The following is a 113,628-nucleotide window of genomic DNA, read 5'->3' on the forward strand; positions in this document are numbered from 1 at the left end:
CATGGTGGTGACCTCCTGGACGGTCCGCCGGGCGCAGGGTGTTGGTGCGCAGGGCCGGCGTATTCGGCCGGCGGTTACGGAATCGGACTGCCCCAGCGGAATGCTGCGTCCTGTCCATGCCGCCGCTTTCCTGACGGCACCGAGCGGATTTCCCTGCCGCTCGGTTCTCACACATCGATCCTGCCGGACGACGACTCCACCGCATCTCCGCGGCTACCGTTGGAATGAATCGAGGAAGGGTGGACGACTATGGCCCAGAGCCTCCTCACAGCACTCGACGCACGGCATCGTCCCCGTAGCGCGACCGGCCGGGTTCTGGTTACCGGCGGGTTCACTTCGTCGACGGAGAGGTGACTGCCGGTGACGTGCTCGCCGAGCGAGCGGTGTCCGACGCCCTCGGCCATCTGTGGTGGCACTGGCGCCTGTCCACGGCGGGAAGGGCCGCCGCCCGGCGCCGTCGGACGCCGATGGCGCGCGGGGCGGCGTCATCCACATGCCCACATGCCCACATGCCCACCTGTCCGCCACCCCGCCTACCCGGCGTCCCCCGCCGGCTCCGTGCCGCCGCCGGTGAGCCCTTCCGCGACGATCGCCATATGCCCCACGATCATCTCCACGTACTTGGTCTCGGCCATGGAGAAGGGAGACCGCTCCCCCGTTCGCAGCAGGGTCAGCGCGCCCCGTGCCGGTGTCTCGCCGGGCGTGGCGGCGAGCGGCACGGTAAGGAGTGAACTGACGTCGGCGCGGCCCATCAGCGGGGCCCCGTCGGACTCACGGTCCTGATCCCGCTCGTCATTCCCATGGCTGTGGTGGAGTCCCTCTGAGACACCGCCGGGGCCACCGTGCTCCAGACCGACCCGGCACCGGAGGTGCGGGGCCGCGTCCTTGGCGTGTGGCGGAGCCTGGGTACGGCATGGCGCCTCGCCGGTCCCCTGCTGCTGGGCCTCCTGCTGGAGTTCGCCGGGGCGCGTGCGGCCCTGGTCGCGGGCGGACTCGTGATCGCGGGAGCTGTCCTCTGCGGCGGACTGCGGCACCGCGCGGTGCCGCTGCGGGCCCCGGTCCCGGTCCCCGTACGGGCCCCGGTCGCAGCGTTCGCCAAGGCCTCCTGACACGCATGACCACGGGATTCGGGGGAACCCAGGGAGCTGCGATCGCCGTCGGCACACATCGCCCGGGGAAGGTGACCGTTGATGACTGAGAACGACGTGAGCAAGCGGAACGTACTGGCCATCGTCACCAATTACGGTGTCGAGCAGGACGAACTCATGGTCCCCGTGGAGCACCTGCGCGGCTGGGGCGCCCAGGTCGACATCGCCGCCACGTCGACGGACGGCATAGAGACGCTCGTCGGCGACAAGAACCCGGGAAAGACGGTCCGCCCCGATCTGACGCTGGCGGACGCCGACCCGGCACGCTACGACCTGCTGCTCGTGCCAGGCGGCACCCTGAACGCCGACACGCTCCGGCTGCAGGGTCCCACCACCGATATCGTCCGGGCCTTCACCGAGTCCGGCCGCCCCGTCGCGGCGATCTGCCACGGGCCCTGGGCCCTCGTCGAAGCGGGCGTGCTCGAAGGGAAGCGGCTCACCTCCTACGCCTCGCTCAGGACCGACATCGGCAACGCGGGAGGCGACTGGACCGACGAACCGGTCGTCGTCGACGACAGCAACGGCTGGAAGCTCATCACCTCACGCAAGCCCGGCGACCTGGAGCCCTTCGTACGGGAGATCGACGAGGCGCTCGCCGTCCAGCAGTAGCCGGGCACGTTCACACGGGACCGAGCGGGTCGCCGAGACGGCGGAACAGGAAGAGCGGACCACGGACCGGTGGCCGGCACCGGCCGGGGCCCCGGATAGCCCAACCGGGGCCCGGACCAGTACGGACGGCATGTCGCGGGCCCGCCCGGCAGAGCTCCACCTACTGTCTCCCGGACGGGCCCAGGACCGCGGGCGGCGTAACGGAGACTCTCTGCCGCGCGGGCCCCTTCGACGGCCGCCGACCCGAGGCAGCCGTGCCGCAGGCCCCGGAGGATCCGCAGAGTGCCCGAAGTCACCGACCCCTTGCTGAACCTCGTCCGGCGGCACAAGGAACCGGTGGTCGTGCAGACGGTCCGGTCGACCGTTGCCGCCGTGATCTCCTACGTCGTCGCCCTGATGCTGAGCAGTGAGGCGGCGCCGCTCACCGCGCCGCTGACGGCGCTGCTCGTCGTCCAGGTCACCCTCTACTCCACGCTCACCACGAGCATGCGCAGGGTGAACGCGGTGGTGGCCGGTGTGGTCATCGCCATCGGCTTCAGTTCACTGGTGGGGCTGAGCTGGTGGAGTCTGGGCCTGATCATCCTCGCGTCGCTGACGCTCGGCCGCTTCGTGCGGGCCGGTGAGTTCGTCCCCGAAGTGGCGATCAGCGCGATGCTGGTGCTGGGCGTGACACGCGTGACCGAGACGGCCTGGGACCGGGTGCTCGAAACGCTCATCGGCGCGGTGGTCGGCTTGCTGTTCAACGTGCTGTTCGCACCGCCTGTCTGGGTGCAGCCGGCCAGCGAGGCCATCGAGCATCTCGCGGGCCGCATGCGGCGGTTGCTGCTCTGCCTCAGTGACGAGGTGGTCGGCCACACCAGCGTGGCGGTGGCCGCCGACCGCCTGCACGAGGCACGCCGGCTGGATCACGACATCGTGCAGGTGGACGCGTCGCTGCGGCAGGCGGAGGACAGCCTCCGGCTCAACCCGCGCGTCAAGGAGGGCATGCTCTTCCGGGTCGTCCTGCGGACCGGCCTCGATACCCTGGAGATCTGCGCGGTCGTCCTGCGCACCGTGTGCCGCACCCTCACCGATCTCGCCAAGGCGCGGACCGGCGAACCGCTCTTCCAGCCCGAGACCTCCGCCGCCCTCCATGAACTCCTCTCCCATATGGCCCTCGCCGTCGAGAGCTTCGCCGAACTCATCACCACTCAGGTCAGTGTCAGCGCCGACGCGGCGGAGGTCCGGCTGCTCAATGAGCTCGCCGCCAGCCGCGAGAGCCGGGAGACCGCCGCCTTCCTGCTGCTCGGCGGCGTACAGCAGCATCCGCGCCAGTGGCAGTTGCACGGGGCGCTGCTGGCCGAGGTCGACCGGATTCTGGACGAGCTGGACGTGGAGAAGCGGTCGGCCCGGCTCGTGGAGGAGCTGGACCGTCAGTCCCGCGAACAGCGGGAGAGGTATCCGCTGGTGGACAAGCTCCGGGGCCGGTTGCGTGTCGGCCGCACACGTCCGGGCGCCGACGGGGCGGCCGACCTGACCGACGAGCGCGACCAGGACTGACGCCGCGCCCGCCGTCCACCGGCGGGAGCGTCAGGGACCGCAGAGGTCGGCGACGAGTCCGGGATCACGCATACCGGGCAGCGCATAGCCCTCGGCCTCGTCCCAGGGGACGTCGAGGTCGTCCGAATGGACCCGCCACTCCGCGCCCTCGACGGCGCGGCGCAGTCCGGTCACCGAATCGAGCACGCAGACGATCACCGGCAGGAGCCGCCCCGGGTCGCGCGGCAGTTTCGTGGAGCCCGCGAGGATCTGGTCCGCGTCGGCTTCGTCCGGCGCGTAGAGGTACAGGGACTCCTCGTCCCCGTAGGGGAACGCTGCCGTGTGGGCGGCGACGATGCGGTCGACGGAGGCGGCCTCCGACTCGGTCAGCGGCTGCTCGCGGCGGGCACTGCAGTAGAGGGAAACACTCATGACGTGAGCGTACGGCGGGGGTCCGACAATGCCGCCCGCCCCTCGGGGCCGCCGGTGGCGTGAAGGCGCGGCGGCAGCCTCGTGGAGAGATCTCACGCATTTTGTTACCGGGGGTAGGCCCGCACACCGCTCTTGTTGTACCTTCCGCCTAACAGCTTGCTAGACGCGGTGTCTAACAAGCGTCGTTGGCGCGCGGCGGCCATCGCTCCCCCGAGCGGGCACACGGGGGACGAAACGGCGGCCGGCATCGGGTGGACCTCTCGATTCAAGGAGCCGCAGCATGTCAAGCAGCACACTTCGGCCGGAGGAACAGGACCGGCTCCAGGAGCAGGACGTCGCACGGAGGCTGCTCGACTCGTCCGCGAGACTGTCGTACGACCCGGCCACCGAGGTGGACTGGGACACTCCGCTGGACAAGGACTTCCACGGGGCGAGTCCCGAGTGGAGCACGCTGTACGGAACGGCCTACTGGCAGGAGCTGAGCGAGGCCCAGCGCAAGGAGCTGACCCGTCAGGAGGCGGCGTCGGTGGCCAGCACGGGCATCTGGTTCGAGATGATCCTGCAGCAGATGGTGCTCCGCGACATCTACACCAAGGACCCGACCGACGCGGACTTCCAGTGGGCGCTGACCGAGATCGCCGACGAGTGCAGGCACTCCATCATGTTCGCCAGGGGGGCCGCCAAGCTGGGAGCCCCCGCCTACAAGCCCCGCCGGGCGGTCATCGAACTGGGCAGGGCCTTCAAGACACTTGCCTTCGGTGAGGCCGCGTACGCCGCGATCCTCGTCGCCGAGGAAGTCCTCGACGTCATGCAGCGTGACTGGATGCGTGACGAGAGGGTCGTGCCGTTCGTCCGGACGATCAACAACATCCATGTCGTGGAGGAATCCAGGCACATGAAGTTCGCCCGCGACGAGACCCGCAAGCGGCTCCGCCGCGCGGGCCCGGTGCGCAGGCAGCTCAACGCCCTCGTGATCGCGATCGCCTCGTACTTCATCGTCACCAGCATGGTGAACCGGGGTGTCTACGCGAACGCCGGGCTCGACACCGAGCGTGCCCTGACCGAGGCGGCGGCGAACGAGCACCACCGGTCCCTGATGCGTTCCAGCTGCGCCGGCCTCATGGAGTTCCTGTCCTCGGCCCGTCTCCTCACCGGACCCGCGCTGTTCTTCTACAAGCGCGCCAACCTCATCTGACCCGAGATCCGAACCCCGAGATCCGAACCCCGAGATCCGGACCCGGCGATCCGAACCCGGAGACCGGGCCCCGAGATCTCATCCGAGCCGATCGCCCGACCGGAGCAGAGCCGACGCCATGACCTACGCCATCACCCAGACCTGCTGCAGCGATGCCACCTGCATCTCCGTGTGCCCGGTCAACTGCATCCATCCCACCCCTCAGGAGCGGGAGTTCGGCAGCACGGAGATGCTGTACATCGACCCGAAGACCTGCATCGACTGCGGTGCCTGCGCCGACGCCTGCCCGGTCGACGCGATCTTCCCGGTGGACAGCCTCCACGTGGCGCAGCAGGAGTACGCCGCCATCAACGCGGACTACTTCACGGACGACGAGCCGGGACCGCCGGACGTGGGACCGAACTTCCACGCCTGGGGCGAGCCGAGTTTCGAACGCGGTGTGCCCTGCGACTTCGCGCCGATCCGGGTGGCGATCGTCGGCACCGGCCCGGCCGGTATGTACGCCGCCGAGGACCTGCTGCTGCACACCAACGCCGAAGTGACCCTGGTCGACCGGCTTCCGGTGGCCGGGGGCCTCATCCGGTACGGGGTCGCGCCGGACCATCCCGCGACGAAGAAGGTCGGCGACACCTTCGCACGCTTCCACGCCCACCCCCGGGCGCGGATGGTCCTCGGTGTGGAAGTGGGCAAGGACATCACCGCGCAGGAACTCGCCGCGCATCACGACGCCGTCATCTACGCGGTGGGCGCCTCCGCTGACCGCCGGCTCGGCGTCGGCGGCGAGGATCTGCGGGGCAGCATCGCGGCCACCACGTTCGTGGCCTGGTACAACGCCCACCCCGAGGTCGCGGCGGACGCCGTCGACCTCTCGGGCGAGCGGGTGGTCGTGGTCGGCAACGGCAACGTCGCGGTCGACGTGGCCCGCATCCTCGCCACGGATCCCGAGACGCTGGCCGGCTCCGACATCGCCGACCACGCACTCGCCGCCCTGCGTGCCTCGAAGGTGCGCGAGGTGGTCCTGCTCGGCCGCCGTGGGCCCGAGGACGCCGCCTACACCTCGTCCGAACTGCTCGCCCTCAAGCATCTCCCGGGTGTGGAACTCGTCGTCGACGACCACGATCCGCGTACCGGCGCGACGATCGACAGCGCCTCGCCCACGGTGAAGGCCCATAGGAAAGCCTCGCTGCTGCGGGACGTGACGCGGCGGACGGTCGACTGGTCGCGCACTCCGGACGCGGGTCGCCGTATCGTCCTGCGCTTCCACTCCTCGACCGTGGAGGTACTCGGCACGGACTCCGTCCGGGCCGCGCGGGTGACGGGAGTCGCAAGCGACCTGGAGATATCCGCGGGCATGCTGCTGCGGGCCGTCGGGTATCGCGGGGTGCCCGTGCCGGGCCTGCCGTTCGACGAGACGACGGCGACCGTCCCGCACGAGGGCGGCCGGGTGACCGGGCAGCCGGGCACGTACGTCGTCGGCTGGATCAAGCGCGGGCCTTCGGGCGGCATCGGCGCCAACCGCACCTGCGCCGCGGAGACCGTCGGCACGCTCCTCGCCGACGCCTTCGGCGGCGCCCTGCCGGCACCGGTCCGGACAGGGACGGCGTTCCGCCGCCTCGTCCGCAACCGCACCCGCCGGCTGATCGACGCCCGCGGCCTCGCGGCGATCGACAAGGCCGAGCTGGCACGCGGCAGGGACCAGGGGCGGACGCGCGCCAAGTTCGCCACCGTGCCCGAGCTGGTGGCGGCGGCGAAGGGCGGGCGCTGGACGAGATGCTGAGGCGCTGCGCCTGCGCGGCGGAGCCAGGTCACCGGGCCGTGAGGCGCCGATCACCTAGACTCGCCGGATGGCGAAGTACTTCGACGTGCACCCCGAGAATCCTCAGCGGCGCACCATCAGCAGCGTGGCCGACAGTATCCGTTCCGGCGCACTCGTCGCGTATCCGACGGATTCCTGTTACGCGCTGGGGTGTCAGCTGGGCAGCCGTGACGGGATCGGCCGCATCCGGTCGATCCGTGACCTCGACGACCGGCATCACTTCACCCTCGTCTGCGAGAACTTCGCCCAGCTGGGCCGGTTCGTGCAGGTGGACAACGATGTGTTCCGGGCCATCAAGGCCGCCACACCCGGCAGTTACACCTTCATCCTCCCGGCGACGAAGGAGGTGCCGCGCCAGCTGATGCATCCGAAGAAGAAGACGGTCGGCGTACGCATCCCGGACCACGCCGTCGTGCAGGCGCTCCTCGCGGAACTCGGTGAGCCGATCCTGTCCAGCACCCTGCTCCTGCCGGACGAGGACGAGCCGCTGACCCAGGGCTGGGAGATCAAGGAGCGGCTCGACCACGTGGTGGACGTCGTCGTCGACTCGGGCGACTGCGGCACCGAGCCGACCACGGTCATCGACTTCTCCGGCGGCGAACCGGAGATCATCCGCAGGGGGGCGGGCGACCCTACGCGGTTCGAGTAGCCGCGGAAGAGCCCTGGGCGCGCAGGTGGCCCAGCACCGTGCGTACCGCGTACCGCACCGCCTCGCGCGCCTCATCGGTGTGGTCGACCGCTTCGAACGAGTGGTGCCCGGACGGCACGTCGACCACTTCGATGTTCGCTTCGCACTCGCCTGCGGCGGTCAGGAACTCCTGGACCGTCGCCATGATCTCCGGCTGTTCGAGGCCGACCCGGGTCAGCACGATCGGCAACCGCCCCGCGCCGCGCACCGCCGCCGCGGGCCGGAAGCGGGGATCGACGAGCATCCAGTTGGGCAGGGGCGCGAGCACGGGGTAGGTCGCCGCCACACACCGCAGCCACGGCGGGGGCTCCGCGAGCCAGTCAGCGGACAGCAGGCCGCCCCCGGAGAAGTACCAGAGGGCCACCCGGCTCCCGTCGACGCGCGGATCGGCGCGTACGAGCGTGACCGCGTCGGCGATGTCCTGGGCCGCACGTCCGTAGTCGGTGAAGTCGTGGAGCCCGTGGTCGAGCGTCACTCCCACGGCACCGAGGTTCGCCACGTACTGCCCGTAGCCGACGAGTACCGGCCAGTCCCGGGGCGTGGGCCGCGCGCCGGCGGGCAGCGGGCCACCGTGCACGAACACCACGGCGGGCAGCGGCCCTCCACCGTCCCCAACACCGTCGGACAGGCTCTCCGGCAGATGAAGGTCGAGCCGGCCGATCCGCTCGCGAGGCCGTTCCGGTACGTCCATGAGGAACGGCCTCAGATGGACGGGCTGCTCCTTCGCTGCCGGGCCGATCCGTTGTCCTTCGCCTGCGGCGGCCCGCACCAGCACCTCGGCCAGCTCTCCGGGAACGGACAGCATCGGCCAGTGTCCGGTGGCGAGTTCGAAGAACGACACCCGGGGGTCCGTCAGCGACTGGAAGCGCGGGTCCCCGAAACCCACCACGGACTCGACCAGTTGGATGCTCGACCCGTTCGCGGTGCACAGGACTCCGGTCAGCGGCAGCTCACCGACAACCTCGGCCAACGGGAGCGGCTGGGTGAGCGTGCCCGCCGGCTGCGGTGCGGCGCGGCGGGACAGCCTCTCCAGCCCCTCCGTGCCGACGCCTTCGACGCTCCCCCACCGCTGCCAGGCGTCGAGCGACGGCGGGGCGATCAGTCCGTCCTTCCCGTCCGGCCCGTCCCCCACGGCCGTTCCGTCGTCCCCATCCGGCCCGGACGGGTTCAGCAACCGGTCCCTGAGCGCCTGATCGGGTACGAGGGCCAGGGCGGGGTCGCCGTCCTGGGGCAGGCCCCCGTCCACGTTGACGATCCGGGTGATGCGCTCAGGGCGCCGGCCTGCGGCGCCGAGCACGGGGTACAGCCCGTAGGCGTGGCCGACGAGCACCACCTCCGCCGCGTCGATCCGGTCGATCAGCCGCACCACATCCTGGATGTGTGTCTCCAGATCCGTGCCGGGCGCCGCCGGAGGGCCGCCATCCCCCATCCCGGTGAGCGTCACCGGGTGCGCCTGGGCCCCCGAAGCCCGTAGCCCCGCGGCCACCTCCTGCCAGATCCAGCCGCCGGTGAAGGTGCCGGGCACCAGGATGAACGCCGTCATGTACATCTCCTCGCACACTGTGGTCCGTGGGGGCCTGCCGGGTGGGCCGCCCGCCCTCGCCGGTACCGTAGTAACTCCCCCTGAGGGAGGTTCAAGCGTTGTCCCCTGACGGCATGTGGAGCATCGGAGAACTCGCCGAGCAGGCGGGCGTATCCGTCAAGACCGTCCGCTTCTACTCGGACCGGGGGCTGCTGCCGGAGGCCGCCCGCAGTACCGGCGGACACCGCAGATACGGCCCGGGTGCGGTCGACCGGCTCCGCCTCATCCGCTCGCTGCGGACCCTCGACCTGCCGGTTCCCGAGGTGAGCCGGGTCCTCGACGAGGAGGACGCGATGGAGGACGTCATCGCGGCTCAGCTGAGGGACCTCGGCTGCCGGCTGGCCGCCCTGCGCTGGCGGGAGGCCGCTCTCCAGCTGCTTCAGGACTGCACCCCGCGCGAACGGGCCGAACGACTGCGGCTGATCGCTGCCGTTCCGCTCCCGCCGGACACCACGGTGCTGGCGCGGTTCTGGCGACGCTGGCTGCCCCCGCGTATGCCCGCGCCGCTGGTTGCCGCCGTCGTCGAACAGGCGGTCCCGCAGCCACCGGACGCTCCGAACCCGGCGCAGGTGCTGTCCTTCGCCCGGCTGTACGCCTTCGTGTCCGGCGTGCACGTCGCTGCCGCGCACTGTCAGCCGGAAGCGCACCGGAGCGACAAGGGCTACCGTCCGGCCGTGCTCTACGAAGGTCTCGGTGAGGCGTACGCCCTGGCCTCACCCGAGCTGCGGGCCCGGCGGCCCGGACGCGAGGGCGAGGCGCTCGACTGCTTCGTCTCCGCCTATGCCCGCTCACACGGCACGCGCGACACACCCGGCTTCCGGCGCGGTCTCGCCGCGGTGCTCTCAAGGGACCCCCGTATCGACCGCTACTGGCAGCTCGTCGCCGAGCTGACCGGCCCCTCGCAGCCGACGGCGGGCGCCGCCCACGACTGGCTGCTCGACGCCCTGGACGCTCAGACCGGCCGGACCGGGAGCGCACCCTCGACATCGAAGGACACCTGGTCCACGTAGCACCACCACCAGCTCTCGCCCTTCTCGAAGGAGCGGATGAGCGGATGACCGCTGGCGGCGAAGTGGGCGGTGGCGTGCTTGTTCTCCGAGGAGTCGCAGCATCCGACGTGGCCACAGCTCTGGCACTCACGCAGGTGCACCCAGGTGTCGCCCTGCGCCACGCACTCCGGGCACGCGTCCGGGCTGTCGGGGGTCACGGGCTGTACGTCGTCGAGGTGCCGACAGATCCGGAACGTCTCGTCGTCCTTCATCGTCCGTCCTCCTTCACGTCGCTCGCGCGGCGGACCGCTGCCGGGCACGGCAGCGGACCGGCACATCGACAACCCTTCCACCCGGCCGCCGCATGTCAAACGGAACCGGAGTCCACCCGCCGGTTACTGGCCTCTCCGACGGAAGAGGGCTCGGGGCTGCGCGGAGCCGGGACCTGGACGGCGTCCGGCGGGGTCCGCTCGCGGCGGACGAGCACCGTGCCGATCACGCAGGCGACCGCGGCGAGGACGAAGCCGTAGGGCGGCGTGCTCCCCGTGGGGTGCGTCTCGTACACGAGACCGGCCGACAGCACGGCCACCACGGTGCCCGCGCGACCGTGCGCGGCGGTGGCGGCGAGGACCGCGACCGCCCACAGCAGGTACCAGGGCTGCACCATCGGCGAGAGCGCGACCAGGGCGAGCAGGGCGAGGCCGAGGGCGTGCACCGGCTCCGTCCGGCCGCGCAGGGCGCGCCGTGCGAGGAGGAGGATCAGGGCGACCGCCGCGGCGAGCCCCAGTGTCTGGACGACGGACTTCGCCGCTGCCGGGTCGGTGCCGATGACGAGGTGGAGCAGGTGGCCCAGACCGAGCCCGACGTCGCTGGTCGCCGAGAGCGCGGTGTGGATGGTCCCCGCGACGTTCTGGGTTCCGAGCCAGCCGAAGCCGGTGCCGGCGAGAAGGGTCGCCGCCACGGCGACCGCCGCCGCCACCAGGCCCGGCCCCAGCGTGCCTTTCGCCAGCCGCCGTGCGTACGGGCCTGTGGCCGACCTGATCATGATCACGCCGATGAAGAGCAGCGCGACGGCGGCCGGGGACTTGATCATCATGGCGAGCCCGACGAGCACACTGCCCGTGATCCAGCGGCCCCGTAGGGCGAGGGTCACGCCGGCCAGCATGAGGCCGATCATCAGCCCGTCGTTGTGCATCCCGCCGATGACGTGCATGAGCAGCAGCGGATTGAGTGCGCCGAGCCAGAGAGCGGCGCTCTCGCTTCCGCCGTGCTCGCGCGCGAGGTGCCGCAGCGCCCACACGATCAGCACGAGCGCACCCACGGCGATGAGGCGCATGCCGAGTACCGCGGGCACGATCGTCCCGCCCGTCAGCCAGGTGACGCCACTGGCAAGGACGAGGAAGAACGGTCCGTACGGGGCCGGGGTGTCCGTCCAGTGCCCGCCGACACTCGCGGCGGCGTCGCCGCCGAGCCCGCCGGGGTCGAGGACCGAGGGCCCCTCGACATAGACGTCGTGGCCCTCGATGACCATGGCACCCTGGGCGATGTAGCTGTAGACATCGGCGCTGTACAGCGGCGGTGCCAGCAGCATCGGGGCGGTCCACCAGGCGAGGGTGACCAGCGAATCGCTCACCGTGGCCCCCGCGCGCCCGTACTGCCACCAGGCGACGACGAGAAGGGTCAGTCCGGCGTAGGCCAGGACAGCGGCCGACGTGGTCAGCCCGGACCCGTGCGGCACCCACAGTCCCCAGGGGTCGTGGGCCGGCAGCTTTCCGGCGGCCCAGCCGCCCAGGACGGCCGCGGCGGAGCCGGCTGTGCCGAGCCGGCGGTATGCGACAGCGCTCAATGCCCACATGACCGGTCAACCTATCGAACGGGTGAACGGTTTCCCAGTGAGGGCCGTTCGGCCGGGTACTCGGTGATCAGGGGGCCGGTGTGGCCGGGATCACCGGAAGGCGGCCGGCGCCCGCAGGTCGCTGAAGTCGATGGCGCGTTCCGCGTCGCGGAGTGCCTGCTCGGCCACCCGGCGAACCTCGGCGAGCACGTCTCCGTGCTCCTGCACCAGACTGGCGTAGATCGGTGCCTCGGACCTGTCTGCGGGACTCATGTCGAACTTCTCCGTCAATCTGTTGCTTACACTCCCCGCCGGTGGGCGCGAGTGCGGGCCGAGTGTACGTGTTCCGCCATCCGTACCGCAGCCCGTATCGCGACAACGGGTACCGGCCACCATGATCACGTGCTGGATCTCACGGTCGTCGCGGGCTCGTCACCGGCTCAGTGCCCGGGCGGGGGTCCGTCGGGTGGTGCGGGACCACGCGGCGGCGCTCCGGCCGGTTCACCGGCCCCGGCGGCGCCCCCGTCGGTACCCTCGGTCCCGTCCTCGGCCGGTCCGAGCGGCAGGGTCCCGTCGCCTCGCAGTCGTTCCAGGTCGGCGGGGCGTACCTGGATGACGGTCAGGGCGATCAGCGCCGCGACGATCGCCAGGGCGGCTGCGCCGATGAACGCGCTCGAGATGCCGGAGGTCAGCACCTGGTCACCCCAGGTGCCCGGCAGTTGGCCCGTCCTGCGGAACTCCAGGAGTTCCGCAGGGGTCGCCTCCTCCCTGAAGCGCGGAATCTGGTCGGTGGCCTCGTTGCGGCTGGCCGTACCGAAGATCGTGACCAGGATGGACAGGCCCAGCGATCCGCCCACCTGCTGGGTGGCGTTGAGGATGCCGGAGGCCGCCCCGGAGTCACGGGCACCCACTCCCGATACCGCCATCAGCGTCAGCGAGACGAACTGCATGCCCATCCCGAGGCCGAAGACCAGCATCGGGCCGAGGATGCTCCCCAGGTACGTGCTGTCGATATCCGTCAGCGTCAGCCAGCCGAGTCCGACCGCCGCGAGGACGGCGCCCACCACCATGAACGGTTTGGGGCCCCAGCGGGGCAGCAGCTGCGAGGCGATTCCCGCACCGACCGCGATGATCACGCTCACCGGCAGGAACGCCAGACCGGCCCGCAAGGGGCTGAAGTCGAGGATGTTCTGCACGAAGAGCGTCAGGAAGAAGAACATTCCGAACATCGCCGCGGCAAGGCTCAGCATCATCCCGTAGGTGCCCGCACGATTGCGGTCGCGGAACATCCACAGAGGCGTGATGGGCTGCTTCGACCTGTTCTCGATCAACAGGAACACGGCGAGCAGGACGACGGCGGCGGCGAAGGCGGCGAGCGTCACGCCGTCGCGCCAGCCGTCCTCGGAGGCCCGGATGAATCCGTAGACGAGCAGCACCATGCCCGCGGTCGAGGTCAGCGCGCCCAGGATGTCGAAGTGTCCCGGGTGACGTTCCGACTCGCGGATGTAGCGCGGGGTCGCGAGCACGATCAGCAGACCGATGGGCACGTTCACGAAGAGGATCCAGCGCCAGTCGAGCCACTCCACGAGCAGTCCGCCCGCGAGCAGACCGATCGCGCTGCCGCCCGCCGACACGGCGGCGAACACTCCGAACGCCCGGTTGCGCTCGGGTCCTTCGCGGAACGTCGTGGTGATGAGCGCGAGGGCCGTGGGGGAAGCGATCGCGCCGCCGACGCCCTGGAGAGCGCGCGCGGCGAGCAGTTGCCAGGACTCCTGCGAGAGTCCGCCGAGCAGAGAGGCGAAGACGAACAGGAGGATGCCGAACACGAAGACTCTGCGACGGCCGAGGATGTCGCCCAGTCGTCCGCCGAGCAACAGCAGGCCGCCGAAGGTCAGTGTGTAGGCGTTGATCACCCAGGACAGCGCCTCGGTGGAGAAGCCCAGTGAGGTCTGGATGTGCGGCAGGGCGATGTTCACGATGGTGATGTCGAGAACCACCATCAACTGGCAGGACGCGATCACCAGCAGGGCCATCCCACTGCCGCGGCCCTGCCCGGTCGCGGCGACTCGGGAGGATGGCGCGGGGGAACTCGTCATGGCATCAACGCCTCACGTGCGCGGTGAAGGCTCTCGCTCACCCCACCGACGTTAGGCCTCGCCTTCCGGCCCCGCCAATCGATCACCAGTGGTCAGCCGCCCACGGCCGTCCGGTGCAGAATCCCGGCCAGTTCAGCGGGCCGGGAGAACATCGGCCAGTGCCCGGTGTCCATGGTGACCAGTCGCCAGTGCTCGCTCTTCAGCAGTTCGACGACGTCCGCACCGGGCTCGGTGCCGTCCAGCAGGCACTTGATGTACGTCGCCGGAAGCCCGCCGAGCGGGCGCGTGAGGACGGCCGGTTCAGTCAGCGTGGCGCCCGGATGCGGGGTCGCGCCGCCCACGATCCGAGCCGTCTGCTCGGCGGTCATGTCCTGGCCGGCGCAGTCCGCGGCCGTGAGCGGCGCCCAGAAGCCGCCGTTCTCCCTGATCGGGGTCTCCAGCTTCTCCCGGCCCTCCCACCAGCCGGAGGCGAACGACTCGCCGTCGGCCGGGACGCTGGAGTCCACGAAGACCACCCGTCTCAGCCGGTCCCCCAGCCGCTCGGCGGCCTGGCCGACCGGAATGCCCGAGTAGCTGTGTCCGACCAGGACGACCTCGCGCAGCCCGAGGCGCTCCACCTCGTCGACGATGTCCTGGACATGGGTCTGCTGTCCGGCGGCCAGGCCCTTCTTCTCGGCGAGGCCGGTCAGGGTCAGCGGATGAACTCCGTGGCCCGCGGCCCGCAGCCCCGGCACCACCTCGTCCCAGGCCCACGCTCCCAGCCACGCCCCTGCCACCATTACGAATTCGCTCATGGGGGCAAGTTAGCGGGTGGGTACGACAGTCGGGCCGCCCCACGGAGCCGGCCGGTGTCCGTCCCGGCGGCAGGAGGGAGGCGCGCAACCCTCTCGCAACGTTCGAACGGGTTCACTGGGGTGCACAGTGTGCTACCCGGCCGGAGAGTTCAGCGCTGCCGCTTCTGCGGAGGCTTCGGGTGCCGCCTGCGGGAGCGGTTGTCGAGCATGGCACGCCTGATCTCGGCCGCCGTGGCACGGGCGTGCTCGGTGGTGGCGGTGTGGTCGGCCACCGCCGTGACGAAGCGGTGCGTGGGGTGCAGGCACCGCCCGCACGGCGTATCGCCGGTGACCAGATAGCCGTCCTCGCACTGCGGGTCGGAGCAGTGGCCCGGCCGCAGCAGCTGTTCCGCGATCCCCTCGACGCTCCAGCGACGCCGGCCGTCCTCGTCCTTCTCGTACACGGCGTGGGACCAGCGCGTGTTCCACCGGCGTTCCATCCGGTCCACGAGCTGGGCGGGCGTGCGACGGCCCAGCTCCTGGTGGATCAGCTCGTGGATCTCCTGCGGCATACGACGGCCGAGCGCCTGCGTCAGCGGCTGCGGAATCGCGCGCAGTACGTAGCCCACGGGATCGGCGCCCGCCCGCTGGTGCCAGGTGCGGCATCCGCATTCGCCTTCGGGCGGCATCGGGGTGTGACAGCGTCCGCACAGCCCGCGGCACTCTCCGCAGAGCCCGTCGTTCAGTCCGTCCAGATGGGGGGCGGGAGACCTGCCGCACTCCCGGCAGCAGGCGGCACACAGTCCGCAAAGCCGTTCGTTGCCTAGTTTCGTCGTCCAGGAGCGCTGCTGGCACCGGCAGCAGAGCCCCGTGTTGCAGTACTCGTGGTGAGCGGCGCCCGACTGCCGTCCGGGGGGTGGGAAGGACATGGCTGCGTTCTCCAGATGCGTGGCGGGGCCGTCCGGAGCAGTGCGCGGCCGGGTTCCGTCGCCATTGTCCCGTATCGGACGCGGCTGTGGAGCTGAAAGGGCTGGTTACGGGGAAACGGCGCAGGTCAGGGGTGGAGGCTGCTCACGATATCCGCGGTGGCGGTGATCCCGTCCCGGATGGTCGGCGCCATGCTCGTGCCGGCGAGGAAGAAGCCGAGCAGGCCGCAGACCACCGCGTGGGAGATCTTCAGCCCTCCGTTGCGCAGGAAGATCACTGCGAGAATCAGCAGGAGCAGCACCAGTGAGATCGAAATGGCCATGCCAACCTCCTCCGCCGCGCCGGAATTGCGGCATTCGGCCGCCAGTGTGGCGTAGCGGAGGGGCCGTCCGGCGCACTGGCGTGTCCGCCGAACGGGTGTTGACTCGGCGTGACCGTTTTCGGCGCGGCGGAGCCGGTCAGGTGCCGGTGCGCCCGTTCCGTACCCGGTTGCGCAGGAAGGTCTCGAGTCCGGCCAGGTCATCGGTGTTGAGGTGATCGACGCCTGCCGCCAGAAGCTCCGTCCACAGGGCGTCGCGGTCCGGTCCCGGCGCGTCGGGTGTCGCCCAGAATCGGACGCGCCGGCCCTGCCGGTGGGCGGTCTCGACGAGGGTGCGGAGCCTGTCCCGCTCGGCCGCGGGGAAGGGGCCGGCGCCGCGCCAGCTGAAGCTGTGGGTCCAGTTGCTGCTGACGAGCGGGATGAAGGATGCGGCCGCCGGACCGGCGAGGTCGTCGAGCCGGCCGTCGTAGAAGGCGTATCGCGTGCGCTGGGCCTCCATGGGTACGCGGGCGGCCCGGTCGCCGGAGATGACGGGGGTGACCGCGCCGGTGTGGACGCGGCCGTTCCTGAAGCGGGTCAGGATCCTGCGGTAGGGCCGGAGCTGCCGGTCGAGTTCGGCGTACGCGGCGGCTCCCTCGTTCTTGATGTCGATCAGCAGCTGCAGCGGGGCACGGTGTCCGGCGTGCACGGCGCCGTGGTTCGCCATGACGCGGGCCAGCAGCGGGTCGAGGTAGAGCGAGGCGAGGGTACGGGTGGGATCGAGCCCGGCGGGTTCGTGGGCCACGAGCAGCTCGCCGCCGACGAGGAAGATGTCCGCCTCCACACTGGTGAATCCGTGGTCGAGCGCGTCGTGCAGCGGGCGCGGGTGCAGATAGTCGTTGTGCGCGTGGGCCCGGTCGAGCGGGCGCGGGCCCGGCCGGCCGGTGGTGGCCGCGGCAGCCTGTGCGGGGATCACCACGCCCGCGGCAGCGGTGACGAGTGCGGTGGTGACGACTCTGCGACGGGTCAGGTATGCCATGGGGTCTCCCTGGGGCGACGGGGCGGATCCGGACGGCGGACGCGACCGAGTATGGAGCCGCACCACCCCTTACGGGCAGGTACCTGCCAAGAATTGGACCGCCCGTCGACCGCCCGTCGACTGTCCCGCCTCTGCTGTTTGCCCGTGTGCGGGGGCAGTTCGGGGGCGGGTGGCCGGAGCCCCTGCTACCTGCCCCCGCTACCTGTCCCGCTCCCTGTCCCGCTCACTGCACCGCTCCCTGCACCGGCGCGTTCACCCTGTCGTCCCAACTCCGCCCACCGCACGGTCCGCTCGCACCAGCGCTCCAGGAGCACCCGGTCGTGACCCACGGCCAGCAGTGCCGCACCGGACTCGGCGCGGTAGGTCTCCACGACGGCGACGAGAGCGGCAGTGGTCGAGGCGTCGAGCATCGCCGTCATCTCGTCGCAGATCAGCAGCCCCGGACGGAGCACCAGGGCGCGGGCGACGCAGGCCCGTTGCAGCTGCCCGTCACTGACCGCGTGCGGCCGGCGTCCGAGGAGCTCCTCGGTGAGTCCGACCTCACTCGCCAGCGCGCCCACACGCTCCGCCACTTCGCGACGCCTCCCGGTGGACCTCAGTGGCTGGGCGATGAGCTCGCGCAGGCTCAGGCGGGGATCGGCGGACAAGCGCGGCTGCTGGAAGACGACACCCACGGCGGTGCGCTGCTCCCGGGGAGCACTGTGCCGCCAGCCCCGAACCGGGGCGCCGTCCAGGGTGACCGATCCGGCGTCGGGGCGGTGCAGCAGCGCGGCGACCCGCGCCAGCGTCGACTTACCGCAGCCGCTCGGACCGAGCAGCCCTACCGACTCGCCCTGCGCGACGGCGAGCGAAACGTCGCGCACGACGGGGTCGCGCCGGTCGTATCCGGCGGTGACGCGGCTGAGCTCAAGCATCGGCGTGCTCCTCGGCTCGGCGGATGTCGTCGCTGCTGGCGTGGTGACAGGCCACTCCGCGCTCGAACGGCGGCTGCAGCCCGCACTGCGCGTCGGCGCGGGGACAACGGGCGGCGAAGGCGCAGCCCTGGGGCAGATCACCGAGTTCCGGCGGCATCCCCGGGATCGGCGCGAACTCCCTTTCCGGCAAGGCCTCCAGCAGTCCCCGCGCATACGGATGGCGCGGGCCGGGCCGCCCGAAGAACCTGTCCGCGCCGGTGAGTTCGACGATGCGGCCCGCGTACATCACGGCGACCCGGTCGGCGATCCGCTCGGCCGCCGCCAGATCGTGGGTGATGATGAGCAGGGCCCGGCCCCCGTCGGTGTGGCGGCGCAGTTCGTCGACGGTCCGCTCCACCAGTTCCCGGTCGAGCCCGGTGGTGGGTTCGTCGGCGAGGAGCAGCGGTGCGTCACCGATGAGAGCGAGCGCCGTGGCGGCCCGCTGGGCGAGGCCGCCGGACAGCTCGTGCGGGTAGCGGTCGAGGTGGTCGTCGGGAAACGCGGCACGTCCGGCAGCGGCCTGCACCGCCGGGCGCACGGCGGGTCCCCGTACGCCGGTCAGCTCGCGCAGGGTCTCCTCCACTTGCGCACGGACCGTCCGCACGGGCGTGAGATGGGCGGCCGGGCTCTGCGGTACGAGTCCGATCCTGCGGCCACGCACGGTGCGGGCGAGGGTGCGTTCGCCTGCGGTGAGGAGGTCGGGGCCGCCGTCGAGGAGCGCGGCTCCCGAGGTCTCCGCGTTCGCGGGCAGCAGCCCCAGCAGCGCCGAGGCGAGTACGGACTTCCCGCAGCCGCTCTCACCGACCAGGGCGAGGCACTCCCCCGCCGCGAGGTCGAACGTGGCGTCGGTGACCGCGGCGACATGCCGGCCGCCGCGCATCCGGAAGCGGACGGACAGCCCTGAGACGGAGAGGACGGGCGGTGCCGGGGCCGAGGCCGGCGACAGGTTCGGCGACGAGGTCGCGGATGTCTTCTTCACAGCATCAGCTCCGATCGGCGGCGCGGATTGATCCGCTCCCGCCAGGCGCCTGCGAGCCCCGCCAGGGCGAGGGTCGGAATGATCAGGAAGAGGCCGGGGAAGAGCGTCGGCCACCAGTCCCCCGACAGCAGCGAACCGCGCGCCGACTGCACGAGGTTTCCGAGGCTCGCCTGATGGGTCGGCAGGCCCAGGCCCAGGAACGACAGCGCCGATTCGTGCCACATCGCGTGCGGCACCATCAGCACCGCCGCGAGACCGGCCTGCGGCAGCACTCCCGGCAGCAGATGCCGGACGATGACCCGGCCGCGTGAGGCACCGCCGGAGATCGCCGCGTCGATGAACGGACGTGAGCGCAGCGACAGCACCTCGGAGCGGACGATCCGCGCGGTCGACAGCCAGTGCGTCAGGGCCACGGACACGATGACTGGCCAGACACCGGGCCGGAACATCGCCACGACGAAGATGCCGAGCAGCAGGTGCGGAATGGACGAGAAGGTGTCGACGAGCCGCATGACGACCCGGTCGGTCCAGCCGCCGAAGGCCGCGGCGAGCGCGCCGACCGCCGTACCGATGACGGTGGCGGTGAGCGCGGCGACGAGTCCGACGAGGAGGGAGACCCGGAGCCCGTACACACAGCGCAGCAGCAGGTCCCGGCCGACGTCGTCCGTGCCGAAGGGGTGGGCCGGGGAGGGCGGCCGGAGTTTGGCACCGAGGTCGACGGCCTGCTGGTCGAGCTGGACCAGCGGGGGCACGAGCAGGACGGCCAGGGCGACCGCCACGAGGATGCCGGCCGAGGTGACCGCCCGGGTGCGGCGGGCGGCGCCGCGTGCGGGCCGGAGTGCGAGGTCAGCCATCGAAGCCCACTCTCGGGTCGGCGAGGCCGTACAGCAGGTCGGAGAGGAGGTTCCCGAGGAGTACGGCCGCGGTGGCGAGCACGGTGAGTGCGGCGAGCAGGGAGAAGTCCACCGAGGTGGCGGCCTGCACGGTGGCCGCGGCGATGCCGGGCCAGCTGAAGACCGTCTCGACGAGCAGGGCGCCGGTGATGAGTTCGGGCACGCGGGAGCCGATGAGCGTGAGCATCGGGAGCATGCCGGAGCGCAGGGCGTGGCCCAGCAGGACGGTGCGTTCGCTGAGTCCGCGGGCGCGGGCGCCGCGTACCGGGTCCTCGTCCAGGGCGTCGGTGACTCCCTGGCGTACGTACAGGAAGAACCACGGCAGCTGGGAGATGCCGAGGACCGCCGCGGGCAGCACCAGGTGGGTGGCGACCTGGCCGAAGGTGACGGTGTCGCTTCCGGCGTCGGTGAGGCCGCCGGCCGGGAGGATGTCCAGCGTCAGGGCGAAGACCCAGATGGCGAGCAGCCCGAGCCAGAAGGCGGGTGCGGCCTCCAGGGTGTACGCGGCGGAACTGACGCACCGGTCGAGCGCCCCGCGGGGGCGGCGGGCCGCCAGGACGCCGAGTGCGGTGCCGAGCAGGATCGCGATGACGAACGCGCAGGTGGCGAGAAGCAGGGACCAGCCGGCGCGTTCACCGATGACGTCGGCGACAGGCATACGCATCACGCTGGAAACGCCGAGATCGCCCTGAACGGCGGACGTCAGCCAGTCCCACCAGCGCGTGACCAGGGGCCGGTCCACGCCGAGATTGGCCCTGAGCTGGTCGAGGTTCTCCTGCGAGGCGGTCAGGCCCGCCGTGCCCGCGTACGCCTTGACGGGGTCGAAGGGGGATGCGGCGGCGACGGCGAAGACGCCGAAGGTGACGGCGATGAGGACCGGCACGGCGGACAGGGCCCGCCGTGCCGTCATCCGCGCCATCGGCCCCCAGGGGAGGCGGTGGCTCACGTGTCCGCGCCCTCGGGGTTCCACTTCTCGACGTTCCACCAGGGGCCTGAGGCCAGGCCGTGGTCGTGCGGCTCGACCTGGGTGGTGAGGTCGCCGAAGCGGCTGCCGACGACGTACACGTGGTCGATGTGGGTCAGGAAGGTGTAGCCGGGGTCCTTGGCGAGTTCGCGCTGGACGGTGTCGTACGCGGTCTTGCGGGCGGCCGGGTCGCCGCTCCTGCGGCCCGCTTCGACGGCCTCGTCCACGGTCTTGTTGTCGTACCAGGCCATGTTGTTGAAGCCGTCGCCCGCGAGAGTGGACTTCAGCAGTGCGTACTGGTCGAAGTCGGGGTCGGCGGGTGATCCGCCGCCCGCGAGCACGGCGTCCTGCTTCATCCGGGGCTGGATGACCTCCCAGGTGCCGGCCTCGGTGGTGATGTCGATGCCCGCCTTCCTGGCGTCGGACGCGTAGGCGAGAGCGTGTTCCTGACGGAGCTTGTCGCCGGTGAGGTACCAGAGCGGGAAGGCGGCGCGCACACCGTCCTTGGTGCGGACGCCGTCCTTGCCGGGCTTCCAGCCGGCCTCGTCGAGGATCTTCTTCGCCGCGCCGAGGTCGTGGACGCGTTCGGTGCCCTTGGTGAACCACTCGCTGTCCGTGGGGACGGGGCCGTACGCGGGCTTGCCCGCACCGTTGAGGATGGCGTCGACCATGGCCTCGCGGTCGACGGCGATGTCGAGGGCACGTCGGACCGCACGGTCACCGGCGACCTCGTTGTGGGTGGGGAGCGTCACCGTGCGGTAGTCGTACGTCTTCGCGGTGTAGGTGCTGAGCCCGTTCTCGCCCTTGAAGCCTTCGGCGAGGTTGGGCGGGAGGATCGCGCCGTCGAGGTCGCCGGAGCGCAGCCGTGTGGCGCGCACGTCGTCGTCCTTGATGATCGCCATGGTGAACCGCTTCACCTTCGGCTCACCACCCCAGTAAGCGGGGTTGGCCCGGAAGCTCAGCTTCTCACCCTTGGACCACTTGGTGAGGAGATAGGGCCCCGTGCCGACCGGCCGTGTGGTGAACGTGCCGCTGTTGACGTCCTGTCCGCCGGCGATGTGTTCGGGGGCGATGGGAAGGACGGTGCGCTGCGCGAAGGGCGCGTACGGGTACGTGAGCGTGAAGACGACACGGTCGTCACCGACGGCCTCGACGGACCTGACGGCGTCCAGCTCGGTGCGCGAGGGGTTGTTCGTCTTCTTGTCCAGGATGGTCCGGTAGGTGAAGACGACGTCCTTGGCACCGAACGGCTCGCCGTCGCTGAACTTCACGCCGCGGCGGAGCGTGTACGTATAGGTGAGACCGTTGTCGCCGATCTCGGGCAGCGCGGTGGCGAGCGCGGGCCGCAGCTTCAGGTCCTCGTCGAGGGCGAGCAGCCCGTCGAATATCTTGGAGTTGCCGTCCTTGCCGTAGCCGAGCAGAGGACTGAGGCTGTCGGGCTCGTAGGCGATCCCCACGACCGCGGAATCCGCGGAGGCCGCGCCCTCGTCGGCACTGCCCGGATTCGAGCAGGCTGCCGCGGTGATCGAGAGCGCGGTCGCCAGCACGATCGCCACCCCTCCCCGTACCGATCGGGCCCTCATACGCTGCACACCCCTATTGAAGATCCACTGTTATTGCGAATGCTTCGCAATTAAACAGCACAGGCGGGGGCGGCGGAACCCGGCCGCGGCGGGACATGCCGGAGCGGGGGCACGCGTCCGCGTACCCCCGCCCCAACTCCTGCGCCCGGCCGACCCGTTCGGTTACGGAGCGGGCAGGTCGACCAGCTCCGCGATGACCTCGCGATGGCGCCCGGCCGTTCCGTACGCGATCGAGTCGGCCTTGGCCCGCTTCAGATACAGATGCGCGGGGTGCTCCCAGGTCATGCCGATCCCGCCGTGCAGCTGGACGCACTCCTCGGCGGCGTGGACCGCGACTCCCGAGCAGTACGCCTGGGCCACGGCCACCGCGAGCAGCGCCTCGGGGCCGTCGGCGGCCAGTCGGCCGGCCGCGTGACGAGCGGCGGCACGGGCGGACACGATCTCCAGCCAGAGCTGCGCCATCCGGTGCTTCAGCGCCTGGAAGGAGCCCACCGGCCGGTTGAACTGGCGGCGTTCACGGGTGTACCGGACGGTCTCCGTCAGGCACCACTCGGCGATGCCGAGCTGCTCGGAGGCGAGGAGCCCGGCGCCCACGAGCAGCCCGCGCCGTACCGCCGGGACGGCGGAGGAGGCGTCGGCGATCAGGACACCCGCCGCACCGTGCAGGACGACGGTGGCGAGCGGGCGGGTCAGGTCGAGCGCCACCAGCGGTTCGACGGTGACCCCGTCCGCCGCCGTCTCGACCGCGTACAGACCGTCGGTGGTCGGGACGAGGAGCACATCGGCGGTGGCCGCGTCGGCGACCCCGGTGATGGTCCCCTCCAGCCTGCCCGTCACGGCGCTCGCGGGCTGCGCCTCGTCGGCCGCCGGCGCGGAGAACGGCACGGCGAGAGCCGCCGTCCTGCGCCCCGCGGCCAGTTCACCCAGCAGCTCGACCACGGCGCCGTCGCGCGCGGCCAGCGCGAGCAGCGTCTCGGTCGCGACGACCGAACTCGTCAGGTACGGCACGGGGGCGACGCTGCGCCCGAGTTCCTCGAGGACGACGGCGGCCTCGCGGTACGTCGCCCCCTGACCGCCGAGCTTCTCCGGTACGAGGAGTCCGGCGGCACCGATGTCGGCGGCGAGCGCCTTCCACAGCCGGGGGTCGTACGGCGTGCCGGACTCGACGCGGGCGATGACACCCGGCGCGTCGGCCCGGTCCGCGAGCAGCGCGCGGACGGCGGCGCGCAGATCCTCCTCGGCCTCCGAGTACAGGAGGTCGGGCATCGGGGCCGGCTCGTCCTGCCCCGGCTGTGCTGTCAGTTCGGTCATCGGGAGAGGTCCTTCCAGGCGATGTCCTTGTCGTTTCGCGGCTCGGACGGCAGCCCGAGCACACGCTCGGCGACGATGTTCAGCAGTACCTCGGTCGTGCCGCCCTCGATGGAGTTGCCCTTGGAACGCAGATAGCGGTAGCCGGCGTCGCGGCCGGTGAAGTCGACCAGTTCCGGCCGGCTCATGGTCCAGTCGCTGTACAACAGACCCTCGTCGCCGAGGAGTTCGACCTCCAGGCCGCTGATCTGCTGGTTGAGCCGGGCGAAGGCGAGCTTCATCGCGGACCCCTCGGGCCCGGGCTGCCCCGCCATGAGCTGCTGACGCAGCCGTTCGCCGCTCAGCCTGGCCACCTCGGCCTCGACCCAGAGGGTGAGGAGGCGCTGATGGAGGTCGTGGGTGCGCAGCTCGGGACGTCCGCGCCAGGTCCGCGCGGCGGTGCCGATCATGCCTCCCTCGCGCGGGATACGCGCTCCCCCGATCGAGACGCGCTCGTTCATGAGCGTGGTCTGCGCGACCTTCCAGCCGTCGCCGACCGGGCCGAGCCGCCTGCTGTCCGGGATGCGTACGCCGGTGAGGAAGACCTCGTTGAACTCGGCCTCGCCGGTGATCTGGCGCAGCGGCCGCACCTCGACACCGGGGTCGGCCATGTCGCAGATGAAGTAGCTGATACCGCGGTGCTTGGGCAGGTCGGGGTCGGTACGGGCGATCAGGATCGCCCAGCGGGCCACATGGGCGCTGGACGTCCAGACCTTCTGGCCGTCCACGACCCACTCGCCCCCCGCGTCGCGCACGGCCCTCGTGCCCAGTGCCGCCAGGTCGGAGCCGGCCCCCGGCTCGCTGAAGAGCTGGCACCAGACCTCCTCGCCGACCCACAGGGGGCGCAGGAAGCGCCGCTTCTGCTCGTCGGTTCCGTAGCGGAGGATCGTCGGGGCGGCCATGCCGAGTCCGATGCCGATACGGCGCGGGTCGTTGTCGGGGGCCCCGGCGTCGGCGAGTTCGGTGTCCACGATCTGCTGGAGTGTGCGGGGCGCGTCGAGTCCGCCGAGTCCGGCCGGATAGTGGACCCAGGCGAGGCCGGCGTCGAAGCGGGCCTTCAGGAAGCCGGTGCGGTCCGTGGTGGCCGGCGGGTGGGAGGCCAGCAGTTCGCGTGTGAGGCGGCGGACCTCACCCGCGTCGACGGGGGCGGTCATCGGGCACCTCCCGGAACGACGACGATGCGGCCGGTGCTCGCGCCGTCGGCGACCCGCTGGACGGCGTTCGCCGCCTCAGTCATGGCGACACGCTCGCTGATCAGCGGTTTGACGACGCCCTGCGCGGCAAGCTTGGTGAGTTCGTCGTGGCAGGCGCGGACGGCGGCGGGGTCCTTGGCGTTGTACAGGCCCCAGTGCAGGCCGGCGATCGAGTAGTTCTTCACCAGGGCGTGGTTCAGTCCCGGGGCGGGAATGGTGCCGCTCGCGAAGCCCACGACGACGACGCGCCCCTCGAAGGCGATGCACTTCACGGATTTGGCGTACGCGTCGCCTCCGACCGGGTCGTAGACGACGTCCGCGCCGCGCCCGCCGGTGGCTTCCTTGACGCGCGCGACGATGTCCTCGCCGCGCCGGTCGATGACCACGTCGCAGCCCAGCTCACGGGCGACGCGAGCCTTCTCCGGGCCTCCGACGACTCCGATGACCGTGGCCCCGGCGGCCTTGCCGAGCTGGACGGCCGCACTGCCGACACCGCCCGCCGCCGCGTGCACGAGCAGCGTCTCGCCCGCCTGGAGGTGTGCGCGCCGGTGGAGTCCGAACCAGCCCGTCTGATAGCCGATGTGCATCGCGGCCGCTTCGGCGTCGTCCAGGTTCTCCGGGGCGGGCAGCAGGGCCGCCTCGTCCGCGACGACGTACTCGGCGAAGCCGCCGTGCGGGAGGGCGGGGGTGGCGAGCACCCGGCGTCCGTCCCCGGTTTCCGCGCAGATCTCCACGCCCGGCGTGAACGGGAGCGGCGGCCGTGTCTGGTACTGCCCGCGGCAGAGCAGCGCATCAGGGAAGTTGATGTTCGCCGCGCGCACCCTGAGCAGCACCTGCCCGTCTCCGGGGGTGGGCCGTTCGGTCTCTTCGAGCTCCATCACCTCGCTCGGCTCGCCGTTCCGGTGCACTCGCCATGCTTGCATGAGGGGCCTCCACAACACTGTCGGCATTACCACTGCTCCGGCGCATACTAAGCGGTCGCTTGCCCATCTGGGAACACCTCGGCCAACTCGGTGACCGTGCCCTCAGGCCCGTTTCGGCCGGGCCTTGACGTGCATCCGCTCCCCCTGCGGCCCGAACAGGCTCAGATACTCCACCGACTGCTCGCCCGCCGGCCCGAACCAGTGCGGCAGCCGCGTGTCGAACTCGGCCGCCTCGCCCGCGCCCAGGACCAGATCGTGTTCGGCCAGCAGCAGTCGCAGCCTCCCGGAGAGCACGTACAGCCACTCGTAACCCTCGTGCGTACGCTGTTCCGGCACCTCCTCGCAGCCCGCCCGGTGCACGACCTTGAAGGCCTGGAGCCCGCCCGGTCTTGCGGTCAGCGGCAGCACGGTCCGCCCGTCGTGGACGATCGGCTTGATCCGCACCCGGGGGTCCCCGACGGGCGGCGCGCCGATGAGATCGTCGAGCGGCACCTCGTGGGCGCGCGCGATCGGCAGCAGCAGCTCCAGACTGGGGCGCCGACCGCCGGACTCCAGGCGCGAGAGCGTGGACACGGAAATGCCGGTGGCGGCCGAGAGGGCGGCGAGCGTGACCTCGCGTTCCTTGCGCAGACGGCGCAGCCGGGGCCCCACCCCGGTGAGCACGGCGTCGATTTCCGGGGCGTCCCGGTGCTGTTCGTTCATACCGCTATTGCAGGATCAGCAAACGGCTGTGTCAATCGGATACGAGGATCGCCGGGTCGGGACCGAGTCCGGCCCTGACCCGGCGAACCATGCCCACCAGCGGGCCCTGGGCGCGGCGCAAGCGGTTGAGGACCGATGATGTGAGTTCACCGCCCACCATGTCGAAGTCCACGCACTCTCCCCGAATACCCTTAGGGGTATTCTGGCCCGTCCGGGGCAAGAGAGACGGAGTCTCCTGTCCGGCCCGGTGACCGAAAGGAATCTCAGATCGTGACCAGCCCCGCTTCCCTCTCCCCCGCGCAGGCCGCAGCTCGTCTGGAGGAGTTCACCGTCATCGACGTACGGGCCCCCGGCGAGTACACCTCCGGTCATGTGCCCGGCGCGCTGAACATCCCGCTCGACCGTCTCCAGGAGGCCGTGCCCGCCCTCAAGGCCGCCGCGGCCCGTGGCTCGCTGCTCGTGGTGTGCGCCTCCGGCGTCCGCTCCACGCGGGCCTGCGAAATCCTTTCGGCCGCGGACATCGACGCTTTCGCCCTTATTGGCGGCACCTCCGCCTGGGAGGGCGACGGACTCGGCCTGGCCCGCCCCGACGGAGCCCGCGCCGCCTGGCCCATGGAGCGTCAGGTGCGACTGGCGGCCGGTTCGCTCGTGGTGGCCGGGCTGCTCGCCGGAACGCGCTTCCCCGCGGCCCGGTGGCTGTCCGCCGGCATCGGTTCGGGCCTCGTCTTCTCCGCGGTGACCAACACCTGCGGAATGGCGGCGGTCCTGTCGAAGCTTCCGTACAACCGCGCCCCGCACTCGGCAACGGACCTCGGTGCCACCCTGGACGCACTCCAGAAGTGAGCCGCAGCGAAGAGGGGGCCGTACGTGCGTGACGCACGGACGGCCCCCTTTTTCGGTACGGGGGCCGTACGGGTCAGATCTCGTCCCTGACCATCGCGAGGAGCCGGTCCAGTACGCGCGGCCCACCGGCCCGCAGCCCGTCGTGCTCGAACTCGTTCGTCACCCAGGTACGCAGCCCGCGGATCGCCGCCGCCGTGCGCAGCGCGTGCCCGGTGTCGACGTACATGTCGTCGTGGTAGACGGCAGCGGCGACCGGTACGTCATTGGCCGCCAGCCGCTCGGCGTCGTAGAGCGGTGCCCAGTCCGTGCGGCCGGCGAGGAGTTGGGCCGTCTCGCGCAGCGGCCGCAGGGCCGGGTCCACCTCGAAGTGCCACGGGTGGACCGACTCGCCGGTGAAGAGCACGGGGCCTCCGCCCTTGAGTGCTTCCGCCGCGTCGAACTGCGGGAACTCGGCCCGGACCCGTTCGGCCGCCCAGTCGGTCGGGCGCTCCCCCTGACCGTAGATCGCCTCGTGGAGCAGCGCGTACAACGGATGACCGGCGAAGGAGGTGGCCGTGCGCACGGCCTCCAGGAAGCTGTCCGAGAGCTCGGTGCCGTACGGCGTGCGGACGAAGGCGTTCTCCAGCAGGTAGTGCAGCTGGTGGCTGCCGTTCCCGCCCCCCAGCATGATGCCGAGGGACTGGAAGCCCTCCACCGTCAGACGGTGACCGGCACTCTCCGTACGGTGCTCGCAAAGGTGTGCGGTGATCTCGCGGACGCGCTGGACGTCCTGCGGGTAGCGGTCGTAGTGAGCGGCGACCTTCCGCTCGATCCGCGGATACGCGGCGCGGTACACGTCCTCCGCGTGGGCGTCGAGCGAGGGCAGTCCGCCGGTGATCAGGACCGCCGCGAGCCCCTCCGGGGCCGAGGACAGATAGGTGACCGCGCAGAACCCGCCGAAGGACTGGCCGAGCACCGTCCAGGGAGCACCGCCGGTCAGCCGCGGGCGGATCAGTTCGCAGTCGCGGACGATGGAGTCGGACCGGAAGTGGGCCAGATAGCCGGCCTGTTCGCGCGGCCCGCCGCGCAGCGGGAGTGTCTGACGGTTCGCCGGGGCGGAGAGCCCCGTACCTCGCTGGTCGAGAAGCAGTACCCGGAACTCGCGTACGGCCCGGCCCAGCCAGGCCTCCGTTCCGACGAAGCGCCGGGCGCCGAAACCGGGGCCGCCCTCCAGGTAGACCAGCCACGGCAGCGCGTCGTTCACCTTGCCGCTCGCCACGGCCTCCCGGCCGAAGATCTCGATCTGCTCCCCGCCCGGATCCGTGTGGTCGAGTGGGACGGTGAAGAAGCGGTCGGTGAAGACGACGCCGGGCTGCCGGTAACTGCTCAAAGGGGGCTCCTGAAATCCGATGATCCAAGGACACTCCAGCACAGGGCCGGTACCCGGACAGTCCCGACCCGTGTGCGCCGCGCCCGGGAGGCTCCTCACGTGCACTCATGATCCGGTTCGAGCAGGCCACCTCGGCGTACTCACCCCGGCCAAGTCCACCGAGGCCCTGCGGCGCTCGGTGGCATCGGCGCCGCCGACCCCGAGCGGTTCCGCACCGAGCTGGCCCGGATGTCGCGGGAACTGACCGCCCACTTCGCCTACGAGGAGGAGCAGTTGCTTCCCGTTCTGGCCGACGTGCCGTGGCCGCCGCCCAAGGGGCCGGGCAGCACTCCCTGACGGCAACCGCCGACCGTAGGGTGTGATCGCCAAGCCCTGCGACAGAAGGCGGTCTCCCATGTCCCAGTTCGATCTGCCCCTCGAGGAACTGCGACTGCACCGCAGCACGTCGGTGGAGCCGGAGGATTTCGACGCGTTCTGGTCGAAGACGCTCGGCGAGGCCCGCTCCCATGACCTGGACGCCCGGTTCGAGCTGCGTACCGGCACCGGGCTGAGCACGGTCGAGGTGTACGACGCGACCTTCGCGGGCTTCGGCGGGCACCCGGTCAAGGGCTGGCTCGTGCTCCCCGCGGGCACCACACGCCCGCTGCCCGTCATCGTGGAGTTCATCGGCTACGGCGGCGGGCGCGGGCTTCCACACTCGCATCTGCTGTGGGCGTCCGCGGGCTTCGCCCACTTCGTGATGGACACCCGAGCGCAGGGCAGCACCTGGGAGCCGGGCGACACCGCGGACCCCGTGGGCAGCGCGCCCTCCTTCCCCGGCTACATGACCCGGGGCATCGAGGCCCCGGAGACGTACTACTACCGGCGGGTGTTCACCGATGCCGTCCGGGCGGTGGAGGCGGCCCGTTCGCACCCTCTGACCGATGCCACGCGCACCGCGGTCATCGGTGAGAGCCAGGGCGGTGGCATCGCCCTGGCCGCCGGCGGGCTGATACCGGATCTGGTGGCCGTCGCGCCGGACGTTCCGTTCCTGTGCGACTTCCCGCGCGCCATGACCGTCACCGACCGCTCGCCGTACCGCGAGATCGGCAACTACCTCAAGACCCACCGGGGCCGGACCGAACAGGTCCGGGCGACCCTGGCCTACTTCGACGTGGTCCACTTCGCGGCACGCGGGCGGGTTCCGGCACTGTTCTCGGCCGCTCTGGAGGACCAGACCTGCCCGCCGTCCACGGTCTTCGCGGCCTTCAACGCCTACGCCCACGAGGACAAGGAGATCGAGGTGTATCCCTTCAACGACCATGAGGGCGGCGGCCCCTTCCAGGAGGCGGCGAAGCTCGGCTGGCTGCCGGGGAAGCTTTCCGCCTGATCACCTGGCGCCCGCTGGACAGCGCTTGACCCGGCTCCCCCTCGCGCCCAGCTTCCGGGGGCGGAGCGACGGAAGGGGCCCGCGCGGCCGGTCAGGTGATCGGGAAGCTCACGGCGTAACGGACACACCTGTTCGCGGCGGCGGTCGTCGGACCGCTGCCGCGAACAGGACCGGCGGTCACGGCCGGGACGTGGTGGCCTTCACCGCCGACGGGCGCCGGTGCGGCCTCAGTCGCTCGGGTAGACATCGCCCGCGGCCATCGAGTTCAGCTGTTCGCTCTGGTCACGGAGCCGGGCGGCCTTGTCCTTGAGCCGTCGGCTCTCCTTGTCGTCCGACGCGTGCTCGGCGGCCTTCGACAGCTGTTCGGCCTTCTCACGCATCTGATGGACTCGGTTACCGATCTCGTCAGCCATGATCTTCACCCATCCTCGGCACTCGGAAGAATCTCGTTCAGGCGTGCCCCGATCTTCTCTCACCGCGCGCTCCGCAGCCATCCGGCGAACGGCCGGAACGCCGCACGGACCGGTGGGTCAGCGGGTGTCTCCGCACCAGTCCCACTTCAACGGGTCAGCCTGTCTGCTCCTGTACTCTGCCCGCCCGCCAGGGCCGTATGCGCCGATCTCGGTGATCAGCGCCGCCCCCTCGCACAGCGCCGCGTCGGTCCACCCGGTCACGTCCAGGAGCAGTCCGTCGAGAGGACCGCCGACCAGCTCCCGGTAGTCGTGGCCCGGCTTGGGCCCGGGGTCCGGGTCGTCGTGGTCGGCGCCGTAGACCCGGCGCTGCCGCATGAGCTCGTCCATGGGCACAGCATTCCACCGGCCACTGACAACGGCCTGTCCTCCGGAGCGGGCGCACCCGCCCAAGCGGTCAGGAATCGAGAAGCGGGGCTCCGGGGCCACGGCTAGCGTGACGGTCATGGACGGCACGACCGGGCCTGGCCCACGACCCCAGGAGCGACGATGACCACCTCTGCAACCGAAGGAATCAAGACCGTGCTGCACCCCGTGTCGGACCTTGCGGCGGCCAAGGAGAAGTACACCGCCCTGCTCGGCGCACCCCCGCAGGCGGACGGGCCCTACTACGTCGGCTTCGACGCGGCCGGCCAGCACATCGGGCTGGTGCCGGCCGGTGGACCGCAGGGCATGACCTCGCCGGTGACCTACTGGCACGTACCGGACATCGAGGCGAAGCCGGCCGAGGTGACCGCCGCGGGTGCCACCGTGACCGAGCAGGCGCACGACGTCGGTGGGGGCCGTCTGGTGGCCACCTTCACCGACCCCGACGGCAACGTTCTGGGCGTGCTGCAGGACCGCTGAAACCCCTGCGTGCCGGCGCACGCGCGATATAGGGTCCGGAACCTGTCGGACCGATCCGGGCGAGGCCCGCGGAACCGCGCGACGGCCACGCGTAACAGATGGAGACACGATGAGCACGGCCAAGAGAACCAGCGCGCAGGCGCCTGCGCCGCACGCTGCCGACACGCACACTGCCGACACACACGACCTGATCCGTGTGCACGGCGCGCGCGTGAACAATCTCAAGGACGTCAGCGTCGAAATCCCGAAGCGCCGGCTGACGGTGTTCACCGGTGTCTCCGGCTCGGGCAAGAGCTCTCTGGTGTTCGGGACGATCGCCGCGGAGTCGCAGCGGCTCATCAACGAGACGTACAGCGCCTTCGTGCAGGGCTTCATGCCGACGCTGTCACGGCCCGAGGTCGATGTGCTCGACGGTCTGACGACCGCGATCATCGTCGACCAGCAGAGGCTGGGTACCGATCCCCGCTCCACGGTCGGCACGGCCACCGACGCCAACGCGATGCTGCGCATCCTCTTCAGCCGCCTCGGGACACCGCACATCGGCTCGCCCAACGCGTTCTCGTTCAACGTCGCCTCGGTCAAGGCGAGCGGCGGGTTCACCGTCGACCGCGGGGCCGGCAAGACCAGGACCGAGAAGGTGACCTTCACCCGCACCGGCGGCATGTGTACGCGCTGCGAAGGGCGGGGCTCGGTCTCCGACATCGACCTGAGCCAGCTCTACGACGACTCGAAGTCGATCGCCGAGGGCGCGTTCACCATTCCCGGCTGGAAGTCGGACAGCTTCTGGACGGTGCGGACCTACGCCGAGTCGGGCTTCCTCGACCCGGAGAAGCCGATCCGCAAGTTCACCAAGAGGGAGATGCAGGACTTCCTCCACCGGGAGCCGACCAAGGTGAAGGTGGAGGGTGTCAACCTCACGTACGAGGGGCTGATCCCCAAGATCCAGAAGTCGTTCCTCTCCAAGGACCGGGAGGCGATGCAGCCGCACATCCGGGCCTTCGTGGACCGCGCGGTCACGTTCACGGACTGCCCCGAGTGCGAAGGCACCCGGCTCAGTGAGGCGGCCCGGTCGTCGAAGATCGGCGGCCTCGGCATCGCCGACGCGTGCGCGATGCAGATCAGCGATCTCGCCGAGTGGGTACGCGGCCTCGACGATCCCTCGGTCGCGCCGCTCCTCACCGCTCTCCTGGGCGCCCTCGACTCCTTCGTGGAGATCGGCCTCGGCTACCTCTCCCTCGAACGCCCGTCGGGCACCCTCTCGGGCGGCGAGGCCCAGCGCGTCAAGATGATCCGCCATCTCGGCTCCTCGCTCACCGACACCACGTACGTCTTCGACGAGCCCACGATCGGTATGCACCCGCATGACATCCAGCGGATGAACAACCTGCTCCTGCGCCTTCGGGACAAGGGCAACACCGTGCTCGTCGTGGAGCACAAGCCGGAGACGATCGCGATCGCCGACCATGTCGTCGACCTCGGTCCCGGTGCCGGGACGGCGGGCGGCACCGTCTGTTTCGAGGGCACCGTCGAGAGGCTGCGGGCCGGCGGCACCGTCACCGGCCGCCACTTCGACGACCGGGCCGCCCTCAAGGAGTCGGTGCGGAAGGCCACCGGAGCACTGGAGATCCGGGGCGCGACACGGCACAACCTGCGCGACGTCGACGTCGACATCCCGCTCGGAGTGCTCTGCGTGGTCACGGGTGTGGCGGGCTCCGGCAAGAGCTCGCTGATCCATGGATCGATCCCCGTAGGGGACGACGTCGTCTCGGTCGACCAGGCGGCGATCAAGGGGTCACGGCGGAGCAACCCGGCTACGTACACCGGCCTGCTCGACCCGATCCGCAAGGCGTTCGCCAAGGCCAACGGCGTGAAGCCCGCGTTGTTCAGCGCCAACTCCGAGGGCGCGTGCCCGACGTGCAACGGCGCCGGTGTCATCTACACCGACCTGGCGATGATGGCGGGCGTCGCCACCCCCTGCGACGAGTGCGGGGGCAAGCGGTTCGAGGCATCGGTCCTGGATCACCGCTTCGGCGGCAGGGACATCAGCGAGGTCCTCGCGATGTCGGTGAGCGAGGCCGGGGAGTTCTTCGGCGCGGGTGAGGCACGTACGCCGGCCGCGCACCGCATCCTCGAGCGGCTCGCCGACGTGGGGCTCGGCTACCTCAGCCTCGGACAGCCGCTCACCACCCTGTCGGGCGGCGAGCGGCAGCGCCTCAAGCTGGCCGGCCACATGGCCGAGAAGGCCGGGGTCTACATCCTCGACGAGCCGACCACCGGTCTCCACCTCGCCGACGTCGAGCAGTTGCTCGGTCTGCTCGACCGGCTCGTGGACTCCGGCAAGTCGGTGATCGTCGTCGAGCACCACCAGGCGGTCATGGCGCACGCCGACTGGATCATCGACCTCGGCCCGGGTGCCGGCCACGACGGCGGCCGGATCGTCTTCGAGGGCACCCCCGCCGACCTGGTAGCCGCCCGCTCGACGATCACCGGCGAGTACCTCGCGAAGTACGTCGGCGCCTGACGGTCCCCCGGCATGGGCAGCCGCCGCCGCACTCCGGTGCGGCGGCGGTTGCCCGACTGCGGGCCCCGCCAAGGCCGTTCAGAACGGGCGCCGGGCTGCGGTCCGGCGCCGTGACGAACCGCCCTCCCGGCGAGGCAGTCCCTCTCCGCCGTGCGTGTCGTCGCCGGGTGGGTCCCCCGCGCCCGCATGGGCAGTGACCAGCCCCGATTCGTAGGCCGCGATGACCGCCTGGGCGCGGTCGCGGACTGCCAGCTTGCCGAAGATGCTGGTGATGTAGTTCTTGACCGTGGAGAGGCTGAGGTCCAGGGCGCGGGAGATCTCGGTGTTGTCGAGGCCGGTGGCCATCAGATGCCACACCTCGACCTCACGGCGGGTGAGTTCGTCACCCAGGCCGGCAGGTGCCGGAGGCGTACCGTGGGATGCCCGTACGTAGGTGGAGATCAGCCGGGTGAGCAGGCGCGGCGCGACGGCGGCCTCGCCGGTGTGGACGGTGCGGATCGCCGCGCTCAGGTCCTCGGGTGAGCTGTCCTTGGGCAGGAAACCATAGGCTCCGGCGCGTAGGGCGCCCACGACGTATTCGTCCATGTCGAAGGTACTGAGGGCCAGCACCCGGCAGTCGGGCACGGTGGCGGCGAGTTCCCGGGTCGCGGCGACCCCGTCGAGGACGGGCATCCGAATGTCCATCACCACGACGTCGGGGCGCAGTCGGCCGGCGAGGGTGACGGCCTGTGCGCCGTTCTCGGCCTCGCCCACCACCTCGAACGACGGGTCTGGCGAGAGGATCAGCGACAGGCCGCGGCGGACCAGCGGCTGGTCGTCCACGATCAGCACCCTGATGCCCGGGAGCGGCGTCGGTCCGGGCCCGGTCATCGGGCTGCCCCTTCCTGGACGGCTGCCTCGGCCGCCTCGTCCGTGGTCAGCGGCAGGTCGGCCACCACGGCGAAGCCGCCATCGGTCCGCGGGCCGACGGAGAGGGTGCCGCCGTGCAGGGTGACGCGCTCGCGCATCCCGATGAGGCCGTAGCCGCCCGGGCCCGCCGCAGGCGCCCCCTCCCGCGGCGGTGCGCCTCCACCGTCGTCCCGCACCTCGATGGTGATCCGGTCCTGGTGGTACGTCAGTTGTACGGAGGCGTGGGCGGCTCCCGCGTGCTTCCGGGTGTTGGTGAGGGCCTCCTGAGCGATTCTGAACACCGTGAGGCCGACGGTCGGGGGCAGCGGGCGCTGCGGCCCGCGGACGTTCCACTCGGTCGGCAGTCCGGCCAGTCGGGATTCGGCGACCAGACCGTCGAGGTCGTCGACGCCGGGCTGGGGCAGTGAGGGGACGGCCTCCGGTTCGTCACCGGCCCTCAGTACGTCCAGGAGTTGGCGCATCTCGCGCAGTGCGAGCCGCCCCGACGCCTCCAGGGTGACCAGGGCATCCCGGACCACCTCCGGCTCGGCGAGGTTGGCCCGGGCCCCACCGGCCATCAACTGCATGGTGGTGATGTGGTGGGCCACGATGTCGTGCAACTCCCTTGCGATGCGGCGGCGTTCTTCCGCCACCGCCCGGTCGGCCAGGAGCCTGCGGTTCGCGGCCAGCTCCCGCTGCCGACGGCTCACCGCCATGGCCGCGCCGACGACGATCAGCGTGTTGAGGAGTGCGGCGACGGGGTCCTGCCAGGACGGTATCCGGCCGCCGCTCTGGCTCAGCAGTGTCACCGTCACCGTCGCGAAGGCCGCGACCGCGGTCACCCGGCCGGAAGAGGTCCTGGCGACCGAGTACAGGGCGACCGCCAGGACGGCACCGAAGTGACTGGGCAACGGGACCAGCAGTGCGGCCGTCGCGTCGAGTGCCAGTACGGCGGCGAGTGCCGCCACCGGGTGGCTGCGCCGGGCGAGCAGCGGCAGGGCCGCCAGCCCGACGAGAAGGAATCCCGCGACCCTCACGTCGTGCCGGCCGTCGGGGTCGTTGAAGAACACGTAGCTGAGCAGGTTCATCGCACAGGCCCCGCCGGTCACGAGCGCGTCGTTGCGCGTCCACGGCGGCTCGGCGCTGTCGGTCCGCAGCGGCTCCCGGGCAGCGCCGGGCCCGGTGTTTCGGCTGCTGAGCATGTCTGTCTCCCCCTGTGTCCGGCCTCCCCGCCCCCGGAACAGGGTTGCACAGCGACCTCCGCGACAGCACCGGCGGCAGCGGTTCTCGGCCCGTCTCCCGGGCCCGGACCGTACGGGGACCGGGACCGGGACCGGGACCGGGACCGGAGTCCTGGTCGCGGTCCTGGGCAGGCCCCAGGGCCCCGGTCCGGATCATCCGCTGCCACGACGCTGGGAGGCCCCTCCCGGTGATGGTCTGGAGACCGGCCGGGAACCCCCGGCAGACGTCCGCGCACAAGCCCGTCCGCCGGAGGACATCGTGATCCGCGCCCTGACCGGATACTCCACCAGACACCCCTGGAAGGTCATCGCCCTCTGGGCGGTGCTGGGGGTCGCGCTGAGCGCTCTGGCCCCCGTCCTGATCGCCCGCGTCACCCAGCACCAGACCGGGGACTTCCTGCCCCGTAGCTACGATTCGGCCGCCGCGCTGCACATCGCCCAGGAACAGTTCGGGGCGAACCCCGACGCCACCACGGTGACGGTGCTGGTCGCCCGGTCCGACGGAAAGGCGCTCGGCGCCGCCGACCGGAAGCGGATCGAGGCCGGGGCCGCGAAGCTGGCGCAACGCCGGGTGGTCATGCCCAGGGAGGACGACGTCCCTCGGTTCCTGGTCCCGGACCGCTCCCAGACACCCCAGGTGTCCCCGGCGATGATGGCGCCCGACCGCAGTTTCGAGCTGCTCTCCGTCCAGTTGACCGGGAACCCCTCGGACGAGGGGGTCCAGGGCGTCTACCGGACCTTCCGGGACGCTGCCCGGACGCAGTTCTCCGAGGCGGGTATGCGCACCGGGTTCACCGGGAGCCTCGCCGACACCGTCGACACCACCGATGCCCACGAGACCGCGGCGACGGTCGGGAGCGCCCTGGTCATGGGGCTCATCGTCCTCCTCAACGTCCTGGTGTTCCGCAGTGCGCTGGCGGCGCTGCTGCCGCTGGTCGCGGTCGCTCTCATCGGAGGCGTCGCGGTGGGAGCCGTGGCCCTGGCCGCGACGCTCACCGGGCGCAAACTCGACGCGGGCACCCCCGGGCTGATCAGCGTCGTCCTGCTCGGTATCGGCATCGACTACCTGCTGTTCCTGCTGTTCCGCTTCCGCGAGCACCTGCGCAACCGGCCCGAGCAGCCCGCACGCGAGGCGGCCGAGCAGGTCTCCGGCCGCGTGGGCACCGCGATCACCTCGGCGGCGCTGACGATCGTGGCAGCGTTCGCCACTCTGGGCCTGGCGACCTTCGGGCAGTTCCGCTCGCTGGGCCCCGCGATCGCCGTCGCGGTCCTGGTGATGCTGCTCGGAAGCCTCACGCTGCTGCCGGCGCTGCTCGCGGCCGCCGGACGCAAGATGTTCTGGCCTTCCCGGGCCCTGCTGCACCAGCCGGGCGAAGGCCGTGCCGCCCGTCTGGGCGCTTCGGTCACACGGCGGCCGCTGAGGATGCTGATGGTCTCCATCGGCCTGCTCGCCGCGCTGTCCGCCGGACTGACCGGCATCCGCATGGACTACGGCCGGGGCGACTCCGGTGATCCGACCCCCGCCGCGGCCACCGCGGCGGAGATCTCCCGTGCGCTGCCGGCCGGAGTGTCGGACCCGACGAGCGTCTACGTCACCGCCGAGGACGGCCGTACCCTCACCGTCGCCGGACTCGACGGCCTCTCCCGTGCGCTCACACGGGTCGTCGGCGTGGGCGAGGTAGCGGGAACCGTCCTGAACGAGGATCACCGTGCCGCCCGGATCGACGTCTATCCGACCGCCGACCCGCAGAGTCAGGAGGCCCGCGACCTGGCCTCCGGACCGATCCGGGCCGCGGTCGCCCAGCACGCGCCTGCCGGGACGACGGGACACGTGGGAGGGACTGCGGCGATCTTCGCCGACGTCGCGACCGCCGTCGACCACGACCTGCGGATCGTGTTCCCGGTCGCTGCCGCGCTGATCGCGCTGATCCTTCTCCTGCTCCTGCGCAGCGTGCTCGCACCGGTCGTCCTGATGCTCGCCGTCGGCCTCGGATTCTCCGCCACCCTCGGCGCCGCCACGCTGCTGTTCCAGCACGCCCTGGGCAGGCCGGGCGTCAGCTTCACCCTGCCACTGGTGCTGTTCCTGTTCGTCGTGGCACTGGGCACCGACTACAACATCCTGATCGCCGACCGGATACGGGAGGAGATGCGGCAGCCGGGGCCGGCCCGCGCGGCCGTGGCCCGCGCGGTACGGCACACGGCACCGGCCATCGCGACGGCCGGGCTGGTGCTGGCCGCCTCCTTCGCCACGCTCGCCACTACGCCGGGCAGCGAACAGGTCGCCTTCGCGACGGCACTCGGCATCATGCTCTCCGCGCTCGTCCTTTCGCTGGTGCTGGTCCCCGCCCTCGCCGCACTCCTGGGCCGGAGTCTGTGGTGGCCCGTCCGCCCGCGGCCCACCACGGGCGGACGGCCGCAGCACGATGTACCCGCGCCTGACCGGACTCCCGACCGGGTCACGACGTACTGAGCGGCACCGGCGACAGCTGACAACGGTGGCGGCACCTCACCGGACGAAGGCGGTCCGGCGGCTGTCGCCCGCCTATCCGGCGGCCCGGAGGGCGACCGGGGCGGTGGCTTTCCGTGCCTCAGGCCGCTCCGGCGGTCCGTCGGCGCGGCCTGGCGACGAGTTCGCCGCCACAGTTGGGGCAGGTGTCGTGCATCGCGTCGCCGCACGCGACGCAGAAGGTGCACTCGTACGAACAGATCCGGGCGGCAGCGTCCGGCGGCAGCTCCGCTGTGCCGCAGCGCTCGCAGAGCGTACGCATGTCCAGGGCCATGGCTCTCCCGAAGGTCGTGCCACTCCGCGCGCGGGCGGAGGAGGCGTATGAAGGGCCCATGCTCCACGATCCTCAGCCGAGCCGGGCCCCGGGGCCCGGCTCGGCTGAGTGTGACGAGTGAGTCGCATCGCGGATCGCGCGGTGCAGAATACGCAACGCAAAGTCCGCGGGTGGAGAGAATGATCAGATTCCCCGAAGGGGTCTGTTTGACGGCGCGCACACGGGAAACCCGCACGACGTACGGCGACCGCGGCACGGGAGGAGGCCGTCACGTGTAACGGTGCACGCCAGGACTGCCCGCGCATGCTGGGCACCGGGCTCACCTCGCTTCGAGATCTCCTCCGACCGGTACGAGTGCCCGGGTGTACGCCGAGTAACGCACCACGGGTGAGAGTCATGGCCCGAAGCCGGAGAGCCCCCGCGGGCGCTGCTTCGCCCCTTCGACGTCAGCGCCTGACCAGCAGAAGGGGTGCCCGGCCGGGTCGGTGAAATTGCGCCACTTCTCGCCGCCCGGCTGACAGTCCGTCCTGGTGGCGCCCAGGCCCAGGAGCACGGCCTCGGCCTCGTCGAGGTCATCCACTGCGAAGTCGAGGTGGAGTTGCTGGGGCACGGTCTGGCCCGGCCAGACCGGAGGCCGGAAGCCATCGACCCGCTGGAAGCCCGGTAGCAGGCCGTCCTCGCGGGTGAGACCGGCGAATTCGCTGTCGGATCCGGGATGGAGCGTGAACCCCGTGGCCTGCTGGTAGAACGCGGCCAGCGCCTGGGGGTCGGCGCAGTCGAGAGTGATCGCCGCAAGTCTCATCCGTGCGGGCATGGTGTCTCCTCGGCGAGGGTCGCGCAGGCCTGTCCGTACGCGTGAAACACGGCACGGTAGTGATCAACTGCCCGTTTCACCAACCGGTTTACCGTGCGTGCGTAAGTGCCTGACCGGTACCGCTCGCACCATCCCCAGCCCCCTTCTCTGGATTCGATAAGTGCCACTTGGCGCATTTCGTCGTGGTTGTCATCATGGAAGGGACGCCCGCGGTGGGCGACGTGATCGACACATCACGAGATGCAGGACCGACCGAGGAGGAACATTGAGTGACTTCGACGGTTCGAGCCGCCGGGAGTCAGCGGCGGCGGTAGCGCAGGTCACGAGGGAGAAAGCCGGCGAAGGCGCCGGGCTGGTGAGCGAGAAGGTGACCGAGACGGTCGGCACGGCCAAGGAACAGGCGGCCGGTGTGGCAGGCGAGGCATCTGCCAAGGCACAGGACCTCGTGGGCCAACTGCGCGACCAGCTCCAGGATCAGGCCCGGTCCCAGACACAGAACATGGCCCGGAACGTGCGGCGGCTGTCGGACGAACTGAGCGATATGAGCGAGAACGCCGAGGACGGCTCCGCGGCCGCGGCCGCGGTGAAGAACCTGGCGGACCGTGGCCGGCGAGTGGCCACCCACCTGGAGAGCAAGGGTCCGGAGGGCCTCGTCGGCGACCTCCAGGAGTTCGCTCGCCGCCGCCCGGGCGCGTTCCTCGCCGGAGCCGCGCTCGCCGGCTTCGCCGCCGCGAGGCTCGGTAAGGGAGCCAAGTCCGCAGGGGAGAGCGGTCCGCAGATTTCCGAGGGGACGGAGACCGCGCGCACGGGAGACTCCGGATCCGGCGGGCACGAGCGGAGAACACCGGACGGCGAGCGTCGCGCGGACGCCCCTGGTCCCCCGTACGCCTACGACACGGCGGATTCCGGCGACGGCTACGGATCGCCCCCCGTCACACCGTCCTACGGCGGCAGTGTGGCGGCCCCGGGACCGGGACCGGTATCCCAGTCCGACCCCAACCCCTACCCGGACCCCGACCCGGGCCCGCGGCAGCCATAAGGGGGACTGAACCATGGCCATTCACCATCCGGAGGACATCGACGTCCGGCCGGGCAGCAGGCTCACTCCCTCGACGCGGACGCCCTCGGCCGACCCTTCTGTCGGAGAGCTCGTCGGCGCGATCAGCGAGGACCTGTCACGGCTCGTCCGTGCCGAGATGGAGCTCGCGAAGACGGAGATCAAGCAGGAGACCGCCAAGGCCGGCAAGGCGGCGGGCATGCTGGGAGGTGCCGGATACGCCGGACACCTGGTGCTGCTGCTGGGCAGCCTGGCCGCGGTCTTCGGACTGGCCCATCTCGTCGACATCGCCTGGGCGGCGCTCATTGTCACCGCCTTCTGGGCGCTCGTGGGGGCGGTTCTCTTCATGCGGGGCCGCAAACAGCTGCGCGCGGTCAGGGTCACGCCCGAACGGACGGTCGAATCACTGAAGGAGGACGCGCAATGGGCGCGCAACCCGACGAGCTGAAGACCGAGGTGGACGACACCCGGGCCCATCTGGCACGGAACGTGGACCGCCTCGCGGACAAGGTGGCACCCCGAAGGGTCGCGCGGCGCAAGGCCGACGCCGCGCAGCACCGGCTGACCGGCCTGAAGGAGCGTGTGATGGGTGCGGCGAGCGAGACCCGGGGCGCGACGGCCGGGCGTATGCAGGACCTCACGGGCAGCGCGGGCGAGACCGCCGGACAGGCCGGTTCGACGGTCCGGCAGACGGCTGATCAGGTCGGTCAGTCCGTACGCGGCGCGCCCGACCAGGTAGCGCAGCAGACGCAGGGCAGTCCCCTCGCGGCCGGAATCATCGCCTTCGGCGCCGGGATGCTCGCTGCCGCCCTCCTTCCCGTCACAGCCGCGGAGCAACGAATCGGCAGGCAGATCAGCGAACATTCCGACGAGTTGCTCCAGCCCGTCAAGCAGTCGGTGCAGGACGTCAAGGAAGAGATGCGCGGACCGGCCACGGAGGCCGTGGAGTCGCTGAAGGGACGCACCCGCGAGGCGGCCGAAACCGCGGGCCAGCAGGCACGGACGTCCGGGCAGGACGCTGCCGCCGGGCTGCGCGAGACCGGTCAGCAGGCGACCGAGGAGGCACGGGGCAGGACCGGCCGGACTCCGGGCTGACTCCCCGAGCCGGAACGGAAAGGCCTCCGACGCCCGTCGGGGCGGCGGGGGCCTCCCTGTCCCATGAGCCCGTCAGGCATGACACACCCCATGGCAGGTGAGCTGTATGTCAGCGCGACAGTCCGGTAAGCCGCCCCGGTCACCGGGCGAGGTGCCCAAGGCGTCGTGGACGAAGGTGCTGAAACGCACCGTCAAGGAGTTCAAGCGGGATGAACTCACCGACAGGGCTGCCGGTCTGACGTACTACGGCATCCTGGCCCTGTTCCCCGCCCTGCTCGTCCTCGTGGCCCTGCTGGGCATCGCGGGCGAGTCGGCCACGCGGACCGTGCTGGACAACATTCAGAAGCTCGCCCCTGGTGCGGCGCGCGATGTGATCACGAACGCGGTGACCCAGTTGCAGTCCAGCGGGGGGACGAGTTCGGTCCTGGCGATCGTCGGTCTGCTCGGCGCCCTGTGGTCGGCTTCCGGATACGTCGCCGCGTTCATCCGCGCTTCGAACGTCGTCTACGACATTCCCGAAGGCCGGCCGGCCTGGAAAGTACTCCCCGTACGTGTCGGCCTGACGCTCGTCCTGATGATTCTGGCGTGCGTCAGTGCGCTGATCGTCGTGCTGACGGGCGGCATCGCCCGTCAGCTCGGGACGGCACTGGGCATCGGCGACACGGCTCTGACCGTCTGGTCCATCGCCAAGTGGCCCGTCCTCGTGGTGCTGGTGACCATCATGCTCGCGATCCTGTACTGGGCCGCTCCGAACGCCAAGAACCGCGGCTTCAAGTTCGTGTCACTGGGCAGCCTGCTGGCGCTGATCATCTGGCTGCTCGCCTCTGCCGGGTTCGCCTTCTACGTGGCCAACTTCGGCTCGTACAACAAGACGTACGGCACGCTGGCCGGTGTCATCATCTTCCTCGTCTGGCTGTGGATCACGAACCTGGCGATCCTGCTGGGGCTCGAGTTCGACGCGGAGATGGCACGCGAACGAGCGGTCGTCGCCGGCCACCCCACGGACCAGGAGCCCTATGTCGAACCGCGTGACACCCGGAAATGGACGGACGAGGACCGGAGAGGCATGGGCACCGCCGAACCCCGGGAGGACGGGACAGTCCAGACAGGCAGGGCAGGGCAGACAGGCAAGGCAGGGGACACAGGCGGGGCGGACGACGCGGAACGCCCTTGAGGGTGTGTGCCGGCTGCGTAGGAGACGTGGGGCGCCCACCGCCGTGAGAATCGGTACCGGCAGAGCGGCACGCCGTCCGCCGTGGCATCGTGGAGACATGACCATCGAGGTGCGCCCGGCATCGGAGTTCGGGGATGTCCGTACGCTGCTCGGCCCGAAGTCGCCCGCTGCCAACGTCTGCTGGTGCCTTAGCTACCGGATCCCGTCCAAGCTCAACAGCGCGCTCCGCGGCCAGGCACGAGGGGAGTACGTCGCCGAGCTGTGCCGGTCGCAGCCCCCACCGGGCGTACTCGCCTACGACGGTGGCGAGCCGGTCGGCTGGGCCGCCGTGGCACCCCGCTCGGACACGTCCTTCGCCCGCAGTCGCACGATCCCGCACATCGACGACCTGCCCGTCTGGTCACTGTGGTGCATCCGTGTACGCCCCGGTCATCGCAAGCAGGGCATCTCGCACGCCCTCATCGCAGGGGCGGTCGGCTTCGCCCGCGCCCACGGGGCACCGGCGATCGAGGCGTACCCCCTGGACAGCGGCGACGCCAAGGTCGACATGACGATGGCGTACGCCGGAATCCGGAAGAATTTCGAGCGCGCCGGATTCACCGTCGCCGCCGGCACCACCTCGGTGCTCGCAGGTCACCCGCGGGTCCTGATGCGGCTCGCTCTGCGATGACGGGCCCTGCGGATGCCACGCCGCTCAGCGGGCGATCGTCCACCGCTGGGCCTCCGACCCGTCACAGGTCCAGACGCCGAGCTTCTTGTAGTCCTCGTCGTAGGTGAGGCAGTCCTGATCACTGATCCTGACCTGGTACGTGTCACCTTCGACGTTGACCACCTCCCACTTCTGCAGTGAACTCCCCTTCCATGTGTTGATGTTCGCGAAGTAGGTGCTCTTGTTCTCCGTGAGGTCGGGCCCGAGTCCGTTGGTGATCCGGTAGCGCCCGCCGTCCGTCTCCGTGAGGGTCCACTGCGAGTCGGCGGCGCCCGGCTTCCCGGCGACGACCGTCGAGCCGGACGAGCCACCGGTCGCGACGGCACCCAGGTTGTTGACGGTCCTGAGGTGCACGGGCACCCCCACCGGCGGACGGCCGGAACCGGTGGGCGCGGTCGCCGCCGTGTCGGTGCGGTAACCGGGGCGGGGCCCTGGGTTGGCGGGTACGGCCGGCGTGGCGGGCGTGTCTCCGGGGAACGGAGTCTCGCCCTTGGGCACGGCGGGGACGGTCGGCACTTCGGTGGGGCGGAAGTTCACGGTGGAACCGTTGCGGTCCCACAGGCCGTAGAAGCCCCAGTTGCCCCAGCCGCCGTCGCCCTCGTTCGTGAAACTGCCGCCGCCCGAGAAGATCCAGATCCGATAGGTCTGATCTTCGCGCGAGGTCTCGTCGTGGTACTCCACGTCCGTCTGGAACGCCACGTCCTGCAGGTTCTGCCGGTAGGGGTTGACGAACCAGGGATCACCGAAGGCGTTCTTGCCCTTGATATCGAAGATCATGATGTTGTAGTAGCCGCCGGTGTGGTTCGTCAGCATGTCGAGGAGCCCCTTGACGAAGCCCTCACGGGCCAGCCTCTTGGTCTGGCCGCTCTGCTGCGCCGCCAGGATGCACCACGTCAGGCTGCCGGTGCCGTACGAACCCGGTGCCACGGCACTGGCGGCGTTGCAGTTTTCCGTGATGGGGTCGTACGAACCGTCCGCCATCGCGGGCTGCGCCGACCCGCCTACCGCCAGCGCGCTCACGCATACGGCAGCCAGAATCGACAGCTTGCTTCTCGAACGCACGGGTTCTCCTTCGAAGGGCACCGACAGGACTACGTACGCCTAGAGCGGCAGAACACCTGGCCCGATACGTCGGTTTCCGGTCAACCTCTTTTCAGCCGTGCGGCTGGGGAGCCGCACCCCCGTGGGCGCCACCGCGACGACCTCCGACGGGCGGCACGCGAAGTGCCGCATGGGCAGGGATGGCCAGGCCCGGATGCAACTCCGGGTGACACACCGCGCTCAAGGTGCAGAGGGAGCGAGGAGCCGGCCGGCCGCCGACCTCCGCAACCGGCCGGTTCCGTGTACGACAGGATGGCCGCATGAACGCCCCCACAGAACCGCCCGCGCTGCGTCCCCTCCAGGGTGTGACCCACACCGCCGCCGCCACCCTCGTCCTCGCCGGAACGGCCTGGACGGCCCTGGCGGTGTGGCACATCCGGCTGGCCGCGGCCGGACAGCCGGCGTCCGGACCGCCGGACCAGGGCGAAGGGCGACACCGCCCGCTGAACTCACTGGAAAACGGGTACCACCTCGTCAGCACCCTCACGGAAGTGGCGACCGCCTTGTGCGCGATCGTCTTCCTGGCCTGGCTGTGGAGCGTCCGCGACAACGCGCGCGCCCTGTCGGGGAAGCGCCCCCGCTACGCCTGGCCGTGGGTGTACGCCGGCTGGGTCATCCCCATCGCCAACCTCTGGATCCCCCGCGGGGTCATCGCGGACATCCACCGGTCGAGCGCCCCCGACACGCGTCTGCCGCGTGCCCTGAACTGGTGGTGGGGTCTCTGGCTGGTCGGCACCCTGACCGGAACGGGCCTGCTGCACGGCGATACGGCGGACAGCGTCATCGAGCGCGCGTACACGAACGTCACACCGCTGCTGTTGGTCGACGCCGCCGTCATCGGTACGGCCGTGGCCGGCACCCTCATGGTCCGCGCCGTGAGCGCCGTACAGCGCAAGCACATGCCGGAGTCCTCACGGCAGGGCGTCGAGGCCGACGCCCCCGGCGAGCGAGTGGCGTAACAGGCCACCCGCCACGCCCTGCTGCGCCCGTTCGCCCCACCGAGAGGGCGCCGGGGCGAACGGGGGCCGTCGTGTCCGACGGCCCCCGAGCCACTGTCAGGCGTAGGTCTCGAACTCGGCGACCTTCGGGGTCCCGGTCGAGCCGGTGATCTGGAACGTGACCTTGGCCAGCGAGGTCCGGGGGAAGCTGATGACGCCTGCCCCGCTGCCGGAGGTCAGGACGGCACCGGTGTCGCCGTTGACGACCTTCCATGATCCGATGCTGCCCGTGGAGCCCGCCGCCTCCCGGATGTTGACCGAGGACACCGCGGTGGAGGAGCCCCACTTGACCGAGACGGAACCGGTCGAGCCGGCCGGCGACCAGTAGGTGTTCATGTCACCGTCCCGCACGTTGCCGTAGCTCGTTCCGTCGGCCTTGCTGGATCCGTCGGAGCCCGCACCGATGCTGAGGTTGGCGCCCGTGGGCGGGGTGGGAGTGGTGGGTCCCGGCGTGGGTGTGGTCGGGGTGGGTGTGGGGTTGGTCGGCGTCGGGGTCGGCGTCTGCGGCGAGCAGCTGCCGTCCGATACCTTCAGCCCCTTGTCGGCCCCTGCCGTCTGGCCCACGACGGCCGGCACGCAGCTCGCGTCGTCGAGGCTGTAGGCGTAGGGGATGGCGACCGTGGTGTTGGACGTCGGGTTGGGTCCGGCCGGGTTGTTCTCGCTGCTGCGGCCGGACCAGGTCACGTTGTCGAAGGTGTTGCCGCTGACCTGCCAGTACCCGGCCGCGGTGGTGTAGAAGGTGCCCAGGACGTCCTTGGAGTCCTTGAAGTAGTTGTTGTCCACCTTGGCACGGGCCCCGGCACGGGAGTTGATGCCGGACTCGTTGAGCTTCACGTAGTAGTTGTTGTACATGTGGGCGATGCCGCCCCGCAGCAGGGGCGCGCGGGAGTCGATGTTCTCGTACAGGTTGTGGTGGTACGTGATGAAGCCGTTCGACAGCTCCGTCTCACTGGACCCGACGAGGCCGCCGCGGCCGGAGTTGCGCAGGGTGCTGTAGGACAGGGTGACGTACTGGGTGTTGTCCTTCATGTCGAAGAGACCGTCGTAGCCCTCCGACTCCCCGCCCGACGCCTCGAGGGTGGTGTGGTCCACCCAGACGTTGCGGACGTTGCTCTCCATGCCGATGGCGTCGCCGCCGTTGGACGTGGGTGAACCGGACTTCTTGACATTCCGGACGGTCACGTTCTGAATGATGATGTTGCTCGACTCGCGGATGTGGATGCCCAGTTGGTCGAAGACCGCTCCGCTGCCGACACCGACGATCGTGACGTTGCTGATCTGCTTGAGCTCGATGACACCGGCGGCGGTGTTACAGCTCGTGCCCGACACCTTGGTGGTGTTGCCGTGGTTGATGGTCCCCTCGACCTGGATGGTGATCGGGGTGCTGCTGCTGGCCCGGCCGCACAGAGCCGCGTGGATCGCGGTCCCCGTGGTGGCCCGCACAGTCTGCCCGCCCGCGCCGCCGGTGGTCCCGCCGTTCCCGGTCGCGTAGCCGGTGGCGCTGCCGGTCGCCGCCGACGCCTCGGGCGTCGAGAGCACCACACCGCCCACGGCCGCTACGGCCAACGTGGCCAGGGCCGCACCGAGTCGGAGTACGAATGGTCGTCTCATCCTGGTCTCCTCATTCTTCTTCGCCTATCGGATACCGCTTATGCCATGTGCATGACAGGCGGCCCCCTGAGGCTGCCGGTCTGTTCACTGAGCAGGTCCTGGTTACCCCCGCAGTCGAGGGCGCTTCGGTGCGGTCGGGTCGAGCTGTCGGACTGCGCCCACCCGCGCCGGACCGATGACGGCTCATGTATCGATTCGCAGCACCATGCGAAGGAAAGCGCTTTCTGGGGCGGAGCATAGGGCCGGTTCCGCCGGGCTGGCAAGGTTCCTGTCGCCTTCCGGATGGACCAACTACGGCCACCCCTGCACCTGTTGTTGTTCAGGATGACGACTGAGAGTCGAAGCTGCACGTCAGAGGCTCGCTGTTCGGTCCGGAAGATTTCAAGTCCAGTCCGCGCCCTGCCCCCGAGGCGCGGGGCTCCACACCGACGAGGGGGAGAACTCCCGGAGCACCGTGAGGCAGGCCGGGATCCACCTTGCAGCAAGCGCTCTCCAACTACTCAGCGGCCGAAACGCCTCCGGACGGTTCCGGCCAGGGCGGCGAGTTCCGGCAGCCGCATGAAGTGGACGATGACCGCGAAGGCACCGAACCCCCGTGCCCGGCCACTCCGCGCGGGTCGTCGGTTGGCCGACGTGGCGGGGCGGTGTCGTCGCGCAGAACGCTGCTCTCCGGCGCCCGGCCGTCGTCCAGGTCGTTCGGCACACTCATTCCTGTTCCACCTGTCAGTCTCTGCTGAGAGAACCCGTCAACCTCCGGCACACTCCCGCACTCCCACGGACAAGATCCGTTCCGGCGTACGAAGTTGGAAGGCTACGGCGTGCCCTGCCGGCCATGTCGATGAGCGGCGGCTTCGTCGTCGGCGCCTGCCGTCCATAACCAGGTGACGGAGCGGCCGATCCACGCCCGGGTCGTGGAGGACAACCCCGGCTCCGTCCGGGTGCTGGAACGCAACGGGTTCGTGCGCATCGGCAGCGAGGACTCGTTCGCTCCCGGCCGCCAGGCAACCGTCACCGAGCTGATTCTCGAGCTGGCCGACTGACAACCAGGCCCGGCGCGCGTCCGCGCAGACCGCGCCGGGACAACGACATCTGCGCGCCGCATGGTTCATCGACCACGCGGCCGCGTCGCTGTGCTTACACAATTCGGCCCGGAACCACCGTGGGACAACCGAGATGACTGCCAGTTCGACGGCGAGACCTGGCTGCGCGACGACGTGCTCGACCTCGCCTCACCCTGCGCCGAACATCCTGACTACAGAGCCTGCCAACCGGACCATCCGTCGGCGCCCCGCACAGACCGTCGCCAGAAAAGCAAGTCGGCATCAGGGATTTGTGGCATTCGCGGTCACACCGCGGGCAAGGCGTACAGCCGCTTCCCGTGCATCGCGGCGAGCCGCTTGCCCGCCGCCACGACGTACCACTGCTGAATGTCACCGGTCCTGTCGTTGTACGTCCAGCGCAGCTTCCCGGTCGCCGAATCGAAGGCGTGCACACCACCTTCGTCGTCGAACTCCGTCGCCCCGTACAGGGTGCCGCCCACCTTCGCGAACTGCCACGCCTGTGCGGCCGACTCCAGCAGGTCCTCGTTGTGCCAGATCTGCTTCCCCGTGGCGGGGTCGACCGCCCACAGACCGCGCACACTGTCGGACGCGTAGAGCACCCCGTCCAGCACCTGCGGATCCTTGAACAGGCTGAACTCCTCTGTCGCGAGGGACCAGCTCTCCTTGCCCGACGCCAGGTCGAACGCCCGCAGTCGCTGTCCGTCCGTGACGATCACCAGATCCTCATGAACCGCGAAGCGACGGTAGTTGGACTTGTCAATCTTCTTCGTCCACACCTGCCGGCCCGTCGCCGTGTCACGTATGGTCAGGTTCTTCCGGTTGTCCGTGTACACGAGGCGTTTGCCGACAGCGGCGGCGGTGATGCCGTACTCCTCGGTCCCCGCGTCGCGCTTCTCGCTCCAGACCACCTTGCCGGAGGCCGTGTCGATCGCCGCGATCACGTTGGTCGGCGTGGAGAAGTCCTTCTCCAGGACTCCGGCGAGTACGTATACGTGGCGGTCGTCGGCCGCGATCGGGCGCGGCTGCTGGTACGACGCGCCCAGGCGACTGCGCCAGGTCTCCTTGCCGGTCGCCGGATCGAGACCCACGACGTCGCCGTCGTACTCGGCACTGGAGAGGTAGAGCGTGCCGCCTCCGATGATGAGCCGGGCACCCGGAGTGGTGATCCCCGCGCGCGACCACTTCTCCTTGCCGCTGACGACGTCCCGTCCCACCAGGGGCTCGCCCGACACCAGGACGATGTCTCCGACCACAGTGAGCGCCTGAATCCCGGCCAGGTTGTCGGTCGTCGTGTCCGCCTGCCACAACGGCTCCGGCGCGGTGCCCGCAGGCGGAGTGGTGAAGGACTCGCCTCCCTTGCCTGCGCCCGGCTTCGCACTGCCGGCCGGTTCCACGGTCGTGTCCTCGGGGCCGCACCCCACGGCCGCGGCCCCTATGACGGCCAGCCCCAGCCCGGTTCCCGCCAGCCTGAGTATCCGCCTGCGCGACACCGATCGACCATGACCTGCACCCATGCCTGTTCCCCTGCTTTCGTCCTGTATCGACATCCCTCGGACGTCTTCAGCGCCGACAGACTAACCGTCGCTTTTCGGCCGGACGCGCGGTGGTACATGATCGGGACAGTGCTGTGAAGTGCTCGTCATTGCGTCACAGAATGACGCCGTGGTCGCCAGGTGGTGCTCACGCACCGCACCGCCCGACGGGACGGCCGGACTCGCCCGCGGAGTCAGACCGTCATCGCTTCGCGGACCTTCGCGGTGTCGACGAACTCCTCGAGGCGGACGATGCGGCCGCCACGGACGACGAAGTGGTGGGCGACGCGTACGTCGAGGTCATTGCCGGTGGCCTTGTTGACAGCGGTGTAGCGGGCCAGCACACGACGTTCTCGCCGCCGCCGACATAGCTGTCGTCATGGGCCGCCCAGCCGTCCCAGTCCTTGCCTGACTACTCAATGACGGCAGAGTCGGCACCGGACGGGTTGCGGTAGGTGCCGGACAGCGGGAAGCCGGCCATCTCGGTCCACTCCACATCGTCGGCCATGGTGGCCCGCAGGGCTTGCGGGATCAACCTCCTCAAGAAGCACCGCGCTGTCGGTGTGCGTCTGCACACTGGCCAAGGCGCACCCGGCGGAGAGTGGGCCTGTCGACACACCCTCCCCTTCGTCATCGGCCGCCGTGCGTACGGATGTCGCCCACGACGCTGCCACCCGGATTGAACGGCTCCCCGTGAGTTGAGGACACTGTCGCTGTGCATGCGACGACTCCGATGAGGGCCGCCGTCATGCCGAACACGACTCGCGTCAGCAGGCGCAGTCGCTCATCGCTTCCCGTGCGCACCGAGTGAACCAGCGGAATCGTGGCGGCCGAACTCTCCAGAGCGAGCACGCTCAGCCGCTGCGCGAGGTCCCCGCGGTCCTCGGCTCGACGAAGCTGCTTCTCCAGGTTCGTCCTCGCATTGCACAGTCTGTTCCTCGCAGCTGGTTCGCTGGCTGCTGTCTCCGCGGCGGCCTGCTCCACACTCAGCCCGAGACCGTCACAGAGCAGGAGCACGCGTCGATGCAACGGCGTCAGGGCGAGCAGCGCCTGATGGACGACGTCGGCCATCGGAGCGCCGGGCCGTCTGGACGCGCGTCGGAACCGGTGCCACGGAGAGAGCGCGTACTCATGTGCCTCCGCCCGCACCCTGATCAGCGGTTCCGGATCCCGGGCGTACTCGGGCCAGTGTTCCCAGGCGTGACGGAAGGCATGCTCGACGGACTCGAAGGCGAGCGTGCGGTGTCCGGTGAGCAGGAATGCCTGGTGAACGAGCCCGTGGGCGGCGTGAGCGTAGAGCGCGTCGAACGCCTCCTCGGGGCGACCGGGGGCGGCGGACCTGGAGATCTCGGCGCGGCGGGCGGCACGGTGCGCAGACTCCACGTGCCCGTGCTGCTCACTCCGGAGCGGAAGCAGCTTGACGTGTACCTCTTGCCGGCTCGCGCGCGCGTTGCGCACCCTGCCGACGCGTATCAGCCACGTGCTGAGGGCGCGGCGGATCAGGCTCCGGCACGAACGGGTCGCAGCCCGGATTCTGGCCGAACTACGACGCACCTCACGAGCGACCAGCGGGATACGGACGTGCCGGCCGGTCCGGGACCGGCCCGTCGAACCGCAACAGCTCTGGGCCTCCTCGCCGGACCGGTGCCGATGTCGCCGGCCCCCGGTCACACACGGGACGGGGTCCTCAGCTGAGAAATCATTCATACGACAAGGCTGGCAAGGAACACGGGCGCCATGGCCGACTTCGCCGATCACGGCCGTGGAAACCCCCGTACGGGTGAATCCTGCGGGATCACCTGTCCGGACCCTTCGGGCGCGAAGCGCACACCGAACGCCCGACCGCAGACGGCTTACGAGCATGCGCGAGATCCGGAACGTCCTCCCGGCCCCTCCTCGGCGCCGTGCTCCGGACGCGACGCGCAACGACTGTCCGATGTCTATGAGGGGCCTCACTGCACAACTCCTGGCCATCGGCCGAGGCGACCGAGCCACTGCCCGCAGTCAACTTGACCCGGCCCTGAAGGGCCGGGCTTGGAGGTAGAGCCCAACTGGCTGCGGGGTTGTCTCCTCCGTCCAGACACCCCTATGGGGTGGCAGGGACGCGTGACTCACGCCCCGCAGTCCACACAGCTTTGCCCTTGCGGTCGATGTTGTGGGACGCATTGTCGTCCGCGTTGACGAGGAACCCGCAGGCCCTGCACGCAAACGTCGCTTGATCGACTCGGTTCTTCCGGTCGGTGTGTCCGCACTGGGAGCATCGCTGGCTGGTGTACGCCGGATCGACGTACACCAGCGGCACCCCGGCCCGGCGTGCCTTGTACTCAAGGAAGGAGCCGAGCTGGTGGAAGCTCCACGAGTGCAGTTGTGCCCGCTGGTCCTCGCGGAGCCGTACCCGCTCGCGGATGCCCGTGAGGTCTTCCAGGGCGATACCGCGTCCGGTGCGTTCAGCGGTGGTGACGATCTTCTTCGAGATGATGTGGTTGATGTTCGCGGCGTGCCGTGCCTCTTTGCGGCTGCGGTGCTTCAACCGGCGCTTGGCTGACTGGGTGCCCTTGGCCTGGAGCTTGCGGCGGAGTTCGATCTGCCGCTTTCGGTGTCGATTGAGGCCGCGCCCGGCGGCTCGGTAGCCGGTGGAGGTGGTGGCAATGTTGACGATGCCCAGGTCCACGCCGATGAACCCGGCCGGGTTCTCATTGACCGAGGCTGCGGGAACCTCGCATACCGCGATCAGGTAGAACACTCCGTCGCGTTCGATCAGATCCGACTCGCCCTTGCGGTACTCGCGGAGCGTCTTGAGCGCATCCGGGGAGCAGGCGAAGCGGACATCCTTCAACCGTCCGACTGCGCTCCAGATCGACACCGTCTGTGCGTCGTACTGCCAGGACAGGCACCGGTCGTCGTACGGGTGCGCCGCATCCGGCCGGAACGCGATGGGCTTCGACTCCGCCTTGACGCGCCGCTTCGACCCTGGCTTGCCCAGGTTCCCGGCCCGGATGTTCGCCTTCAGCGTGGTGTAGGCGTCGCGGACCTTCTTGATCGTGTGCTGGGCGGCCTGCGCCCCGAGACCGGAGGCTTTCAGCTCGGCGTAGGTGTGCTTGCGCAGTTCGTACTCACGCGGTACACCGTGTGCGAACGCCACACCCGATACCCAGGTGGCGCGGTCGTTGACCGTGCGCAGGGTCGCACCGATGGCCGGCGCCTGTACGGCATCCGGCATCAGCTTGACCTGCACGACGATCTTCATGCGGAGCATCGTACTACAATTGACCTATGTCACCACGCTGGGAACCAAACCCCAATATTCACAGGGGTCGAACGGTTGTCCACACTCTCCATGCTCATTTGGTCTTCACACCGAAGTACCGGCGCGGACCCTTCACCGACGAGATCCTTCGCCGCTGCGAGGAGGTCATGCGGTCCGTCTGCGCCGACTTCGAAACGGAGCTGGTCGAGTTCAACGGCGAACGCGACCACGTGCACCTTCTCGTGCACTATCCGCCCAAAGTTTCCATCTCCAAGCTGGTGGGCTCCCTCAAGGGCGTGTCCGCCCGCAGGCTTCGCCAGGAGTACCCGGACCACATCCGCCGCTACCTGTGGGGCGCGCACTTCTGGTCGCCCTCATACTTCGCGGCGAGCTGTGGCGGAACACCGCTGTCCGTCATCAAGGAGTACATCGAGCAGCAGAAGCGTCCGTCGTGACCTGCGGGTCAGAGCAATCTTGAAAAGCGATTCCTCCCGGGCCTGAAGGCCCGGGGTTCCTCGCTAGTGCTGCTCCGCGTTAGTTCGTGGAGGGGTGTTGTCAGGCTGCTTCCTTGAGTGGGGTGCCGTCGTAGGTCCAGCGGAAGGGCTTCGCGGTTTTGTTTCGGTTGATGATGTAGCTGTCCAGTTTGTCGATGAGGTCATCGCGGCCGGCGAAGTCGCCGTGCCGCAGGACGCTGCGGGTCAGGGCGGAGAAGACCAGCTCGACCTGGTTGAGCCACGAGGCGTGGGGCGGGGTGAAGTGCGCTGTCCAGCGTGGATGGGCCTTGAACCATGCCTTGGTGTGCTTGGCGGTGTGCGAAGAACCGTTGTCCAGCACCACGTGGATGTCCGTGCTGTCGGGGATGAGCGCGTTGATCCGGTCGAGGAATTCGGTGAAGGTCGCCGCGTTGTTGCGGGCGATCACCTCGGTGAGGACCTCGCCGGTGCGCACGTCGAGTGCGGCAACCAGGGAGGCGGTGCCGTGGCGGACGTACTCGAACTCCTGGCGGGCTGCCTGGCCTGGGGTGGTGGGGCGGCCGGGATGTTTGCGGGAGCGGGCGGCGATCGCGGTCTTCTCGTCGATCGACAGCAGCACCGCGTCCTGGGGCGGGTTGCGGTAGAGGTCGCAGATGTGCTCGGCGCGTTGCCAGAAGTCGGGGGTGTCGCGGCGGGTGAGCCAGCTGCGGACCTTGTGCGGCTTGAGGTCCAGGTCCGCCAGTATCCGCCCGATGTGGGAGGGCGAGACGGCTGCGAAGACGGTGCTGGCGACCCGCTCGGCGATTGCCCGATGGGTCCAGGTGGCCGCCGGGTGCGGTGGTTCGCTGGTCGCGGCGGCCACGATCGCCACACGTACCCGGTCGTCGTACACCTTGGGCCGGCCCGGGCGCCCGGTGTCCTTCAGGCCGTCCGGCCCGCGCTCGGCGAAGCGGCCGCGCCACTTGCGCACCGTGTTGATGGCGACGTTTAGCTCGCGTGCTATCTCCGCGTTGGTCTGGCCGCCGGCGGCCGCGAGCACGATCCTGGCCCGCAGAACGTCGCGGACCTGGGCTTTCGCTGATGCCGTCAACTGCTCCAGGGCCTTGTGCGTGGTCTCGTCCAAGGTGACGGCCACCGCCGCGACCGCTCCGCCCGGATGCCTGCGTACGTTCATGATCGATGATCATGGCGGCTAGCCTGCGGACCGGGCAGGATGGGGTCCGTGCCGAAGAACCCACCCGACTCGATGCAGCACCACCTGCGCGTTCGTCTGAACGCCCGAGCCAAGGACCGCTGGCCGCAACTGGCCCGCGTCGAGGTCCGCTTCCGCACCGGATTCGCTTACGTGAGCGGCGAGTTGGAGGACGGCGAGCAGATCCCCCTGTGTCGCCTGCGCTTCACCGGAGTCCTGCACACCTGGGGCTTCGCCCTCTACCTGGCCAGCCGCAACACCTACCAGGACAACATCCTGCCCACCGGCCTGCCCTTCGGCAGCCCCGAGGACTGCCTGGACTGCGCCTGCTACCTCTACCTCGGCGACCAGCCAGCCTGATCAACACCCCTCCACGAACTAACGCGGAGTAGCACTAGTGCTGCTCCGCGTAAGTTCGTGGAGGGGGGCTACTCAGGGCGTCGGGTCTCCGAGGTAGAGGCCGCACGCGCAGTCGAGCGCCTCTTCGGGTGAGCCGAAGGGCAGCCCGGTGGGCAGGAGGTTGTCCTCGTACTTGTCTCGGCTGGCGAGGTAAAGCGCGAAGCCCCAGGTGTGCAGGACGCCGGTGAAGCGCAGGCGACACAGAGGAAGTGCTTCTGCCTCGTCGGGCAACTCGCCTGCCACGTAGGCGAATCCGGCTCGGAAGCGAACCTGGACGCGGGTGAGCTGGGGCCAGCGCTCCTTGGCGCGGGCGTTCAGCCGGTGGCTCAGGTGGTGCTGCATCGATTCGGGCGGGTTCTTCGGCACGGGGTCCATCCTGCAGGGTTCCACCCCGACACGCCATGATCATCTCTTTGGTCGGGCGGACGGGCGGGGTGCCGGGGCGTGGATGCGGTGGTGGTGGAGTTGGACGAGGTGGTGCGTGAGCGCCTGATAAGGGTAGCTGCCTCGGTAAAAGCGCAGGTGAGAGAAGTTCTCCGGGCGCGGATCGTGCTGGCTGCCGCCGAGGGCTTGAGTAATGGCGCCATCGCGCTGGAGCTGGCGGTCACCGTGAACACGGTCCGCAAGTGGCGTGGCCGGTTCGCGCTCCAGGGGCCGGGCGGGCTCAAGGACGCCGGCCGCTCGGGACGTCCCAAGATTTACGGCCCCGATGTGCGGGTGGCGATCGTGGCGGTGGCCACCAGCGCACCCCCGCACCCGGAGGCGACCTGGTCGCACCGCACGATCGCCGCCCGGGTCGCCGGCACCGTCTTCGCCGCCATCTCAGCCTCCCAAGTCGGCCGGATCCTGGCGGACTTGGACCTTAAGCCGCACCGGGTCCGCGGCTGGCTCACCCGCCGCGACACCCCCGACTTCTGGGACCGCGTCGCGGACGTGTGCGACCTTTACCGCAACCCGCCCCAGGGCGCGGTGGTGCTCTCTATCGACGAGAAGACCGCGATCGCCGCCCGCTCCCGGCGACACTCCCGCCGCCCCGCCCGCCCCGGCGAGCCCGCCCGCGAGGAGTTCGAGTACCGCCGCCACGGCACCGCATCCCTGGTCGCCGCCCTGGACGTACGCACCGGCGAGGTCCTCACCGAGGTCATCGCCCGCAACGACGCGGCGACCTTCACCGCGTTCCTCGACCAGCTCGACGCGGCCATCGCCCCAGGTCAGAACATTCACGTTGTCCTGGACAACGGCTCCTCCCACACCGCCAAACACACCAAGAAGTGGCTGGCAGCGCACCCCCGCTGGACCGTGCACTGGACCCCGCCGCACGCCTCCTGGTTGAACCAAATCGAGCTGTACTTCTCTGCCATGACCCGCCGAGTCCTGCGCCACGGCGACTTCTCCAGCCGCGACGACCTCATCGACAAACTGGAGACCTACGTCATCGGCCGCAACGAAACCGCGAAGCCATACAGGTGGACCTACGACGGCACCCCGCTCAAGGCCGCCTGATCAGCCCCAACACCCCTCCACGAACTTACGCGGAGCAGCACTAGATCCCGCTGAAGTGGCCCACCCGGGGAGCCGAACTGCGCCGATACGCCGTGCGCGGTGAACGCCACACCGACGAAGGTGACGTCCTCACCGACGCCACAGACTGGATGAACAGTATCTACGGCAGCGCCCGTAACGCTCTTGTCCTCGTCCGGCCGGACGGACGGACCGACGGACCGACGGACGGATACATCGGGAGCACCCTCACGCCCGACTGGGCGACCGCCTTCACCACTGCGGCCCAGGCCTTGACGCCGGGATGACCCGATGCCGCCCCTCACCCCGGGGCAGAGGGCAGAGGGCAGAGGGCAGCCAAGATCTTGTTGAGTACGCAACGTCCGGATGTTGCCCCCGGGTTCATGCCTCATACATGTGAGGGTTGAACACTCTGTCCCACCCGTGTCGAACTGTGCTCGGGCCCTGGATGCAGGCGATTACTGGAGGTCATGGATGGTCAAGCGTCGTGAGCTGCTCGGGATGGTCGGCGCGACCGTCGGAGCCGTAGTGCTGGGAGCGGGGGCGGCCGAGGCCACACCGCAGGACGCACGGAGCGGCCGTCGTCCCTCGCATCGAACGCTCAAGGTCATGCAGTTCAACATCTGGCTCGGCGGGAGCCGGGTGCCGGGCGGCCGGGCGGGAATCGCCGACACCATCGCCGCGGTCGAGCCCGACGTGGTGATGCTCAGTGAGTCGACCCCCGAGCGGGTGGCCAACCTCCTGGCCGACCTCACCGCGCGCGGGCTGACGTATTTCGACAACGAGAACCCGACCGATCCAGGGGTGATCTCGCGCTACCCGATCATCGAGCACGCGTCCTTCCCCTCCTGGTCGAAGGCGGTCGTCTCGGTCGACGGCACCGAAGTCGCGGCATACTCCGGACACTTGGAGTACCGCTACTACGTCAACTACCTGCCGCGCGGCTACGGCGGCGGCACACCGGCCCCCTTGGAGACGTCCCAGTACGGCTGGGGCGAGATACCGACCGGCCCGATCACCGATGTCGGCCTGATCACACGGCTCAACGAGGCATCCGGACGTACGAAGGTGACGAGGACGGTGCTCGCCGACGCTGCCGGGGAGCGCGCCAAGGGACGGCTCACGCTGCTGGCGGGCGACTTCAACGAGCCCTCGCACCGCGACTGGACCCACCGGACCCGGAACATGTTCGACCACAACGGAACCGTCGTCGAGTGGTCGACGACCAAGGCGATCGAGGACGCCGGTTTCCGCGACAGTTACCGCGTGATCCACCCGGACCCTGTGCGGGAACCGGGCTTCACCTGGCCGAGCGACAACCCGGGCGCCGACGTCGGAGAACTCACCTGGGCACCGAAGGCCGACGAGCGCGACCGGATCGACTTCGTCTTCTACCACCCCGACCGCCGGATCCGGCTGCTCGACAGCGTGATCGTCGGACCGTCCACCACCATCGTGCGCAACGAGCGAGTGGAGGAGTCGGGCAGGGACACGTTCTGGGAGCCCACGTGGACCTGGCCGACCGACCACAAGGCCGTACTCAGCACCTTCCGGGTGAAAACCCGCTGAGCAGGTCCGTGTCCCGGTAGGCATCATCTGCTGTCGGCTGCCGCGATCGGCCTCGTCCAGGCCGATCGCGGACTGAACGCCGCACCGGCTCTGCGCCCGGTTCGTAGCGGACCAGGAGCCGCCCGGGACGGGTCCACCTGGTGGCGTCGTTTGGGCGACGTCGGTGCTTGCGGCTATCCCTCGCGGGGGTCCTGCTCGGCGTCGCGGCGCGGGACCCCCGCAGAGTCCAGGGCCTTACGGGCGGCGAGGTAGCCCGCGAGTCTGAAGGCCAGTTCGTGGGAGCCGAACGTGTCAGCGCGGGCGCGCCGCAACACCACCCGGGTGGCGGTCACGATGCCGTGCTCGGGCAAGCTCAACTGCTCTTCGATCCCTGCGGCGGCCGCCGCGAAGAAGCGCGGCAGGTCCTCCACAGGTTCGTACGCGACCGTCAGTCCCCGAGCTACCTCGAAGGTGAAGCCCTCGGCTGCGGGCTCGAAGTCCACCGCGATCTCCGCGAAATGCGGCGCGCAGTTCTGCTTGCGATGCAGCACGCACACTCCACGGATCGGATACGGCGGAAACGGGAGCGGCGCTGACGTCATGGAGGAACGCTACCCCGCTCGGTTCACCGGCGTCATCGACGGCGGAAGCGGGTGACGGAAGCGGGTGACGGCAGCGGGTGACGGGAGCCTTCCGTACGCTGGGGGCATGCGTATGCGCCCCACTCTGAGCTGGGCCCCTACCGAGGACCTGCTTCCGGGCACCACGGATCTGTCGCCGGTCGCCGACGCCCTGCGCGCCGGCGATGTGCTGGTGCTGAGCGGGGCGGGTATCTCCACCGAGTCGGGTATCCCCGACTACCGGGGTGAGGGCGGGAGCCTGAACCGGCACACCCCGATGACCTACCAGGAATTCACCGCCGACGCCCAGGCCAGGCGCCGGTACTGGGCGCGCAGCCACCTCGGCTGGCGCACCTTCGGCCGTGCCAGCCCCAACGAGGGACACCGGGCCGTGTCCGCGTTCGGGCGGCACGGCCTGCTCTCGGGTGTGATCACCCAGAACGTCGACGGTCTGCACCAGGCCGCCGGCAGCGAGGATGTCGTGGAACTCCACGGAAGCCTCGACCGGGCTGTCTGCCTTTCCTGCGGCACCTTCACGCCACGCCGCGAACTCGCCCGGCAGCTGGAGGAGGCCAATGCGGGCTTCAGGCCGGTGGCCGCCGCGATGAACCCCGACGGTGACGCCGACCTCACCGACGAGCAGGTCGGGGACTTCCACGTGGTGTCATGCGCTGTCTGCGACGGCATCCTCAAACCGGATGTGGTCTTCTTCGGCGAAGCCGTACCCCCGAGACGGGTGGAGCAGTGCCGGGAACTCGTCCGCGAGGCTGCCACGCTGCTGGTCCTGGGCTCCTCACTGACGGTGATGTCCGGCCTCCGGTTCGTTCGCCAGGCGGCCCAGGCGGGAATACCCGTGCTGATCGTCAACCGGGATCCGACCCGGGGAGACCGGCACTCCGTCACCCGCATCGCGCTTTCACTGGGAACGGCCCTCACCACCGTGGCCTGCCAACTGGGTATCCCCGTCGACGACGAGACGGCCGGAAGTTCATGACGAGACGGCAGTCCCTGCCGAAGCGGCGGAAGCACCGACCACTCCGCCAGGGCATCTCCGACCGGGCCGGTGATTCACATTGCGGGCCGGGCCGGACCGCGTGAGGATCGGACTACGGACGTGGCCCGGCTCACGTACTTCGTGCAGCCCTTCCGGTCCTCTTCCGACGCACACCACCAGGGGGGCCTGGAGGTAGACATGCCGAGGCCCCTGTGGACCGGTGCGATCAGCTTCGGGCTGGTCACCATCCCGATCAAGGTCGTCTCCGCGACGGAGGACCATGGGATCCGCTTCCGCCAGGTACATCTGGAGGACATGGGCCGTGTCCGTACCCGGAAGGTCTGCCAGGTCGACGACGAGGTCGTACCGCAGGAGGAGATCGGCAAGGGCTACGAGATCTCCAAGGACCAGATGGTTTCGGTGACCGACGAGGAGCTCGACCAGATGCCCCTGCCGACTGCCAAGGCCATCGAGATCGTGGCGTTCGTCGATGCCGACACCATCGATCCTGTCAGGATCAGCGACTCCTACTACCTCGCGATCGACGGACAGGTCGCCGCCAAGCCCTACACCCTTCTGCGGAAGGCGCTGGAGCGTTCCGAAAAGGTCGCGGTAGCCAAGTTCGCCTGGCACAACCGCGAGCGCCTCGGGCTCCTGCGCGTGAGGGAGGGTGCGATCGTCCTGCACAGCATGAAGTGGCCGGACGAGGTCCGCAGCCCTGAATCGCTCGCGCCGAAGCAGGTGGACCTGGCCGAGAAGGAGATCGAGCAGGCCGTCCTGCTCGCCGACTCCATGACGGTGGACGACATCAGCGGCTTCCGGGACGCGTACCGCGATGCACTGGAGGAGCTGATCGAGGCGAAGTCGGAGGGCAAGACCCTGCCCGAGCCGGCCGAGGGGGAGGAAGCGAAGTCCGGGCAGGTCGTGGACCTGATGGCAGCCCTCAACGCCTCCGTGGCCGCGGCGAAGGAATCCCGCGGCGAGGACGCGGGAGAGAGCGGGGACGCGACGGTCCACGCGATGCGGCCCAGCAAGAAGAAGGCGCCCACGAAGAAGGGCACTCCTCCGAAGACGGCTGCGAGGAAGACCACGTCCGGGACCGCGAAGAAGACCGCGGGCAGGAAGACGGCGGCGAAGAAGCGCAGTGCCTCCTGACCCAGTCGCGGCACTCCCCCGGATCGCCCCGATGCTCGCCACACCAGGCGCCCTCCCGCCCCCGGCACTCCAGGAGAAGTTCGGGTTCGAGGTCAAGCAGGACGGCCAGCGAGCCATGATCTACCTGCCCGGCAACGGGAACGTGTCCCTGCGAGCACGCTCCGGGGCAGAGATCACCGCCGCCTACCCGGAACTCGCGGCCCTAGGCTCCGCACTCGACCGACCCGCCGTCCTGGACGGTGAGATCGTCGCCTTCGACAACCAGGGGCGCAGCGACTTCGAGCTGCTGCAGTCCCGGATGGGGTTGACCGGATCACCCGCCAAAGCGGCCCGCATGGCACAGCGGGTACCAGCCCACCTCGTCCTCTTCGACATCGTCTTCCTCGATGCGAGGACCATCACGAAGCTGCCCTACTCCGAGCGCCGAGAGGTACTCGAAGGGCTCGGACTCACAGGCTCGCACTGGTCGACACCCGCGTTCGTCACAGGCCACGGGACCCAGGCCCTGGACATGACGAAGACCGCCGGTCTGGAAGGACTCGTCGCCAAGCGCCTCAAGTCGATCTACGAACCAGGGGCGCGCTCCCGTGCGTGGATCAAGATCCGTCACGTCCGGACCCTGGACGTCATCGTCGGTGGATGGGTACCCGGGCGCGGCCGACTCACCGGCCTGCCCGGTGCCCTGCTCGTCGGCGAGCACGGCGAGCACGGCGAGCACGGACTGCGGTACGCAGGGAGCGTCGGCACCGGCTGGAGCGACACCGAACGCGCAACACTGGCCGAGCTCCTCCACACCGCCACGATCGACCACTGCCCGTTCACCGAGGTCCCACCGGTGGCCGGAGCCCGCTGGGTGCTGCCACGCATCGTCGGCGAAGTCCGCTACGCGACCCGCACCCGGGCAGGACGCCTACGCCAGCCCTCCTGGCACCGGCTACGCCCCGATCTCACGCCCGACGACATCCCCTGACCCGCACCCCGGCCCTTCCTGGCAGCGGTCGGCGGCGACCATCTGGATGCCGCCGGGAGCCGGGCAGGCCGAGCAGTCGGCACGCCTGGGCGGGACTGAAGCGACCTTGTCACCTCACGGCATTTCCCTGCGGCTCGTCGTCTCACTACGGTCGGATCATGACCAATGAAGGCGTAGTCGTCGATGAGGCAATCCGTGCGGCGTGGGACTCCTACCAAGTACTGGAGAAGCGCACTCCCGCTGAGGAGCGCGAGCAGGCGCAACTGCGGGTCACGGCCGCGATGGATGCCTGCGGGCGTCAGGAGGTGTCCCGGGGCACGGTCTTCCTGGTGGGTGTGCTGACCGGTTACCTGATCTCCGAGCAGGCCGGCAGAGAGGATCGTCTTGATCCGCTCAGCGATCTGATCCCCGCTGTGATCCGCAGGCTCCCCACCTTCGAGATGGCCGACCCGGCGGAGGTTCCGATGGCCACCGGTGTCCTCATGGCCGCAGCGATGGGCATGGACACGGTGGCGTGGCGCGACCAGTTCGGACAGATCCCACCGAAGGAAGCCCTGGTGCACAGCTTCGTGCTGTGGCTGCTCGCCGACCTCTTCGACTCCCTGCACGAACGGCCCGGCACCATCGACCGGCTCATGCGGGAGACCTTCGAATCCATGGCCGCCGGGGGCAGTTGATGCCCGGGCGGTGCCCGGGCACAGCACCGCGTACCACCTGATTCGTGCACCGCTGAGGACGGCGCGGAAGGCCGGGCCCTGGGGGCGGCGGTCCCGGCGCCGGCCTCTGGGACGGGACCACGGCTTACGTGCTGCGCAACATCATCGGTCGCTCGATCTGTCCCGCAAAGGATCTCCAGAAGGCGGGCTCAGTCCAGGCGTACAGCGATCGGAACGCGACCAGCTCTTCACGCATGGAGAAGGCCTTGTGCTTGCAGCGCGTGATCCAGTCACATGGCCCGAGGCCGTGACAGCACTCGCCCGGCTCCAGCGCTCACGATCCAGAACGCAGTCCCAGGGCACTGTGTTGCACCACGCCCGAGGAAAGACCGCTCGTTCCCCGAGCCCGGGCAGTCAGCTCCACAAGTCCGGCCCGGAGGTCGGCGGCCGGCTCACCGAGGACGATCGCGCTGATGATCAGTTCCATCATCAGACGGTCGTACTCGTCGCCGATGCTCCGATAGCGCTCCCCATCGGCCTCCACCACGGCAGAGGTGATCCTCCTCCCACCACCGGTCACGGGGGCAAAGGACGCCTCATAGACGCCGCGACCGGTCCAACTCCGGTGCATGAAAACGACATCGCCTTCGACGAAGACCTGCCACTTCTCATCCATGTCCCGGGCTCGATACCCGAGCCGGATCCGGTCCCAGTCCTCGTCAGTCCAGACGCGATCCGGCAACTGGGACACGGGTCTGGGCGTGCTGATCGGCTGGAGGCGCCTGAACGACTCTCGGGTGAGCGATGTATCGGCAGTCATGACGTGATCCTACGGATGCACCACTCCGACGGGCCAGCGGATTGCTTCCAAGAACAAGCGCCCTGGGCAAGGGCTGAACCTCAGCCGTTCCCGGACGCGTCCGGAGCGTCCTGCCAGCGACTTCGCCCGAGTTCTCACCGCTACCCCGGATGGCGGCAGGGACTCGTGGTGCGGCAGTTGGAGAGCCGCAGGCCCTGACGGAAGCGGCGTTCGTCGCGGACGGCGAGTTCCTCGACCAGGACAAGGTCGAGGACGATCGACATCGGCACCCCGCCGAAGTGGGCAAAGGTGATGGAGCTGTTCATTCCCCGGAAGGTGTTCCACCCGCTGTGGCACCTGAAGCGGCACGGCGGTCCGAGCGCGCTGGTGAAGGACGCACGGGAGTGCCGAGCGGGCCTTCGCGGCGTACGTCGCCGACCATGGCGGCCGGGACCAGTCTCGAGGCGAGGAATGCCCCTGAGGCTCACAGGCGGATGACGATCAGGGCGGTGTCGTCGGTGAGGCCGACCGGGGGGATGAGGTCGGTCAGCAGTCTGTCGGCGACCGTGTCCGGGTCCGCGGCGCCGTGACGGGTGATCGATGCGGCGAGCCGGGCGAGTCCGGTGTCGATGTCCTCGCGGCGGCGCTCGATCAGCCCGTCGGTGTACAGGACGAGGACGGAGCCCGCGACGAAGGCGGTGTGGGCCTGCGGGCGGGCGACGTGTTCGGGCCGCGCGCCGAGCGGAGGATCGGTGGCCTGGTCGAGGAAGGTGACCGTGCCGTCGGGGTGCCGCAGCACGGGCGGGGGATGGCCGGCGCTGCTGTAGGTGAGGGTGCGGGCGTTCCAGTCGATGAAGACCGAGGCGGCGGTGGTGGATTCGGCGCCGTTGACGGAGCGTGCGTACAGGCCGACGACTTCCAGGGCCTGGGCGGGACCGTCGGCGACCCGGGAGGCGGCGGACAGCGCGCTGCGCAGTTGGCCCATGACGCCCGCCGCGCGGAGACCGTGGCCGACGACGTCACCCACGGCCACGGCGGTACGGCCGTGGCCGGGCATGTCGACCAGGTCGTACCAGTCGCCGCACACGTTCAGGGCTCCCACCGCGGGCCGGTAGCGCACCGCGGCCCGGTGGTGGCCGAGCGGGCGGGGCGCGGGCAGCATCGCCTCCTGCAGGTGGATGGCGACCTCGCGCTCCCGGGCGTGGGCCTGGCGCAGGCGCTCGTTGACCTCCTGCAGTTCCCGGGCCCGGGTGTACAAATCGGCTTCCAGGACCCGCGCGCGGTCCCCGTCCGGTCCGCCGCCGCGGGCTCGGATGAGTTCGGTGACCTCCTCGACCCGGTGCAGCAGCAGCGCCACGGTGCCGTCGGGGGCCGGAACGGGGACGTTGACCGGGCTCCAGTACCGCTCCTCCCACACTCCCGGCCGGTCCGGAAGCTCCACGTCGTAGCGCTGCAGAGCCATGGTGTCGGGCTCCCCGCTGTCCGCGACCCGCCGCAGCGAGGCGTACAGGTAGCGCATCCCCGTCGCGGCGGCGTCGTTGGGGTTGTCGGGGAAGACGTCGAACAGGTAGCGGCCGATCACCTGCTCGCGGGTCCGACCCGACATCGACAAGAACGCCTTGTTGGCATCCGCGTACACCAGATCGCGCGTCAGCAGCGCCACCGCACTCGGAAGTGCCTGGAAGACCGCCTGGTAGTCGATCCCGGCCTCGCTCATGATCCACCTGCCCGCACTATGACGTTCCGATCTCGTGCTTGCTCAACGGTAGGCACTGTCTGGGATCCGCGTGACCTCGGCCAGTGCGGAGTGAGCCGTTTGGCCCCTGTGCGGGGCCGGTCCGCCGCATGCCCCTGCAGCGGGTCTGGTGGACGATGCCCGGATGAGCGAGGTCGGTCCAGCCCTCGCCGCGCCGCTAGGCGGGGGTGTATGGAACTGCCGGCCAGTGGAGGCGTCAGCCGCGCCTTGCCCGCTCCCTTGCTACGCCGCAGGCGGCGCAGCCGGCCTTTCCGCAGGGAGATGAGCGCGATCTCGCTGCCGGCGAAGAGCACGTTGAGCACGATCAGCGAGGCGATGAGTGCGAGGTCGAACGCGAATCCTTCCATGACGCCACCGTGTCATCCGTTCGGGCGTGCCGCCCTGAGGTGGCCGGGCTGTGTCGCAGATGGTCAGGGTGTGCCGCTCCGGCGGGCGGCTCGGCTGATGGGACCGTCCCTTGCGCCACACGCGTAGCCCGGGACGCCGGGCTGGGCCGTGCCACTGCGGCAAGGACTGTCATTCCGCGGCCAGCGGTGACCGTCCCAGCAACACGATGCCTGTCACGGCCGCCGCCGCTCCGAGCACCTGCGCTGTCAGTGCCCAGCCGGTGAGCGCGAGCTGTTCGCCGAAGACGACGATGCCGATCGCGACGGCGCCGATCGGCTCCATGGTGTCGATGATGGGCAGACTGACGGCCAGAGAGCCGGCCTGGAAAGCGCTCTGCGACAGGACGAGACCCGTCACTCCGACGGCCATCAGCGCATACGGCTCCCAGTGGAGGATCACGTCGAGGCCGTCGGTCCGGATCCGGCTGGCCGTGCTTTTGGCCAAGCCGTCGAGAAGCGCAAGCATCAGTGCCGCGCAGACGGCGTACGCCGCCGTCCGTATCCACCCAAGGCGCCATGCTCCCAGGGGCGCCAGCAGGGCCACGGCACCGACGACCGCCGCGAACGCAGGCACCCAGTCACGGACCCCGGGAACCGTAGCCCCATCAGAGAGCGGCAGTACCATCAGGAACACCGCCACGCCTCCCGCCGTGCAGACCATTCCGGTCTTCTCCCAACGGGTCAGCTGCTCCCCGCGTCGCAGGGCCAGGAACGGCAGCGCGAAGAGGAGATCGGTTGCCGCGAGGGGCAGGACCAGGACCAGGGGACCAAAAGCGAGCGCGAGCCCGAGGAAGGCGAAGGAGAGGATGGAAAGCCCCAGCCCCGCCAGCCATCGGGGCCGGCGGACCAGGTCGAGGAGGAGCCGCAGCCTCATCGACTTCCGCATCGATGCCTGCCGCGCCGCTTCGTGCTGCAGCACTGACCCGATACCGAAACATACGGCGGCCATCAGGGCACTCGATACCGCGACCACGATGTTCATGGGTCAAGAATCCTTATCGCCACGACGGACGTCTGACGCACGAGAGAGCGGCCTGAACAGGCCCATCAGCCTCGGGAGCACGCTGGATGCCGTCGGGGTGCGCGCGGCGGACTTCGACGACGGCATGGTCCGGGCGGCGAAGGCGTCAATCATGGGCGATGACAGCGATGGGCGCCGGGCAGTGGTGAATCAGGGCATGGGTGACGGATCCGATGTGTGCGCCCAGAGTGCCTTTGCGTACACGTCGGCCGACCACCACGAGGTCCGCGTTGTCCGCGGCATGCAGGAGTAGCCGAGCCGGGCCGCCGATGGGCGATCGCTCGACGACCTCCGCGGAAGGGAACTCCCGCCGCCATGGCCTCAGGGCCTCCGTAAGGCGCCGCGCGATGTCGGGGCCCATTTCCCGCTCGGCTGCGACGAGCGCCGAGGCGTCGCGGACCACGGGACTGATCGACCACCCGTGAAGGACCAGGACGCGGTCGCCACGGAGTACGGCCTCCTGGAAGGCGAAGTCGAGAAGCGGAGCGAAGAGCTGGTCGATGTCCACACCGACGACCACGTCGCGCGCAGGGCCGGCCGGGACAGCCCCGTCCGGCCGCCCCGGTGCCCGTACGAGCACGACCGCTCGCTCCGTGACGCTGACCGTCGCCATGCCGACCGACCCGAAGAGGAAACCCCTCACCCCGCCCAGTCCGCGGGAGCCGAGGATGAGGAGACCGGCCTCGGACGCCTCGGTGGCCAGGATTTCGGAGGGCTGCCCTGACCGATGACGGGTCTCGATCTCCAGAGAAGGGTGCTCGCGCCGCACCGCTCCCGCGGCCTCGGCCAGCAGCTCTTCGGCCCAGCGGCTCCGTGCTTCGGGGCCGCCGTACTGTGCGGTCGTCGGCCCCTGCCATTCATCTGCGTAGACGATACGCAGGTTCACTCCGCGTAGCACCGCCTCCCCCGCGGCCCATCCGGCCGCCGCGACGGCCTCGGGCGACCCGTCCACACCGACGGTCACAGGACGGGACATTCTCACGCTCCCTTCTCACAGCGGGTGCGAAGCCTCCCCGGGCGGCGGGCCTCATGACACGCGACGTGGCTCCGCGCAACGGCGAAGGTGAGGAAGTCTCGTCTCGTCGCTCTCGAATATCCGGCACATCCATACGGTCTGTGGTGCGGCATGCCATGTCTGTCAGCGCTTGTTCATCCCGGCCCCGGGGAGCGGGGGCGGCCGTGCGGGCCGGCCGGGGGAACGTGCGCACGGCGGCGGATGTCGAGGGTGGCGCGGTGGAGCGAGCCGCCGAACGGCGCGCAGTGCAGAAAGTGCGCGTAGTGCGGCAGGTCGCACGCGATGGGCTCGAAGCGCCAGCCCTCGGGGGCGCGCAGCATGCGGGGTGTACTCGTGGTCGACCAGCGCCTTGCCCGGGGCGATCTCGGTGTGCGAGCTGACCGGCGACCCGAGGGGGTGCACGCTGTGAGCGGTAATGATCCGTGGCGATGACATCGGGCGTGGCTCCCCTCGTCCCAGCCGTTACCTTTACGCCCCGCAACCTGGCGCACCATGCGGGTCAGACCCCGTACAACCACCATGAAGGATTGTGGCGGGCTTCGCGAGACCTGCGAGGCGTACCGAGAAGGCCCTGGTCAGTCTCGCTCGTCGGCCGCGCAGTGAGCCGGCTGAGGGCCGCGTCGAGGCGGCGGGTGGCTTCCTCCGACTCCGGCGCCCCGGCCGGCGCCGTCTCCGCGCGCACCGGCTCGGTGCGCACCACCACTGTTCTCGTCACTTGTGCCCCTTGCTCCACTCGCGCCGCAGCAGTCCGTACACCAGCTCGTCGACGCGCCGCCCGTCGCGGTGGATGCTCTCGCGCATCACGCCCTCCCGCACGAAACCGGTACCTTCGAGCAGGCGCACGGAACGCGGGTTGTCGGCGAAGACCTCCGCGGTGATCCGCTCGAGTCCGAGCACATCGAAGGCGTGGCCGACCGCCAGCACCACCGCCTGGTGTCCGTGGCCGCGCCCCCACAGTTTGCCGTCTCCAGGGCGGCCTTCTTGGCCTCGGCGGAACGTCTTCCCCAGACGGCGGCCCGACGCTTCTGCAGTCACGGCGCGGATGTGAGGGGCAGCCTCCGACGGGGGGATGAGACTGTTCCGTGAGGCCATGAGTAGGCGATCGGCCTCGACGTGCAACGGGCCGTCGCCCACTTCAGGAACTGCTGATCCTTCCGACCGCGCCTCACACGTTCCAACGGTCGGGTCGCCCGCGCCGTGACCGGCGACGCGCGCGATGGCCGGTCACACGCATGAGTGAAGGGTTCGCACGGCGCCCCGGCCGCCGCTCGCGATGCGATCCCGCGACACATCCGGCTTTGCTGTGCGGACAGTCACGACGGACGTCTTCGCGCATTGCGGCCGAACAGCGCATTCCCCGGAGGGGATTCCGGGCAGTATTCCTGTACGCCCATACTATTTTCCTACGGAATCGAAGAATCGCTTTCCGCTTTCCGTCCCCTCCTGGAGAAAAACCATGCGCGTTGCCGTGACCGGCGGCGGGGGATTTCTGGGCTCACATCTGTGTGAGGCATTGCTGCGGCGCGGGGACGCCGTCGTCTGCCTCGACAACTTCGCCACGGGAAAACCCGAGAACATCGCACATCTGTGCGAGTTCCATGCCTTCGAATTCATTCTCGCCGACGTGAGCGAGGCCGTGCAGGTACACGGCCCCCTTGACGCCGTCGCCCATCTCGCGAGCCCCGCCTCGCCACCCGACTACCTGCGCCAGCCCCTCCAGACGCTCGCCGTGGGCAGCCGCGGCAGCGAGAACATGCTGCGGCTGGCGGAGCAGAACAACGCGCGTTTCCTGCTCGCCTCGACCAGCGAGGTCTACGGCGACCCCCTGGTGCATCCACAGGACGAGGAGTACTGGGGGAACGTCAACCCCGTCGGGCCGCGCAGCGTGTACGACGAGGCCAAGCGGTATGCCGAAGCGGTCACCATGGCCTATCACCGGAGCCGCGGTGTCGACGTGGGGATCGTCCGCATCTTCAACACCTACGGCCCACGCATGCGACCGCACGACGGACGTGTCGTATCCAGTTTCATCACCCAGGCGCTCAGCGGCGAACCGCTCACGATTTACGGCGACGGCAAGCAAACACGTAGCTTCTGCTATGTCGACGATCTGATCCGCGGAATTGTCGCCATGCTGGACTCGTCCGTCACCGGGCCGGTCAATCTCGGCAATCCGGAGGAGCGGACGGTGCTCGAACTCGCGGAGCTCGTCCTCGAACTCACCGGCTCGACATCGGACATCCACTACCACCCGCTCCCGACGGACGACCCCACCCGTCGGCGACCGGTGATCACTCGGGCAGCGGAACTGCTCGGCTGGGACCCCGAGGTGGACGTCCGGCAAGGGCTGCGCAGGACCGTCGACTGGTTCGGCAGCCGACCTCAGGACATCGCGTTGGCAGCGGCAGCGATCCGCGGCGGGCAGCAGGACACCGTCCCGGTTCCGTGACCCCCCGCCGGCTTCCCACTCGGTGTCTGCCCTGCGAGAAGGCGTGCCGATCCACCGGTGGACGGGCACGCCTTCACGCAGGGCCGCACAACACCGGCGACCTTCCTCCTGGAGCACACCCATGACGCAGGCCGCACCTGGCCCCGCTCTCAACTCCGACACGATCACCCTTACCCCGCCGGACGCGCCGGCCGACGAGCTCCACACGCTCTCCGCCGGCAACGTCGTGGGTATCTCCCCCGACGGGCCCGTGTTCGGGACTCCTCCCCGTACGGCCCCCACACGAGCCGACAGCTTCGTCGCCCAGTTCTCCCGCGCCGACCGGGTCAAGGTGATGCTGCTCAGCGCCGGGTGGCTCGCCGGGCTCGTCTGGTTCTGGGTCTGGTGGCTCCAGCCCGGGCACCGGGTCGGCTGGGTGGGTCTGATCGTCAACAGTGCCCTGCTGGTCTACCTCACGGTGCTGCCCTTCCACTTCGTCTTCGTGTGCGCCCGGATGCGGCGCTTCAACCCGGCGATCGCGGTACCTCGGGTACGGACCGCCTTCGTGGTGACCCGTGCGCCCTCCGAGCACTGGGACATGGCCCGGGCCACACTGCGCGCAATGCTGGATCAGACGTTCCCTTACGCCTACGACGTCTGGCTCTGCGACGAGGAACCGACGCAGGAGATCTTGGACTGGTGCCGGGAGAGCGGGGTCGGGCTCTCCTGCCGGCGCGGTGTCACCGAGTATCACCGGGCCTCCTGGCCGCGCCGGACCCGGTGCAAGGAAGGCAACCTCGCCCACTTCTACGACCACTGGGGTTACGAGGACTACGACGTCGTCGCCCAGCTGGACTGCGACCACGTCCCGCACCCCGACTACCTCGTCGAGGTCGTGCGGCCCTTCGCCGACCCGGCGATCGGCTACGTCGCCGCACCGAGCATCTGCGACTCCAACGCCGAGGCTTCCTGGTCGGCGCGCGGCAGGCTCTACCGTGAGGCGGTGTTCCACGGTGCTTTCCAGCTCGGGCACTCCGAGGGTTACGGCCCCCTGTGTATCGGCTCCCACTACGCCGTACGCACCCAAGCCCTGCGGGACATCGGCGGTCTTGGCCCCGAGCTCGCCGAGGACTTCTCCACCACCTTCCTTCTGAACTCCGCCGGCTGGCACGGCGCGTTCGCCATCGACGCCGAGGCGCACGGCGAGGGGCCGATCACGTTCGCGGCCATGGCCACCCAGGAGTTCCAGTGGTCGCGCAGTCTCGCCGTCCTCCTCTTCGGCATGCTCCCGAAGCATCTGGGCCGGATGAGTCGTCGCCTGCGCCTGCGGTTCGGGCTCATCGCCCTGTACTACCCCCTACTCGCGACAGCGACCGCCGTGGGCATCGCGCTCCCCCCTGTCGCCGCCGTCACCGGCCTGCCCTGGATCAACGTCAACTACTTCTCCTTCCTGGGCCACTTCTGGGCCATGTCTGTGTGGCTGATCCTCCTCACCCTGATGGTGCGCCGCTGTGGCCTGCTGCGCCCGCGTGATGCCCCCGTGCTGAGCTGGGAGAACTGGCTCTTCGTACTGGCCCGTTGGCCCTTCGTCGTCTGGGGCATCGGCGCTGCACTGTTCCAGCGGCTCCGTCCACGGCCCGTCGTCTTCAAGGTCACCCCCAAGTCCCGCAACGGACTCGAGCCACTGCCCCTGCGCCTGATCGTCCCCTACGTGCTCATCAGCTGCGCGCTCTCGTCGGCTGCGGTGGTCGGCGAACTCACCGGCCCCGCAGCGGGCTACGTCTTCCTGTGCATCCTGGGCTCACTGTCCTACGTCGTGGTCACCTTCGCCGTGTCCGCCCTGCATGTCGTCGAGGCCGCCCGGGGAGCCGAAGTTCGCACCCACCGAGCTCTCGTCACCGCGTGGCCGGCCCTGCTCGCGGGCACCCTCGCACTGCTTCCCCTGACCCTGGCCGCATTCCTGTACCCGGCCTACCTCGCCGGTGTCCTGGGCTGGTGACTCGGCTCGTCCACTCGCCCAAAACCGCGAACCAGAAAGGTGCCCCATGCCCGGTTCCTCCACTGTCCTCGTGACCGGCGCCGCCGGCTTCATCGGCAGCCACACGTGTGTCGAGCTTCTCGAGCACGGCCAGGAGATCGTGCTGGTCGACAACTACTCCAACAGCTCACCCGAAGCCGTGGAACGCATCGCCAAGGTCGCCGGCCGCCCGCCGGCCGCCGTGTACGAGGCCGACCTGCTCGACCGGCGAGCGCTCGGCAAGGTGTTCGAGGCCCATTCCTTCGACGCCGTCATCCACTTCGCCGCCAAGAAGGCGGTGGGCGAGTCCGTGGAACAGCCGGTCGACTACTACGACACGAATGTCGGCGGGACGACCGCGCTGCTGCGCGCGATGCACGACCACGGCGTGCGCCGTCTGGTCTTCTCGTCCTCGTGCTCGATCTACGGCGATGCCACCAAGGTTCCGCTGACCGAGAGCGACCCGGCCCGCCCCACCAACCCGTACGCCACCTCGAAGTGGCTGTGCGAGCAGGTCCTGTCGGACGTCTGCCGCCGGCTCCCGGAGCTCTCGGTGCTGGCGCTGCGGTACTTCAACCCGGTCGGCGCCCACCCCTCAGGACTGCTGGGCGAAGTACCCCACGGTGTTCCCGACAACGTCATGCCGTACATCGCGCAGGTCGCGGCCGGCCGACTCGGCCGACTGAAGATCTTCGGCGACGACTACCCCACTCCGGACGGCACAGGGGTTCGCGACTACATCCACGTGATGGACGTCGCTGAGGGACATCGCGTCGCCCTGGACCACCTCGACGACGAGCGCGGCATGCGGGTCCTCAACCTCGGTACAGGCCGGGGAACCTCCGTACGCCAGCTGCTGGCAGCTTTCGCGGATGTCTGCGGAGCGCCGATTCCCTACGAAATCACCGGCCGTCGGCCCGGTGACGTGGCCGAGCTCGTCGCCGACCCCACCGCAGTGGCACGGGCCTGGGGCTGGGCCACCACACGGGACCTGACCGCCATGGTCGAAGACGCGTGGCGCTTCCAGCAGATCAACCCGTCCGGCTATGGGAACTGAACCTCGGATCAGGAGAAGAACAAGATGCGGCTGACCGTGATCGGAACGGGCTACCTGGGTGCGGTGCATGCCGCGTGCATGGCGGACATCGGACACGAGGTGCTCGGCGTCGACGTGGATGCCCACCGGGTCGCGATGCTCGGCGAGGGCAGGACCCCCTTCTACGAACCAGGGCTCCAGGAGACCCTCGCCCAGGGTGTCGGCTCCGGCCGCCTCCGGTTCACCACCTCGCTGCGCGAGGCCGCCGAGTTCGGGGATGTCCACTTCATCTGCGTCGGCACCCCGCAGAAGGAGGGTTCCCACGCTGCGGATCTGCGGTACGTCGATGCCGTCGTCGATGAGCTGGCGCCTCACCTGCGACGGCCGTGCCTCATCGTGGGCAAGTCGACGGTGCCCGCCGGCACGACGTCCCGGCTCGATGTACGCCTCGAAGCGCTCGCTCCCGAGGGCGCGGACGCCGAGGTCGCCTGGAACCCCGAGTTCCTCCGCGAGGGCCATGCCGTCGAGGACACGCTGCGGCCCGAACGGATCGTGGCAGGCGTCTCGTCACCGCGTGCCGACGCTGTCCTGCGGGAGGTGTACGCGCCCATGCTGCAGGCCGGTGTTCACTACATCAGCACTGACCCGACGACCGCCGAGCTGGTCAAGGTGGCGGCGAACTCCTTCCTCGCCACCAAGATCTCGTTCATCAACGCGATGGCCGAGGTGTGCGACGCGGTCGGCGCGGACGTGTCCACCCTGTCGGAGGCCCTCGGCCACGACCCTCGGATCGGACGCGCCTTCCTCTCCGCGGGCCTCGGATTCGGCGGCGGTTGTCTGCCCAAGGACATCCGGGCGTTCATGGCGCGCGCCGGGGAACTCGGTGTCGGCGACTCCGTGGCGTTCCTGCGCGAGGTCGACGAGATCAACGGGCGTCAGCGGCACCGCACGGTCGGCATCGCGCGGAACATGGTCGGCGGGGACTTCGCGGGCCGCCGTATCGCCGTGCTCGGCGCCACCTTCAAGCCGGACAGCGACGACGTAAGGGACTCACCCGCACTCGCCGTGGCCGCCGCGGTCCACCGCGAGGGCGCGGCCGTCAGACTGTACGACCCGCAGGGCATCGAGAACGCCCGGTCCGTACTGCCACAGATCGAGTATGTCCACGACGTGGCGAAGGCGTGCGAGGGCGCCGAACTCGTCCTGCACCTCACGGAGTGGGCCGAATTCCGCCGGATCGACCCCGCGGTGCTCGCTGCCGCCGCTTCCGAACCGCGGATCCTCGACGCCCGCAACGCACTGGACGCCCCGCTCTGGCGCTCCGCGGGGTGGACCGTGCGCGCGCTCGGAAGGCCGGCGCCGCCTGCCCTGCCCAACCAGCAGGCGACCGCCCCCGTGGCCGTGGCCTACTCCTCCGAACTGGGCTGAGCCGCACCGGCGGCGGCTGTCGGGGCGAGGCGCTCACCGAAGTAGTCGACGGCTCCGGGATCGACACCCAGCTTCTGGAGATTCAGCGCCGCCGCGGTCAGTTCGTCCGTGCAGCCAGGCACCATCAGAGCGGCCCCCTTCACACTTCTGACGGGGGCCGTCGTGCTCTCCAGACACGGATCGGCTGCCGAGCCCGTGGGGCCGGATTCGTCCTGCTCCTGACCGTCGGCGGAACGCCAGGAGTTGAGCGTCAGATGGCTCTGGGCGCCCCACCGCACCTTCCAGGTGTCCGTGCTGAAGTAGTCGTTGCCCTGCAGGATCACGTCGTCCGACGCGAAGGCCTTGGTCGATAGCACGAGCGGAGCGCCGTCCGTCACGAAGATGTTGTTCCGGATCCTGGCGCTCGTCAGTCCCGTCTCCAGGCGCAGGGCGGGCGCGTCCTCCGATGCGCGGCTCGATGCCTTCATCACCACGGTGTTGTGGTAGATATCCAGGTCCCTGACGAGGCCGCCGTACGCGACGATCCCGCCGTACTGAGGGTGCTTCCGGGAGTCGTCGTGGCTCAGGTTGAAGCGCACGACGTTGTCCCGGTGCGCGCCGTTCCGGTCGCGGGTGTAGAGGAGATAGCCCGGTCCGTCGTTCCCGAAGGCGAAGTTGTACTGGAGGACCGACGAGGAGACGTTGTTGTCGAGGCCGAAGCCGCCACCGTCCACATGAGAGCCCGACCGGTTGGCGTACGAGACGTTGTGCTCGATGACCACGCGGGTGGAGTCGTAGGCCCAGATCCCCTCTGGCCCTTCCTCCGCCCGGCTCGACGACTTCCGGCCGTTGTGATGCGCCGACGAGCGCCGGACCTTGGCGTCGCGGACGCTGCCCAGCATGATGCCGCTACCGGTGTTCCGGTCGGCCGACTTCGGATCGCCGTCGTTCTCGTACGCCTTCACCCGGGCCAGCGAGACTTTCTCGTGGGCGTACAGGGGGTCGTCCGCGTCGAACGCGGGCCCCACGGAGGAGATACCCGCGTCCTTGTTGCCGTGGACGGCGGTGTCGCTGATGCGCACGTCGCGGAAGCCGGTTCCTCGGTTGGCGCCGGCGAGTGTGACACCGTTGCGGAAGTGCGAGATGTCGAGGCCGGAGAGGACCACGTGCGACAGTTTCCGGTCGTCCGCGAGGTTACTGAAGAACCGGACCCCGGCGCTACGGGTGAACGAGCGGTCGTCTCCGACCAGTTCGAGGTCCCGGATCTCCACTCCCGCCGTGTTGTAGACGGAGATGCCTGGCGTTCCGGCTGTCTCGATCGTCGCGCGGCCGCCGCCGTACGAGTCGACCACCACCGGTTTCTTCGCTCTGCCCGCCTCGTCCTCGTCGAGCGAGAGGGAGCCGCGGTAGCGGGCACCCGCTCGTAGCCGGAGACGGTCACCCGGTCTGTAGGTCACCGCGTCCGCCTTGCGCAGCGTCCGCCAGGCCCGCTCCGGGGAGAGACCGTCGTCGTCGTCGTCGCCGTCGGGACTCACGTAGAAGGTGAACCCGTCGGCGGCGTTCTTGCGGGGCGGCACATAGGTGTCCGGCAGCGAGCAGCCGGACGCAGCAAGCAGGGCGGTGACCAGCGCACACGGCAGGGCGCGTGAGCGGTACCGCCCCGGGGCCTGCCGACCACGCGGCTCCTCGGACGTGGCCCCCTGCTTCTCCGTTCGTTCCTGCATCGACGCTCGCGCTCCCTGGCTGTCTGGTGCATCAACGGTGCTCAGGCAGCCTGACAGAGAGTCGGGGGCCGCCACCGGCAATGACATGACGCACAGGGCTGAAGAATTACGCCAGGGTGAACGAACCAGCACGAGTCCGGGGCCCCTCGCTTCGAGCAGCGAGGGCCCCGAAGGGAGTGTGCACATTCCGTGAATGATCTCCGCCAGCCCCTCCCCGAATCCCATCCCGCCCGTGATGTGGGCGCGGAAGACTTGCGTGTCTCGCATCCACTGAGCATGGCCATCGGCGTACCGATGCAGCGATCGACGAAGCCAGCGGAAAGGAGATCCGCTACGAAATCGAGGACCGACACCCGCCCAGCTGGCACACCACTGCGCACGGCCTCCTGGGGGAGGCCTCCGGAGACCGGTGCGCGGCGGCGGGAACGGCTGGTGCGGCGAATGCTGTGCCTCCCCGGGCGCTGCGCGACTCCGACCGGCCCGCCACCCGCACCAGCCAACATTGCCAAGCCGAGTGCCAGGCCCCCGCCACCGTGAAGATCGCAGTGAGCGCTGGGCCGAAGACGGCAGGCTCCCGGCGGGAATCGTGGGCGGGCTCTCGATGGGCACGGGTGGCACCGTCCCAGCCGTCCGACACAGTGAGTCAAAGCAAGTGAGTCGAGAGGGGTGTCATGCCCTGGTGAGGTCTATCACCGTGGACTGGTTGGTCGTCACCGTGACTCCGTAGTCGCGGTCGTCTGCCGTCGCCGTCGCCGACAAGCCCGCGGAGCCGGACTGGAAGGGAAGGGCGTCCTGCGAGTCTGCGGGGGTCGCGGTCCAGTGGACCGGAGCGCCTGGGGTGCACTCGACCGTGGTCTTGAACCAGTTGCTCGCGGTCACGCGCTTCTGAGCCTGAGTAAGGCGGCCGTCGACGGTGACCTGCGCCGGCTTATTGCACGTCACCGTTCCACCGACGGTGGGCTGGCCGCCAGGTGCGGGCACAGTGCCCTGCGGGTCGAGGGCGAGGCCGAGGGCGAGCGCGGCCGGCGGCTCGGGCATGACGGAGTGGACCTCGCCGCGCAGGGCCAGCCCGGAGCCGTCGCAGTACTGTTCGAAGGTCGCGTCGAGCGCGCGTACCGAACCGTACGGGCCGAAGCTGATGTTCGAGATGGTAAAGGAGCCGGTACTGCTGCTCGCGCAGTCGCGGTCGGTTCCGCTGAAGTTCAGTTCCGAGTCCGTGGACCCGGCGTAGGGCCACCGCAGCGCCCCGGTGTAGGTGGTGCCGCTGGTGAGCTTCTCGCCGTCAGGGGCCGCCATGTTCAGAGCCCAGCGGTTGCCGTCGGGGGTGAGGACCTGGACGAAGACGCTGTTCTCGTCCCTGGCGCCAGAGACGTCGAAGGCATCGCCCGCATCGGTCGTGAACTGCTGCGACTGCCCACCGGATATCTTCTCGCCCGGGTCGCCGCTGAAGGTGAGCGATCCCGAGTCGGCCGCGTGGGCAGAGGCCGTGCCCGCGAGCGGACCGACCGTCGCCACCAGGGCCAGGGCCGCCGCGAGGACCGCCGTGGCATGGGCCAGTCTGCGTCCGACCGCGCCGCCGGATGCCGTAGTGCGCTGCATTGAGGTTCTCCTCCGAGAGGGTCCCCGGCCCGGTAGGCCGGATGTGATCAAGGACGTAGCGGACGGAGTGTGCCAAGCAGCCCCGGAGACTTCAACTCATCTCACATATAGATCAATTGCGTCACATAGCGGACCCGGAGACGACACACCAGCCGGGCACGGAAGGTGGCAAGAACCGCAGTGCTGTCAATACTCGTGAACATCACCCGACCGGGGAACGGGGTGCCTCCCAAACCGCGGCAGGCCGTCCATGGCCGCGTAGCCCTGGAGATCAGGCGGCACGGCGGCGGGCGTTCAACCCGGCGCTCTCGCTGGTGGCGAGGGCGGCTGGGGCGCTGGGGGGTTGATCGGCGGGAGGCGGTGTCGTGCCGGGAAGGCGGAGGCGTTTGAGGGCGAGGGCGTTGACGGCGACGATGATGCTGGACCCGGACATGGACAGCGCGGCGATCTCCGGCCGCAGCACCAGGCCGGAGGCGGGCTCAAAGACGCCCGCGGCAATCGGCAGCGCGATGGCGTTGTAGCCGATGGCCCAGCCAAGATTCTGCCGCATCTTGCGCAGGGTGCCGCGGCCGATGCGCAGCGCCGAGGCAACATCCAGTGGGTCGGAGCGCATCAGGACGAGGTCGGCGGTCTCGATGGCCACGTCGGTGCCGGCCCCGATGGCGATGCCGAGGTCGGCCTGGGCGAGGGCGGGTGCGTCGTTTACGCCGTCGCCGACCATGGCCACCTTCCGGCCGTCCCGCTGCAGCTCGGCCACCTTGGCCGCCTTGTCCCCGGGCAGGACCTCGGCGATGACTGTGTCGATGCCCAGACGGTCCGCGATCCGCTCGGCGGTGGCCTGGTTGTCGCCGGTGAGCATGACCACTTCGACGCCGAGGGCGTGCAGTTCGGCCACCGCGGCGGCCGAGGTCTCCCGGGGCGCGTCGGCGATGCCGATCAGGGCCGCCGCCTGTCCGTCGACGGTGGCGATGACGACGGTACGGCCGGTGGCGGCCAGCGCCTCGCGCTGGGCGGCCAGTTCGCCGAGGTCAACGCCTTCGCGCATCGCAAGTCTGCGGTTGCCGACCGCGACCCGGTGGCCGTCGACGACCGCGGTCGCACCGTGGCCGGGGACGTTCTCGAAGTGCCACGCGCTCACTGCCGCCACGGCCCGGCTCTCGGCGTACCGGACGACGGCTTCGGCCAACGGGTGCTCGGACTCACGCTCCAGCGCCGCGACCAGCCGCAGCAACTGGTCCTCGTCCGTTCCCGGGGCGGTGATCAGGTCGGTCACCTCCGGCTCGCCCTTGGTCAGGGTGCCGGTCTTGTCCATGACCACGGTCTGGATCCCCGCCGATGCCTCCAGGGCGACGGCGTTCTTGAACAGCACCCCGCGCCGGGCGCCCAGTCCCGTGCCGACCATGATGGCCGTAGGGGTGGCCAAACCCAGGGCGTCCGGGCAGGTGATGACGACGACGGTGATGGCGAACAGCATCGCGGTGCCCAGCGAGCGGTCGGTGGCCAGCAGCCAGACGGCCAGCGTCGCGGCGCCGCCGATCAGGGCGACGAAGACCAGCCAGAACGCGGCCCGGTCGGCCAGCCGCTGGCCCGGGGCCTTGGAGTTCTGTGCTTCCTGGACGAGTTTGACGATCTGTGCCAGGGCGGTGTCGGAGCCGACCTTGGTGGCGCGCACGCGGAGCGTGCCGTTGGCGTTGATGGTCGCTCCGACGACCTGCGAGGAGGGGACCTTGTGGACCGGCAGGCTCTCCCCGGTGACCATCGACTCGTCGACCTCGCTCTCGCCCTCCTCCACGAGCCCGTCTACGGCGATCTTGGCTCCGGGCCGGACCAGCAGCAGATCGCCGACCACGACCTCGGCGGTGGGCACCTCCACCGGCTCCCCGCCCCGCACGACCAGGGCCTTGGGCGGGGCCAGGTCGAGCATGGTGCGGATCGCGTCGTTGGCGCCGCCCCGGGCCCGCATCTCGAACCAGTGGCCGAGCAGCACGAACGAGGCCAGCACCGTGGCCGCCTCGTAGAAGACGTCGCCGCCCCCGGTGAGCGTGATGATCAGCGAGTACAACCAGCCGGAGCCGACGGCCACCGCGACCAGCACCATCATGTCCAGGGTGCGGGCACGCAAGGCCCGCACCGCGCCGCCGAAGAAGATCGAGCACGCGTAGAAGATCACCGGCAGGCTCAGCAGCAGCGCCCAGACATCCTGGCGCAGCCCGAAGGGAACCGGGGCGTCCAGACCGAAGACGTCCTCGCCGATCGGCGACCAGATGACGATGGGGAGCGAGAACAGCAGCGCCACCAGGAAGCGGTTGCGCATGTCGGCCACCATCGCTGCCATCGACATGGCCTCGTGCCCGCCGTGCCCCATCAGCTCGTGCGGCGTCGGCATCCCCTCGGCCTCGGCGGGAGCCTCGGCCGCCGCGTGCTCGACGTGCTCGGGGTGCCCCGCGGGCGCGGTTGGAGCGGCCACTCGCGCGGCATGGCCCTCATGAGTCACATGACGGTCCTCTGCGGCTTCGACAGCAGGGTCCGGCTCGGCCATCGGATCACAGACATGGGACGGCACCGACTGGCCCGCGCAGTGGTAACCGCATTCCTCAACCCAGCGGCGCAGCTCGGCCAGCGACGTGCGCCGCGGATCGAAGACCACCGTCGCCGACTGCGCGACCGGGTTGACCTCGACCTGAAGTACGCCAGGCCGCCTGCCCAGCACAGCGGCGACGGTGCTCTGCTGAGACGCCCACGCCAGGCCGCGCACATCCAAAACCGCAGTACTGCGCTCCCTACCGGGACCCTCGCAGTGAGGCGCGTCATAATCGTGATGATCCGCGTGATGAGGCACGGTCACCCCTCCTTCGACGGGTGAGACCGGGACAGCCAGCGGGCGGCGCGCCGGTTCTGAGAGCCTGCGGCCAATTGTCCCCCAATCGCACGCCTGGGCAACAGCCGGAGCCGGGACGGAGCGGTGAGCGCGGCAAGGATCCGAGCCGCCTGGACGACCGACGCGGTCAGCATCAGGAAGCTGCCCAGGACGAAGATTCCGGTGGCGGGCCCGGGATCCGACCGCAGCCCGTAGTACAGCCTGCCCGCGGCGAGGATCGCTGTGGCGGTGAGCGCCCAGAACCAGCGCCGTGCGCGCCGCACGGCAGTGGTGTCCATCAGTGTCCCTTCGGATTGGCGATCCACACCTGGACGGTGATGGCGGCAAGAGCGAGCAGCAGCACGACAGCAGCGCCGAGGGCGAGCTTGCGCTCGCGCCATCGCCGCTTCGGGCTGCGGTCGAGGAGCGGCACGAGGAGGATCAGTCCGAACACGCCCGCGATGACATACGCGATCGACGCGACTCCGAACCACTCCTCCATGGGAAAGAACCACCAGAACATCCACAGCGGGCGGGTGACCTCGATCCCCTCGACCGGTGTCGGGCCGACGACGGGCGGCACCAGCCCGCCGAGGACGGACAGCACCCCCAGCAGGACAAGGCCGAAGGCCGCCACCCGCTTCAGGTGCGTGGTGAACGGCTCGGGCGTCTCCACCTCGGGCACCGGGATCTCGGGATGGGTTGAGATCTTGTGCCGCTTGACCAGCAGCGCGTGCCACACAAACCAGGCCAGGGATGATCACCACATGCGCGCTGTAGAGCCGCAGCAGGATCGGCACCCGGTCGGTCAGCTCCGAGGTGAACCAGATCCCGGCCCCGCCGAGCAGCTCAGCCACGTCCAGATTATGGATCAGCGCCTCATATCCCTCCTGGTCCCACTTCAGGACGGTGCCGGTGAACACGGCGAGGAAGGCGAGCAGGAACATCGCGGCGCCCACGACCCAGTTGCCCGCCCGCGGCTTCTTGTACGAGGCATGGAAGAAGACCCGCAGCAGGTGCAGCAGGGCGAAAACGAACATCGCCTGCGCCGCCCAGTAGTGCAAGGCGCGGGCGAAGCCGCCCAGCCAGACGCCGGTCACCAGGTCGCGCACCGACTGGTTGGCGTCCTCCGGCATGGGGTTGTAGAACTGCGTGATATAGATCCCGGTGACCAGGAGAATCACGAACGCAACCGCGGTGATGCCACCCAGGCTCCACCCCAGGTTGTTCGCGTGCTCCGGCACCGGATAGGCCAGCGCCTTGATGCCCATGCGCTCGTCGATGGCGTCGACCGCGCAGTGGAGCCGGCTGCGGTGAGCCGGTCCGGCACTCGGTGATGTCTGGTCGGGGGTCATGGTCTCTTGCCCTTCTGCTGGGCGGCTCGGCGCTCGAGCTCACGGATCCTGTGCCGAGGACGCAGCCACACCGCCAGCCACAGCCCCGCCGCGACCGCGAACAGGCCCAAAGCGAACAGAACCGCGTCCCCGGCGTAGGCGATGCCACGCGGGGGCCGGAACTCCTCCGGCACCGTGCTCGTGCCTGTCTTGGTGCCCGTCGCGAACCGGCCACTCTGCGGGGCGGAGGGCAGCTTTCCGCCGAGCGCGTCCAGCAGCAGCACGCGCGCCCGCGGAGGGCGGTCTCGTCCGGCCCCGGCCCCTCGACGACTTCGAGGGCCTGACGGACGAGACCAAGGTCGACGCCTTCCTTGTCCGGGGCCTCCAGGGCGTCTTCGATACGTTCGGCCACCCGCTCCTCGTCGGCGTCGTTGGCGATCAGGGCGATGGCCTGCTCGACGAGCAAGGGCGCTTCTCGGCTCTCTTCCTCATCCGCCCGGGCCTGCCAGGGAACAATGGGATATGGACCAGGACGAGTGCCATGACGGCCAGCGCCACGGCACTCCCCCGGTCGAGGCGGCTGTACGCAGTCGACCGCGGGCTTCTTCTCCGGGCGGGCAAGTCCTCACCCATGAGTGCTTCCCTTCCGCGGCTGCCTGACCAGCACCGCTGTCTCCCTAGAGACTGGCGGTTACCAGGTGATGATCGAGCACCACAACGGTGCGATCAAGATGGCCAAGGATGAGCAGAAGAGCGGCCTCAATGCCGCCTCCAAGCAGCTCGCCGACGACGTCGTGAAGAACCAGGCCGCCGAGGTCCAGCAGATGCAGGGCATTCTCGACCGGCTCTGATCCCCCTCCACCGCGCCCATGCCGTTCCGGGCCTTCCACGGGAAGGCCCGGAACGGCCCGCACTCCTCCCTTACCGCATGGCGTAGCGCGCCCTGCGGGCATGCCGTGCCGACCCGCACAGGACAAGAAGAATGAAGAAAATGCGGAAGTGGCCCATCGCCGCCACAGCGGCCCTCACTCTGGACCTTATGTCAGTGCCCGTCCAGTCGCGGTGGTCAATGAGCGTGGCCGCCGTCGTGGCCGGATTCGTCGGCCGCACCGCCGCCCGTGGGAGAGTTTTCGGGCTGAGATGTAGTGGCAGTGGGGCTCGGTTCGTGCGGTTGTTCCTCTTCCGCTTCCTCCGCGCTTCCGTGGCTGTGTCCGCCGCCCTCCGGCGGCTCGCCCATGCTGTCGGCCACGTAGCGCAGTCCGGCAAAGCTGACCAGGGCGGTCAGCAGGACTGCCAGACCCATCGGGCTGAAGATGCGTCGCCAGGAGGTCTCCGCGTCCTTCACCACGTAGGCGACGAAGGAGACGGTGATCCCCAGGGGTACGAGTACGGCGCCGCGGGCCGGGAAGTCCTCGAAGTGCTGGAGGCCGCCGCTGAGCATGCCGATGCCGAACGAGAGCAGCAGTGAGGCGCCGATGACCAGCAGCATCCTCGGCAGGCCGGGCTTGTTACGTGCGAGGAAGATCTCGTTGAGCACGGTGGCGGCGAGGAAGACGAGGACACCGTAGGCAGCGATCCGCGTGTAGCGGGCCGGGTCCAGCGGGTGGTGTACCACCGCTCCGCTGATGAGTCCGGCGCCGACGAAGTAGCCGACGTAACCGATATAGCGCGCCGGTAGCGAATTCTTCTTCGCGCGCTGGGCGCGGGCTCGTCGCATGGCTGCCCGGCCGGGTCTGGGGGCGCTCGGGACGGGCTGCCCGGCGGGGGCAGCAGGGCGGTCTGCGAGTCGGGACAGGGACAACGGGGACTGCTCCTTACGGGGATGGGGTGTTGAGGGTGGCCCGGTCACGGTGCGTCGATGGCGCGCAGGGCCAGCCCAGCGGCTGGTTTGGGGCCGAACGAGGTCGATTTGCGAGGCAGCGGCACCCCGGCCCCGGCCAGGTCCCACACCGCGTCCTCGGTGACCGTATGCAGCAGGGCGAGGCTGCTCTGCCACGGACTTCGGCCTTCCCCCTTCGCTCAACTGCAGGCAGGCGGCGTGGTGGTGGTGGTGACCATCGGCGATGAGGGCTCGGCACCGTGACAAGCCGGCACTGATGAGGATTTGTTCGTCCGGGGCAGTGCAGGCCCACAGCGTGTGGGTGAGTCCGCCGGTACGGGCGACGGCAACCGGTGGACGTCGGGTGACGTGCTCGACGATCTGCGCCATCGTCGATTCGGTGGACCGGTAGGTGGTCAGCAGCAAGGGTTCCAGCTGGGCGCGCAGAGCGGTCATGGATCCGGCGCGCTGCCTGACCACATGAGGGTGTACGTCCTCGTGAGGGAGCACGGGGCTGGTGGTACCTCGTGCCAGACGCAGTTCACCGATCAGTCCTCGTTGCAGGAGCCGGGCGCCGCGCTGCTGCTGGTAGACGTAGATGGCGAGTCGGGTGTCTCGGACCAGTACGCCACGCCGTCGCCAGCGGTCCAGCTGACCCGCGGCGGTCTGCGGGGTGGTGGCGTGCAGCAGCCGGGCGATGTCGTGGGGCCGGACGCGCAGGGAGCGTGCACGGGCGGGTCCGATGTCGTCGTACGGCGGGCAGATCACGTTGGACAGATCACCTGCCTGGGCAGGGTCGTAGCGCACAGCCTGAAAGGGGCGCAACTGCAGACCTGTTGGGGTCGGCAGAGCAGGGGTCGGCATCGATCGCTCCTGGAAGTCGGCACGGTCGGCTGGAGGAGCGGACGAGGGTGAACTCGTCCGCTCCTCCAGCGCGAAGCTGTCGGTCAGCCCGTTACGGGCTCGGGCTGGGCCTCGCGCACGGTCGTCGGCGCCAGGCGGCCGGTGCGATGCAGCCCGTACAGAGCGGCGGCACAGGCCAGGCCCAGTGCGGACAGCGCGATCCACGGGAGCGCGGACACGCCCGCCGCACGGGCGGCGTCCAGGGCCGCGCCGGTGAGCAGGTTTCCGAGCGTGATGCCGACACCGCAGATGGTGTTGTAGAGCCCGTAGTGCGTTGCGACGAGCCGGTCACCGGAGAGCCGGACGATGGTGTCCATTTCGAACGGGTAGGCGATCATCGTGCCCACCGCTAGGAGCAACGCGGAGAGCGTCGGCGGCCCGGCCGCCAGCAGCCACAGCCCCAATCCGCCGTCGGGCACGGGAACCACGGTGGACACGAGCAGGGGCATGAACCCTACGCCCATGGTGAGCAGCCCCCACGTAAGAGCCCGTCCCGGTTCCATCCGGGCCTTGCACCAGGCGGTCACCTTGGTCTGGAAGAGGATCGTGCTCAGCCCGGAGACGGCGAACAGACCCGCCACCGCCGCCGTGCTGAACTCTCCGTCTCCGCCGAGCCGTCGAACCTCCAGCGGCAGGGCGAGGTAGACCTGGAACTGCATGACGTAGAAGCCGATCATGGCGACCGAGAACAGCAGGAAGGGCCGGTTGGCCAAGATGCCGCGCCACTGGGACAGCACGCTTTCTCGCTGGTCGGTTCCTTTGGTGTTCTGCGCGTCGTTGGAGCGCCGGGGGGGCAGGGCGCGGATCTGCACGATGCTCAGCAGCGCGAAGATGCCGGCCGCGGTCAGGCAGGTGACGCGGAAGTCGACGCCGGTCAGCACCATGCCCACCAGCGGGCCGAGCAGGATTCCGGCCTGGTAGAAGACGTTGAACAGCGCGAACGCCTCTACCCGGCGTTCCCCGGCGTCCGCCGCCAGATAGGCCCTGACGGCCGGATTGAACAGGGCTCCCGCCAGCCCTGTGGCGGCGGAGGCGGCCAGCAGGGCGGGGACGGAGTCGACCAGCCCGAGGGTGGCGAAGCCGACAATGCGGAGCACCAACCCGGCGATGATCATCGGCTTGTAGCCGAGTCGATCGGCCAGGGTGCCGCCGACCAGAAACATGCCCTGCTGGCTGAAGTTTCGTACCCCGAGGACGAGCCCGACGACCCATCCGGCCAACCCGAGCGTTCCGGAAAGGTGCGCGGCCAGGTACGGCATCAGCATGTAGAAGCCGAGGTTGATCGTGAACTGGTTCACCATCAACAGCTGGACGCTGCGCGGGTAGGAGCGCACCTGCGCGATGGTTCCCCTCACCGGTTCGCCTCCTGCGGCGCGTCGGACTGAGCGAGCTGCTCGACAGCGTCGGTCTCCACCGGCACGTCGGATTCAGCGAGCAGATCGATCACCTCGGTCTCCTCCGGCGTGTCGGCCAGGGTGAGCGGGTCCACCACGTCGGTGCACCGTGTCCAGCGGGTGACCTCCTTCTCGTCCAGGCGACCGATCACCTCGGGTTCGACGGGCGGTGGGGAGTCGAGCAAGCCGTGGGCGGCGCAGTAGTCGTCGTCGTAGACCGTGCCCAGGTAACGCTGGGGGCCGTCGGGGAAGATCGCCGCGATCTTCGTGCCCGCGGGCAGGGTGCGGGCCAGCCATCCGGCCACCAGGGCGACCGCACCCACGCTCCACCCACCGGTGGCGTAGTGGGACGAGGCGAGCTGCCGGCAGGTCCACACGGACTCCGCCGGGGCGACCCAGTGGACCTCGCTGAAGTTGTCGTAGGCGACGTTGCGGGGGTAGATGCTCGAACCCAGGCCGCGCATCAGCCGGGTACGGGCGGGCTGCCCGAAAATGGTCGAGCCGATGGTGTCGACGCCGACGAGCTTCATCTCCGGGTAGAGGTGCTGCAGAACGCGGGATACACCGGCGGAGTGCCCGCCTGTGCCCACGCTGCACACCAGGACGTCGATGGGGCCCAGTTCGGATGCCAGCTCCAGCGCGAGCGGAGTGTAGGCGGTGGTGTTGTCGGGGTTGTTGTACTGGTCCGGGCACCATGAGCCGGGATGCTGCGCCATCAGCTGGGTCACCCGGTCGCGCCGCGCCTGTTGCCAGCCGCCGGTGGGGTGAGGTTCGGAGACGACATTGACCTGGGCTCCGTACGCGGTCAGCAGCTGGGTCATGGACCGCTCGAGGCCGGGGTCGGTGACCAGGGTGACCGGGTGCCCGTAGACCATGCCGGCGAGTGCCAGGCCCAGGCCCAGGGTGCCGCTGGTGGACTCGATGATCCGGGCTCCAGGATTCAAGTCACCCCGGGCGCGGGCGCGTTCGGTCATGTGCAGGCCGGGGCGGTCCTTGATCCCGCCGGGGTTGAAGCCCTCCAGTTTCGCCCAGAACCCGCGATCAGCCGGGGAAAGGGGCTCGGAAATCCGGAGGACGGGGGTGTTGCCGACGAGCCCGGAAAGGGCGGAGCGGGTGGGGGGTGTGATGTCAGTGGTGGTGTGCGGGTGCATCTTCCGCTCTCATTCGGTGGTGGCGTGACGGGTGCTCATCTCGCGTGCAGTCCCGCCAGGACGAGGCATGCGCCTCGGGCCTGGTGGCAGCACGCGGCAGCCGCGGTCGAGGGGCCGCGAAAGCCCCGGTCTAGATCCGCCACCGACAGACGACGGAGAGTCTGGCCCGGCCCGAACGCCGTATCCGGGATCTGCCACCGTCGGGCCGTGCGGCCTGTTGCTGAACGGCCACGGCGGCAGTCACTCCAGCCGTCACTCCGACGAAGGCAGCCAAGGCCACCGCGCCCGTGACCAGCTGCCTGGCTTGCGGCAGCACATGGCGGACCACGTACGGCGCGCAAGCAGAGCCGGGATGTGGATGCGGCCCGTGCTGCATCTCCCGCTCGACGGCTTCAGCTGCAACCGGGAAGTGGCCGGACGACACCGGCATCCGGCCGTGCGTATGACTGTCGCTGTCATGCGTGGCAGAGCAGGCGCATGCCCACAGGAGCAGCCCGCCCAGGATGAAGGCCAGCAGCCGGAGCAGCCGCGAAGCACTGGCAGCGGGGCGGCTGATGTGAGAGTGAAGAAGGGGGTGGAACGGCATGGTTCCTCCGGGTGGCTGCCGCTTCTCACGGTCGGAGAGAGGAGCGGCAGACAAAGATCAGCAGGGTTCCGGGCAGGCACCGGTGATCCCGCTCAGCGCACGGAAGCGCGGCCGATGGGCGTCTGGGGTGCCGGGAACTGGCCGCACGTGGCCGACCCGCCCGCCAGGGGCGGGGCTGTCGATTCGTGGGAGGCGGCGGCCAGTGGAGGACGCCGGAATCTAGACCTGCTGAACTACTGAGTCTCTCGAACCCATCAATGGGGGAACGGCCGACTCGGGCCGGGATGGGCCGGGCTTCCCCACCGCAAGGGCGTGCGTGGGCGGCGCCCAATCCAGTGGGGCCAGACAAGGAGCGGCCAGATCCAAGCCTTGCTGCGGCTGACCGGACACGCATTCCTGAGCCGGATGTGAGGAGCCGTCACCATCCTCATGGTCGTCGACGGCCGCGACCTCATGCGCCTCGTACGCGACGTCATCGCTGTCTCCGGCCCCGCTCGCGTGACCCTCGTGGATCCCGGCGGACACCTGCACTGGCGCGGTTACACCGGCCGTCATATGACCCGCGGCGCTCTCCGCGCTCACGCCGTGCGTGAACGCGATGCTGAGCAACAGCGCGGCCAGCCACAGCAAACCCAGCGGCCCCGCAGAAATGCGGGACCGCAGCAAGCCGGAGGGAGACCAGGCCGTAACCATGCCGTGATGCTAACCGCCGCTCGGCGGTCCGGCGCAACTTCCCACGGAACACACTGTTAACACCCCGCACACAGGCTCCACACAATGGCGGGCGGAATGCTCCGGATCCCATTACTGAAGGGATGAGATGGCAGGTCATCCGCCCCGTCACCCTCCCGTACGGGTTCACAACAATGTCACGCCACGACCGACCGTGATCTTCCTCACGCCCCACTGCCTGCCGGTGATGCGGTGGCGGCGCCCTACGCCACCAGGGTGAGGACCGCCAATGAGGAGGCGGGAAAGCCTCGACTCCGGTGAGCTACCGCATCCGGCATCAGGCCGCCGTCACGTCATCCTCTCTCTCCCGTCGACCCGCGCGTGGCCGACCTGGTCAGGTTCGCCCGGTCCTTGGCCACCGACAACGCCGCCGCGCTGGCCTGCCGCACCCGCATCCCGTCGGCCGAGGGTGACTGACCCGCAAGGACCTCCCATGCCCACCACCCCCGCCCGGCCCTCGCCTCAGGCCGATCACTGACCCGTACAGGTTTGCGGTCACTACGGGGGCGTCGAAGCCGGCCCTTCTTGGATGCGCCTCGACCGGATCCCAAGATCATTTTCGACGTTAATCGCCTGTGCGCTTCTCAATGCACCCCGTCTTCGCGCCAGGCGAGTTTGATCAGCAGGTTCTTGGCATCCTCGGCGACTTCGGCGTCGGCGACCACGTCGTAGCGGGCGGCCACGATCTGGCTGCGGGAGGCGAAGTCGCGGTGGCCACCGCTGAGCGAGTGGCCGGCGAAGCCGAAGACCGCGCCGAACACGGCGCCATAGACCAGCCCGCTCGGCATAAGCACCAGGACGTGGTGGTTGCCTGCGGCGAACAGCGACAACAGCAGCCCGATCAGCAGACCGAACCAGGCGCCGCTGCCGGCACCGGCCAGGGTGGCCCGGCCGCGGGTGAGGCGGCCGAGGACTGTCTCGACCATGCGCAGGTCAGTACCCAGTGTCAAGCCCCGGGTTTCGTAGACGGTCGGTTAGCTGGTTTTGAGGGCGGGTTGTGGGGTTGCGGGTGTTGAGTGGAGGGCCTCGAATTCGGTCGGCGGGACATGGCCGAGCTCGCCGTGGAGGCGTCGCTGGTTGAACCAGTCGATGTACTCGGCGACGGCAATCTCGACGTCGTTGATACCGGTCCAGGGGCCCTTGTTGCGGATCAGCTCGGCCTTGAACAAACTGTTGAAAGCCTCGGCGAGAGCGTTGTCGTACGAGTCGCCTTTCGAGCCGACCGAGGCCACAGCTTCGGCCTGGTCGAGGCGTTCGGTGTAGCGGAGGGCCCGGTATTGGACGAGTTCAACCGGTTGATGCAGTTCACGGTCCCGGGCGCTGCCAGCCGACTCGGGGCGTGCGTGGGCGGCGTAGTAGGTGCTCAGCGCGATTTCGGCGTCGGTGCCCGCGAGGGCCGCGCAGATCGGCTGGACGCCGAACTCCTCTTTGTGCTGGTCGATGTAGGCGACCTTCAGCGCAGTGGACGGTCCAGCTCCGCCGCGAAGAAAGACGCCGCGGACTTCAGGATCGCGTTGGCCCGCCGAAGTTCCTTCACCTCGCGCTCCAGCTCCGCGACCCGGGCGATGTCCGTGCTGGTCGTGCCAGGCACGCCGGCCTCGTCGGTCTCCGCCCGCTTGACCCAGGTCCGCAGGGCCTCGGGGTGCACATCGAGCTGGTCGGCGATCCGCTTGACCGCACCGGTCCGCGCGGCGGGGTCCTTACGAGCCTCGACCGCCATACGCGTCGCGCGCTCACGCAGTTCGTTGGAGTACTTACGGGGAGCAGCCATGATCGGCATCCTTCCGGGTCTTCAATGTCTCCATCAAATCCGGGGCGGTTCACTGCGTAGTGTTCGCTGGTCAGCTGGGTAGGGCGATGGGTGGCATCCAGAGGTTGCCGGTGAAGGCGCGGTGGATAGCCTCGAAGCCGCTCATGCCGTGCTTGCGGGCGGAGTCGAGGTAGGAGCGCACGGCGAGCCAGGCCGCGGCACCGGTGTCGGACTGGTGGCAGCCGGAGATCTTGACCTGGGTCTTGACCGGTCGAAGTGCCCGCTCGCCGGTGTTGTTGGTGAAAGGGACCTGTTTCGGGTGGTCGGCGAAGCGCAGGACGTCGCCGGCCTGGTCGCGGAGACGTTCCAGGAGGTTGCGGGCCGGGGACTGTTTGCGGCCGGCGGCTCTGGGGTGCAGGGCCAGGCCCGCCGCGAGGCCCTGGTGGTAGTGGCGTTGGTAGAACAGCAGGGCCTCGGGGGTGATCTCGGCTGTTTCGCCGGAGCGCACCCGCCGGGCCTGTCGGTTCAGACCGGCCAGGGCCCAGCGGATCTGCTGCTGCCACTTCTGTTTCGGGTGGTCCTGCTCGGCGGCGGTCAACTCGCGGACCAGGTGTGCCCCGCACAGTTGGTGGGCGGAGTCCGGGTATCCGGCGTAGAGCGAGAGCGAGTCGTGGACCAGGGTAGCCGCGGAATCCGGGCAGCACCCGCAGGGAGTTCGCGCCCTCGCGCGAACGCGGAGCCAGCCCGAGCAGGGTCAGGTGCTCGGTGCACGCCACGTGCAGCCAGCGGCGCTTGGACCCGATGCGGGTGGTGGTCTCGTCCGCGTGCAGCACGTGCCCCAGGACCAGCAGGGCCCGGATCAGGTCGAGTGAGGGTTCGACCAGCTCGGCGGCCCGGTCCAGGACGGAGGCGGTCCAGCCGGTGGAGACCCGGGCGCCGGTCAGGTCGGCGATCAGCTGGGCGGCGCGCTCGACGGGAACGTGCTGGAAGACCAGGAGGTAGACCGCGAGCGCCCGCAGGTTCGGCCCGTAGGAGGTCGGCGACCCTGCCAGCAGGTCGGGCGCGTCGGCCGCGGTCACACGACCGCAGTCGCACCGAACCTTGTGCAGCCGGTGCTCGGTGACCCGCACCGTCACCAGCGGGACATCGCTGACCTGGCGGCGGGCGAAGCCCACCGACAGCGCATCACCCAATGCCTCGCCGCAGTCCGAGCACGCACCCGGCCGGTGGTCCTCGACCCAGTCCGGGTTCTCGACCATCGCCAGTCCGGCACCCGGAGCACCCTTGCGCTTGCCCCGCTTGCCCGCCGGCTTCGGCTTCGCCACCGTCTCGTCCTTGGGCAGGCCGAACACGTCCTGCGAGGGCGGAAAGTTGGAGTTCTTCGAGTTGCGGTCCAGCCGCCGCTCCAGCTCTGCCACCCGCGCGGTCAGCCACTCGTTCCGCTCTTCGAGCCCCGCACAGCGTTCAGCCAGCACCACGTTCTGCTCGCGCAGCACAGCGATCAGCGTGAGGAGATCCTCACGCGACGCAGCGGGCTCGGCAACGGCAGGCATGATCCCGCAGCGTGCCAGAGACCACCGCGACCTGCCACATCGTCAACTCGCAACCATCAGGTCAACCTCGTGAATGCTTACCTTTTTTTGGTCGACTGGTCCCTGCATTGTGGGCATATCCGCGCTTTCTGCCGGAGAGATTTCACATGGGTTATACAGCATCGGAATCCGCGTGCGCCAGGGCAGAAATAAAGCGGGGCGAATTGGGGCACCCGAGTCGCCTGGGAGAACCGAATGCCTGAATTGTGAACTCCCTTGACTGGGGTTCGAAAAAACTGTTAGACAGCGTCCGACTTTGATCGATACGTGAGCGGCGAGGCTGCCTTTCCCATGCGATGGGGGGGTGGTCCGGTTGCCATGCCCGGAGTTGGGGCGGTCGGGGTCGGTATTCAGTGCGACCGGCAGGGGAGCCCTCGTCGGCGTGCCGATGAAGGGAATGGCGTTGAAAGTGAGATTCGGGCGGGCTGCGGCCTGCCTCGTGGTTTCGGCGGTCGCTTCCACTCTCCTGCCGCAGGTCGCTTATGCGGCTGAGGTTTCGGGTGATGACGGCGAGGGAATCGTTGATGCCTTCACGGCCTGGTTCTCCGACGACGAGGACGAGGACGACGAGAATAAGCCAAAGAAACCGTATACCGGCGGAAACCCCACTTTGCCGAGTCGGGAGAAACTGCCGGCCGGAAAGGCAGCGCCGAAGGCGAAGCGTATCGCTGAGCTGACGGGTCGGCGTACGGCGAACGAGCGGTTCTGGCAGTTGTCGGACGGCCGGGTGCAGGCCGAGGTGTCGGTGACGCCGACCGGGTACCGGGCGGGCAAGTCGTTCAAGGACATCGACCCGACGGTCAGGCCGACCGATGCCAAGGGTTTCGCGCTGGCGAACACGACGAACGCGGCGCGTAGTTGGTTCGGCACGGACGCGGAACGGTTGCTGCGGTTCGAGGCCGACGGCCATACGGTGACGCTGGGCCTGGAGGATGCGGGCAAGCTTGCGCCGGTGGCCGAGGGCAACACCGTGACGTACAAGAACGCCGTGGCGGGCGCGGATCTGTCGTATGTGGTGGGTCCGGGGCAGGTGAAGGAGAACATCGTCCTTGCCGAGCGCCCGGCCGGTCCGGTGTCCTTCACGTTCACCGTGGATGCGGGTGGTCTGACCCCGAAGGCCGCCAAGGACGGCTCGGTCAGCTTCTATGGTGATGCGCCGAACCCGGTGCTGGTGATTCCTGCGGCGTTCATGACGGACGCGAACAAGAATGCCGCCGGCGCGTACGGGACGGGCTACAGTTCCGCTGTCGAGCAGAGGCTGACCAAGGCGGGTAAGGGCTGGAAGCTGACGGTCACGCCGGATGCGAAGTGGCTGGCCGCGAAGGAGCGGCAGTACCCGGTCACAGTGGACCCGACGATCACGATCGCGCCGACGCCGACGACCGCCCAGGACGTGATGATCTCGTCGGACGGTCCGGCGTCGAACTACAACGACAACTGGCGTCTGTCGGTCGGTAACACCACCACGGGTTCCTCACGAGCCCTGCTGCGATTCCCTCTGGGCACGGTTCCGGCTGGTACGAAGCTGGATTCGGCTGATCTGAAGCTGTACTACGACCAGACGCACACCGCGGGTGACACCGAGGTGCAGCTGGAGGCGCACCGGGCCACGCAGCCGTGGACCGAGGCCGGTGCGACGTGGAACAGCGCCAACACCTTCACCGGTGAGCTGTCGGGTACTTCCGTCGTTGTCGATGACGGTGACACCGGGCGGACGGCCGCGGTGGGTGCCTGGCCCGCGTCGGGTAACACGGCGTACACGCAGTACGCGGTGAACACGGACTACCTGTACAACAAGGACAGTGTCGCGGGGGACTCCTACAGCTGGCAGCCGAGTCTGCCGGAGGACGGTGACTACCAGGTCGAGGCGCATTACGTCCCGGCTGTCGACCGTGCCACCAACGCCCCCTACACCGTCACGTACAGCGGTGGGACCAAGGCGTACTCGGTCAATCAGCAGGCCGGCAGCGGTGGGGTGTGGAAGACGCTGGGGACCCACCCGTTCAAGGCGGGCACCCTGGGCAAGGTCGTCCTGGGTGACGGCCCGGCCTCCACCACCACCACCGTCCTCGCCGATGCGGTCCGCTTCACGAAGGGCGGTGTGGCCACGAAGAAGCCGGGTGAGCTCAACACCTGGCACACCTTCCCCGTGACCAAGACCGTTCAGTCATGGATCGACGGGACGAACACCAACAACGGTTTCGTCATCAAGGCCGGTGACGAGAGCGCGAACGGCCCGAAGGGCGGACCGCGTTATGAGGGAAGCGAGTTCGGGTACGCGGGCGAGTCCGCGAACTATCCGAAGCTGGTGCTGACCTACGGCCGTCAGGGTGTCGACCTCGCCGCCCCGACCACGATCCACGACACCGGCGCGGTCCTGAACTGGTCCACGTACACCGACCCGTCGGCTGTCAGCACGGACGATGACCTGGTCGAGTACCAGGTCCACCGCTCGATCAACCAGACGTTCACCCCGTCGGCCGCGACGATGGTGTCCCCGATCGCACCGGGCACCACCTCGTTCACCGACACCACCGCGGTGCCGACGAAGGCGGATGACGCGGACCCGTTCGGCCGCGCGTACTACTACATGGTCGCGGTGAAGACGAAGGACCGCCAGGTCCTGGGCGCCCAGACCCAACTGGTACGCCTCCCCAAGGCAGGCCGCACCACGAAGGTCCTGGAGGCGTCCGCCGACACCACCCTCTCCTCCGCCGAACCGGCCCTCCCCCACGACACCCTCACCGAAGGTGTCCCCCAGAACTGGATATCGGCAGGCAACAACTCCGTCACCTACGGCAACACCCGCGCCCTGCTGAAATTCCCCCAGCTGGGCATTCCCGCAACGGCCAGGGTGCTGGACGCGACGGTACGGCTGTGGGGCACCCAGACCAGCCAGGACACCACCGGAGCGGTCTACGAACTGCGTCCCCTGACCCGGGACTTCGACGAGACGGCGACCTGGGCCAAGGCGAACGCGACCACCACCTGGACCGCCCCGGGCGGTGACGTCGGCGCGGTCGTGTCCGACAACGGATCGAAGACCAACGACCCGGCCCGCCACGACTGGAACGTCACCTCACTCGCCCAGTCCTGGGTGAGTACCCCGACGTCCCAGAAGGGCGTCGCCATCAAGATGGCCAACGAGGCCGTCAAGCAGGAACGCACCCTGTTCCTGTCCTCCGAAGGCAACGAGCCCAAGCTCCGCCCGAAGATCGTGGTCACGTATATCGACTCGACCACGGCCTCGACGTACTTCGCGCCGCAGACCCCGGCCCGGATGACGCCGAACACCACGTACACGGTCGACTTCAACCTCACCAACACCACCACGACCACGTGGAAGGCCACCGACCAAGTCCTCACCTACAAGTGGGCCCTGCCCGACGGCACCGACGTCACCACCGGCGGCAACCAGATCCAGACCGCCCTGCCCCGTGACGTGGCACCCGGTGATTCGGTCAGCCTCCAGGCCCAGGTCAAGACCCCGATCAACTCCGACTCGGGCAACAAGCGCACCGACTACGCGCTGACCTGGGACGTCTACAACAAGACCAACAGCACCTGGGTCTCCGGCACCTCCGGCATCCCGGGCCTCAAGCAGAACGTCGCCGTGGAGGACCCCACCTCCAACCAGCTCGGCCTGGAGAAGTTCTCCTCCTACACGGGCAAGAACACCGGCGCCGGATCCACGGTCATGAACAACACGGCCTCCGGCAACAGTGTCTGGTCCTACAACGCGTTCTCCAACCCAGGCCGAGGGCTCACCACGTTCGCTCGCTTCTCCTACAACTCCCTCGACACCTCCGACACCGTCCTCGGTGCGGGCTGGTCGGGCCAGGCCGCGGGGCCCATCCGGCTCGGCGCGCCTCTTGAGCTGCATCCCAAGCCCCACCCAACCGAGATCAGGCTCCCCGACGGTGACGGCACCACCCACGTCTTCGCCAAGCAGGCGGACGGGAGCTGGAAGGCTCCGGCAGGCGTCCACTACAGGCTGGAGGCCAAGCCAGGGCTGGACTGCACCCCACTGAAGGACCCGATCCCCGACGCCTGGACGATGACCCGTCCCGACGGCACCCGTTTCCTCTTCGGCTGCGACGGCTACATGACGTCCATCGTCGACAAGAACGGCAACACCCAGACGTACACGTACGAGGAACGCAAGTCCAACAACAAGCCCACCAAGTTCCTCAAGTACATCACCGACCCGGCGGGCCGCCAGAGCCTCACCGTCGAGTACTACACCAAGGGCGAGGCCGGCCCGAAGGTCGACGACCACATCAAGTCGATGACCGACATCTCCGGCCGCAAGGTCACCTTCGAATACTCCGACAAGGGCCTGCTCACCAAACTCACCGACGGCGCGGGCTCGACCCAGCCGAAGGTGTTCGGATTCGAGTACGACGCCACCCAGGGCAACAAGAACGTCAAGCTGGTCAAGGTCACCGACCCGCGCGGCAAGAACACGGGCTTGGCGTACCACGCGCCGCAGGCAGGTGACGATCCGAAGTACCACTGGTGGACCAAGGCGATCACCGACCGTCTGCAGAACACGACGACATTCGCCTACTCCCCCAACCCCACCAACGCCAAGTTTACGAACGCAAGGGTCACCGACGCCGAGAACCACGCGACGGACTACGTGACGGACGACTTCGGTCGACCTGTGCTGACGACCAACTCCAAGGCGCAGACTGTCAAATTGAGTTGGGACGCGGACAACAACGTCACGTACCTGGAGGAGAACAACGGCGCCAAGACGGCGTTCTGCTACGACCAGAAGACGGGCTATCCGCTCTGGCAACGTGACGCCGAGGCCAACAAGGCCGGCATACCGGCGCCGAGCGACTGCGCGCCCGGTGTCTACCCGGCCAACGCGCAGAAGTACGAGTACCAGCCCGGCCTCGACGGCTTCTCCGCGAACCTGTACCGGAAGACGTCTCCGGAAGGCCGCACCTGGCAGTTCGGCTATGACACCTTCGGCAACCTGACCACGGTCACCGACCCCAAGGGTCTCGCGACTGCCGCGGTGCTAGACGACTACACCACCAAGCATGAGTACGACACCTACGGTCAGCCCACCCGGACGACGGACGCCAACGGCAACGCGTCGACCAACAGCCTCTTCGGGCCCACGGGATACCCGGAGAAGACCACTGACGCGTTGAACAACGCGACCGCGTTCGTCTACGACGAACGCGGCCAGGTCACCCAGGCCACCGACCCGCTGGGCAAGAAGACCACGCAGACCTACGACGTCTACGGGCGCCCGATGGCCAGCACAGCGCCCAAGGACCAGGCCGCAGGCGTCCTCATCACCACTCCGGCCCCCGTCTTCGACGCCAACGACAACGTCACCACCGTCACGGCTCCGCACGGCGCGGTCTCCACAGCGGTGTACAACGCGGCTGACCAGGTCATCGCCGGGACCGCTCCGAGGGACTCGGCGACCGCTCCCGAGCGGACAACCACCTACACCTACGACAGGACCGGTCACCTTCGGACGACCACCGAGCCCAAGGGCACCACCACCGCGGCAGATCCGAACGACTACATCACGACCCACAACTACGACGAGATCTACCAGCTCACCTCGGTGGTCAACGCGGTGGGTGACAAGGTCTCGTACGAGTACGACAACGTCGGCAACCCGGTCACGGTCATCGACCCGAAGAAGAACGCGACCGCCGACACCACCGACTACACGAGCAAGACCGCCTACGACCTGAACCGCCGGGTCACCACGGTCACCGACGCGCTGGGCAAGAGCACGTCCAGTACGTACGACAAGGACTCGCTCGTCGTCGCCACGAAGGACGTCGACAACAACGAGACGCTGGTCACCTACGACGAGCGCGGCGCGAAGACCCAGGTCCAGACCCCGCACACGGGCACGAGCCCCAATGTCACCTACCGGACGACGAAGTACGAGTACGACCAGGTCGGCAACGCCACCAAGGTGATCACCCCACGCGGTGTCGAGACGGCCGCCGCGGACGACTTCACCGCCCGCACCGAGTACGACAAACTCAACCGGCCAGTCAAGCAGTTCCAGCCGTACGACCCGGCGGACCCTCGGTACAACAGCCCGAACGTCTACACCCAGACCTTCTACGACAAGGTCGGCAGGGTCTCCACGACCTCGACGCCGCCGTCCGAGGGCCAGACGGTCCGTAACAATGCCACGTACACCTACTTCGACAACGGGTGGACGAAGTCCACGACCGATCCGTGGGACATCGTCACCACCTACGACTACAACGACATCGGTGCGCAGACCTCCCGGACCATCACCTCGGCCGGCGGCTCGTCGTCGCGCACAATGGGGTGGAGCTACTACCCCAACGGCAAGCTGAAGTCAAAGACCGACGACGGCGTGCCGGTGGGCAGCGCGGTCGTTCTCGTCGACAACTCTGACAACCAGAACACCAGCTCCGTAGGCACCTGGACCAAGCAGAGCACCAGCGGTCAGCAGGGTTACGACCACCAGGTGCATGCCGCGGCCACGGGAACGGACGCGTTCACCTGGAAGCTGAACATCCCGAAGACGGGAAGCTACACCGCCTACGTCAAGTTCCCGCAGGCGGCAGGGGCCGCGACGACGGCCAAGTACACCGTCACGCACTCCGCAGGCACCACGGACAAGACCGTCAACCAGAACACCGCAGCCGGCACGTGGGTGCCGCTGGGCTCGTTCACCTTCTCTCAGGGCAACGCGGTCAAGCTGGTGCGTGACACCTCCGGCGAAGCTGACACGGAGAAGCACACCTTCGGTTACGGCTACGACCTCAACGGCAACCTCACATCGATCGACGACACCTCCTCCGGTGCCAGGATCGACGCCTACACCGTGGCCTACACGGGCCTGAACCAGGTCCAGAAGATCACCGAGGCGCTCGCGGGCCAGGAGAAGAAGACCACCTCCTACGCATACGACGCCAACAGCCAGCCCGAGACGGTCGTGCACCCCGACCAGTTTTCCAAGTACACCTACGACCTCCGGGATCTGGTGAAGACGGTGTCGGTCGGCAAGACCGCGACCGATACCTCGCCCAAGGTCACCTCGTACAACTACAGCGACCGCGGACAGCCCTTGCGGGAGACGAAGGCCAACTCCAACACGGTCGACTACACCTACTACCTGGACGGTGCGCTCAAGGCCCAGGACGAGAAGAAGCCCAACGGCACACTCGTCTCGTCCCATGTCTTCGCCTATGACGCCAATGGCAGCAAGGCGCAGGACGTCACCCGGAAGATGAACGCCGACAACCACTCGTCGTACCTCGACTCCACCACCACCTACGCCTACGACCCCGCCGACCGGCTCTCCAAGTCGGTCAAGACGGGCAACGGGGCGGGTACCGACACCTACGTCCACGACGACAACGCGAACGTCATCAGTCAGACGGTCAAGGGCACGTCCTCGACGTTCGCCTACGACCGCAACCGACTGCTGACGTCGACGACGTCGGGGGCCACGTCCACCTTCAACTACGACCCGTTCGGCCGCCAGGAGTCCGTCACCGCCGGTGGCCAGATCGCCTCGCGGAACGTCTACGACGGATTCGACCACGTCGTCGAGTCCCAGCAGCGCGACGGCTCGGGTGGGATGAAATCCACCACCTACGCCTTCGACCCCATCGACCGCACGACGTCCAAGACCGTGGACGGAAAAACCACCAACTACAACTATCTCGGCCTGTCGGGCGAGGTCCTCACCGAGGAGATCTCCGGACAGCTCACCAAGTCCTACCAGTACAGCCCCTGGGGCGAACGGCTGTCCCAGGTCAAGCACAACACGGACGGCACCGCCGAGGACGCCTACTACGGCTACAACAGCCGCACCGACGTCGAAACGCTGACCGACAACAGCGGTAACACCAAGGCTACATACGGCTACACGGCGTACGGCAGCGACGACTCGTCCGAGTTCACCGGTATCGACAAGCCGGACGCCGCGAACCCGACGAAGGACCAGTACAACTCGTACCGCTACAACGCCAAGCGGTGGGACGCCCAGTCCGGCACTTACGACATGGGCTTCCGCGACTACAGCCCGGGGCTCAACCGCTTCACCACCCGGGACATGTACAACGGCGCTCTCGCCGACATGGGGCTCGGCAGCGATCCCTTCACCGGCAATCGTTACGCCTTCACGGGTGGCAACCCCACCAGCAACGTGGAACTCGACGGGCATCTCGCCTTCCTCGCCATCCTGGCACCGGTGATCGTGGTGGCCGCGGTCGTGGTCGTGGCAGCGGTGATAGCCGCGGCGGTCTACACGGTCATCGCCGATACGGTGAAGAAGATCGAGGACAAGGTGGAGGACGCCGCCGAGTCGAGCCCGGCACCCAAACCCGCACCCAAACCCGCACCCAAACCGCGAGGTACCGGTGACGGTGACGACGACGATTCCAGCTGCGGATGGGTTCAGCACGGCGCCCAGGACGCGGCCAACGGGAACCGCGCTACCAGCGTGAGCGCCTGCCTCGACAAGGACTACCTGTCCACACACAAGGGCTCGGCGACGGCCGTCGAGACCGTGGCTCCTCCGGGCTACAGGTGGGCGCAGCGTGTGGCGGGACACCTCGGGGCATCTCCACGCACGAACATCAACGCGTGCCACCTGCTCGGTAACCAACTGAGTGGCTCGGGTACAGATCTGAACAACCTGGCCACCTGTGCCCGAGGCGCCAACGACTGGCAGACCGGATCTAGCCAGAAAAGCAACAATATGAAGAACTACGAGAATCAGGTCGCGAAGGCCGTTAATGCCGGCGGCCAGGAAGTCATGTACTCGGTGAAGGCGAACTACATTGGCAACCGGACGGTCCCCAGTAGTTTCACCCTCACGGCATACGGAACGAACCCAGACGGCACCCCTGGCATCCGTCTCGACGAGATCATCCCGAACACCCTGCAGGGAAACAACCTCGGGATGTACAACCATCACACGACCGGCGAACCTGTTCCCACTGGGTCCACGCCGTGATACCAACACGCGAAGAAAGTGGTGACTGACGTGGCAGCACTAGAGGCACTTCGGCAGCTGATGCCGCCCACGGCCGAAAGCGACACGTCGGTCGACTGGACACGGATGAGCGAGTCATGGAGAAAAGAGTTCCCATCGGATTTTCGGCACTTCATCGCAGTATACGGAGCGGGAGCGATCGAGAACTTCTTGGAAGTCCTCAAGCCCGAGCCGAGAGGGGCTGAACCTGGCCCTGATGCGATGCTCATGGAGACAGCCAACGCCGAGAGCGCCTGGGCCAGAGAACCGAAGTCGGTTGAACTGCTCGACACAACGCCTGCGTTGATTGCATGGGGGGTTGACTCCAGTTCGGACCTCCTGTGCTGGGATGCCTCAGATGACAATCCGGAGCTGTGGCCGGTCCTGGTTCGCAGCAGGGGCGACGATCTGTGGAGTCGCTACGACTGCGGGATGGTGGAGTTCCTCGTACGCGTGATGCGAGCAGACTTCGCCCACTGCCCCTTGAGTGACGTGTCTCTTTGGGGCGTAGACCAAGCGGCCTTCCTGAACCAACGTGAGGAACAACGGCTATTGAAGGCCGGCCTGGATCCATGGACCGGCGAACCAGACCCATTTGCCGGCATGTTCGGGGACTGACCGACAGGGGCGATTCACGCTTGCCCCGTTCCACATGAGTCGCCACGGCGGCTGAACAGTGATTCCGACAGACGGGGCCCCTGACCTCTGTGTCCATGTTCTCGACATGCGGTGCACTGAGGACAGGGGCCCCTTTTGTCCGTCAGGGGACGCACGGATTCTCCAAGCTCAACCGGCACGCCCCTGTGTTGTGCACGCCCTAGCCAAAACAATACTAACCAGACGATTTCGGACTGCAATAGTCAAGGTGAGACCGGAGGTGAACCGCTCCTCCAGGGTGGGGTCGGCTTCGATCGCCTGGGTTTGAGGCTGTTCACGGAAGGCGGCAACGGCTGCTTCCCTGGAGTATTCGGGTTCCAGGGTTCTGACCCGACATGCGAAATAACCGGTGTCTACGCCGCACCCGTCCGGGAAGCCCAAGCCCTCGACCTCGCCGACGATGTTCCGGCCCTGTGATGGCTTCGAACGGACTGACCGCTGCGGGCAGCGGCCTTCCACCCCATCCTGCCGCTGCTCGTCCTCGGCACGGGCTCCTACGACGGCGGCTACTTCTTAGAGTGCGGAACGTGAGCTCTTGTCCGTTTCGTAGTTGAGGTTGGGGAAGGATCGCTGGTCGCGGGGCGGGGGGCTGGTCCTCAGGCGCCGGGGCGGGCGAACAGGCCGGATTCGGGTTCGATGAGGATGCCGCGGCTGACCAGGCGTTTCAGTTTGGAGCGGATGCCTTCGGTGTTCTTCGGGAGGATCGGCAGGTCGAGGGCCTGGCAGAGGTCGCGGGCGCGCATCGGTCGGGCCGCGTCGGCCAGGGCGGTAAGGATCTGCTGGTAGGCGGGGTGGTCCGGGATGTCAGGACGCTCCGGATCGGCGGTGGGTGAGGGCAGTGAGAGAGCGAGGAGGGTCTTGCGGGTGATGCGCAGGTTCTCGCTTTCCGCGTCGATCTCGCCGAGCTGGCGGGTGAGTTCTTCGATGCGGGCCCGGAACTGCTCGGCTTGGCCGACCAGTTCGCGCTCGCGAACCTTGATGTGTTCCAGGATGTCTTTGACCTGTGGGTTATCGCTCATGCGGTCCTCCAGGAGGCGATGGTTCGGCCGGTGAGGCGGCGGCTCATGACGGAGGTCATCGCCCACAGGACGCGGGAGCGGGAGGAGGCGGGGCGGTGTTCGTAGTCGCGTACGAGACGGCGGTAGAACATCAGGATCCCGTTCGTCTGTTCCACGATCCACCGCTTGGCCTGCGGAACGAAGCCCTTGTCGTCCGGGTTGCGCTCGACGATCTCGACGTCGATGCCCACGTTCTCGCCGTGCTCGACGACCTTCTTCTTGAATCCCTGGTCGACCAGGGCTTTACGCACCGTGTCGGTCTGTGCGGCCACGCCGCCCAGCAGCGCGATACCGGCGGTGTTGTCGTGCGCGCTGGCCGGCAGGACGGCGACCGCGACGACCAGGCCCAACACGTCCACGGCCAGGCATCTCTTCCTGCCCGGCACCTTTTTCGCGGCGTCCCGGCCCGTCGTCGTGGCCGGGACGCCGACGGCCACGTGGATGCTCTGCGTGTCCAGGACCACCAGGCTCGGGTCGGCTAATCGCTTCCGCTTCTCCCGCAGCTGCCAGCGCAGCAGGTCGTGAAGGTCCTGGTCAGTGCCCTCGTCGCGCCAGAGGTAGAAGTAGTACTTCACCGCTCCGGGCGGGGGCATGTCGTGGGGCAGGAACTCCCACTGACATCCCGTGCGGTTCTGGTAGAGGATCGCGTTCACGATCTCCCGCATCGCGTACTTCCCCTGATGCCCGCTGACCGACGGATGCCAGGCCTTCCACGCCGTGATCACGGGTTCGACGAGCTCCCACTGCTCATCGGTGAGATCGCTCGGGTACGGCTTGCGCATGCTCATGCCACAACCCAAGCGAACCCCGAACGCCTGACCGGCAGCGATGCCCCAACGTCACACCATCGAGCGATGACAAGCCGGACGGAAGGTCACGTACCGCACTCTTAGAGGGCGAGATGGTCCTCCTCGACCTCGCGTCGGGGATCACCGACCCTCTTCGCGGACGACTGCCGACGGGAGGTCCGTTCCCTGGAGTGGATGGACGCCCACACCCTCCGACTGAGCTGCCCCGAGTTTCGTAGCGGCCGGTTTGCGTCGTTTCAGACACCCCATGTCGTTTGAGGTCAAGCGGCATGAGGTTGGGCGTGGTGCGACCAGGCGGTCGCTTCGCTGTAGTGGGTATGGGCTTCGCCCCGCGGAGAGACCTGCCGTGACACGCAGAACCCCCATCGGCACCTACCGACGGGGGTACGCATCTCTCACATCGCTCTCACCAACACCGCGGACGCTCCTGGATCACAGCGGCGTGACCTGCACCTACGTGCATTACCTAGACCATCGTGAACAGCACAAGACACGATCTACAACCTGTGCCATGTGGGACCGGAAACCGCCAGCGTCTGCCGCAAAGCTCCGTCAGCCGCCTACGGGGCGGTACGGCGCGCTGAAGTTCCCCCCGCGAACTGGACAGCGGGTGTTTACGCTGCCGGGGCGAGGTTCTGCCTGAGCAAGGATCTCGTTTCGAGTGGGGTGACGTACCCGTACTCGGGATGCCGACGGAGCCGGCTGCGGTTGTACTCGACCTCGACGTAGCGGAATACGTCGGCCCGGGCAGCCTCGCGGGTCTCCCACATGCTCGTCCCGATCTCCGCTTTCAGGATGGCGAACCAGCTTTCCGCGGCGACATTATCGTAACAAGAGCCGACGCGTCCCATCGACTGCCGCATGCGCAACTTGCCTATTTCGGTGCGGAATTCGTCACTCGTGTATTCGCTGCCGCGATCCGTATGCATGATGCAACCGTGCTCCAGGCCCCCACGCCCGGCCGCCATCCGCAGGGCGGCGACCGGCAGCTCGGCGCGATGGTGGTCGGGTAGACAACTTCATGACGTGATCCACCGGTACAACGAGGTCGGCCTGGACGAATCCATGCAGACCGAACACGAAGGTCCGAAACACTCGCGGTGCAGAGTCAACGAACTGGTGGCACGTCAGCCCATCCTCCTGGTCAGTCCAGTAGGAATCTGCGCCACGGCAGACCACGAATCCACCTCACTCTGACATCACCAACGACGCGTTGGGCGGCATGGGTAGCGACTTAGCTACCGCCCCGTCACGGCCTATGTCCCCGGCTTTCAAACGGGGCAGCATTGTGGGATCACCACAACACCCTGTTCCGCCTAGGTGAGATCCCGGCCCCTGGTGGGCCATGCGCAAGCACCCCGCGTTCGCTCAACTGCCACGAGTCAGGAAAAGCCCCAGCCCCAGGTGCCCAGTCCGCTCATCACAGACAGCAGACCAGCTAGACCATGCCGCGACAGCGCCTGACACTCCGTCAGCAAAGTCAGCATTGGGTCAGCATCAGGTCTACTAAAGCTGCTCGCACACGACCACGCTTTGGAATCCCGGGCACGTGCGGCGGAAGCTTCCGGAGAAGCGCTGGACCGATTCCGCTTCTGAGCATGGGACCGAGCTGCAGCGACCAGGAGCGCGCCCGGACGCGGCCACATCAGTGCAGCTCAGCGCACCCTTCCCCGCGGTTTCAGCGCCACAGGCGGCAGTTCGGGCGCGGGGAGCCGGCCTCCGTCGTAGCCATGCACTTCCCCGAACCGAGCACTGGCCATCCAGTCCGTACGCGCCTGTGCAATATCCTCATGGGACCGCCCGATGAAGTTCCACCACATCACGATCTCCTCTTCGAACGGCTCACCGCCCAGCAGCATGAGGCCCGCGTCGGAGAGTGCCCGCAGGGGGAGTTCGGTGCGGCCGCAGCCGAGGTAGAGCATCGAGCCGGGGAGTACGGGTACGCCGTCGACCTCCGCCTCTCCCGACATCGACAGAACCGCGTACTCGAAGTCGGGGTCGAGTGGTACGCGGACCTCGGCGCCGCCCGTCAGGGCGAGGTCGGCGCCGACGATCGGGGTGTAGGTGGTGCCGGGCGAGCGGGCGCCGTCGAGTTCTCCCAGGATCACGGTGGCGACAAGGCCGGGCGTGATGACCGTGGGGAGGTCGGAGTGGTGCTGGAAGTACGGCTCGACGTTCCGATGGGCATCGGGCAGGGCCACCCAGAGCTGGGCACCGTGGAGGTGTCGGGCGTGCGGCTTCGGACTCTCCTCGGAGTGACTGATCGCCCTGCCCGAGGTCATCAGACCCAGCTCACGGGGGTGGATCGTACGGAGGCTGCCCACGCTGTCGCGGTGCAGGACTTCACCCTCGTGCAGCCAGCTGACCGTCTGCAGACCCGTGTGCGGATGCGGCGGCACCTGCATCCCGGGTTCGTCGGCGATATCGTCGGGGCCGTAATGATCCACGAAGGCCCAGGCACCGACCATCCTCCGGCCCAGATTCGGCAGCAGTCTGCGGACCTCGGTGGATTCGCCCAACTGGACATGACGCGGGGCGAGTAGTTCGCGCACCGGCTCGGCGACGACGAAGCCCCGTCCTCCGCAGACCGAGGGTGTGGCCTGGCGATCGAGATTGCTCATGGCGCTCAACCTATTCCCGTCGGGCCCGGGAGCGCCGGTCCCCACGCCGAAAGTTTAGTGGAATATTCAATCATTATGCTGGGTTGAAGCAGCTGAATGGATCACCGCGGCGACGGCGGACCGGATCCGTCGACGGCCCGGCCGAGGAGGACCAGTGAACGAGACGTACTACGAGTTCGGCGCAGCAGCCGATCGCTGGGACCGGGCGCAGATGTTCTTCGATGCGAAGGAGTACCTCACCGCCGCCCGCATCCTGGGCGGACTGGTCGATGAGGTGCCGGAGCAGGTCGCTCCGCGGCTGCTGCTGGCCCGTGCGTACTACCACTCGGCACGACTCGGAAAGGCTGAGACGGAGCTGCGCGCCGTACTGGAGCGTGACCCCGTGGAGGACTACGCGCAGCTGATGCTGGGCCGCACCCTGGAGCGCCAGGGACGCCACGCGGAAGCCCGGCCCCACCTCCGGATGGCCGCGGCCCTGACCGGTGACTTCGGGCCGGACGCGCCATAGCGGAGGCATCCCCGAGGCAGGATGGTGCTTCTCGGGGGCGCCGGTCAGGCCCGGGGCTTCGGCTCCGGGCCGCTCTGCGTATGGGAAACACGATCGAGCCACTCCGTCATCAAGGCCACCTCCGCCGTACTGAGCCCAGCGCCGTGGGACTGCCGCAGCAGGGCCCTCAAGGTGGCAGCGGTGGAGGGAACCGCGACGGACGGAGCCGCCGCGCCCGTCGAGTCACCATCGGCGACCACTCCGTAGCGACACCATTGAGCTGTGCCGACCTCCCGGCCGGGCATATTCACGTGCGCCAGGCCCTCGCGCCGTGATACTCCCGCTGCCATGGATGACCTTGCGACAACACGCCTCACCCTCCACCTGATGAGTCCTGCCGAGGTTGCGGACCTGGCGGCGGGGGAACCCGGCGGCAACCTTCGATGGACCCCCGGATACCCGTCCGACGGCGAGAAAGCCGCCGCGAGGCGCTACCTCAACACCTGCGAAACGGTCGGTGACCCCCGGCCGTTCGGATCCTTCGCGATCATTCGGCGCGAGGACGAGCAGGTGATCGGCGGGGCGGGCTTTCACGGTGCACCGGACGAACGTGGCCAGGTGACCATCGGCTACGGCCTGGCCCCCACGGCCCGAGGGAAGGGGTACGCATCCGAAGCCCTGCGCGCCCTGCTGGAATTCGCCCGCTCGCAGGGCGTCACCTCAGCGAAGGGCGACGCGGACCTCGACAACATCGGATCACACCGCGTCATGACGGCGGCCGGTATGCGACTCGTCGGGGTGGATGATCAACTGCATCACTATCGCGTCGAGTTGACCGGCGACGCCCCACAAGAAGCACTTGATGCACCTGAGGCACGAGATCCACGGCGGACATAGGGCTCATAACCTGGCGAGGACCGGCCGCAACAGTGCGACCCGCCGGGCAGAGCCTGGCGGGTCGCGTAGTGGGCCGGTTGGATCAGTGGGAGTGTCGTGGGGACCCGGCCGGCCTGTCCCACGCACCGCCACCGTCAGGTCGGCGAAACCGCCGTCCGGGACGCCGGTCCGGTGCCCGCACGGGAGTTGTCCGGCTTCGGCTCCAGCAGGCGTTCGGCCAGGTATCCGAAGACCACGCCGTAGCCGATCCACAGCGTCGCCTGGATGGCGAGAGTGGACAGCCGGAACTGCCAGAGCAGCGTGGCCGGGAAGTCCTTGCCGACCTCGTTGAACGAGGGCAGGAAGACGTAGGCGAGGCCGATGAGAAGAACGAAGCCGGCGAACGCGGCAATGGACGCGTTCCAGTTGCCCAGACGGGGTGCGAGCCGTCTACCGAGGACGACGGCTCCGAGAGCCAGCAGCACGCTCAGCGCGACCATCAGGAAGAAGAGCGCGGTGCGCTGTCCGATGGTGCCGGGATCACCGACAGCCGGCGGGTTGGCCGGGTACTTCAGGAACGGCACGACGTACACCGTCAGCAGTGCGGCACCGGCGACGAAGGCGGCCGTGGCCCGGGGGCCGAAGGCGCCTATACGGCCGAGCGCGTAGCAGAAGACGAGTGCGGCAATGCCGCCGACCGCGACGCCGAACACCAGGACGCCGGTGGCGAGTCCGCCGGTGGCCTGCATGGTCCGGCTGACGAGTTCCTCGCCGCCGCCGTGGTCATGGTGATGAGCCGCTTCCAGCGCGATGGCTGCGTCCACTTGGGACTCGCCGAGGAAGTAGGCGACGCAGAGAGCGAGCAGACCCGCGACGAGTCCCGCGAGCATCCCGCGGATGAGTACAGCTCTGACAGATATGGAGTTCACGAGATTGTCCCCTGCGTATCGGTTTCTCAGTGGCAGGGGAAGCCGAGCAGATGCCGGCCGTCGTGAACCCACTCATGGACGCCCTCACCGGCGATGACCGAGATGGCGCCCTGCTCGGCGCCGACGAAGTACAGCAGGACGAGCATGAGCATGCCGAAGAAGACCGCCCACGGGGCGAGGGCCTTCAGCGAGACGGGGGTGATGGCGGGTACGCCGGCCGTGGGGGCAGCGGACTGTGCCATGGCAGAACCTCCTGTGGGAACACGCGTCCCGATCGTGGTGCCTGAGACGACAGTGCCGGGTCTGACTTCCCGTACGGGTACGGGTTCACAGTGGCGCGACCGTGCCGGATTCTCACCGGCTTCCGTCACACCGTCGTCATGGTGATCGTGACCATACCGCTCACGGCCGAGGACCGCCATGGTGCAATCAGGACGAGAGCGGGGCCGCGGAGGGACTGTGCCGCGCCCCGGACGGGCCCACGGTTGAGGGAGTGGAAGAAGCTACGTGACGGTACGGGTGATGCTGATCGCGCCCGCGATGAACGCGGCCTTGCGCGAGGCCCGGTTCGAGGGAGACGCGCCCCTCGACGAGGCCGGAGTGCGGCGCGCGCGTGCCGCGGCGGACCGTGTACCGGAGGCGGATCTATGGGTGAGCGGTACCTCCGAACGCTGTCTGCGGACCGCTGACGCGCTCGACGTTCACCCCACGCCCGAACCCGCCCTTGCCGACTGGGACATGGGCCGCTGGCGTGGGAAGCGACTGTCCGACGTGAGCGACGGCGAAGCCGAGGCCGTGGCGGCATGGCTCACCGACCCAACCGCCGCCCCGCACGGTGGCGAGTCGCTGCTGGACCTGTCCGCCCGTGTCGGCAGCTGGCTCGACGGCCTGGAGGAGGGCAGCGGCCGCGTGCTCGCCATCGTCGAGCCCGCCGTCGTACGCGCTGCGGTCGTCCACGGGCTCGGCCTGGCGGCGGCCGGGTTCTGGCGCCTCGACGTGGCCCCCTTGGCACTCACCGAACTCAGCGGCCGCGAGGGGCGCTGGAACCTGAAGTGCGGCCAGGTCCTCTGATCACAGGCGCTGTTGCGGCGGGCAGCTGTCATCGCGGTCGCGCGCACGCCCCCGGCCGCGGCGCATTCATGCCGCTGCTTCGCCGCGCCTGTCACAGACGCTCTTCCGCCGCGGCCATGCCGGCCGACGGAGGCCTCCCGCCACCTACGCCCCTCGAGCGGTAGAGCCGCCCAGCCGCCGATGCGGCGGACGACCCGCGCGGTGGCGCACGCCGGTCATATAAGGATGGCGTAGACGAGGAAGAAGGCCGCCACCACCACCGCGAGGGCGAGGATGGCGAAGAGCGGCCCCTTCGCCCATCCCCTGGGTGGCTCGTTCCACGGCCCCGCCCCCGACATGCTGCTTTCCGCCGGGGGCGTATCGCCGACGGGAACACCCCCGCCGGGTTCCAGGCCGGGGGTATTTCGCGGGTCGGGGTCGGGGACATTGCGCGGGTCCGGGTCGGGATTCGCAGTGCTCATACCTCTCCGCATACCCCTTCAGCCAGAAATGCACCAAATCTCACAAATCTTCCTTGGCCGGACGCGCGGAAGGTGAGCAGCCACCCAAGCGCGCCCGACCGGGAGCACCGGAGCCGTTTTTGAACATGGTAATCATTGCCATATAGTGTCGCCATGGCTCGCAACGAAGTACGCCCGATCATCAAGCTCCGCTCCACCGCCGGCACGGGCTACACCTACGTCACCCGTAAGAACCGGCGGAACGACCCCGACCGGCTCGTGCTGCGCAAATTCGACCCGCTCGTCCGCCGCCACGTGGACTTCCGCGAAGAACGTTGACCCTCTCCCCGGACACGAAGGACATCACCATGCAGCCCGGAATCCACCCCGCCTACGGCCCCGTCGTCTTCCGCGACAAGGCCGCCGACTTCGCCTTCCTCACCCGCTCCACGCTCACCAGCGAGCGCACCGTCGAGTGGGAGGACGGCAACACCTATCCCGTCGTCGATGTGGAGATCTCCTCCGCGAGTCATCCCTTCTACACCGGTACGGCCCGAGTGCTGGACACGGCAGGGCGCGTGGAGCGGTTCGAGCGCCGCTACGGGAGCCGTGAGGGCAGGTGATGGGGGACGATCAGAAGTTGCCCGTCGTCATCGTCTGCGGGCTGCACTCCGACGCCCGCCGCGAGGTGGTGGAGGGACTGCTCAAGAACGTTCCCCACAGTGTCGCGCTGCACCACGATCTGACGACGGCCGGCACGGGGACCGTGCACCGGACACTGCGTGACTCCTCGGGCGAGTTGTCCAGCGGCGACGCGCCTCTCGTCAACGACTGCGCCTGCTGCGCGCTGCGTGAGGATCTGATCCCGGAAGTGGAGCGGCTCGCGGCCGGCGGACTCACCGCGCTCGCTGTCCTCGAACTCTGGGATTCGGTCGAACCGAAGGCCATGGCCGAGGTGATCGCTGCCCACGGGCAGGACTGGGCCGAAGTGAAGAGCGTCATCACCGCGGTCGATCCGGCTCTCGTACAGCCCTACCTCGTCAACGGGGACGATCTCGCGGAAGCGGGGCTCGCCGCGGCGGCAACCGATCAGCGGACCGTCGGAGACACCTGGGCCCGCCAGTTGGAGTACGCGTCCGTCATCGCCCTCGTCGACAGCACGGAGGGCGGAACGGATGAAGGAGGCGGGCAGGGCCGGGAGGCGGACGACGAGGACCGGGCGCTGATCAGGCAGCTCCACCCCTTGGCCCGGCAGGCGGCGGCCGGATCGGACGCGCTGACGGCGCTCGCGATGGCCGGGTTCGATGTGGAAGCGGCCGGTGCCGCCCAGCATCCCGCCTGCGCACTCCTCCCCCAGGACGCCGACGAGGCAGGGGTGAGCACCCTCGTCTGGCGCAGGCACCGGCCCTTCCACCCCGAGCGTCTGTACGCGGCGCTGGAGGATCTGAGCTGCGCGGCCGCCCGCAGCCGGGGCCGCTTCTGGCTCGCGGACCGGCCCGACACCCTCCTGTCCTGGGAGGCCGCCGGCGGCGCACTCTGCGTCGAGAACACGGGCCCGTGGCTCGCGTCGCTGCCGGACGCCGCCTGGGACATGGTGCCGCCCTTCCGGCAGGCCGCCGCCGCCCTGGACTGGCACCCGGTGCACGGCGACTGCTGCCAGCACCTGGTCTTCGTGTCCCCCGGGCTCGACCGCGACGGTCTCACCACGTTGCTGGACTCCTGCCTGCTCACGGACGACGAGTACGGGCCGGGACGCGAGGCGTGGCGCAGCCTGCGTCCCGCTTTCGACTCGCTTCTCGACCCGGTCCACTGACCACCCCGAATCGCCCGCACACTCCCGAGGAGAACTGATGCCGCGCCGCCCGGACCCCCGCAGGCCCGTCAGGCCCCGCCCGAACCCGCTCGACTCCGCCAAGATCACGTACATCGACTACAAGGACACCGAACTGCTGCGCACGTTCATCTCCGACCGGGGCAAGATCCGCAGCCGCCGAGTCACGCGTATCAGTGCGCAGCAGCAGCGCCGCATCGCCACTGCCATCAAGAACGCACGGGAGATGGCCCTGTTGCCTTAGCCCGTCGCCGTCACCGCCCACCCCTCACCCCTTGGTGCGCAGCAGGTGCGTCAGGGCGTCGTAGACCGCTCCGGCGGCTCCCGGGGCGCCCCCGGCAGGCAGCGCGTCGAGGTAGATCGCGCGGAACACGTGCAGCCCGATGCCGAGCCGCCCAGTCGTGGCGGCCACCGCCAGGGCGCCGGCGACCAGAGCCGTGCGGCGCCGCTGCGAGAGGAGGACGCCGCCGGCCACCGGGACGACCGTCGGAACCGGCAGCCAGTTGCCGGCGATCTGCAGGACACTCATGGACGTCTTGACCCTGCCGATGTCGTCCGACCGGACAACGGTGAAGTCCGTGTGGATCTCCGGGATCCGTCCTGCGACCTGCATTCCCTCGAGGGCGAGGGCCGCGGCGGCGTTCTCCACCCCAGCAAAGGGTCGAGGCGTCCGCCGGACACGAAAGCGGTCAAATGGCCGCTCAGGCAGGGGCGTTGGGCCGGACGCAACCGCGCATGTGCCCGGGCGGCATTCGAGTGACGTCCTCCCGCCCGGTCCGCCACCACAACACCCGTCCGGTCGGCTCAGCCCCGGTACGTCTCCAGCAGTCGCAGCCACACCTCGCTGATGGTCGGGTAGGCCGGGACCGCGTGCCACAGGCGGTCGATCGGGACCTCGCCCGCTACCGCGACGGTGGCGGAATGGAGCAGTTCGCCGATGCCGGGGCCGACGAAGGTCACGCCGAGGAGGATGTTCCGGTCCAGGTCCACGATCATGCGGGCCCGGCCCCGGTAGTCCTGTGCGTAGAGTCCCGAGCCCGCTACCGAGGCCAGGTCGTGGTCGACCGCCCGCACCCGGTGGCCCGCCTCTTCCGCCTCCTTGAGGGTGAGGCCGACCGAGGCGGCCTCCGGGTCGGTGAAGACGACCTGGGGCACGGCCGCGTGGTCCGCGGTGGCCGCGTGGGCGCCCCAGCGGTCGGATTCCAGCAGGGGGACGCCCTGGGAGCGGGCCGCGATCGCGGCGCCCGCGATCCGCGCCTGGTACTTGCCCTGGTGGGTCAGGAGCACCCGGTGGTTGACGTCGCCGACCCCGTACAGCCAGGTGCTGCCCCGGACGCGGCAGCTGTCGTCGACGTCGAGCCAGGAGCCGGGTTCCAGGCCCACCGTGTCGAGACCGAGGTCGTCGGTGCGCGGCGCGCGGCCGGTGGCGAAGAGGATCTCGTCCGCCTCCACCCGCTCGCCGTCGTCCAGCTCGACGGTGACGGGCGCGTCCGGAGCCGCTCGCCGCAGCGCGGTGGCGGACACTCCGGTACGGATACGGGCGCCCGCCTCGGTCAGCGCCTCGGCGACCAGCTCACCGGCGAAGGGCTCCATCCTGGGGAGCAGACCCTTGCCGCGGACCAGCATCGTCACCTCGGCTCCGAGTGCCTGCCAGGCCGTGGCCATCTCCACACCGACCGCACCGCCGCCCACCACGATCAGCCGGCCCGGTACCTCCTTCGCGCTGGTCGCCTCGCGGCTGGTCCAGGGACGGGCCTCCGCGATGCCCGGCAGGTCCGGGGTCACGGCCCGGCTGCCC

Annotated in this window: 106 protein-coding genes, 4 pseudogenes and 1 riboswitch (1 of these 111 running past the window's edge); of the genes and pseudogenes, 42 read left to right on the forward strand and 68 right to left on the reverse strand. The window is 69.2% G+C overall.

Features of this window, described 5'->3' with window-relative positions:
* Positions 1-533 precede the first annotated feature (533 nt).
* Positions 534-752 (reverse strand): hypothetical protein, encoded by a 219-nt coding sequence (locus tag F0344_RS01420; RefSeq protein ID WP_185297020.1) that lies wholly within the window; start codon positions 750-752, stop codon positions 534-536.
* 18 nt (positions 753-770) lie between these two features.
* Here F0344_RS01420 and F0344_RS01425 point away from each other — a divergent pair.
* The 3 genes and pseudogenes from F0344_RS01425 to F0344_RS01435 form a co-directional block, all read left to right on the forward strand.
* A pseudogene (locus F0344_RS01425) lies at positions 771-1,109 on the forward strand (MFS transporter); the annotation flags it as partial.
* Between the two features lie 81 nt (positions 1,110-1,190).
* Positions 1,191-1,757: a type 1 glutamine amidotransferase domain-containing protein gene (locus F0344_RS01430; protein WP_185297021.1), complete on the forward strand. Its 567-nt coding sequence runs from the start codon at positions 1,191-1,193 to the stop codon at positions 1,755-1,757.
* A 282-nt stretch (positions 1,758-2,039) separates the two neighbouring features.
* Positions 2,040-3,296, forward strand: coding sequence for an FUSC family protein (locus F0344_RS01435; RefSeq protein WP_185297022.1), 1,257 nt, complete (start codon positions 2,040-2,042; stop codon positions 3,294-3,296).
* Between the two features lie 30 nt (positions 3,297-3,326).
* Here the strand turns inward: F0344_RS01435 and F0344_RS01440 are convergent, their stop codons facing one another.
* A complete protein-coding gene (locus tag F0344_RS01440; protein ID WP_185297023.1) occupies positions 3,327-3,707 on the reverse strand; it encodes a hypothetical protein in 381 nt (126 codons plus the stop codon).
* 280 nt (positions 3,708-3,987) lie between these two features.
* On the opposite strand from F0344_RS01440, the gene F0344_RS01445 reads away from it, so the two are divergent.
* The 3 genes from F0344_RS01445 to F0344_RS01455 all read left to right on the forward strand — a co-directional run bounded on the left by F0344_RS01445 (position 3,988) and on the right by F0344_RS01455 (position 7,367).
* Entirely contained in the window at positions 3,988-4,902 is a 915-nt protein-coding gene (locus tag F0344_RS01445) for an AurF N-oxygenase family protein (protein WP_185297024.1), read from the forward strand.
* Positions 4,903-5,020: 118 nt separating this feature from the next.
* On the forward strand, positions 5,021-6,679 hold the full coding sequence (locus F0344_RS01450; RefSeq protein WP_185297025.1) for an FAD-dependent oxidoreductase: 1,659 nt from the start codon (positions 5,021-5,023) through the stop codon (positions 6,677-6,679).
* Positions 6,680-6,746: 67 nt separating this feature from the next.
* Complete coding sequence (locus tag F0344_RS01455) at positions 6,747-7,367, forward strand: L-threonylcarbamoyladenylate synthase (protein WP_185297026.1); 621 nt, start codon at positions 6,747-6,749, stop codon at positions 7,365-7,367.
* On the opposite strand, the gene F0344_RS01460 is transcribed toward F0344_RS01455, so the two are convergent.
* Positions 7,351-8,949, reverse strand: a complete 1,599-nt coding sequence (locus tag F0344_RS01460) for an alpha/beta hydrolase (protein WP_185297027.1) — start codon at positions 8,947-8,949, stop codon at positions 7,351-7,353. The genes F0344_RS01455 and F0344_RS01460 overlap by 17 nt on opposite strands.
* 113 nt (positions 8,950-9,062) lie before the next feature.
* Between F0344_RS01460 and F0344_RS01465 the strand changes: the two genes are divergently transcribed.
* On the forward strand, positions 9,063-9,998 hold the full coding sequence (locus tag F0344_RS01465) for a helix-turn-helix domain-containing protein (protein WP_185297028.1): 936 nt from the start codon (positions 9,063-9,065) through the stop codon (positions 9,996-9,998).
* Here the strand turns inward: F0344_RS01465 and F0344_RS01470 are convergent.
* From F0344_RS01470 to F0344_RS01555, 18 genes are all read right to left on the reverse strand, one after another.
* Entirely contained in the window at positions 9,941-10,249 is a 309-nt protein-coding gene (locus F0344_RS01470; RefSeq protein ID WP_185297029.1) for a UBP-type zinc finger domain-containing protein, read from the reverse strand. The two genes, F0344_RS01465 and F0344_RS01470, sit on opposite strands and share 58 nt — an antisense overlap.
* Before the next feature lie 95 nt (positions 10,250-10,344).
* On the reverse strand, positions 10,345-11,832 hold the full coding sequence (mptB, locus tag F0344_RS01475; RefSeq protein WP_185297030.1) for a polyprenol phosphomannose-dependent alpha 1,6 mannosyltransferase MptB: 1,488 nt from the start codon (positions 11,830-11,832) through the stop codon (positions 10,345-10,347).
* Between the two features lie 90 nt (positions 11,833-11,922).
* Positions 11,923-12,084 carry a hypothetical protein gene (locus tag F0344_RS01480; RefSeq protein WP_185297031.1) on the reverse strand — a complete coding sequence of 54 codons (162 nt, stop codon included), beginning with the start codon at positions 12,082-12,084 and terminating at the stop codon, positions 11,923-11,925.
* A 167-nt stretch (positions 12,085-12,251) separates the two neighbouring features.
* Positions 12,252-13,907: an MFS transporter gene (locus F0344_RS01485; protein ID WP_185297032.1), complete on the reverse strand. Its 1,656-nt coding sequence runs from the start codon at positions 13,905-13,907 to the stop codon at positions 12,252-12,254.
* A 92-nt stretch (positions 13,908-13,999) separates the two neighbouring features.
* Complete coding sequence (locus tag F0344_RS01490; RefSeq protein ID WP_185297033.1) at positions 14,000-14,701, reverse strand: alpha/beta fold hydrolase; 702 nt, start codon at positions 14,699-14,701, stop codon at positions 14,000-14,002.
* Between the two features lie 149 nt (positions 14,702-14,850).
* Positions 14,851-15,609, reverse strand: coding sequence for a hypothetical protein (locus F0344_RS01495; RefSeq protein WP_185297034.1), 759 nt, complete (start codon positions 15,607-15,609; stop codon positions 14,851-14,853).
* A 125-nt stretch (positions 15,610-15,734) separates the two neighbouring features.
* Positions 15,735-15,929, reverse strand: coding sequence for a hypothetical protein (locus tag F0344_RS01500; protein ID WP_185297035.1), 195 nt, complete (start codon positions 15,927-15,929; stop codon positions 15,735-15,737).
* 136 nt (positions 15,930-16,065) lie between these two features.
* On the reverse strand, positions 16,066-16,944 hold the full coding sequence (locus F0344_RS01505; protein ID WP_185297036.1) for a phosphatidylinositol-specific phospholipase C/glycerophosphodiester phosphodiesterase family protein: 879 nt from the start codon (positions 16,942-16,944) through the stop codon (positions 16,066-16,068).
* A gap of 185 nt (positions 16,945-17,129) precedes the next feature.
* Positions 17,130-17,858, reverse strand: coding sequence for an ABC transporter ATP-binding protein (locus F0344_RS01510; RefSeq protein WP_185297037.1), 729 nt, complete (start codon positions 17,856-17,858; stop codon positions 17,130-17,132).
* Complete coding sequence (locus tag F0344_RS01515) at positions 17,851-18,777, reverse strand: ABC transporter ATP-binding protein (protein WP_185302459.1); 927 nt, start codon at positions 18,775-18,777, stop codon at positions 17,851-17,853. The genes F0344_RS01510 and F0344_RS01515 overlap by 8 nt, the downstream gene beginning before the upstream one ends.
* Before the next feature lie 95 nt (positions 18,778-18,872).
* Positions 18,873-19,730 (reverse strand): ABC transporter permease, encoded by an 858-nt coding sequence (locus F0344_RS01520; RefSeq protein ID WP_185297038.1) that lies wholly within the window; start codon positions 19,728-19,730, stop codon positions 18,873-18,875.
* Positions 19,723-20,688 (reverse strand): ABC transporter permease, encoded by a 966-nt coding sequence (locus tag F0344_RS01525; RefSeq protein ID WP_185302460.1) that lies wholly within the window; start codon positions 20,686-20,688, stop codon positions 19,723-19,725. Before F0344_RS01525 ends, F0344_RS01520 begins: the two co-directional genes overlap by 8 nt.
* Before the next feature lie 23 nt (positions 20,689-20,711).
* The gene (locus F0344_RS01530; RefSeq protein ID WP_185297039.1) at positions 20,712-22,316 is read right to left on the reverse strand and encodes an ABC transporter substrate-binding protein; all 1,605 of its coding nucleotides are present in this window, start codon (positions 22,314-22,316) and stop codon (positions 20,712-20,714) included.
* Positions 22,317-22,478: 162 nt separating this feature from the next.
* Entirely contained in the window at positions 22,479-23,627 is a 1,149-nt protein-coding gene (locus tag F0344_RS01535; protein WP_258049577.1) for an acyl-CoA dehydrogenase family protein, read from the reverse strand.
* On the reverse strand, positions 23,624-24,817 hold the full coding sequence (locus tag F0344_RS01540) for an acyl-CoA dehydrogenase family protein (protein WP_185297040.1): 1,194 nt from the start codon (positions 24,815-24,817) through the stop codon (positions 23,624-23,626). Before F0344_RS01540 ends, F0344_RS01535 begins: the two co-directional genes overlap by 4 nt.
* A complete protein-coding gene (locus F0344_RS01545; protein WP_185297041.1) occupies positions 24,814-25,779 on the reverse strand; it encodes an NADPH:quinone oxidoreductase family protein in 966 nt (321 codons plus the stop codon). Before F0344_RS01545 ends, F0344_RS01540 begins: the two co-directional genes overlap by 4 nt.
* A gap of 102 nt (positions 25,780-25,881) precedes the next feature.
* The gene (locus F0344_RS01550) at positions 25,882-26,481 is read right to left on the reverse strand and encodes a helix-turn-helix domain-containing protein (protein WP_185297042.1); all 600 of its coding nucleotides are present in this window, start codon (positions 26,479-26,481) and stop codon (positions 25,882-25,884) included.
* 31 nt (positions 26,482-26,512) lie between these two features.
* Positions 26,513-26,653 carry a hypothetical protein gene (locus F0344_RS01555; protein ID WP_185297043.1) on the reverse strand — a complete coding sequence of 47 codons (141 nt, stop codon included), beginning with the start codon at positions 26,651-26,653 and terminating at the stop codon, positions 26,513-26,515.
* Between the two features lie 98 nt (positions 26,654-26,751).
* Here F0344_RS01555 and F0344_RS01560 point away from each other — a divergent pair, with 98 nt between their 5' ends.
* Positions 26,752-27,324 carry a rhodanese-like domain-containing protein gene (locus tag F0344_RS01560; protein WP_185297044.1) on the forward strand — a complete coding sequence of 191 codons (573 nt, stop codon included), beginning with the start codon at positions 26,752-26,754 and terminating at the stop codon, positions 27,322-27,324.
* 73 nt (positions 27,325-27,397) lie between these two features.
* Here the strand turns inward: F0344_RS01560 and F0344_RS01565 are convergent, their stop codons facing one another.
* Positions 27,398-28,693, reverse strand: coding sequence for an alpha/beta fold hydrolase (locus F0344_RS01565; protein WP_185297045.1), 1,296 nt, complete (start codon positions 28,691-28,693; stop codon positions 27,398-27,400).
* Between the two features lie 394 nt (positions 28,694-29,087).
* Here F0344_RS01565 and F0344_RS01575 point away from each other — a divergent pair, with 394 nt between their 5' ends.
* A complete protein-coding gene (locus F0344_RS01575) occupies positions 29,088-30,062 on the forward strand; it encodes an acetylxylan esterase (protein WP_185297046.1) in 975 nt (324 codons plus the stop codon).
* 227 nt (positions 30,063-30,289) lie between these two features.
* Here the strand turns inward: F0344_RS01575 and F0344_RS01580 are convergent, their stop codons facing one another.
* Together F0344_RS01580 and F0344_RS01585 are read right to left on the reverse strand one after the other, a co-directional pair.
* Positions 30,290-30,475 (reverse strand): DUF6381 family protein, encoded by a 186-nt coding sequence (locus F0344_RS01580; protein WP_185297047.1) that lies wholly within the window; start codon positions 30,473-30,475, stop codon positions 30,290-30,292.
* A gap of 117 nt (positions 30,476-30,592) precedes the next feature.
* Positions 30,593-30,862: a hypothetical protein gene (locus tag F0344_RS01585; RefSeq protein ID WP_185297048.1), complete on the reverse strand. Its 270-nt coding sequence runs from the start codon at positions 30,860-30,862 to the stop codon at positions 30,593-30,595.
* A gap of 159 nt (positions 30,863-31,021) precedes the next feature.
* Between F0344_RS01585 and F0344_RS01590 the strand changes: the two genes are divergently transcribed.
* Positions 31,022-31,378: a VOC family protein gene (locus F0344_RS01590; protein ID WP_185297049.1), complete on the forward strand. Its 357-nt coding sequence runs from the start codon at positions 31,022-31,024 to the stop codon at positions 31,376-31,378.
* Positions 31,379-31,487: 109 nt separating this feature from the next.
* Positions 31,488-33,899, forward strand: coding sequence for an ATP-binding cassette domain-containing protein (locus F0344_RS01595; protein WP_185297050.1), 2,412 nt, complete (start codon positions 31,488-31,490; stop codon positions 33,897-33,899).
* A 78-nt stretch (positions 33,900-33,977) separates the two neighbouring features.
* Here F0344_RS01595 and F0344_RS01600 read toward each other — a convergent pair whose 3' ends face one another.
* Positions 33,978-34,769 carry a response regulator transcription factor gene (locus tag F0344_RS01600; protein ID WP_219732098.1) on the reverse strand — a complete coding sequence of 264 codons (792 nt, stop codon included), beginning with the start codon at positions 34,767-34,769 and terminating at the stop codon, positions 33,978-33,980.
* Positions 34,766-35,989, reverse strand: coding sequence for a sensor histidine kinase (locus F0344_RS01605; protein WP_185297051.1), 1,224 nt, complete (start codon positions 35,987-35,989; stop codon positions 34,766-34,768). The genes F0344_RS01600 and F0344_RS01605 overlap by 4 nt, the downstream gene beginning before the upstream one ends.
* A 298-nt stretch (positions 35,990-36,287) precedes the next feature.
* Between F0344_RS01605 and F0344_RS01610 the strand changes: the two genes are divergently transcribed.
* On the forward strand, positions 36,288-38,498 hold the full coding sequence (locus F0344_RS01610) for an MMPL family transporter (protein WP_185297052.1): 2,211 nt from the start codon (positions 36,288-36,290) through the stop codon (positions 38,496-38,498).
* Positions 38,499-38,616: 118 nt separating this feature from the next.
* Here F0344_RS01610 and F0344_RS01615 read toward each other — a convergent pair whose 3' ends face one another.
* Together F0344_RS01615 and F0344_RS01620 are read right to left on the reverse strand one after the other, a co-directional pair.
* A complete protein-coding gene (locus tag F0344_RS01615) occupies positions 38,617-38,808 on the reverse strand; it encodes a DUF1272 domain-containing protein (RefSeq protein ID WP_185302462.1) in 192 nt (63 codons plus the stop codon).
* A 394-nt stretch (positions 38,809-39,202) separates the two neighbouring features.
* Positions 39,203-39,622 (reverse strand): VOC family protein, encoded by a 420-nt coding sequence (locus F0344_RS01620; protein ID WP_185297053.1) that lies wholly within the window; start codon positions 39,620-39,622, stop codon positions 39,203-39,205.
* 355 nt (positions 39,623-39,977) lie between these two features.
* Here F0344_RS01620 and F0344_RS01625 point away from each other — a divergent pair, with 355 nt between their 5' ends.
* The 5 genes from F0344_RS01625 (at position 39,978) to F0344_RS01645 (ending at position 43,618) form a co-directional block, all read left to right on the forward strand.
* The gene (locus F0344_RS01625; protein ID WP_258049579.1) at positions 39,978-40,661 is read left to right on the forward strand and encodes a hypothetical protein; all 684 of its coding nucleotides are present in this window, start codon (positions 39,978-39,980) and stop codon (positions 40,659-40,661) included.
* A 13-nt stretch (positions 40,662-40,674) separates the two neighbouring features.
* On the forward strand, positions 40,675-41,127 hold the full coding sequence (locus F0344_RS01630) for a phage holin family protein (RefSeq protein WP_185297055.1): 453 nt from the start codon (positions 40,675-40,677) through the stop codon (positions 41,125-41,127).
* Positions 41,103-41,774 carry a DUF3618 domain-containing protein gene (locus F0344_RS01635; protein ID WP_185297056.1) on the forward strand — a complete coding sequence of 224 codons (672 nt, stop codon included), beginning with the start codon at positions 41,103-41,105 and terminating at the stop codon, positions 41,772-41,774. Before F0344_RS01630 ends, F0344_RS01635 begins: the two co-directional genes overlap by 25 nt.
* A gap of 106 nt (positions 41,775-41,880) precedes the next feature.
* Entirely contained in the window at positions 41,881-42,948 is a 1,068-nt protein-coding gene (locus tag F0344_RS01640) for a YihY/virulence factor BrkB family protein (RefSeq protein ID WP_185297057.1), read from the forward strand.
* Between the two features lie 97 nt (positions 42,949-43,045).
* Positions 43,046-43,618, forward strand: a complete 573-nt coding sequence (locus F0344_RS01645) for a GNAT family N-acetyltransferase (protein ID WP_185297058.1) — start codon at positions 43,046-43,048, stop codon at positions 43,616-43,618.
* Positions 43,619-43,642: 24 nt separating this feature from the next.
* Here F0344_RS01645 and F0344_RS01650 read toward each other — a convergent pair whose 3' ends face one another.
* The gene (locus tag F0344_RS01650) at positions 43,643-44,719 is read right to left on the reverse strand and encodes an RICIN domain-containing protein (RefSeq protein ID WP_185297059.1); all 1,077 of its coding nucleotides are present in this window, start codon (positions 44,717-44,719) and stop codon (positions 43,643-43,645) included.
* A gap of 299 nt (positions 44,720-45,018) precedes the next feature.
* Between F0344_RS01650 and F0344_RS01655 the strand changes: the two genes are divergently transcribed.
* Positions 45,019-45,717, forward strand: coding sequence for a DUF4328 domain-containing protein (locus F0344_RS01655; protein ID WP_185297060.1), 699 nt, complete (start codon positions 45,019-45,021; stop codon positions 45,715-45,717).
* A 96-nt stretch (positions 45,718-45,813) separates the two neighbouring features.
* Here the strand turns inward: F0344_RS01655 and F0344_RS01660 are convergent, their stop codons facing one another.
* Positions 45,814-47,367, reverse strand: coding sequence for a pectate lyase family protein (locus F0344_RS01660; protein ID WP_185297061.1), 1,554 nt, complete (start codon positions 47,365-47,367; stop codon positions 45,814-45,816).
* Positions 47,368-48,248: 881 nt separating this feature from the next.
* Between F0344_RS01660 and F0344_RS01665 the strand changes: the two genes are divergently transcribed.
* On the forward strand, positions 48,249-48,407 hold the full coding sequence (locus F0344_RS01665; RefSeq protein WP_185297062.1) for a GNAT family N-acetyltransferase: 159 nt from the start codon (positions 48,249-48,251) through the stop codon (positions 48,405-48,407).
* A 305-nt stretch (positions 48,408-48,712) separates the two neighbouring features.
* Here F0344_RS01665 and F0344_RS01670 read toward each other — a convergent pair whose 3' ends face one another.
* The 4 genes and pseudogenes from F0344_RS01670 to F0344_RS01685 all read right to left on the reverse strand — a co-directional run bounded on the left by F0344_RS01670 (position 48,713) and on the right by F0344_RS01685 (position 53,207).
* A complete protein-coding gene (locus F0344_RS01670) occupies positions 48,713-49,942 on the reverse strand; it encodes a PQQ-binding-like beta-propeller repeat protein (protein ID WP_185297063.1) in 1,230 nt (409 codons plus the stop codon).
* A 212-nt stretch (positions 49,943-50,154) separates the two neighbouring features.
* Positions 50,155-50,486: pseudogene (locus F0344_RS01675) on the reverse strand (nuclear transport factor 2 family protein); the annotation flags it as partial.
* 104 nt (positions 50,487-50,590) lie between these two features.
* Complete coding sequence (locus F0344_RS01680; RefSeq protein ID WP_185297064.1) at positions 50,591-51,343, reverse strand: RNA polymerase sigma factor; 753 nt, start codon at positions 51,341-51,343, stop codon at positions 50,591-50,593.
* A gap of 703 nt (positions 51,344-52,046) precedes the next feature.
* Positions 52,047-53,207: an RNA-guided endonuclease InsQ/TnpB family protein gene (locus F0344_RS01685; RefSeq protein ID WP_185297065.1), complete on the reverse strand. Its 1,161-nt coding sequence runs from the start codon at positions 53,205-53,207 to the stop codon at positions 52,047-52,049.
* A gap of 26 nt (positions 53,208-53,233) precedes the next feature.
* On the opposite strand from F0344_RS01685, the gene tnpA reads away from it, so the two are divergent.
* Complete coding sequence (gene tnpA / locus F0344_RS01690) at positions 53,234-53,662, forward strand: IS200/IS605 family transposase (RefSeq protein WP_185297066.1); 429 nt, start codon at positions 53,234-53,236, stop codon at positions 53,660-53,662.
* Positions 53,663-53,762: 100 nt separating this feature from the next.
* On the opposite strand, the gene F0344_RS01695 is transcribed toward tnpA, so the two are convergent.
* Positions 53,763-54,854: an IS630 family transposase gene (locus F0344_RS01695; RefSeq protein WP_185297067.1), complete on the reverse strand. Its 1,092-nt coding sequence runs from the start codon at positions 54,852-54,854 to the stop codon at positions 53,763-53,765.
* Positions 54,855-54,902: 48 nt separating this feature from the next.
* Here F0344_RS01695 and F0344_RS01700 point away from each other — a divergent pair, with 48 nt between their 5' ends.
* A complete protein-coding gene (locus tag F0344_RS01700) occupies positions 54,903-55,232 on the forward strand; it encodes a hypothetical protein (RefSeq protein ID WP_185297068.1) in 330 nt (109 codons plus the stop codon).
* 72 nt (positions 55,233-55,304) lie between these two features.
* Here F0344_RS01700 and F0344_RS01705 read toward each other — a convergent pair whose 3' ends face one another.
* Positions 55,305-55,637: a hypothetical protein gene (locus F0344_RS01705; protein WP_185297069.1), complete on the reverse strand. Its 333-nt coding sequence runs from the start codon at positions 55,635-55,637 to the stop codon at positions 55,305-55,307.
* 156 nt (positions 55,638-55,793) lie between these two features.
* Between F0344_RS01705 and F0344_RS01710 the strand changes: the two genes are divergently transcribed.
* The 3 genes from F0344_RS01710 to F0344_RS01720 all read left to right on the forward strand — a co-directional run bounded on the left by F0344_RS01710 (position 55,794) and on the right by F0344_RS01720 (position 58,361).
* On the forward strand, positions 55,794-56,774 hold the full coding sequence (locus tag F0344_RS01710; protein ID WP_219732099.1) for an IS630 family transposase: 981 nt from the start codon (positions 55,794-55,796) through the stop codon (positions 56,772-56,774).
* A gap of 92 nt (positions 56,775-56,866) precedes the next feature.
* Positions 56,867-57,079: a hypothetical protein gene (locus tag F0344_RS01715; RefSeq protein WP_185297070.1), complete on the forward strand. Its 213-nt coding sequence runs from the start codon at positions 56,867-56,869 to the stop codon at positions 57,077-57,079.
* 187 nt (positions 57,080-57,266) lie between these two features.
* Entirely contained in the window at positions 57,267-58,361 is a 1,095-nt protein-coding gene (locus F0344_RS01720) for an endonuclease/exonuclease/phosphatase family protein (RefSeq protein WP_185297071.1), read from the forward strand.
* Positions 58,362-58,534: 173 nt separating this feature from the next.
* Here the strand turns inward: F0344_RS01720 and F0344_RS01725 are convergent, their stop codons facing one another.
* Complete coding sequence (locus F0344_RS01725) at positions 58,535-58,891, reverse strand: hypothetical protein (RefSeq protein WP_185297072.1); 357 nt, start codon at positions 58,889-58,891, stop codon at positions 58,535-58,537.
* A 157-nt stretch (positions 58,892-59,048) separates the two neighbouring features.
* On the opposite strand from F0344_RS01725, the gene F0344_RS01730 reads away from it, so the two are divergent.
* The 4 genes from F0344_RS01730 to F0344_RS01745 all read left to right on the forward strand — a co-directional run bounded on the left by F0344_RS01730 (position 59,049) and on the right by F0344_RS01745 (position 62,756).
* On the forward strand, positions 59,049-59,954 hold the full coding sequence (locus F0344_RS01730) for an NAD-dependent protein deacetylase (RefSeq protein WP_185297073.1): 906 nt from the start codon (positions 59,049-59,051) through the stop codon (positions 59,952-59,954).
* Positions 59,955-60,152: 198 nt separating this feature from the next.
* Positions 60,153-61,109, forward strand: a complete 957-nt coding sequence (ku, locus tag F0344_RS01735; protein ID WP_185297074.1) for a non-homologous end joining protein Ku — start codon at positions 60,153-60,155, stop codon at positions 61,107-61,109.
* A gap of 31 nt (positions 61,110-61,140) precedes the next feature.
* A complete protein-coding gene (locus F0344_RS01740) occupies positions 61,141-62,079 on the forward strand; it encodes an ATP-dependent DNA ligase (protein ID WP_185302464.1) in 939 nt (312 codons plus the stop codon).
* Positions 62,080-62,237: 158 nt separating this feature from the next.
* Entirely contained in the window at positions 62,238-62,756 is a 519-nt protein-coding gene (locus tag F0344_RS01745; RefSeq protein WP_185297075.1) for a hypothetical protein, read from the forward strand.
* Between the two features lie 313 nt (positions 62,757-63,069).
* On the opposite strand, the gene F0344_RS01750 is transcribed toward F0344_RS01745, so the two are convergent.
* The 7 genes from F0344_RS01750 to F0344_RS01780 all read right to left on the reverse strand — a co-directional run bounded on the left by F0344_RS01750 (position 63,070) and on the right by F0344_RS01780 (position 68,747).
* On the reverse strand, positions 63,070-63,555 hold the full coding sequence (locus tag F0344_RS01750; RefSeq protein WP_185297076.1) for a hypothetical protein: 486 nt from the start codon (positions 63,553-63,555) through the stop codon (positions 63,070-63,072).
* A 140-nt stretch (positions 63,556-63,695) separates the two neighbouring features.
* Positions 63,696-63,860, reverse strand: a complete 165-nt coding sequence (locus F0344_RS01755; protein WP_185297077.1) for a hypothetical protein — start codon at positions 63,858-63,860, stop codon at positions 63,696-63,698.
* A gap of 158 nt (positions 63,861-64,018) precedes the next feature.
* On the reverse strand, positions 64,019-65,251 hold the full coding sequence (locus tag F0344_RS01760; protein WP_185297078.1) for a PP2C family protein-serine/threonine phosphatase: 1,233 nt from the start codon (positions 65,249-65,251) through the stop codon (positions 64,019-64,021).
* Positions 65,252-65,806: 555 nt separating this feature from the next.
* Complete coding sequence (locus tag F0344_RS01765; protein ID WP_185297079.1) at positions 65,807-66,658, reverse strand: DMT family transporter; 852 nt, start codon at positions 66,656-66,658, stop codon at positions 65,807-65,809.
* A 145-nt stretch (positions 66,659-66,803) separates the two neighbouring features.
* On the reverse strand, positions 66,804-67,673 hold the full coding sequence (locus F0344_RS01770; RefSeq protein ID WP_185297080.1) for a universal stress protein: 870 nt from the start codon (positions 67,671-67,673) through the stop codon (positions 66,804-66,806).
* 173 nt (positions 67,674-67,846) lie between these two features.
* Positions 67,847-68,032: a hypothetical protein gene (locus F0344_RS01775; RefSeq protein WP_374940049.1), complete on the reverse strand. Its 186-nt coding sequence runs from the start codon at positions 68,030-68,032 to the stop codon at positions 67,847-67,849.
* A gap of 391 nt (positions 68,033-68,423) precedes the next feature.
* Positions 68,424-68,747: a GNAT family N-acetyltransferase gene (locus tag F0344_RS01780; RefSeq protein WP_185297081.1), complete on the reverse strand. Its 324-nt coding sequence runs from the start codon at positions 68,745-68,747 to the stop codon at positions 68,424-68,426.
* 421 nt (positions 68,748-69,168) lie between these two features.
* On the opposite strand from F0344_RS01780, the gene F0344_RS01785 reads away from it, so the two are divergent.
* From F0344_RS01785 to F0344_RS01800, 4 genes are all read left to right on the forward strand, one after another.
* Positions 69,169-70,161 (forward strand): UDP-glucuronic acid decarboxylase family protein, encoded by a 993-nt coding sequence (locus F0344_RS01785; protein WP_185297082.1) that lies wholly within the window; start codon positions 69,169-69,171, stop codon positions 70,159-70,161.
* A gap of 121 nt (positions 70,162-70,282) precedes the next feature.
* Complete coding sequence (locus tag F0344_RS01790) at positions 70,283-72,139, forward strand: glycosyltransferase family 2 protein (protein ID WP_185297083.1); 1,857 nt, start codon at positions 70,283-70,285, stop codon at positions 72,137-72,139.
* A gap of 46 nt (positions 72,140-72,185) precedes the next feature.
* Positions 72,186-73,214, forward strand: coding sequence for a UDP-glucose 4-epimerase GalE (gene galE / locus F0344_RS01795; protein WP_185297084.1), 1,029 nt, complete (start codon positions 72,186-72,188; stop codon positions 73,212-73,214).
* A gap of 24 nt (positions 73,215-73,238) precedes the next feature.
* Positions 73,239-74,621, forward strand: a complete 1,383-nt coding sequence (locus tag F0344_RS01800) for a UDP-glucose dehydrogenase family protein (RefSeq protein WP_185297085.1) — start codon at positions 73,239-73,241, stop codon at positions 74,619-74,621.
* Here the strand turns inward: F0344_RS01800 and F0344_RS01805 are convergent.
* The 7 genes and pseudogenes from F0344_RS01805 to F0344_RS01825 form a co-directional block, all read right to left on the reverse strand.
* Positions 74,600-76,324, reverse strand: coding sequence for a right-handed parallel beta-helix repeat-containing protein (locus F0344_RS01805; protein ID WP_258049583.1), 1,725 nt, complete (start codon positions 76,322-76,324; stop codon positions 74,600-74,602). The two genes, F0344_RS01800 and F0344_RS01805, sit on opposite strands and share 22 nt — an antisense overlap.
* A 669-nt stretch (positions 76,325-76,993) precedes the next feature.
* The gene (locus tag F0344_RS01810) at positions 76,994-77,923 is read right to left on the reverse strand and encodes a hypothetical protein (protein ID WP_185297086.1); all 930 of its coding nucleotides are present in this window, start codon (positions 77,921-77,923) and stop codon (positions 76,994-76,996) included.
* 271 nt (positions 77,924-78,194) lie between these two features.
* Positions 78,195-80,768 (reverse strand): heavy metal translocating P-type ATPase, encoded by a 2,574-nt coding sequence (locus tag F0344_RS01815; protein WP_308460883.1) that lies wholly within the window; start codon positions 80,766-80,768, stop codon positions 78,195-78,197.
* Positions 80,765-81,079, reverse strand: a complete 315-nt coding sequence (locus F0344_RS35335; protein WP_258049586.1) for a hypothetical protein — start codon at positions 81,077-81,079, stop codon at positions 80,765-80,767. Before F0344_RS35335 ends, F0344_RS01815 begins: the two co-directional genes overlap by 4 nt.
* The gene (locus F0344_RS35340) at positions 81,079-81,522 is read right to left on the reverse strand and encodes a hypothetical protein (RefSeq protein ID WP_258049588.1); all 444 of its coding nucleotides are present in this window, start codon (positions 81,520-81,522) and stop codon (positions 81,079-81,081) included. Before F0344_RS35340 ends, F0344_RS35335 begins: the two co-directional genes overlap by 1 nt.
* Before the next feature lie 52 nt (positions 81,523-81,574).
* Positions 81,575-82,135: pseudogene (locus tag F0344_RS36695) on the reverse strand (cytochrome b N-terminal domain-containing protein); the annotation flags it as partial.
* Entirely contained in the window at positions 82,132-82,398 is a 267-nt protein-coding gene (locus F0344_RS01825) for a hypothetical protein (protein ID WP_185297089.1), read from the reverse strand. The gene F0344_RS01825 and the pseudogene F0344_RS36695, both read right to left, overlap by 4 nt.
* Positions 82,399-82,815: 417 nt before the next feature.
* Here F0344_RS01825 and F0344_RS01830 point away from each other — a divergent pair, with 417 nt between their 5' ends.
* Positions 82,816-82,965 carry a DUF305 domain-containing protein gene (locus tag F0344_RS01830; RefSeq protein WP_185297090.1) on the forward strand — a complete coding sequence of 50 codons (150 nt, stop codon included), beginning with the start codon at positions 82,816-82,818 and terminating at the stop codon, positions 82,963-82,965.
* A 215-nt stretch (positions 82,966-83,180) separates the two neighbouring features.
* Here F0344_RS01830 and F0344_RS35350 read toward each other — a convergent pair whose 3' ends face one another.
* The 8 genes and pseudogenes from F0344_RS35350 to F0344_RS36700 all read right to left on the reverse strand — a co-directional run.
* Positions 83,181-84,797, reverse strand: coding sequence for a DUF1015 domain-containing protein (locus F0344_RS35350; RefSeq protein ID WP_258049590.1), 1,617 nt, complete (start codon positions 84,795-84,797; stop codon positions 83,181-83,183).
* Positions 84,798-84,880: 83 nt separating this feature from the next.
* Complete coding sequence (locus F0344_RS01845) at positions 84,881-86,191, reverse strand: MDR family MFS transporter (RefSeq protein ID WP_185297092.1); 1,311 nt, start codon at positions 86,189-86,191, stop codon at positions 84,881-84,883.
* Positions 86,188-87,381: a PLP-dependent cysteine synthase family protein gene (locus F0344_RS01850; protein WP_258049591.1), complete on the reverse strand. Its 1,194-nt coding sequence runs from the start codon at positions 87,379-87,381 to the stop codon at positions 86,188-86,190. The genes F0344_RS01845 and F0344_RS01850 overlap by 4 nt, the downstream gene beginning before the upstream one ends.
* A gap of 1,902 nt (positions 87,382-89,283) precedes the next feature.
* Entirely contained in the window at positions 89,284-89,649 is a 366-nt protein-coding gene (locus tag F0344_RS01860; protein WP_374940050.1) for a general stress protein, read from the reverse strand.
* Between the two features lie 24 nt (positions 89,650-89,673).
* Positions 89,674-89,931, reverse strand: a complete 258-nt coding sequence (locus tag F0344_RS01865) for an integrase core domain-containing protein (RefSeq protein WP_185297093.1) — start codon at positions 89,929-89,931, stop codon at positions 89,674-89,676.
* Positions 89,932-90,152: 221 nt separating this feature from the next.
* Complete coding sequence (locus tag F0344_RS01870) at positions 90,153-90,470, reverse strand: transposase (protein ID WP_185297094.1); 318 nt, start codon at positions 90,468-90,470, stop codon at positions 90,153-90,155.
* Positions 90,471-90,540: 70 nt separating this feature from the next.
* Complete coding sequence (locus tag F0344_RS01875; protein WP_185302466.1) at positions 90,541-91,128, reverse strand: IS66 family transposase; 588 nt, start codon at positions 91,126-91,128, stop codon at positions 90,541-90,543.
* 13 nt (positions 91,129-91,141) lie between these two features.
* A pseudogene (locus F0344_RS36700) lies at positions 91,142-92,002 on the reverse strand (IS66 family transposase); the annotation flags it as partial.
* A 436-nt stretch (positions 92,003-92,438) separates the two neighbouring features.
* On the opposite strand from F0344_RS36700, the gene F0344_RS01885 reads away from it, so the two are divergent.
* Together F0344_RS01885 and F0344_RS01890 are read left to right on the forward strand one after the other, a co-directional pair.
* The gene (locus F0344_RS01885; RefSeq protein ID WP_308461005.1) at positions 92,439-101,033 is read left to right on the forward strand and encodes a golvesin C-terminal-like domain-containing protein; all 8,595 of its coding nucleotides are present in this window, start codon (positions 92,439-92,441) and stop codon (positions 101,031-101,033) included.
* A 30-nt stretch (positions 101,034-101,063) separates the two neighbouring features.
* Complete coding sequence (locus tag F0344_RS01890) at positions 101,064-101,669, forward strand: SMI1/KNR4 family protein (RefSeq protein WP_185297096.1); 606 nt, start codon at positions 101,064-101,066, stop codon at positions 101,667-101,669.
* A 635-nt stretch (positions 101,670-102,304) separates the two neighbouring features.
* Here the strand turns inward: F0344_RS01890 and F0344_RS01895 are convergent.
* The 4 genes from F0344_RS01895 to F0344_RS01910 form a co-directional block, all read right to left on the reverse strand.
* On the reverse strand, positions 102,305-102,727 hold the full coding sequence (locus tag F0344_RS01895) for a hypothetical protein (protein ID WP_185297097.1): 423 nt from the start codon (positions 102,725-102,727) through the stop codon (positions 102,305-102,307).
* Positions 102,724-103,554: an IS5 family transposase gene (locus tag F0344_RS01900; protein WP_185297098.1), complete on the reverse strand. Its 831-nt coding sequence runs from the start codon at positions 103,552-103,554 to the stop codon at positions 102,724-102,726. The genes F0344_RS01895 and F0344_RS01900 overlap by 4 nt, the downstream gene beginning before the upstream one ends.
* Positions 103,555-104,189: 635 nt before the next feature.
* A complete protein-coding gene (locus F0344_RS01905) occupies positions 104,190-104,543 on the reverse strand; it encodes a transposase (RefSeq protein WP_374940051.1) in 354 nt (117 codons plus the stop codon).
* A gap of 687 nt (positions 104,544-105,230) precedes the next feature.
* Positions 105,231-106,196, reverse strand: a complete 966-nt coding sequence (locus F0344_RS01910; protein ID WP_185297100.1) for a pirin family protein — start codon at positions 106,194-106,196, stop codon at positions 105,231-105,233.
* 154 nt (positions 106,197-106,350) lie between these two features.
* On the opposite strand from F0344_RS01910, the gene F0344_RS01915 reads away from it, so the two are divergent.
* Positions 106,351-106,704, forward strand: coding sequence for a tetratricopeptide repeat protein (locus F0344_RS01915; protein ID WP_258049595.1), 354 nt, complete (start codon positions 106,351-106,353; stop codon positions 106,702-106,704).
* A 327-nt stretch (positions 106,705-107,031) separates the two neighbouring features.
* Positions 107,032-107,580, forward strand: a complete 549-nt coding sequence (locus tag F0344_RS01920) for a GNAT family N-acetyltransferase (RefSeq protein ID WP_185302468.1) — start codon at positions 107,032-107,034, stop codon at positions 107,578-107,580.
* Between the two features lie 134 nt (positions 107,581-107,714).
* Here F0344_RS01920 and F0344_RS01925 read toward each other — a convergent pair whose 3' ends face one another.
* Both F0344_RS01925 and F0344_RS01930 read right to left on the reverse strand, forming a co-directional pair.
* Entirely contained in the window at positions 107,715-108,488 is a 774-nt protein-coding gene (locus F0344_RS01925; protein ID WP_185297101.1) for a CbtA family protein, read from the reverse strand.
* A 26-nt stretch (positions 108,489-108,514) separates the two neighbouring features.
* Positions 108,515-108,730, reverse strand: a complete 216-nt coding sequence (locus tag F0344_RS01930; protein ID WP_185297102.1) for a CbtB domain-containing protein — start codon at positions 108,728-108,730, stop codon at positions 108,515-108,517.
* 3 nt (positions 108,731-108,733) lie between these two features.
* Positions 108,734-108,881: riboswitch (adenosylcobalamin (AdoCbl) riboswitch) on the reverse strand.
* A gap of 114 nt (positions 108,882-108,995) precedes the next feature.
* Here F0344_RS01930 and F0344_RS01935 point away from each other — a divergent pair.
* On the forward strand, positions 108,996-109,559 hold the full coding sequence (locus F0344_RS01935; protein ID WP_185297103.1) for a histidine phosphatase family protein: 564 nt from the start codon (positions 108,996-108,998) through the stop codon (positions 109,557-109,559).
* Between the two features lie 215 nt (positions 109,560-109,774).
* Here F0344_RS01935 and F0344_RS01940 read toward each other — a convergent pair whose 3' ends face one another.
* A complete protein-coding gene (locus F0344_RS01940) occupies positions 109,775-110,020 on the reverse strand; it encodes a DUF6480 family protein (protein WP_185297104.1) in 246 nt (81 codons plus the stop codon).
* A gap of 153 nt (positions 110,021-110,173) precedes the next feature.
* On the opposite strand from F0344_RS01940, the gene rpmG reads away from it, so the two are divergent.
* The 4 genes from rpmG to rpsR are packed head-to-tail and all read left to right on the forward strand — an operon-like array spanning position 110,174 to position 112,074.
* Entirely contained in the window at positions 110,174-110,338 is a 165-nt protein-coding gene (gene rpmG / locus F0344_RS01945) for a 50S ribosomal protein L33 (RefSeq protein ID WP_015576127.1), read from the forward strand.
* Between the two features lie 29 nt (positions 110,339-110,367).
* Positions 110,368-110,622 carry a type B 50S ribosomal protein L31 gene (locus tag F0344_RS01950; RefSeq protein WP_185297105.1) on the forward strand — a complete coding sequence of 85 codons (255 nt, stop codon included), beginning with the start codon at positions 110,368-110,370 and terminating at the stop codon, positions 110,620-110,622.
* Complete coding sequence (locus F0344_RS01955; RefSeq protein ID WP_185297106.1) at positions 110,622-111,812, forward strand: CobW family GTP-binding protein; 1,191 nt, start codon at positions 110,622-110,624, stop codon at positions 111,810-111,812. The genes F0344_RS01950 and F0344_RS01955 overlap by 1 nt, the downstream gene beginning before the upstream one ends.
* Positions 111,813-111,849: 37 nt before the next feature.
* The gene (gene rpsR / locus F0344_RS01960; protein ID WP_185297107.1) at positions 111,850-112,074 is read left to right on the forward strand and encodes a 30S ribosomal protein S18; all 225 of its coding nucleotides are present in this window, start codon (positions 111,850-111,852) and stop codon (positions 112,072-112,074) included.
* A gap of 24 nt (positions 112,075-112,098) precedes the next feature.
* Here rpsR and F0344_RS01965 read toward each other — a convergent pair whose 3' ends face one another.
* Positions 112,099-112,479 (reverse strand): hypothetical protein, encoded by a 381-nt coding sequence (locus F0344_RS01965; protein ID WP_185297108.1) that lies wholly within the window; start codon positions 112,477-112,479, stop codon positions 112,099-112,101.
* A gap of 155 nt (positions 112,480-112,634) precedes the next feature.
* On the reverse strand, positions 112,635-113,628 hold the 3' portion of the coding sequence (locus F0344_RS01970) for a dihydrolipoyl dehydrogenase family protein (RefSeq protein WP_185297109.1). Its footprint extends 446 nt past the window's final position; 994 of the gene's 1,440 nt are visible here — the last part of the coding sequence; the start codon falls outside the window, past its right edge; it ends in the stop codon at positions 112,635-112,637.

The organism is Streptomyces finlayi, assembly GCF_014216315.1.
GTDB classification, from domain to species: domain Bacteria; phylum Actinomycetota; class Actinomycetes; order Streptomycetales; family Streptomycetaceae; genus Streptomyces; species Streptomyces finlayi_A.

Excerpts from the sequence above, each read along its gene's own strand:
- F0344_RS01535 (WP_258049577.1), bottom strand. The coding sequence starts at position 23,627 with ATGACCGAACTGACAGCACAGCCGGGGCAGGACGAGCCGGCCCCGATG.
- F0344_RS01515 (WP_185302459.1), bottom strand. The coding sequence starts at position 18,777 with ATGCGCGGCGGCCGGCATGTCGCCGCGGTCACCGACGCCACGTTCGAC.
- F0344_RS01510 (WP_185297037.1), bottom strand. The coding sequence starts at position 17,858 with ATGCTTGAGCTCAGCCGCGTCACCGCCGGATACGACCGGCGCGACCCC.
- F0344_RS01540 (WP_185297040.1), bottom strand. The coding sequence starts at position 24,817 with ATGACCGCCCCCGTCGACGCGGGTGAGGTCCGCCGCCTCACACGCGAA.
- F0344_RS01520 (WP_185297038.1), bottom strand. The coding sequence starts at position 19,730 with ATGGCTGACCTCGCACTCCGGCCCGCACGCGGCGCCGCCCGCCGCACC.
- F0344_RS01490 (WP_185297033.1), bottom strand. The coding sequence starts at position 14,701 with ATGAGCGAATTCGTAATGGTGGCAGGGGCGTGGCTGGGAGCGTGGGCC.
- F0344_RS01485 (WP_185297032.1), bottom strand. The coding sequence starts at position 13,907 with ATGACGAGTTCCCCCGCGCCATCCTCCCGAGTCGCCGCGACCGGGCAG.
- F0344_RS01505 (WP_185297036.1), bottom strand. The coding sequence starts at position 16,944 with ATGGCATACCTGACCCGTCGCAGAGTCGTCACCACCGCACTCGTCACC.
- F0344_RS01765 (WP_185297079.1), bottom strand. The coding sequence starts at position 66,658 with ATGAACATCGTGGTCGCGGTATCGAGTGCCCTGATGGCCGCCGTATGT.
- F0344_RS35350 (WP_258049590.1), bottom strand. The coding sequence starts at position 84,797 with ATGCCGACCCCTGCTCTGCCGACCCCAACAGGTCTGCAGTTGCGCCCC.
- F0344_RS01930 (WP_185297102.1), bottom strand. The coding sequence starts at position 108,730 with ATGGCACAGTCCGCTGCCCCCACGGCCGGCGTACCCGCCATCACCCCC.
- F0344_RS01530 (WP_185297039.1), bottom strand. The coding sequence starts at position 22,316 with ATGAGGGCCCGATCGGTACGGGGAGGGGTGGCGATCGTGCTGGCGACC.
- F0344_RS01810 (WP_185297086.1), bottom strand. The coding sequence starts at position 77,923 with ATGCAGCGCACTACGGCATCCGGCGGCGCGGTCGGACGCAGACTGGCC.
- F0344_RS01660 (WP_185297061.1), bottom strand. The coding sequence starts at position 47,367 with ATGAGACGACCATTCGTACTCCGACTCGGTGCGGCCCTGGCCACGTTG.
- F0344_RS01720 (WP_185297071.1), top strand. The coding sequence starts at position 57,267 with ATGGTCAAGCGTCGTGAGCTGCTCGGGATGGTCGGCGCGACCGTCGGA.
- F0344_RS01620 (WP_185297053.1), bottom strand. The coding sequence starts at position 39,622 with ATGCCCGCACGGATGAGACTTGCGGCGATCACTCTCGACTGCGCCGAC.
- F0344_RS01465 (WP_185297028.1), top strand. The coding sequence starts at position 9,063 with ATGTGGAGCATCGGAGAACTCGCCGAGCAGGCGGGCGTATCCGTCAAG.
- F0344_RS01760 (WP_185297078.1), bottom strand. The coding sequence starts at position 65,251 with ATGAGCGAGGCCGGGATCGACTACCAGGCGGTCTTCCAGGCACTTCCG.
- F0344_RS01770 (WP_185297080.1), bottom strand. The coding sequence starts at position 67,673 with ATGTCCCGTCCTGTGACCGTCGGTGTGGACGGGTCGCCCGAGGCCGTC.
- F0344_RS01745 (WP_185297075.1), top strand. The coding sequence starts at position 62,238 with ATGACCAATGAAGGCGTAGTCGTCGATGAGGCAATCCGTGCGGCGTGG.
- F0344_RS01455 (WP_185297026.1), top strand. The coding sequence starts at position 6,747 with ATGGCGAAGTACTTCGACGTGCACCCCGAGAATCCTCAGCGGCGCACC.
- F0344_RS01495 (WP_185297034.1), bottom strand. The coding sequence starts at position 15,609 with ATGTCCTTCCCACCCCCCGGACGGCAGTCGGGCGCCGCTCACCACGAG.
- F0344_RS01480 (WP_185297031.1), bottom strand. The coding sequence starts at position 12,084 with ATGAGTCCCGCAGACAGGTCCGAGGCACCGATCTACGCCAGTCTGGTG.
- F0344_RS01590 (WP_185297049.1), top strand. The coding sequence starts at position 31,022 with ATGACCACCTCTGCAACCGAAGGAATCAAGACCGTGCTGCACCCCGTG.
- F0344_RS01635 (WP_185297056.1), top strand. The coding sequence starts at position 41,103 with ATGGGCGCGCAACCCGACGAGCTGAAGACCGAGGTGGACGACACCCGG.
- F0344_RS01940 (WP_185297104.1), bottom strand. The coding sequence starts at position 110,020 with ATGAGCACTGCGAATCCCGACCCGGACCCGCGCAATGTCCCCGACCCC.
- F0344_RS01920 (WP_185302468.1), top strand. The coding sequence starts at position 107,032 with ATGGATGACCTTGCGACAACACGCCTCACCCTCCACCTGATGAGTCCT.
- F0344_RS01645 (WP_185297058.1), top strand. The coding sequence starts at position 43,046 with ATGACCATCGAGGTGCGCCCGGCATCGGAGTTCGGGGATGTCCGTACG.
- F0344_RS01850 (WP_258049591.1), bottom strand. The coding sequence starts at position 87,381 with ATGCACCCGCACACCACCACTGACATCACACCCCCCACCCGCTCCGCC.
- F0344_RS01575 (WP_185297046.1), top strand. The coding sequence starts at position 29,088 with ATGTCCCAGTTCGATCTGCCCCTCGAGGAACTGCGACTGCACCGCAGC.
- F0344_RS01870 (WP_185297094.1), bottom strand. The coding sequence starts at position 90,470 with ATGGCTGCTCCCCGTAAGTACTCCAACGAACTGCGTGAGCGCGCGACG.
- F0344_RS01740 (WP_185302464.1), top strand. The coding sequence starts at position 61,141 with ATGCTCGCCACACCAGGCGCCCTCCCGCCCCCGGCACTCCAGGAGAAG.
- F0344_RS01785 (WP_185297082.1), top strand. The coding sequence starts at position 69,169 with ATGCGCGTTGCCGTGACCGGCGGCGGGGGATTTCTGGGCTCACATCTG.
- F0344_RS01630 (WP_185297055.1), top strand. The coding sequence starts at position 40,675 with ATGGCCATTCACCATCCGGAGGACATCGACGTCCGGCCGGGCAGCAGG.
- mptB (WP_185297030.1), bottom strand. The coding sequence starts at position 11,832 with ATGTGGGCATTGAGCGCTGTCGCATACCGCCGGCTCGGCACAGCCGGC.
- F0344_RS01755 (WP_185297077.1), bottom strand. The coding sequence starts at position 63,860 with ATGAACAGCTCCATCACCTTTGCCCACTTCGGCGGGGTGCCGATGTCG.
- F0344_RS01900 (WP_185297098.1), bottom strand. The coding sequence starts at position 103,554 with ATGAGCATGCGCAAGCCGTACCCGAGCGATCTCACCGATGAGCAGTGG.
- F0344_RS01595 (WP_185297050.1), top strand. The coding sequence starts at position 31,488 with ATGAGCACGGCCAAGAGAACCAGCGCGCAGGCGCCTGCGCCGCACGCT.
- F0344_RS01790 (WP_185297083.1), top strand. The coding sequence starts at position 70,283 with ATGACGCAGGCCGCACCTGGCCCCGCTCTCAACTCCGACACGATCACC.
- F0344_RS01640 (WP_185297057.1), top strand. The coding sequence starts at position 41,881 with ATGTCAGCGCGACAGTCCGGTAAGCCGCCCCGGTCACCGGGCGAGGTG.
- F0344_RS01460 (WP_185297027.1), bottom strand. The coding sequence starts at position 8,949 with ATGACGGCGTTCATCCTGGTGCCCGGCACCTTCACCGGCGGCTGGATC.
- F0344_RS01440 (WP_185297023.1), bottom strand. The coding sequence starts at position 3,707 with ATGAGTGTTTCCCTCTACTGCAGTGCCCGCCGCGAGCAGCCGCTGACC.
- F0344_RS35335 (WP_258049586.1), bottom strand. The coding sequence starts at position 81,079 with ATGGACACCACTGCCGTGCGGCGCGCACGGCGCTGGTTCTGGGCGCTC.
- F0344_RS01830 (WP_185297090.1), top strand. The coding sequence starts at position 82,816 with ATGATCGAGCACCACAACGGTGCGATCAAGATGGCCAAGGATGAGCAG.
- F0344_RS01470 (WP_185297029.1), bottom strand. The coding sequence starts at position 10,249 with ATGAAGGACGACGAGACGTTCCGGATCTGTCGGCACCTCGACGACGTA.
- F0344_RS01525 (WP_185302460.1), bottom strand. The coding sequence starts at position 20,688 with ATGGCGCGGATGACGGCACGGCGGGCCCTGTCCGCCGTGCCGGTCCTC.
- F0344_RS01805 (WP_258049583.1), bottom strand. The coding sequence starts at position 76,324 with ATGCAGGAACGAACGGAGAAGCAGGGGGCCACGTCCGAGGAGCCGCGT.
- F0344_RS01545 (WP_185297041.1), bottom strand. The coding sequence starts at position 25,779 with ATGCAAGCATGGCGAGTGCACCGGAACGGCGAGCCGAGCGAGGTGATG.
- rpsR (WP_185297107.1), top strand. The coding sequence starts at position 111,850 with ATGCCGCGCCGCCCGGACCCCCGCAGGCCCGTCAGGCCCCGCCCGAAC.
- F0344_RS01585 (WP_185297048.1), bottom strand. The coding sequence starts at position 30,862 with ATGGACGAGCTCATGCGGCAGCGCCGGGTCTACGGCGCCGACCACGAC.
- F0344_RS01450 (WP_185297025.1), top strand. The coding sequence starts at position 5,021 with ATGACCTACGCCATCACCCAGACCTGCTGCAGCGATGCCACCTGCATC.
- F0344_RS01750 (WP_185297076.1), bottom strand. The coding sequence starts at position 63,555 with ATGACTGCCGATACATCGCTCACCCGAGAGTCGTTCAGGCGCCTCCAG.
- F0344_RS01695 (WP_185297067.1), bottom strand. The coding sequence starts at position 54,854 with ATGAACGTACGCAGGCATCCGGGCGGAGCGGTCGCGGCGGTGGCCGTC.
- F0344_RS01550 (WP_185297042.1), bottom strand. The coding sequence starts at position 26,481 with ATGAACGAACAGCACCGGGACGCCCCGGAAATCGACGCCGTGCTCACC.
- F0344_RS01885 (WP_308461005.1), top strand. The coding sequence starts at position 92,439 with ATGGCGTTGAAAGTGAGATTCGGGCGGGCTGCGGCCTGCCTCGTGGTT.
- F0344_RS01910 (WP_185297100.1), bottom strand. The coding sequence starts at position 106,196 with ATGAGCAATCTCGATCGCCAGGCCACACCCTCGGTCTGCGGAGGACGG.
- F0344_RS01800 (WP_185297085.1), top strand. The coding sequence starts at position 73,239 with ATGCGGCTGACCGTGATCGGAACGGGCTACCTGGGTGCGGTGCATGCC.
- F0344_RS01730 (WP_185297073.1), top strand. The coding sequence starts at position 59,049 with ATGCGTATGCGCCCCACTCTGAGCTGGGCCCCTACCGAGGACCTGCTT.
- F0344_RS01430 (WP_185297021.1), top strand. The coding sequence starts at position 1,191 with ATGACTGAGAACGACGTGAGCAAGCGGAACGTACTGGCCATCGTCACC.
- F0344_RS01615 (WP_185302462.1), bottom strand. The coding sequence starts at position 38,808 with ATGGCCCTGGACATGCGTACGCTCTGCGAGCGCTGCGGCACAGCGGAG.
- F0344_RS01670 (WP_185297063.1), bottom strand. The coding sequence starts at position 49,942 with ATGGGTGCAGGTCATGGTCGATCGGTGTCGCGCAGGCGGATACTCAGG.
- ku (WP_185297074.1), top strand. The coding sequence starts at position 60,153 with ATGCCGAGGCCCCTGTGGACCGGTGCGATCAGCTTCGGGCTGGTCACC.
- F0344_RS01950 (WP_185297105.1), top strand. The coding sequence starts at position 110,368 with ATGCAGCCCGGAATCCACCCCGCCTACGGCCCCGTCGTCTTCCGCGAC.
- F0344_RS01905 (WP_374940051.1), bottom strand. The coding sequence starts at position 104,543 with ATGGCGGCCGGGCGTGGGGGCCTGGAGCACGGTTGCATCATGCATACG.
- F0344_RS01775 (WP_374940049.1), bottom strand. The coding sequence starts at position 68,032 with ATGCTGCGCGCCCCCGAGGGCTGGCGCTTCGAGCCCATCGCGTGCGAC.
- F0344_RS01600 (WP_219732098.1), bottom strand. The coding sequence starts at position 34,769 with ATGACCGGGCCCGGACCGACGCCGCTCCCGGGCATCAGGGTGCTGATC.
- F0344_RS01420 (WP_185297020.1), bottom strand. The coding sequence starts at position 752 with ATGGGCCGCGCCGACGTCAGTTCACTCCTTACCGTGCCGCTCGCCGCC.
- F0344_RS01895 (WP_185297097.1), bottom strand. The coding sequence starts at position 102,727 with ATGAGCGATAACCCACAGGTCAAAGACATCCTGGAACACATCAAGGTT.
- F0344_RS01445 (WP_185297024.1), top strand. The coding sequence starts at position 3,988 with ATGTCAAGCAGCACACTTCGGCCGGAGGAACAGGACCGGCTCCAGGAG.
- tnpA (WP_185297066.1), top strand. The coding sequence starts at position 53,234 with ATGTCACCACGCTGGGAACCAAACCCCAATATTCACAGGGGTCGAACG.
- rpmG (WP_015576127.1), top strand. The coding sequence starts at position 110,174 with ATGGCTCGCAACGAAGTACGCCCGATCATCAAGCTCCGCTCCACCGCC.
- F0344_RS01500 (WP_185297035.1), bottom strand. The coding sequence starts at position 15,929 with ATGGCCATTTCGATCTCACTGGTGCTGCTCCTGCTGATTCTCGCAGTG.
- F0344_RS01685 (WP_185297065.1), bottom strand. The coding sequence starts at position 53,207 with ATGAAGATCGTCGTGCAGGTCAAGCTGATGCCGGATGCCGTACAGGCG.
- F0344_RS01580 (WP_185297047.1), bottom strand. The coding sequence starts at position 30,475 with ATGGCTGACGAGATCGGTAACCGAGTCCATCAGATGCGTGAGAAGGCC.
- galE (WP_185297084.1), top strand. The coding sequence starts at position 72,186 with ATGCCCGGTTCCTCCACTGTCCTCGTGACCGGCGCCGCCGGCTTCATC.
- F0344_RS01955 (WP_185297106.1), top strand. The coding sequence starts at position 110,622 with ATGGGGGACGATCAGAAGTTGCCCGTCGTCATCGTCTGCGGGCTGCAC.
- F0344_RS01605 (WP_185297051.1), bottom strand. The coding sequence starts at position 35,989 with ATGCTCAGCAGCCGAAACACCGGGCCCGGCGCTGCCCGGGAGCCGCTG.
- F0344_RS01655 (WP_185297060.1), top strand. The coding sequence starts at position 45,019 with ATGAACGCCCCCACAGAACCGCCCGCGCTGCGTCCCCTCCAGGGTGTG.